Annotated in this window: 88 protein-coding genes (2 of these 88 running past the window's edge); 44 read left to right on the top strand and 44 right to left on the bottom strand. The window is 73.1% G+C overall.

Going from position 1 to position 115,343, the window contains the following annotated elements:
• The 5 genes from WMF26_RS17660 to WMF26_RS17640 form a co-directional block, all read right to left on the bottom strand.
• Nucleotides 1-272 carry the start of an AgmX/PglI C-terminal domain-containing protein gene (locus tag WMF26_RS17660; RefSeq protein ID WP_437941269.1) on the bottom strand. Its footprint begins 1,771 nt before the window's first position, so the window shows 272 of its 2,043 coding nt (coding positions 1-272); its start codon is at nt 270-272; the stop codon falls past the left edge of the window.
• Between the two features lie 89 nt (nt 273-361).
• Entirely contained in the window at nt 362-637 is a 276-nt protein-coding gene (locus tag WMF26_RS17655) for a hypothetical protein (protein ID WP_061622314.1), read from the bottom strand.
• 352 nt (nt 638-989) lie between these two features.
• Entirely contained in the window at nt 990-2,459 is a 1,470-nt protein-coding gene (locus WMF26_RS17650; RefSeq protein ID WP_438001271.1) for a tetratricopeptide repeat protein, read from the bottom strand.
• A gap of 11 nt (nt 2,460-2,470) precedes the next feature.
• Entirely contained in the window at nt 2,471-6,313 is a 3,843-nt protein-coding gene (locus tag WMF26_RS17645; protein ID WP_438001270.1) for a hypothetical protein, read from the bottom strand.
• A gap of 91 nt (nt 6,314-6,404) precedes the next feature.
• The gene (locus tag WMF26_RS17640) at nt 6,405-8,066 is read right to left on the bottom strand and encodes a tetratricopeptide repeat protein (RefSeq protein WP_437338175.1); all 1,662 of its coding nucleotides are present in this window, start codon (nt 8,064-8,066) and stop codon (nt 6,405-6,407) included.
• A gap of 636 nt (nt 8,067-8,702) precedes the next feature.
• Here WMF26_RS17640 and WMF26_RS17635 point away from each other — a divergent pair.
• Together WMF26_RS17635 and WMF26_RS17630 are read left to right on the top strand one after the other, a co-directional pair.
• On the top strand, nt 8,703-9,548 hold the full coding sequence (locus WMF26_RS17635; RefSeq protein ID WP_438001269.1) for a hypothetical protein: 846 nt from the start codon (nt 8,703-8,705) through the stop codon (nt 9,546-9,548).
• 7 nt (nt 9,549-9,555) lie between these two features.
• Nucleotides 9,556-10,191, top strand: coding sequence for a YraN family protein (locus WMF26_RS17630; protein ID WP_438001268.1), 636 nt, complete (start codon nt 9,556-9,558; stop codon nt 10,189-10,191).
• Between the two features lie 95 nt (nt 10,192-10,286).
• On the opposite strand, the gene WMF26_RS17625 is transcribed toward WMF26_RS17630, so the two are convergent.
• Together WMF26_RS17625 and WMF26_RS17620 are read right to left on the bottom strand one after the other, a co-directional pair.
• Nucleotides 10,287-11,156: a HAMP domain-containing protein gene (locus tag WMF26_RS17625; RefSeq protein ID WP_437947295.1), complete on the bottom strand. Its 870-nt coding sequence runs from the start codon at nt 11,154-11,156 to the stop codon at nt 10,287-10,289.
• A 76-nt stretch (nt 11,157-11,232) separates the two neighbouring features.
• Nucleotides 11,233-12,018: a HEAT repeat domain-containing protein gene (locus WMF26_RS17620; RefSeq protein WP_438001267.1), complete on the bottom strand. Its 786-nt coding sequence runs from the start codon at nt 12,016-12,018 to the stop codon at nt 11,233-11,235.
• A gap of 478 nt (nt 12,019-12,496) precedes the next feature.
• Between WMF26_RS17620 and WMF26_RS17615 the strand changes: the two genes are divergently transcribed.
• From WMF26_RS17615 to WMF26_RS17575, 9 genes are all read left to right on the top strand, one after another.
• Nucleotides 12,497-14,263, top strand: coding sequence for a carboxypeptidase regulatory-like domain-containing protein (locus WMF26_RS17615; RefSeq protein WP_438001266.1), 1,767 nt, complete (start codon nt 12,497-12,499; stop codon nt 14,261-14,263).
• Between the two features lie 143 nt (nt 14,264-14,406).
• Nucleotides 14,407-15,780, top strand: a complete 1,374-nt coding sequence (gene ftsY, locus WMF26_RS17610) for a signal recognition particle-docking protein FtsY (protein ID WP_438001265.1) — start codon at nt 14,407-14,409, stop codon at nt 15,778-15,780.
• A gap of 423 nt (nt 15,781-16,203) precedes the next feature.
• Nucleotides 16,204-17,121 carry an outer membrane beta-barrel domain-containing protein gene (locus tag WMF26_RS17605; RefSeq protein WP_438001264.1) on the top strand — a complete coding sequence of 306 codons (918 nt, stop codon included), beginning with the start codon at nt 16,204-16,206 and terminating at the stop codon, nt 17,119-17,121.
• Between the two features lie 73 nt (nt 17,122-17,194).
• Nucleotides 17,195-18,061, top strand: a complete 867-nt coding sequence (locus WMF26_RS17600; RefSeq protein WP_438001263.1) for a hypothetical protein — start codon at nt 17,195-17,197, stop codon at nt 18,059-18,061.
• Between the two features lie 230 nt (nt 18,062-18,291).
• A complete protein-coding gene (locus tag WMF26_RS17595; RefSeq protein ID WP_061622379.1) occupies nt 18,292-18,987 on the top strand; it encodes a HEAT repeat domain-containing protein in 696 nt (231 codons plus the stop codon).
• Between the two features lie 287 nt (nt 18,988-19,274).
• Nucleotides 19,275-20,888 (top strand): hypothetical protein, encoded by a 1,614-nt coding sequence (locus WMF26_RS17590; protein ID WP_438001262.1) that lies wholly within the window; start codon nt 19,275-19,277, stop codon nt 20,886-20,888.
• 11 nt (nt 20,889-20,899) lie between these two features.
• Entirely contained in the window at nt 20,900-22,357 is a 1,458-nt protein-coding gene (locus WMF26_RS17585) for a cytochrome c3 family protein (protein WP_438001261.1), read from the top strand.
• Nucleotides 22,358-22,465: 108 nt separating this feature from the next.
• Nucleotides 22,466-22,720, top strand: coding sequence for a hypothetical protein (locus WMF26_RS17580; protein WP_020735484.1), 255 nt, complete (start codon nt 22,466-22,468; stop codon nt 22,718-22,720).
• 44 nt (nt 22,721-22,764) lie between these two features.
• Nucleotides 22,765-23,949 carry a hypothetical protein gene (locus WMF26_RS17575; protein WP_437338162.1) on the top strand — a complete coding sequence of 395 codons (1,185 nt, stop codon included), beginning with the start codon at nt 22,765-22,767 and terminating at the stop codon, nt 23,947-23,949.
• A gap of 15 nt (nt 23,950-23,964) precedes the next feature.
• On the opposite strand, the gene WMF26_RS17570 is transcribed toward WMF26_RS17575, so the two are convergent.
• Complete coding sequence (locus tag WMF26_RS17570; protein WP_020735482.1) at nt 23,965-24,861, bottom strand: GGDEF domain-containing protein; 897 nt, start codon at nt 24,859-24,861, stop codon at nt 23,965-23,967.
• A gap of 77 nt (nt 24,862-24,938) precedes the next feature.
• On the opposite strand from WMF26_RS17570, the gene WMF26_RS17565 reads away from it, so the two are divergent.
• Nucleotides 24,939-25,700 (top strand): DUF3105 domain-containing protein, encoded by a 762-nt coding sequence (locus WMF26_RS17565; RefSeq protein ID WP_438001260.1) that lies wholly within the window; start codon nt 24,939-24,941, stop codon nt 25,698-25,700.
• Between the two features lie 41 nt (nt 25,701-25,741).
• Complete coding sequence (locus WMF26_RS17560; RefSeq protein WP_438001259.1) at nt 25,742-30,217, top strand: sigma 54-interacting transcriptional regulator; 4,476 nt, start codon at nt 25,742-25,744, stop codon at nt 30,215-30,217.
• Nucleotides 30,218-30,233: 16 nt separating this feature from the next.
• Here WMF26_RS17560 and WMF26_RS17555 read toward each other — a convergent pair whose 3' ends face one another.
• The 7 genes from WMF26_RS17555 to WMF26_RS17525 all read right to left on the bottom strand — a co-directional run bounded on the left by WMF26_RS17555 (nt 30,234) and on the right by WMF26_RS17525 (nt 38,268).
• Nucleotides 30,234-30,959 carry an SCO family protein gene (locus WMF26_RS17555; protein WP_438001258.1) on the bottom strand — a complete coding sequence of 242 codons (726 nt, stop codon included), beginning with the start codon at nt 30,957-30,959 and terminating at the stop codon, nt 30,234-30,236.
• Nucleotides 30,960-31,019: 60 nt separating this feature from the next.
• The gene (gene cyoE / locus WMF26_RS17550) at nt 31,020-32,018 is read right to left on the bottom strand and encodes a heme o synthase (RefSeq protein WP_438002418.1); all 999 of its coding nucleotides are present in this window, start codon (nt 32,016-32,018) and stop codon (nt 31,020-31,022) included.
• A 365-nt stretch (nt 32,019-32,383) separates the two neighbouring features.
• Nucleotides 32,384-33,283 (bottom strand): carboxypeptidase regulatory-like domain-containing protein, encoded by a 900-nt coding sequence (locus WMF26_RS17545; RefSeq protein ID WP_438001257.1) that lies wholly within the window; start codon nt 33,281-33,283, stop codon nt 32,384-32,386.
• Between the two features lie 184 nt (nt 33,284-33,467).
• Nucleotides 33,468-34,619 carry a hypothetical protein gene (locus WMF26_RS17540; protein WP_438001256.1) on the bottom strand — a complete coding sequence of 384 codons (1,152 nt, stop codon included), beginning with the start codon at nt 34,617-34,619 and terminating at the stop codon, nt 33,468-33,470.
• 146 nt (nt 34,620-34,765) lie between these two features.
• Nucleotides 34,766-35,269 (bottom strand): T3SS (YopN, CesT) and YbjN peptide-binding chaperone 1, encoded by a 504-nt coding sequence (locus WMF26_RS17535; RefSeq protein ID WP_061621412.1) that lies wholly within the window; start codon nt 35,267-35,269, stop codon nt 34,766-34,768.
• Nucleotides 35,270-35,313: 44 nt separating this feature from the next.
• Nucleotides 35,314-37,059, bottom strand: a complete 1,746-nt coding sequence (locus WMF26_RS17530; RefSeq protein WP_438001255.1) for a hypothetical protein — start codon at nt 37,057-37,059, stop codon at nt 35,314-35,316.
• 363 nt (nt 37,060-37,422) lie between these two features.
• Entirely contained in the window at nt 37,423-38,268 is an 846-nt protein-coding gene (locus WMF26_RS17525) for an SDR family NAD(P)-dependent oxidoreductase (RefSeq protein WP_438001254.1), read from the bottom strand.
• A gap of 260 nt (nt 38,269-38,528) precedes the next feature.
• On the opposite strand from WMF26_RS17525, the gene WMF26_RS17520 reads away from it, so the two are divergent.
• A complete protein-coding gene (locus tag WMF26_RS17520; RefSeq protein WP_438001253.1) occupies nt 38,529-39,341 on the top strand; it encodes a J domain-containing protein in 813 nt (270 codons plus the stop codon).
• A gap of 44 nt (nt 39,342-39,385) precedes the next feature.
• On the opposite strand, the gene WMF26_RS17515 is transcribed toward WMF26_RS17520, so the two are convergent.
• Nucleotides 39,386-40,120 carry an OAM dimerization domain-containing protein gene (locus WMF26_RS17515; RefSeq protein ID WP_061621541.1) on the bottom strand — a complete coding sequence of 245 codons (735 nt, stop codon included), beginning with the start codon at nt 40,118-40,120 and terminating at the stop codon, nt 39,386-39,388.
• A gap of 322 nt (nt 40,121-40,442) precedes the next feature.
• Nucleotides 40,443-41,987 carry a lysine 5,6-aminomutase subunit alpha gene (locus WMF26_RS17510; protein ID WP_438001252.1) on the bottom strand — a complete coding sequence of 515 codons (1,545 nt, stop codon included), beginning with the start codon at nt 41,985-41,987 and terminating at the stop codon, nt 40,443-40,445.
• Nucleotides 41,988-42,201: 214 nt separating this feature from the next.
• Here WMF26_RS17510 and WMF26_RS17505 point away from each other — a divergent pair, with 214 nt between their 5' ends.
• The 4 genes from WMF26_RS17505 to WMF26_RS17490 all read left to right on the top strand — a co-directional run bounded on the left by WMF26_RS17505 (nt 42,202) and on the right by WMF26_RS17490 (nt 47,156).
• On the top strand, nt 42,202-42,807 hold the full coding sequence (locus WMF26_RS17505; protein WP_438001251.1) for an FxsA family protein: 606 nt from the start codon (nt 42,202-42,204) through the stop codon (nt 42,805-42,807).
• Between the two features lie 468 nt (nt 42,808-43,275).
• A complete protein-coding gene (locus tag WMF26_RS17500; RefSeq protein ID WP_437947277.1) occupies nt 43,276-43,794 on the top strand; it encodes an NUDIX hydrolase in 519 nt (172 codons plus the stop codon).
• A gap of 379 nt (nt 43,795-44,173) precedes the next feature.
• Nucleotides 44,174-44,866: an oxidoreductase gene (locus WMF26_RS17495; protein ID WP_437338148.1), complete on the top strand. Its 693-nt coding sequence runs from the start codon at nt 44,174-44,176 to the stop codon at nt 44,864-44,866.
• A 169-nt stretch (nt 44,867-45,035) separates the two neighbouring features.
• Nucleotides 45,036-47,156 carry a RecQ family ATP-dependent DNA helicase gene (locus tag WMF26_RS17490; protein ID WP_438001250.1) on the top strand — a complete coding sequence of 707 codons (2,121 nt, stop codon included), beginning with the start codon at nt 45,036-45,038 and terminating at the stop codon, nt 47,154-47,156.
• Between the two features lie 136 nt (nt 47,157-47,292).
• On the opposite strand, the gene WMF26_RS17485 is transcribed toward WMF26_RS17490, so the two are convergent.
• From WMF26_RS17485 to WMF26_RS17470, 4 genes are all read right to left on the bottom strand, one after another.
• Nucleotides 47,293-47,505 (bottom strand): hypothetical protein, encoded by a 213-nt coding sequence (locus tag WMF26_RS17485; RefSeq protein ID WP_148313657.1) that lies wholly within the window; start codon nt 47,503-47,505, stop codon nt 47,293-47,295.
• Nucleotides 47,506-47,899: 394 nt separating this feature from the next.
• Nucleotides 47,900-48,955: a tyrosine/phenylalanine carboxypeptidase domain-containing protein gene (locus WMF26_RS17480; protein WP_437947275.1), complete on the bottom strand. Its 1,056-nt coding sequence runs from the start codon at nt 48,953-48,955 to the stop codon at nt 47,900-47,902.
• A 180-nt stretch (nt 48,956-49,135) separates the two neighbouring features.
• The gene (locus WMF26_RS17475; protein ID WP_061623042.1) at nt 49,136-50,455 is read right to left on the bottom strand and encodes a PhoH family protein; all 1,320 of its coding nucleotides are present in this window, start codon (nt 50,453-50,455) and stop codon (nt 49,136-49,138) included.
• A gap of 213 nt (nt 50,456-50,668) precedes the next feature.
• On the bottom strand, nt 50,669-52,030 hold the full coding sequence (locus WMF26_RS17470) for a sigma-54-dependent transcriptional regulator (protein ID WP_020735460.1): 1,362 nt from the start codon (nt 52,028-52,030) through the stop codon (nt 50,669-50,671).
• Between the two features lie 455 nt (nt 52,031-52,485).
• Here WMF26_RS17470 and WMF26_RS17465 point away from each other — a divergent pair, with 455 nt between their 5' ends.
• The 3 genes from WMF26_RS17465 to WMF26_RS17455 all read left to right on the top strand — a co-directional run bounded on the left by WMF26_RS17465 (nt 52,486) and on the right by WMF26_RS17455 (nt 55,835).
• Nucleotides 52,486-54,174: an aminotransferase class I/II-fold pyridoxal phosphate-dependent enzyme gene (locus WMF26_RS17465; protein ID WP_437338144.1), complete on the top strand. Its 1,689-nt coding sequence runs from the start codon at nt 52,486-52,488 to the stop codon at nt 54,172-54,174.
• An 89-nt stretch (nt 54,175-54,263) separates the two neighbouring features.
• Nucleotides 54,264-54,998 carry a glutathione S-transferase family protein gene (locus WMF26_RS17460; protein WP_438001249.1) on the top strand — a complete coding sequence of 245 codons (735 nt, stop codon included), beginning with the start codon at nt 54,264-54,266 and terminating at the stop codon, nt 54,996-54,998.
• Nucleotides 54,999-55,127: 129 nt separating this feature from the next.
• Nucleotides 55,128-55,835: a hypothetical protein gene (locus tag WMF26_RS17455; RefSeq protein WP_438001248.1), complete on the top strand. Its 708-nt coding sequence runs from the start codon at nt 55,128-55,130 to the stop codon at nt 55,833-55,835.
• Nucleotides 55,836-55,986: 151 nt separating this feature from the next.
• On the opposite strand, the gene WMF26_RS17450 is transcribed toward WMF26_RS17455, so the two are convergent.
• Entirely contained in the window at nt 55,987-57,582 is a 1,596-nt protein-coding gene (locus WMF26_RS17450) for an alpha-amylase family glycosyl hydrolase (RefSeq protein WP_438001247.1), read from the bottom strand.
• 470 nt (nt 57,583-58,052) lie between these two features.
• Here WMF26_RS17450 and WMF26_RS17445 point away from each other — a divergent pair, with 470 nt between their 5' ends.
• The 4 genes from WMF26_RS17445 to WMF26_RS17430 all read left to right on the top strand — a co-directional run bounded on the left by WMF26_RS17445 (nt 58,053) and on the right by WMF26_RS17430 (nt 62,995).
• Entirely contained in the window at nt 58,053-58,949 is an 897-nt protein-coding gene (locus tag WMF26_RS17445; protein ID WP_438001246.1) for a hypothetical protein, read from the top strand.
• A gap of 67 nt (nt 58,950-59,016) precedes the next feature.
• On the top strand, nt 59,017-60,459 hold the full coding sequence (locus tag WMF26_RS17440; protein ID WP_438001245.1) for a serpin family protein: 1,443 nt from the start codon (nt 59,017-59,019) through the stop codon (nt 60,457-60,459).
• A 222-nt stretch (nt 60,460-60,681) separates the two neighbouring features.
• Complete coding sequence (locus tag WMF26_RS17435) at nt 60,682-61,860, top strand: acyl-CoA dehydrogenase family protein (protein WP_438001244.1); 1,179 nt, start codon at nt 60,682-60,684, stop codon at nt 61,858-61,860.
• Nucleotides 61,861-61,942: 82 nt separating this feature from the next.
• On the top strand, nt 61,943-62,995 hold the full coding sequence (locus WMF26_RS17430; protein WP_438001243.1) for an LNS2 domain-containing protein: 1,053 nt from the start codon (nt 61,943-61,945) through the stop codon (nt 62,993-62,995).
• A 45-nt stretch (nt 62,996-63,040) separates the two neighbouring features.
• Here WMF26_RS17430 and WMF26_RS17425 read toward each other — a convergent pair whose 3' ends face one another.
• Nucleotides 63,041-64,228: a VWA domain-containing protein gene (locus tag WMF26_RS17425; RefSeq protein WP_438001242.1), complete on the bottom strand. Its 1,188-nt coding sequence runs from the start codon at nt 64,226-64,228 to the stop codon at nt 63,041-63,043.
• Between the two features lie 306 nt (nt 64,229-64,534).
• On the opposite strand from WMF26_RS17425, the gene WMF26_RS17420 reads away from it, so the two are divergent.
• The gene (locus tag WMF26_RS17420) at nt 64,535-65,161 is read left to right on the top strand and encodes an HAD family hydrolase (protein WP_438001241.1); all 627 of its coding nucleotides are present in this window, start codon (nt 64,535-64,537) and stop codon (nt 65,159-65,161) included.
• On the opposite strand, the gene WMF26_RS17415 is transcribed toward WMF26_RS17420, so the two are convergent.
• On the bottom strand, nt 65,158-65,868 hold the full coding sequence (locus WMF26_RS17415) for a DUF2293 domain-containing protein (RefSeq protein WP_438001240.1): 711 nt from the start codon (nt 65,866-65,868) through the stop codon (nt 65,158-65,160). The two genes, WMF26_RS17420 and WMF26_RS17415, sit on opposite strands and share 4 nt — an antisense overlap.
• 220 nt (nt 65,869-66,088) lie before the next feature.
• Between WMF26_RS17415 and WMF26_RS17410 the strand changes: the two genes are divergently transcribed.
• Together WMF26_RS17410 and WMF26_RS17405 are read left to right on the top strand one after the other, a co-directional pair.
• Nucleotides 66,089-66,667 carry a class I SAM-dependent methyltransferase gene (locus tag WMF26_RS17410; protein ID WP_438001239.1) on the top strand — a complete coding sequence of 193 codons (579 nt, stop codon included), beginning with the start codon at nt 66,089-66,091 and terminating at the stop codon, nt 66,665-66,667.
• A gap of 87 nt (nt 66,668-66,754) precedes the next feature.
• Nucleotides 66,755-67,564 carry a fumarylacetoacetate hydrolase family protein gene (locus WMF26_RS17405; protein ID WP_438001238.1) on the top strand — a complete coding sequence of 270 codons (810 nt, stop codon included), beginning with the start codon at nt 66,755-66,757 and terminating at the stop codon, nt 67,562-67,564.
• Nucleotides 67,565-67,991: 427 nt separating this feature from the next.
• Here WMF26_RS17405 and WMF26_RS17400 read toward each other — a convergent pair whose 3' ends face one another.
• The 4 genes from WMF26_RS17400 to WMF26_RS17385 form a co-directional block, all read right to left on the bottom strand.
• A complete protein-coding gene (locus tag WMF26_RS17400; RefSeq protein WP_438001237.1) occupies nt 67,992-69,452 on the bottom strand; it encodes a serine/threonine-protein kinase in 1,461 nt (486 codons plus the stop codon).
• A 160-nt stretch (nt 69,453-69,612) separates the two neighbouring features.
• The gene (locus WMF26_RS17395; protein WP_438001236.1) at nt 69,613-71,769 is read right to left on the bottom strand and encodes a DUF2169 domain-containing protein; all 2,157 of its coding nucleotides are present in this window, start codon (nt 71,767-71,769) and stop codon (nt 69,613-69,615) included.
• Between the two features lie 176 nt (nt 71,770-71,945).
• Nucleotides 71,946-72,806, bottom strand: a complete 861-nt coding sequence (locus tag WMF26_RS17390; RefSeq protein ID WP_438001235.1) for a hypothetical protein — start codon at nt 72,804-72,806, stop codon at nt 71,946-71,948.
• 9 nt (nt 72,807-72,815) lie between these two features.
• Nucleotides 72,816-74,426, bottom strand: coding sequence for a hypothetical protein (locus tag WMF26_RS17385; protein WP_438001234.1), 1,611 nt, complete (start codon nt 74,424-74,426; stop codon nt 72,816-72,818).
• A gap of 271 nt (nt 74,427-74,697) precedes the next feature.
• Here WMF26_RS17385 and argJ point away from each other — a divergent pair, with 271 nt between their 5' ends.
• From argJ to WMF26_RS17355, 6 genes are all read left to right on the top strand, one after another.
• Nucleotides 74,698-75,873 carry a bifunctional glutamate N-acetyltransferase/amino-acid acetyltransferase ArgJ gene (gene argJ / locus WMF26_RS17380; protein ID WP_438001233.1) on the top strand — a complete coding sequence of 392 codons (1,176 nt, stop codon included), beginning with the start codon at nt 74,698-74,700 and terminating at the stop codon, nt 75,871-75,873.
• A gap of 332 nt (nt 75,874-76,205) precedes the next feature.
• Complete coding sequence (locus tag WMF26_RS17375; RefSeq protein WP_437947259.1) at nt 76,206-77,066, top strand: hypothetical protein; 861 nt, start codon at nt 76,206-76,208, stop codon at nt 77,064-77,066.
• Between the two features lie 161 nt (nt 77,067-77,227).
• Nucleotides 77,228-77,806, top strand: coding sequence for an OmpH family outer membrane protein (locus WMF26_RS17370; protein ID WP_236644638.1), 579 nt, complete (start codon nt 77,228-77,230; stop codon nt 77,804-77,806).
• Between the two features lie 41 nt (nt 77,807-77,847).
• Nucleotides 77,848-78,315 (top strand): 3-hydroxyacyl-ACP dehydratase FabZ, encoded by a 468-nt coding sequence (gene fabZ / locus WMF26_RS17365; protein WP_020735442.1) that lies wholly within the window; start codon nt 77,848-77,850, stop codon nt 78,313-78,315.
• A 23-nt stretch (nt 78,316-78,338) separates the two neighbouring features.
• Nucleotides 78,339-79,028 (top strand): TlpA family protein disulfide reductase, encoded by a 690-nt coding sequence (locus WMF26_RS17360; RefSeq protein ID WP_438001232.1) that lies wholly within the window; start codon nt 78,339-78,341, stop codon nt 79,026-79,028.
• A 25-nt stretch (nt 79,029-79,053) separates the two neighbouring features.
• Nucleotides 79,054-80,154, top strand: coding sequence for an enolase C-terminal domain-like protein (locus tag WMF26_RS17355; protein ID WP_438001231.1), 1,101 nt, complete (start codon nt 79,054-79,056; stop codon nt 80,152-80,154).
• Nucleotides 80,155-80,192: 38 nt separating this feature from the next.
• On the opposite strand, the gene WMF26_RS17350 is transcribed toward WMF26_RS17355, so the two are convergent.
• Both WMF26_RS17350 and WMF26_RS17345 read right to left on the bottom strand, forming a co-directional pair.
• On the bottom strand, nt 80,193-80,867 hold the full coding sequence (locus tag WMF26_RS17350; protein ID WP_438001230.1) for a pseudouridine synthase: 675 nt from the start codon (nt 80,865-80,867) through the stop codon (nt 80,193-80,195).
• 14 nt (nt 80,868-80,881) lie between these two features.
• Nucleotides 80,882-82,108 carry a protein phosphatase 2C domain-containing protein gene (locus tag WMF26_RS17345; RefSeq protein ID WP_061622198.1) on the bottom strand — a complete coding sequence of 409 codons (1,227 nt, stop codon included), beginning with the start codon at nt 82,106-82,108 and terminating at the stop codon, nt 80,882-80,884.
• 240 nt (nt 82,109-82,348) lie between these two features.
• Between WMF26_RS17345 and WMF26_RS17340 the strand changes: the two genes are divergently transcribed.
• Nucleotides 82,349-82,498, top strand: coding sequence for a hypothetical protein (locus WMF26_RS17340; RefSeq protein WP_020735437.1), 150 nt, complete (start codon nt 82,349-82,351; stop codon nt 82,496-82,498).
• Between the two features lie 261 nt (nt 82,499-82,759).
• Nucleotides 82,760-83,722, top strand: a complete 963-nt coding sequence (locus WMF26_RS17335; RefSeq protein ID WP_438001229.1) for an FHA domain-containing protein — start codon at nt 82,760-82,762, stop codon at nt 83,720-83,722.
• A gap of 118 nt (nt 83,723-83,840) precedes the next feature.
• On the opposite strand, the gene WMF26_RS17330 is transcribed toward WMF26_RS17335, so the two are convergent.
• The 7 genes from WMF26_RS17330 to WMF26_RS17300 all read right to left on the bottom strand — a co-directional run bounded on the left by WMF26_RS17330 (nt 83,841) and on the right by WMF26_RS17300 (nt 90,530).
• Nucleotides 83,841-84,980, bottom strand: a complete 1,140-nt coding sequence (locus WMF26_RS17330) for an acyl-CoA dehydrogenase family protein (protein ID WP_061622194.1) — start codon at nt 84,978-84,980, stop codon at nt 83,841-83,843.
• Between the two features lie 75 nt (nt 84,981-85,055).
• Nucleotides 85,056-85,199: a hypothetical protein gene (locus tag WMF26_RS17325; protein ID WP_020735434.1), complete on the bottom strand. Its 144-nt coding sequence runs from the start codon at nt 85,197-85,199 to the stop codon at nt 85,056-85,058.
• Nucleotides 85,199-85,483: a CcmD family protein gene (locus tag WMF26_RS17320; RefSeq protein WP_437338121.1), complete on the bottom strand. Its 285-nt coding sequence runs from the start codon at nt 85,481-85,483 to the stop codon at nt 85,199-85,201. Before WMF26_RS17320 ends, WMF26_RS17325 begins: the two co-directional genes overlap by 1 nt.
• 4 nt (nt 85,484-85,487) lie before the next feature.
• Complete coding sequence (locus WMF26_RS17315; RefSeq protein WP_437338120.1) at nt 85,488-86,273, bottom strand: cytochrome c biogenesis protein; 786 nt, start codon at nt 86,271-86,273, stop codon at nt 85,488-85,490.
• Nucleotides 86,274-86,391: 118 nt separating this feature from the next.
• Nucleotides 86,392-87,783 carry a TolC family protein gene (locus WMF26_RS17310; RefSeq protein WP_438001228.1) on the bottom strand — a complete coding sequence of 464 codons (1,392 nt, stop codon included), beginning with the start codon at nt 87,781-87,783 and terminating at the stop codon, nt 86,392-86,394.
• Between the two features lie 64 nt (nt 87,784-87,847).
• On the bottom strand, nt 87,848-89,368 hold the full coding sequence (locus WMF26_RS17305) for a sigma-54-dependent transcriptional regulator (protein ID WP_438001227.1): 1,521 nt from the start codon (nt 89,366-89,368) through the stop codon (nt 87,848-87,850).
• Nucleotides 89,369-89,390: 22 nt separating this feature from the next.
• Nucleotides 89,391-90,530 (bottom strand): diguanylate cyclase, encoded by a 1,140-nt coding sequence (locus WMF26_RS17300; RefSeq protein WP_438001226.1) that lies wholly within the window; start codon nt 90,528-90,530, stop codon nt 89,391-89,393.
• A 180-nt stretch (nt 90,531-90,710) separates the two neighbouring features.
• Between WMF26_RS17300 and WMF26_RS17295 the strand changes: the two genes are divergently transcribed.
• Entirely contained in the window at nt 90,711-91,685 is a 975-nt protein-coding gene (locus WMF26_RS17295; protein WP_438001225.1) for a COX15/CtaA family protein, read from the top strand.
• Nucleotides 91,686-91,697: 12 nt separating this feature from the next.
• Here WMF26_RS17295 and WMF26_RS17290 read toward each other — a convergent pair whose 3' ends face one another.
• Nucleotides 91,698-92,390: a hypothetical protein gene (locus tag WMF26_RS17290; protein ID WP_438001224.1), complete on the bottom strand. Its 693-nt coding sequence runs from the start codon at nt 92,388-92,390 to the stop codon at nt 91,698-91,700.
• 61 nt (nt 92,391-92,451) lie between these two features.
• On the opposite strand from WMF26_RS17290, the gene WMF26_RS17285 reads away from it, so the two are divergent.
• Entirely contained in the window at nt 92,452-93,027 is a 576-nt protein-coding gene (locus tag WMF26_RS17285) for a DUF99 family protein (RefSeq protein WP_438001223.1), read from the top strand.
• A gap of 9 nt (nt 93,028-93,036) precedes the next feature.
• On the opposite strand, the gene WMF26_RS17280 is transcribed toward WMF26_RS17285, so the two are convergent.
• A complete protein-coding gene (locus WMF26_RS17280; RefSeq protein ID WP_438001222.1) occupies nt 93,037-94,113 on the bottom strand; it encodes a hypothetical protein in 1,077 nt (358 codons plus the stop codon).
• A 591-nt stretch (nt 94,114-94,704) separates the two neighbouring features.
• Between WMF26_RS17280 and WMF26_RS17275 the strand changes: the two genes are divergently transcribed.
• From WMF26_RS17275 to WMF26_RS17260, 4 genes are all read left to right on the top strand, one after another.
• Complete coding sequence (locus WMF26_RS17275) at nt 94,705-95,298, top strand: bactofilin family protein (protein WP_438001221.1); 594 nt, start codon at nt 94,705-94,707, stop codon at nt 95,296-95,298.
• 168 nt (nt 95,299-95,466) lie between these two features.
• Nucleotides 95,467-96,315, top strand: coding sequence for an SRPBCC family protein (locus WMF26_RS17270; RefSeq protein ID WP_438001220.1), 849 nt, complete (start codon nt 95,467-95,469; stop codon nt 96,313-96,315).
• A 473-nt stretch (nt 96,316-96,788) separates the two neighbouring features.
• Nucleotides 96,789-99,911, top strand: coding sequence for a PD-(D/E)XK nuclease family protein (locus WMF26_RS17265; RefSeq protein ID WP_438001219.1), 3,123 nt, complete (start codon nt 96,789-96,791; stop codon nt 99,909-99,911).
• On the top strand, nt 99,908-103,918 hold the full coding sequence (locus tag WMF26_RS17260) for a UvrD-helicase domain-containing protein (RefSeq protein WP_438001218.1): 4,011 nt from the start codon (nt 99,908-99,910) through the stop codon (nt 103,916-103,918). The genes WMF26_RS17265 and WMF26_RS17260 overlap by 4 nt, the downstream gene beginning before the upstream one ends.
• Before the next feature lie 48 nt (nt 103,919-103,966).
• Here WMF26_RS17260 and WMF26_RS17255 read toward each other — a convergent pair whose 3' ends face one another.
• From WMF26_RS17255 to WMF26_RS17235, 5 genes are all read right to left on the bottom strand, one after another.
• Nucleotides 103,967-104,755: an SDR family oxidoreductase gene (locus WMF26_RS17255; protein ID WP_437947244.1), complete on the bottom strand. Its 789-nt coding sequence runs from the start codon at nt 104,753-104,755 to the stop codon at nt 103,967-103,969.
• Between the two features lie 34 nt (nt 104,756-104,789).
• Nucleotides 104,790-107,204 carry an endopeptidase La gene (gene lon / locus WMF26_RS17250; protein WP_020735422.1) on the bottom strand — a complete coding sequence of 805 codons (2,415 nt, stop codon included), beginning with the start codon at nt 107,202-107,204 and terminating at the stop codon, nt 104,790-104,792.
• A gap of 51 nt (nt 107,205-107,255) precedes the next feature.
• Nucleotides 107,256-108,101, bottom strand: coding sequence for a hypothetical protein (locus tag WMF26_RS17245; RefSeq protein ID WP_148313651.1), 846 nt, complete (start codon nt 108,099-108,101; stop codon nt 107,256-107,258).
• 98 nt (nt 108,102-108,199) lie between these two features.
• Complete coding sequence (locus WMF26_RS17240; protein ID WP_438001217.1) at nt 108,200-110,188, bottom strand: hypothetical protein; 1,989 nt, start codon at nt 110,186-110,188, stop codon at nt 108,200-108,202.
• Entirely contained in the window at nt 110,188-111,201 is a 1,014-nt protein-coding gene (locus tag WMF26_RS17235) for a PEGA domain-containing protein (protein WP_438001216.1), read from the bottom strand. Before WMF26_RS17235 ends, WMF26_RS17240 begins: the two co-directional genes overlap by 1 nt.
• Before the next feature lie 151 nt (nt 111,202-111,352).
• Between WMF26_RS17235 and WMF26_RS17230 the strand changes: the two genes are divergently transcribed.
• The gene (locus WMF26_RS17230; protein ID WP_438001215.1) at nt 111,353-113,095 is read left to right on the top strand and encodes an OmpA family protein; all 1,743 of its coding nucleotides are present in this window, start codon (nt 111,353-111,355) and stop codon (nt 113,093-113,095) included.
• Between the two features lie 86 nt (nt 113,096-113,181).
• A protein-coding gene (locus WMF26_RS17225; protein ID WP_438001214.1) for a thrombospondin type 3 repeat-containing protein crosses the window boundary here: on the top strand, nt 113,182-115,343 show its 5' portion. 154 nt of this gene lie beyond the right edge of the window; 2,162 of the gene's 2,316 nt are visible here — the first part of the coding sequence; the start codon lies at nt 113,182-113,184; the stop codon falls past the right edge of the window.

The raw sequence follows: 115,343 nt of genomic DNA, 5'->3' as shown, positions 1-115,343 counted from the left end.
AGCTGATCCCCGGGGCTGATCTTGCACTTGTTGACGCGCGCCCCGTTCACCATCGTCCCCGGCTCGTTGCCGAGATCGATGAGCGTGATGTCCTGCGGGGAGGCGACCTCGATGACCGCGTGCATGCGCGAGGCAAGCTCGTCATCGACACGCAGATGGCTCTTCGCGTCCTTGCCTACCTTGACGATATCCTGCGTGATCGTCTCCCGACGGACGAGCGCTTCGTTTTGGTAGAGCGCAAATGTGAGAGCGACCCTTTGCTTGCCTTCCATCTCCGCCAGCCTTCCCTATACGCCCCGCGGCGCACGCCCCCGGCTCCGGGGGATCAATCGACAGGGCAGGTGCCAACCTGCCCAGCACATCAGAGGTTCTCGACCGACTTGAGCATCTCCGGAACGAACGAGGTACGGGGCCGAATCAGCGTCGTCCGGACGGGGCCGGGCCGCACGCGGATGGTGGCGTCGTTGGGGCCGAATCCGCCGGCGTTCAGCGGATCGTCGGAGAACTCGTACCCGTAGCCCTCTTCCTTCTTCGCGCCGCCGCCGCCCTGAGCGGCCTGCGCGAACGCCGATGAGGCGACCACGCTCGTAAGAACGGCAGCCACGACTCCCGCACCCAATCGGGTCAACCCTCTCATTCCAGCCTCCTGACAATGTTCCGACGCGGTTACAGTGCCATTGTACCGCCTACCACGGCGGCCGGTCAACCAGCTTCGCATGCCATCGGTGCGACGGAGAGCATGACCCACGCTCGCCTCGACAACCGAATCCACCCAAGGTTCCCAGAGCGTTGCGACGAAAACGCCGAACCCCCTTCTCTTTACGTCAGGGAGAGAAGGGGGCTCGACGCGCTGCCTGACGCGCCGCTGCGCGGCCCGGCATGCCGGTTGAGCTCGCTCGGAAACGTTCAGTATTCCTCGCTCGCTCTCCCTGGCGACACGGGCCGCTCGCGGCGCTCGTCCGACAGCATCTGAGACAAGGCTCCTGCTGCTACGGAGCCGGAGTCGCCCCTTCTCCCCCTTCGCCCTCGCTCCCGGCAGCGGCCTCCTGCTCGGCTTCCTTCGTCTTCATGTCGGCCTCGGCCGCCTTGCGCTCGGCCTCGGTCTGCTTGTTGAAGGCGATGATCTGGTCGATCTCCTCCATGCGCTCCTTCGACCGCTTCACCGCGTCGGCGAACTCGGCATTGGCGCCCGCCTTCTGGATGAACTGGCCGAACAGCCCCTTCGCCGAATTGAGGGCGCCCTCGGCGGACTTGCCGCCCGACTTCGCCTTGTACTCCTGGGTCAGGATCGCCTCGTTGTAGTAGGTCTCGGGGCGCTCCGGGGCGAGCTTCTTGGCGGCGTCGAGCTCGGCGCTGGCGGCCGCCACCATGTTGTCGAAGTTCGAGTCGTCGATCTGACCGCGCAGGGCGAGCGCGAGCCCCAGGTGAGCGTCGTAGTCGTTCGGACGCATCTTCAGGGCTGCGCGGTACGCCTCCTCCGCCTGCTGGAACCCGCGGAACTGCAGGTTCACCGCCGCGTAGTTCATCTGCGCCTCGTAGAAGGTCGGGTCGAGCTTCCTCGCGATGTTGAACTCCTGCACGGCGCCGTTCAGGTTCGCGAGCTCGACCTGGATCATGCCCGCGGTGTTGTGGATCGGCGCGTAGTTCGGGTTCTTGCGGATGGCCTGCGAGCAGACGAGCGCGGCGAGCTCCAGCGCCTGCGTGTCGATCTTCTTCTGCTTGCCGACGTTGGTCGCGACCGCCTTGCCCGACTTCCTGCCCGCCTTCTGCTTCGCCGTCTCCAGGTAGTAGATGGCGAGCTGGTTGAACGCCGGCATGAAGGCGTCGTCGACGGCCAGCGCGCTCTGGATGTACCGCTTCGCGCGCTGGAAGTCGTTGGGGCCGTCGTTGTCGGCGACGTTGTTGCCGCGCTTCATGTACAGGAGCGCGAGGTGCACGAGCGCCTCGACGTTCTTGTACTGGGCGTCGACGACGGCGGCCTGACGCATCTCGCTGATCGCCGCGTCGATGTTCCTCTCGCCCGACTCCGCCAGGTTGTAGAGCGCCACCTGGACGCGCGCCGGGTGGAACTTCGGGTTCTTCTGGAGCGCCTGCTGGAAGTACTTCTTCGCCTCCGAGTCCTTCTTGCAACGCTGGTACGCGAGCCCCGCGTTGTAGATGGCCTCGGCGAACGTCGCGTCCCCTTGCTCGTCCGCCGCGTCGAGGAACAGCTGGGCCGTCGAGCTGCAGGTCGCCTCGCTCCAGTCGCCCGCCTTGTCGTGCTGGACCATGGTGTCCATGGCGGTCTTGAACTTGTTGGCCGCCGCGACCGACACGGCGTTGCCCTTGCTGTCGGTGATCTCCTTGCCGGTCGTCGGATCCTTCGCCGCGCGAGACGTACCGCTGACGCTCCCGCCGCCACAACCCGTCGCGGCCAGGAGGAGCACCGCAACCGCTGCCAATGAGGTGATGCTTCTCATGTTTCGCTCCATCACTTCCTGGGTCGGGTCGTGGCCCGATCGAGCGCCGAGCCTTCCTTCGAGCCGCCGGGCGCCGCCTTCTTGTCCTCACCCTCTTCCTTGCCCGCCGCCGCCGGCTTGTCCGTGACGGTCGGCGCTTCGCGGAAGGGCGTCCCGTCGAGGTTCAGCGGCGCAGGACGATCGCTCAGGCCGGAGTTGACCCGCGACGGAGAGCCACGGAATTCGTCGATGAGGTGGTACTCGGCGCCGTAGTTCTTCGACAGCCACACCTCGCAGGTGCGGGAGTAGTCGTCGAAGTACTGGTACTTCACCGACAGGTCGAGGCAGGTCTTGAACGCGCCCTTCGCCATCTGCTTCTGCGGCTCGCTCGCCTCGTCCAAGCGCGAGTAGTACTCGCCTCGGATCTCGTCGTACGAGACGTCGGTGCCCGGCACCATGCCGTGCCCCTTCCACTCCTTGGGGATGGGAGCGGCGCGGAACTCGGCGACGAACTTGCCCCACATCTGACCGACGCGCGCGCCGGCGGCGATGACCCACTTCGGCGGAGGCGTCGGCTCCAGCTTGAGGATCTTCTGGTACTCCGCGTCGGCCGCCTCGATCGCCGGGCGCTTCTTCTTCACCCAGTCCGCGACCTTGGTGTTGATGTGCTTGAGGACGTCCTCGCGGTTCCCGGCGCCCTTGTACTCGGGGAACTTGATCTTATCGACTTCCTTCCGCTTCTGCTCCGCGAAGTGGAAGTAGGCCTCGCCCACCGCGGTCAGCACCTTGCCGAGCCGGCGCAGCTTCTCCGGCTCCTCGCCGCCGATCGCGTCGAGCTTCTTCATGGCGGCCGCGGGGTCCTTCCAGTAACCGCGGACCTTGTTGTATTCGCCGTTCGCCGGGGTCACGCTCTTCGTCTGCAAGAGGACGCGCGCGTACATCGCGTGCGCCTGCACCTGGACGTCGAACGTCGCGTTGCGGTCGATCTGCGGCATCGCCGTCGACAGCCGCCTGCGCGCCTGATCCCAGTCCTCGCGGTCGATGTAGTGCGCGCCGATCGCGAACGCGATCTGCGCGGTCTGCGCGGGCTTCGCCTTGCCGTAATTCTTGTTGAAGAGGTCGGCGTCCTTGATGGCCTGGTCCTCCTGGCCGAGGCCGAGCCGAAGCACGACCGCGTCCTGGAGCGCCTCCGCGGCCTTCTCCCCCTTCGGGTTCTCGCGGGCGTAGCGCTCGTACCAGCTCGCCGCCTCGTCGTAGACCGCGATCGCCTGGTAGTTGCCGCCGATCTCGTAGATCGACGTCTTCGCCAGCTCGGTGTTGTGGAGGTTGTACCGCGGGTCGAGCAGGATCTTACGAGCCGAGATCGACTTGGCGATGAGGCGGGCGGCCTGGAACGCCTTCGCGGCGTTGTAGAGGACCTCCTCGCTCTTCTCGCACGCGGGCTGCTTCGCCTCGCAGGCGGCCTCGCCGTACTTCTTCCACATGTCCATGTAAGCGACGGCGGCCTTCTCGTAATTCTTGAGGGCCTCGACGCCACCGGACGCGTCCGCCGCCTCGACCAGCTTCTGCGCGCGCAGGCGCTCGATGTCGCGCTGGATGCGGATCAGGATGCCGCACTGCTCGGCGTTCTCCTTCTCCTTGCCGCCCTTGCAGTAGAGGTCGATGAACTTGGGCACGTCCGCGGCCATGTCGTCGTAACAAGACGGACGCGGCGGGTCCATGTTCGCGCCGAGGACGTTGAGCGACTCGAGGTAGAGCTGGGACGCGTAGATGCCGACTTCCTTGTCGGCGTGGTTCAGCGCCACGTCGCGGAACGCGAGCGCGGCCTCCTCCCAGTGCTGCGCCTCGAAGTACGTGCGGCCGCGCGCGTACTTCACCTCGACGTACTGCTCCTGCGCCTCCTTGTCGTTCGCGGCGGGCTTGATGTAGCAGACGTAGCGGTTGAAGGCGGTGATCATGCCCTTCTGGCTGTCGCTGAACTCCTTGGGCTGGAACTTCGCCTTGTCCGCCTTCTTGTCCTTCTCGCCCTTCTTGCCCGTCCCCCCCCCGTCGGGGAGGTTGCCGGACCCCTTCAAGTGGGAGCCGTCCTTGTGGGTCTCGGTGTAGATGTTCTGGTAACAGAGCACCGAGGCGTACGCGGCCTCCGCTGCCTGCGGGCCGTTCGGATCCTCCGCCACGACCGAGTCGAAGGCGGGGCCGCACTTGGCCCAGTCCTTCTGGAAGTACAGAAGGTCGGCCATGGCGTACTTGATCTTGAAGATGTTCGGCCAGTCCTCCTTCAGGATGCGGGGGAACTCGAACTTGGCGAACTGCTCCTGCTTGAAGTTGTTGACGACCTTGTCGTAGAGCTGCGCGGCCAGCTGCATCGTCTTCTTGTCGCCGGTGCCGCGCACGCCGCCCGAGCCCACCGCCTCGAGGTGCCAGGCCATCGCCGTCTCGGTCATCAGGCCGGCGGTGATGTTGGAGCACTTCAGCTTGGCGTCCGCCGGGTGCCCCTCGCCCTGGAACTTGTTGTGGACGTCGAGCTGGCGTCCGAGCACGTCCATGATCTGGTCCTTGTTGCCAGACTTCATGGCGAGCGTCGCCTCGGCGATGTGCCCCTGGTAGACGCAGTACTTCGGGCCCCGATCGCGGGTCATCAGGTCGGTGTAGAGCTCGATGCCCTCCTTGTAATGACCGGTGTCGAGGTAGTTCTGCCCGAGGTCGTCCATCATCTTGAACGTCTTCTCGGAGCTGCCGCCCGAGTCGCCGCTGAGCGGCCGGAGGAAGTCATGGGACTTCCGCGGGTCGCCCGCGAGCGCGTAGACCGGGATGATGTCGCGCCGCGCCGAGACCGCGAGCTGGGCCGCGTTCGGCATCTGCTGGAACTGCTGGCCGTACTCGATCGTCTTCTTGAACTCGCTGATGGCGCGGGCGAAGTCGCCCTTGTTCCAGTAGACGTACCCGAGCTTGTAGTGGGCGTAGCCCCAGACCTTGTTCTCGGGCGGCGGGTACTGGGTGACCTTGACGTACGACTGCTCGGCCAGGTCCCACTTGGACGGGTCGCCCTGCGCCTCGTTGAAGAAGAGCTCGCCGAACGCGAGGTACGCGTTGGGGATGTACTTCGAGTTGGGCCAGTTCTTGATGAGCTCGAAGTAGACCTTGCGCGCGTCCTCGAGCTGCTGCGCCTGCTCGTACTCGTACGCGAGGTAGTAGAGCACCTCGTCCGTGCAGCCCGTGCTCTTCGCGGGGTCGGACGCGTTGGTGCTCTGGCAGTACTTCGGGTACTGCGTCTTGAGCTGCGTGTAGTACTTGATCGCGCTCTTCCGCGCGGCGACGAGGATCTTGTCGGCCTTGCCGACCTCGGCCTGGATCCCGGCGACGGCCTTCGGGTTCTTCCGCTTGGCCTCGTCCGCCTTGATCTGCCCCTCGGTCTTGTCGCGGAACGCCGCCGACTCCAGCTCGACGTACCCCTCGGCCAGGCGCCGCATCAGCTTCGGCCGATCCGGCGCGTTCTTCGGCGTCGAGGCGTACAGGCTCTCGAGGCCCTGGATCTCGGTGATCAGCAGGCTCCTCACCTTCGGGGCGAGGCGGTTGCGCCGCTCGTCGCGCTGCGCCGAGGCCTGCGACGCGGTCGGGTTGGCCGGCTTCGTCAGGTCGTCGCGCTTCTTCAGCTGGATGCCCGTGGGGGCCGACTTGAAGCTGACCTGCGGCTTCTTGCCCGCCGACACCTGCAGCTTGCCGCCCGGACACGCGGCGATCGCGTCCTTCGCGGGCTGCGTGATGCATGCGTCGGCCGCCGACGCGGGGCTCGTCGTGACGGCGCACGCCGCCACGGCCAGCGTGCCTGCCGCCGCGCGGAGCGCATGCAGTACACCGAACTTCGACTGCTTCATCTCCATCTCCGTCCCTCCGCCACGGACCCCCGTGAGGAAGCGCTCCCTGCCCCGCGGTCCCAAGCCGCGGGGCAAACGTTTAAGAAATCTCTCACTTGCTGCACTTCGACGTCACGACCTGCCGGTAGAAGCCGAGCTCGTCGCGCCAGTACTCGCCGTCGAACGGCCACAGCACGTGCTCATCGTCGGGCTTGACGACGCCGTACGTGAGCGCGTCCTCCTTCGAGAGCTGGCCGCTGACGACCTGCTGGTCGAGCTTGTTCCGCTCGGCCGCGGTGATGTCGATGAGGATCTTCGACGAGTCGCGGAGGTGCTCGTTGAGCTCGTCGAGGTTGCGCTGGTAGCGCTCCCTGCCGAGCGTGCCGGCGTTCCGGATCGCGAGGCTCCGCGCGAACTCGAGGGCGTCGGTCACCTCGCTGCCCACCGGAGAATTGCGGAAGTTGACGGGCGCCTTCTTGAACCGCTCCCCCTCCTCGTCGAGCACGCGGACGTACTCCATGTTGCGGCGGAGCTGGCGATCCGAGAGCGCGTTCTCGACGATCGGGCGGACCGTCGGCGACAGGTTCGCCTTGCCGGCGCTCACGTCCTTGAGGAACTGGAAGAAGCGCTCCTCGTTCCCCTCCCCCTGGAACCGGTTCAGGATCGACTCGAGCTCCTTCTTGATCGGCTCGTACTTCTTCTTCATCTTCGCGACGATCGTCGTCGCGTCGCCGTACTGGCAGATCGTGAAGGAGACGACCGCCTTCAGGATGTCGGCCTCGGGATAGAACGAGTTCGGGAAGTAGGGCGACTCGATCGTGTGGATGTTCCCGAGGGCCTGCGGATACAGCCCGGCCATGAAGTAGGCCCAGGACTGCTCGAAGAGGCTGTCCAGCCAGTACTCGCTCGCGACGTCGACGCGGTTCCAGTACTTGACGGCGGCCGAGAGCTTCGCGGCGTCGATCGTCGGGACGTTGTTGTCGTCGAGGCGGACGGAGGCCGAGTAGTAGGTGCGCGCCATCGAGAGGAACGCGAGGTCGCGCATGCGCGCCTCGTCCTCGACGCCCTCGACGCCCTCGTCGATCGCCTGGACGATCCGCTGGAACGACTTGACCGCCGGCACCGACTTGCGCAGCTGCACGTACGAGATGCCGCTGAAGAACTGGGCCTGGACGTAGTACTTGCTGTTGGGGTCGACCTTCGCGAAGAGGGCGATCGCCTCCTCGTAGTTCCGGTTCCGGTACTTGTAGCGGCCGAGCAGGTAGTTGAGCTGCCAGTAGAGGTCGCGCTGCTGGGGGTTGTTGAACCGCGCGATCTGCTCGGTCTTGTACTTGCCGACGCGCTCGATGATGTCCGCCGGCTCGGGGAGCTGCGTCGCGAGCTTGGACAGCCAGAGCAGCGTCTCGTTGAACTTGAGGTGGCTCGGCTTGTCGGCGATCTGCGAGAAGATCGCATAGCTCGCCTGGTAGAACTGCAGCCGGTACAGCGCGATCGCGAGGTGGTACTGCGCGATCTGACGGTTGCCCTCGTCGTCGCCCGTGTCGCCGTCGACGACGCGCTTCAGCTGCCGCGCGGCGTCGCTCCACCGCTCGCTGTCGAACAGCCGCTTCGCCTGCGCCGCCTCCTCCGTCATCTGGCCCGCGGTCACGGGGCCCGCATCCTCGTCGAGGTTGATCTCCTTGTTGGGCTTCGTGCCGCCCTTGGCGTCCGCCTTTTCAGCCGCGACGGGCTTACCCTTGCCGGCCTGCGCGTGCCCCACGGCGGGGGAGAGCAAGAGGGCAGAAGCTACAAGGCAGATACTCGCCAGCCGGTTCCGCATCGTCGTTCCTCGCTTTCGGCGACGTAAAGATCGTGGCCCCTTCGCCCCGTTCGCGGCTCCACACACCGGAAGCGCGCGCCGTAGACCCCCGAGGCAGCTCGGTCGAGAACCAAAAAGTTCAATGAGAATCAACGGATACTTGCGTGTGGCGGGGGATGGTAGGATTGTGGCGCGCGGCTTGTCAAGCGATGCCAGCCGTGGGGCTGCGCTACATTCCCGGGCTCGGACACCGGGCGCCGCGTCGGCCTTGGGGTTGCGCACTGCGTAGCAGTCGAGGGTGGAATTATCGAAGAGCTGCGGCGCCGCTTCCCACACCGGAACGCCACGCCGGCGTCGCGCCGCAGAGGCGTGGCCGCCCCCCCAGCCAAGGGACCGCTGGGCGCGGGGGTCGAACGCTGCGCGCCGGCGACGGCCCCCCACCTCGGCGGGGCGCGCCCCATCCGGCTGTTGACGCTCAAGGCGCGCTTCGTCTAGGGTCCAACCGCTGACGTTGTGCCTTTGAGCACCTCGACTTGAGCGTTTTCTTGCCTCCCGTCCGCGCGCCTTCTGCCGAGGCGATGGCGCGCACCGCCGCCGAAGGAGCACGTTCTGATGACCCGTTCCATTCTGTCCGGCCTGCTCGGCCTGCTCAGCGTCGTCGCTATGGCGAGCCTGCCCGCCGCATGTGAAAGCGGCGGCGTGGGCGACCCGTGCCTGCCCGAAGACGAGTACGATCCGCAGTTCGCGGGCTTCAAGGTGACGGAAGAGAACATCGAATCGCGATCCTTCCAGTGCCAGACGCGGATCTGCCTGGTGAACCACTTCCAGGGGCGCGTGAGCTGCCCCCTCGGCCAAGAGGCGCCTGTGCCCTGTCAGCCCGGTGGCGGCGGATGCGGAGCGTGTGAGCCGGCGGGGACGTACGCGCCCGACTGCAACCCGGAAGAGGACGCCGCTGGACAGTGCGTCAGCGGCAAGTGCGATCCGGGCGGCTTCTGCAAGTGCGCCACCAAGGCGGACTGCCCCTCCGAAGACTGGGTCTGCGGGGACGACGGGGTCTGCAGGCTGCACCTCTGCCGCGACAACTTCCCGGGCTGCCAGGACGCGACCAAGTCGGCGGAGGAGAACCAGGGCAAGGTCTGCTGCGTTCCGGGGACCGACGATCAGGTCGCCTCGCCCGTCTGCGGCCAGTGCGCCCCCGACTCGCAACGGAACGCACAGCAGGCGGTGTACTGCTCCTGCCGGTGCGGCGTGGCCGACGGGGAGCCGGACGATCCGAACTTCAACTTCTGCGAGTGCCCGCAGGGCTTCACCTGCTCCGAGATCCGCCCGAACGTCGGGCTCGGGGATCCCCTCCTCACGGGCAAGTACTGCATCAAGCAGAACTCGCAGTTCGAGAGCGAGGGGGAGTGCGCCGACGTGCCCGGCCGCGTCAACTCGGACCAGTGCGCAGGCTTCTAGGCATCGGGTGACGGGCCGCCGCGCCTCGCGCAGCCCTCGGCGTGCGCCGGTCGATCAGGCCGGCGGCGCCCTCCCCTCCAGCGACGGTTCAGGCTCACACGACGGCTCGCCGCCAGGGCGACCGGCGCGCGCGTCGCGCACTGGCGAACCGCCGGTCAGCGCGACGCGCGACGGCGGGCTCGCGGGAGGCGCGCACGCCGCGGGCGCCGAAGAGCGCGGCGACCCCGGTGGCGCGTCGTCCCGCCGCGCGGCGATCGCGCCCGCTGCGGCGCCGCCGGCGGACGCTCGGAGAGCGCTCGGGGCGCGCGCGGAAGACGCCGTCGTCGCCTACCTTGCGGCGCGAGGGATGGAGGTGGTCGCGCGCAACGCGCGGGTCGGCCGCCTGGAGATCGACGTGATCGCGCGGGACGGCCCGGTCATCGCGGTCATCGAGGTGCGGACGCGCGGCGCCGGCTCGTACGTCCGCGCCCTCGACAGCATCGACGCGGGCAAGCGAGCCCGCGTGCGGCGCGCCGGCGAGCAGCTCTGGCGCACCCGCTTCTCGCGCGTGCGCGGCGTGGAGCGGATGCGCTTCGACGCCGCGTCGGTAACCTTCCTCCCGAACGGCGAGGCGGCAGTCGAGCTCATCAAAGCTGCCTTCTAGCGCTCTTCGATTTTTGAGATTGATTTCGGATCGATTTCGAGCTGCTGCGGGGCTGCTCGAGGAGGCGCGCGCCGCTCGGGGCGCGCGCCGGCGGGTCACGCGTCGAGCTGCTCTTGCATCTCGGTGCGGAGGCGCTTGAGCTGCGCGATGCCGTCGGGGTCGATCTCGGCGGAGCCCTTCTGCGCGTGCGCGTCGGCCTCCAGCTTCGCGAGGATCGCGTCCATCTTCGAGATCTTTGCCTGCTGGCGCGCCCGCAGATCCTCGACCATCTTCTCGAACGCCTCGAAGAAGTGCTGGAGCTCGTCGCCCTTCCGCAGGCGCTCGCGCACGACCAGCTTGCCCTCGCCGACCTGGCGGAGCAGCCGCTTCATCTTGAAGATCGGGCCGGCGATCTTGTGCGTGAAGACGATGCCCGCCACGCCGACGCCGAGGACGAGCAGCGACAGCAGCGCGACGATGAGGCGGAGCAGCATCTGCTGGTTGTCCGCGACCTCGACGGCCTGCCGCTCGAGCGCCGCGGCCCGCTGCTGCAGCGACGCAGCGTCGCGCTCGAGCCGCGCCTGCTCGTCCTTGAGCTTGCTCTCGTCGCGCTGCGCCGCCTCGCCGAACGTCTTCGCGAGCTCGGGGTCGTCCTTGTACTCCTTCGCGATGTTCATCGCGACGACCTCGCTGACCCGGCGGCTCTGGACGAGCACCTCCTGGCCGCGCTTGACGGTCTCCTGACCCTGACGGACGGTCTCTTGCCCCTGCTGCACGGCGGTGCGGCTCTGCTCGATGATCTTCGAGCTGGCGTTCCAGAGGAGGATCCCGAGCGCCACGGAGAGCGCGAGGCTGATCCCCACGAGGAACCCCGTGTATTTCAGCTGGAATTTCTGATCGAGCAGGTAGTTCCGCGCGCTCCGCTGGTAGCGCGCTCTGACCTCCGGCGCGGAGGTCTGCGGGGCCGTGCTGGAAGCGTCGCTCATGGGATCCTCGAAGCTGGCTGGAGATGACAAGGGTCGTGAGGCACGGGGAAAGCCAATATCGAGCCGCGATGGTGCGTCACAGCGAGGCGACGACCTTGTGGAAGGTCTCGATCGCGTTCTCGACGCACATCTTCATCAGGATGTTCTCGCTCTGGACGTCCTTCTTCGGGGTGCCGCTCTGCGTGAGCTTGGGCGCGAACTCGCCCTGGAGCGACTTGGACGGATAGGTCCACATGCTGACGCGGACCACCTGGGTGAGGTTGCCGCCCTGGTACACGGCGGGCTCGACCGTCGCGAGCAGGTAGAAGCCCTTCATTTTTTTGCCGTTCAGAATCTTCTTGCCCTGGGCGAGCGTCTCGCCCTTGGGGGCCACCGCGTAGCCGGCCTTCGCGAGGATCTTCTCCTGCATCGCGGCGCGCACGAGCGGCTCGATCTCGGACTCGGGGCGGCCGCTCTTGTTCGTGATCTCGATGGCCACGTAGTACTTCGTGTCGGCGCCCGGCGGAGGCGGCTGCGACGCGCCGCCCCCGCCGCCCGCGGACAGCGTGGCGATCGACTTCTGCATCTGCGACTTGACGGCCGGCGTCTGCTCCCGGCCCTCGGCCCGCTGCAGGCACGCGAGCCCCGCGGGCTTGCCCAGCCTGCCGAGCGCCGCGGCCGCCGCGACCCTGACGGACGCGTTGGCGTCCGTCAGGGCGTCGCAGAGCGGCTTCGTGGCGGCGTCGTCCCCCGACGCGCCGAGCGCGAGCGCCGCCTGCGTCCGGACGCGGTAGTCGTCGTTGGTCTTGAGCTGCTCGGCGAAGTGGCTCGTACGCTGATCCGCGTAGCTCCTCGTCGGCATCAGCGAGAGTACGAGCGTCACAACCAGCAACACGAGCGCAGGAAAGGGCCGACGCATTCCACGTTCGACGATACACGAGCGCATCGCCGCCGTGGCGATCGGATCAGCGGGCCTGCACTCGAAATTTGGTGCGCACACGCTCGCACTTTTGCCTTGCATTCGCTCGCTCCTCGTTGCCACCGAACTGGACGGTTTGACGCCGCCTGCCCGCGGGGCTTCAAGGCGCGAAACACGTTGGGTTTCAGGGTGAACACGACATCATCATCCACTTATCTACCCGTCTCCACGGCGCTCTGCCGACGTCCTGTCGGCGCGTCGCGTGCACGTCCGCTCACGTCCGCGTACGTCCTCGCTCGCCCGCGCCGCCTGCGCTCGCCGCCGCGCGCCGGGCGAGCTCGAGCTCGGCGCTGCCGCGGATCCGCTTCCCCTTGCCCGGGCTCGGCCCGCGTGACGAATAATGCGCGACCATGACGAGGGGCTCGCCGGAGGCGTTCGGGAGATGCGTGGCTTGAGACGATGTCTGAAGGCGGCGCTCGTCGCGGCGGCCGCGCTCATCGCGGCGCCCGCGGCGCACGCGCAGACGCGAGGCGCGCCGCTCCGCATCCAGGTGCGGGGGAGCGCGCAGATCGACGCCGTCGCGTGGACCGAGCCCGACGGGTTCGTGGTGCGCGGCAGCGTCATCGACGACGCGCGGAGCCCGGTCACGGAGGCGCCGCTCTCCATCGACGCCGTCACGAGCGGCGGCGCCCCGGTGGATCTTCCGCAGGCGGAGGGGTGCGCGGACGGCGGCGCGGCGCGCGTTCGAGCGCACCGCGCCTCGCAGGGAGGATACGCGATCACGACCGACGCGCGGGGCACGTTCTGCCTCCGCGGGCGCGCGCCGCTCGCGAACGCGACGCTGCGCGTCCGCTTCCCGGGAGGGAAGCTCTACGAGCCGGCCGAAGCGAAGGTCCCGATCGAGACGCACGCGGCCCCGCTCGCGCCGGTGAACCTCAGGTTCGATCCGCCGGTGGACGCGATCGATCTGGATCGCCCGACGGTCAACGTCACCGTGGCGCTCCGGATCGAGCGCAGCGGCGCCGCGGGCGGCGCGCCGTTCGAGCGCGAGCGGCTCCCCGTCGTGCTCGAGGACGAGCGCGGCACGCGGATCGCGGAGGCGCCCACCGGCGGCGACGGGCGGGCGCGGTTCGAGCTCGCGACCGAGGGCCTCGGCGGCGCCGGACAGGGCGCGCTGCGCGCGCGCTTCGAGGGGACCGCCGCGCTCGCGAAGGCGACCGTCAGCCAGGGCGTCGTCCGGTACGCGCAGGTCACGCTCGCGCTCTCCCATCCGGTCGAGCCGGCGCGCGCGGAGGACGGCGTGCCGATCGACGTCGACGTGCGCTCGTCCGGCGGCCCGGTCGAGGGCGGCGTCGTCGAGGCGCTGCGCGCGGGCGAGCCGGTGGGCGCGGCGGCGGTGGTCGCCGGCAAGGCGCGGGTGATCGCCGCGTTCACCGCCGAGCGCGAGGGGACGGTGCCGCTGTCGCTCCGGTACGTGCCCGCCGCCCCGTGGTGGATCCCCGGCGCCGAGCTCGCGATCGACGTCCCCGTCGCGGGCCCCGGGGTGTGGCGGCAGCTCGCGCTCGGCGCCGCCGTCCTCGCGATCGCGGGCTGGGTGCTCGGCGGCTGGCGGCGCGCTCCGAAGCGCGCGGCCGCCGGCGCGGCCGACGAGAAGCCCGCGGCGCCGCCCGGCCGCGCGGGCGTGCGGATCGTGGGGCCGATCGACGACGCGACCGGCTGGCGCGGCGCCGTCGCCGACGCGCACGACGGCGCGCCCATCGCGCAGGCCGAGCTCACGATCGTCGTGCCCGCGTTCGACGGCAGCGGCGTCGTCGCGCGCGCCGTGACCGACGACGCCGGCGAGTTCTCGATCGAGGCGCCGTACCGGAACGACGCGAAGCTCGTCGTGCGCGCGCCGACGCACAGCAGCTACGAGCAGGCGCTCCCGCCGCCGAGCAGGCTGGGCATCGCGCTGGTCACGCGGCGCCGCGCCGTGCTCGATCGCCTCGTCCGGTGGGCGCGGCGGCAGGGGGCGCCGTTCGAGGGGCCGCCGGAGCCGACGCCCGGGCACGTGCGCCGCGTGGCGAGCAGGGTCCAGCAGCGCGAGGTCGAGCAGTGGGCGACCCGGATCGAGCACGCCGCCTTCGGCCCCGATCCCGTCGACGAGCAGATCGAGCAGGACCTCGGCGCGTCGGAGCCGAAGCCCGGCGTCTCGCAGCTCGCCCCGTGAGCCGAGCGCTCGGGGCGCGCGGCGGCGGCCCCGCCGCCGCGCCGACCTGCCGTTTCGCTGGCCGGATCGGGCGACCGCGCGAGCGCACGTTGACGTATGGGGTGCGTCCCATATAGTCGGCTCCCTCGCCGGAGAACGCCAACGTGGAAATCGCCCTAATTATCGTCGGCCTCGTCGTGGTGGCGGCGATCGTCTACTTCGTCACGAAGAAGGCGCCGCCCCCCGAGATCGCAGCGCCCCCCGAACCGAAGAAGCTCCCGGAGAAGGCGAAGCAGCCCACCGAGAAGCCGGCGGAAAAGCCGGCCGACAGGCCGCGCGTCCAGAAGAAGCCTCCGGCGGAGGAAGAGCCTCCGGCGAAGGCGAAGGAGCCCGCGCCGCGGGAGGAGCCGCCCGCGGCGACGCCCTTCCCCGTCGAGGTGCCCGCCGTCCCGCCGCCCTCCGCCCGAGCCGTGCCGCCCGAGCCCGCGGTCGCGGAGGCGCCGCCCGTCGCCGCGCCCGTGGTCGAGGCGCCCGCGGAGAAGCCGGCCCCCGCGAGGCCGGCGCGCGAGACGACGCCCCCGGGCGCGCGCAAGCGCGACGTCGAGGGGCTCCGCAAGGGCCTCACGAAGGTACGGGAGCGCGAGGGCTTCTTCGGCCGCCTCAAGGCGCTGTTCGCCGGCAAGAAGGAGATCGATCCCAACGTCGTCGAGCAGATCGAAGAGGTGCTGCTCACCTCGGACGTCGGCGTGAAGACGACGGAGCTCCTCCTCGACGAGATCCGCTCGGCGCTCAGCCGCAACGAGCTCGCCGACACCGACAAGGTCTGGGACGCGCTGCGCGAGCACGCGAAGCGGATCCTGCGCGTCGGCGCCGGCGGCGGGCTGTCGCTGAAGACGCAGCCCACCGTGGTGATGGTGGTCGGCGTGAACGGCGTGGGCAAGACGACCACGATCGGCAAGCTCGCGACGCAGCTCAAGGCCGAGGGCCGGACGGTGGTGCTCGCCGCGGGCGACACGTTCCGCGCGGCGGCGGTGCAGCAGCTCAACGTCTGGGGCAAGCGCGTGGGCTGCGAGGTCGTGCGCGGCAAGGACGGGGCGAACCCGGGCGCCGTGATCTTCGACGCGATCCAGAAGGCGAAGGAGACGGGCGCCGACGTGGTGCTCGCCGACACCGCCGGCCGGCTGCACACGAAGACGAACCTCATGGAGGAGCTGGCCCGGGTCGCGCGCACGATGAACAAGGCGATGGAGGGGGCGCCCCACGAGACGCTGCTCGTGCTCGACGCCACCAACGGACAGAACGCCATGCAGCAGGCCGCGCTCTTCAAGGAAGCGCTGCCCATCACCGGCATCGTGCTGACGAAGCTCGACGGCACCGCGAAGGGCGGCGTCATCCTCGGCATCTGCGCCGAGCACGGGCTGCCCGTCCGTTACGTCGGCATCGGAGAGCGCGCCGAGGACCTCCGCGAGTTCGAGCCCGACGAGTTCGTCGAGGCGATGCTCGGCCGCCCGAGCGGCACCGAGGACGCGGCCGCCTGACGAGCGCGGCGCCCCGCGGCGAGCGATCTCGACCCCACCTCCCAATCACTCCCCTCGACATCGGTCAAAGAGATGGGCGATGGTCCGAGCCCTCGGACCGCCTCGCCCGCACCGCCTGGCCCCTCGGGAGCCGGCACCGCGGCCGCGCGAGCAACGGCGGTTCCGGGCCCGCGGCGATTGTGCAGCCAATTTGCCGGTCGGCGCGAGTCCCCCGGGCGCGCGCCGCCTGGGGGCTCGCCCGGTCGCCCAAGGCAAAAGGATTTGGTTGTTGATCCTTTTATTTTCGGCGTGATATAGTCCGTCGGGCTTGGCGGTTGACCGAATTAATTAATGAATTCGCGTAGTTAGAAAGCTGTACTACCTGGGCGATCGATCGCTCGCATCGCACGGACTTCGGAAGGGATGGCGATGAACCAGGCTCGCGTGGGGCTTCTCGTTGCGGCTGCGCTGGTCGCGGTGCCGCTCACGGCGTCGGCTCAGCCAAAAGAGCAACCCAAGGAAATTAACCTCGACGAGCCAGAGACTCCTGCCGAGGGCACGGAGCCGGCGGAGGCCCCCGCGGCTCCGGCCGAGGGCGAGGGTGGCGACGAGGCGGGGCTTGGGGACATCTGTAAGATCGACCCTTCGGCGTGTCCCACGATCGACTTGAACAAGGAAGCGGCGAAGGAGCTCAACCCAGAGACCTACGCGGTGCAGCAGATCTACGCGCTGCGCTACCACCGCTTCGAGGTGAACCCGTACTTCGGGCTGACGATGAACGACCAGTTCGTCGGGCACAACGGTCCGGGGCTCGCGATCAACTGGTACCTGACCAACGTCCTCGCGATCGGGGTCAACGGCAACTGGTACGCCGGCCTCAACACGCCGTCGGACTTCAACTTCCAGACGAGCAGGGCGGCGCGTATCGGTGAGCCGATCACCGAGTATCAGTGGAACGCGAACGCGAACTTCACGTACGTCCCCGCGTACGGCAAGTTCGCCGGGTTCAGCGACTTCATCTTCCACTACGACTTCTTCGTGCTGGGCGGCGTCGGCGCGATCTCGACGCGGCCCATGGCCGTCGTCGATCCGGACAACCGCACCTTCGACTGGAAGCCCAAGCTCGCCTTCCACGTCGGCGGGGGCCTCCGTATCTTCTTCAACCGCTGGTTCGCGGCCATGGCCGAGGTCAGCGACTACATCTTCTTCGACGAGCTCGAGAACCCCAGCGTCTCGAAGAACAACCCCCAGGACAAGAGCACGTGGCTCGCCGAGGGGAAGAGCTTCACCAACAACGTGCAGGCACAGGTCGGGTTCTCGGTCTTCCTGCCGTTCTCCTGGGAATACCGGCTGCCGAAGTAAGGCCTTTGGACGTGGGGACGCGCCGACGCCGAGCGCGAGACATGGGATGATTCAGCCAAAGACGGGGACAGGCATGATGCGTCGATTCGTCCAAAGCCTCTGCACCGTGGTGGCAGGGCTGACCGGCTGTGCACTTCTGATGACGGCTGCGCCCGCGGAGGCGCAGGAGATCCAGCTGACGGGCCCCCTGGCCGGTGCGCCCGCCGTGCGGAAGCTGCGGCTCCACCGCGACGGACGGCTTGAGGTCGCTCCAGGCGCGTCGTTCACGCTGCTGGACGAGTACCGGCGGACGATCATGCCGGGGCTGCGCCTCACCTACCACCTCACCGACTGGTTCGGCATCGGTGCCTGGGGCGGCTACGGGTTCCAGTACAATACCGGGCTGACGGACGAGCTCCAGCGCGTCGCGATCGACAGCCGCGGCTGCGCCGAGCGGCCGTTCACGAAGGCGTGCCAGCTGACCAGGGTCAACCTGACGCGGGGTGACCTCACCGAGGACCAGCTCGCGCAGATCCAGTGGGTCGCGGCGCCGCAGATCACGGTCGTGCCGTTCCGCGGCAAGCTGGCGCTGTTCGCCGAGCTCTTCGTGGACACCGACGTGAACTTCTTCGCCGGCGTCGCGGCGATCGGGGTCAAGGAGCGCAAGCAGTGCACCACCAACTGCGCCGAGACCTTCGGCCTCGAGAGCCGCATGGCCATCGCGCCGACGTTCGGCCTCGGCTTGAATTTCTACCCGTCGGACTTCCTCGGCTTCGGCGCGGAGTGGCGCGCCCTGCCCTTCGAGTGGAATACTTCGGGCTTCGACAACCACGGGCTAGGTACGGATGAGGCGTTCCCCGACACCCATGTGGACGACAAGGACCGCGAATTCCACTTCACCAGCATGGTCACCGTGAGCTTGAGCATCCAATTCCCCACCGCCATCAAGACGACGGAGTAGACGGCTTCGCCGGCTCGGTCACCGAGCCGCTCCGCCCGGGGCGACCCGGGCGGGGAGCGTCCAGTGCCGGGAGCAGCAGGCTCGGCCCTCGGCAGTGGAGCCCGGCGGCGATCGTCGGGCAGCTCGGACCGCGGCGGCGGGACAGCCACCAGAGGTCAGCGTTGGGTATTTTCGATTTTCTCCGCAAAAGCAATCCTCCGGCCGGGGGTGCCCCCTCCGATAACAAGAAGGTGGCCGGTCCGGCCAAGGTCTGCGCGGACAAGCGCGCTCAGACCTACGACCGCCTCGACGCCATCCAGACGCTCGCGGCGATGAAGAACGCCGACGCAGCGGCGGCGCTCCTCAGGCGCTTCACGTTCTCGATCGACCCCTCGATCACGGATCAGGAAGAGAAAGATCTGGCGTTCCGGGGCATCGTCGACGCGGGCAAGGACGCGGTGCCGGCCGTGGTCGAGTTCTGCGTCAAGGCCGAGACCCTCACCTGGCCGCTCAAGGTCCTGAGGGCGCTGCTCGAGGACGACGACTACCGCGCCGAGCTCGTCCGGCTGCTCGATCGGTGCGACACGGAGTACGCGCGCAACATCGAGCCGAAGCAGCAGCTCATCATCGCCCTCGGCGAGATCAAGGGCGACGACGTGCGGGTCGCGGTGGAGCGGTTCCTCGACGACGTGAACGAGACGGTCCGGTTTCACGCCGTGCAGACCATCTTCGCTCAGGGCGACGAGGCGAGCGTGCCAGCGCTCGTGAAGATGCTCGCGACCGAGGAGTCGGTGCGGGTGAAGAACAAGGTGGCCGAGGGGCTGATGACCCGCGGCTGGACGGTGCCCGCGGAGCTGCGGAGCGGCGCGAACCAGGCGCTCCAGGACTCGAACGGCTTCAGCGTCGGCGCGGACGGCAAGCTCCGGAAGGGCGCTGGATACGGTTGAAGGGCGCGCCTTCGCGACAAAGCTGTTCGCCCTGCGATCGGGTTGACAGCGTTGCCGCGCGTGGACGAAACTCCGCGCCATGCTTGTTCAGCCCTCGGCGGCAGCTGAGCGCGGAGGCCGCGTAGCGCGGCCCGCAGCATCGGAAAGCGAGCGCAGAGTCCGTGATTGAGCACCGCTCGTCGATGGCGGAGCTCCCGTCACGACGTCGTGAGCCATGCCCCCGCTCCGGCGAGGCGCGTCGAGGAGCGCGCGAGCGGCGAGCGCGGCGCGCCTCGGCGCTGCACGCGATGGCCGCGGCCAGCCTGCTGCCCTTCGCGCTCGCCCCGCGCGCCGCCGCAGCAGCCGACTTCGAGGTCCAGTCGACCACCGGCGTCCAGGCCTACGAGGTCGCGAGCCCCTGGGGAGCCACGAACATCGAGCGACGGCGTCTTTTGCAGACGCTGGGGCTCGCCGTCTACAACATCCAGGGCGACTCGGTGCCGGGCGAGGCCGACTACTCGGCGACCGTGCGGCTCCGGCTCGACGCGGACTTCGGGGTGAACGGCCACCTCGAGGGAGCGCAGCAGGGCGGCGAGACGAACTACAGCGTCGCCGGCGGCTCGCGTTACATCCCGGGGCTGCGCGAGGCGCCGCTCGATCTGATGTACGCGTACTTCGAAGGGCGGAACGTCGCCAGCGGGTGGCTCGGCTTCCGGGTCGGCCGCCAGTACGTGAGCGACGTGCTCGGATGGTGGTCGTTCGACGGCGCGCTCCTCCGGGTCACGACGCCCTACTACGTCCAGATCGAGGCGTACGGCGGCCTCGAGCAGCGCGGCGGCCTGCCGCTCTCGACGTCGCGCTTCGAGGCGCAGGGCATGTGGCGCGGCAGCCACCGGGGCTTCGGCGACGACCGGACGCTGCCCGGGAGCGCGGCCGACTACCCGGCGTTCCAGGAGGCGCAGATCGCCCCGGCGTTCGGCGTCGCGCTGGAGAGCGCCGGTCCGAGCTTCCTCCACGGCCGGCTGACCTACCGGCGCGTCTACAACGTGGGGACCGCGATCACCCAGCAGTTCCCCGACGCGAACGGGGACGTCCAGACGACCGACGGGTCGCGCATCTCGCAAGAGCGGCTCGGGTACGCGGCCAACGTCAACGTGCCAAACCTCGGCGGGCTCAAGGGCGGGGTGACGTACGACCTCTACAACGAGCGCGTCGGCTCGTTCTACGGCGGCCTCGAGGTGTACGCGGGCAGCCGCGTCACGCTGGGCGCGGACGTCGACTACTTCGTTCCGACGTTCGACGCCGACTCGATCTGGAACTGGTTCACCCACGCGCCCATCACTACGATCACCGGGCGGGCCGCGGTCGACATCACCCGCGAGGTCGATCTCGCGGCCTGGGGCGGCACGCGGCTCTGGATGGCCGAAGGGAACCCGGAGGAGTTCGGCGCCGGCCAGTGCGAGGTCGCGCGGCTCGGGCCGGATTGCGTCGGGACGACGGCGCTCGACCCGAGCGACGGCGACCTGGAGGATTACGCGCGCGACGAGGAGAACCGCGCCACGACGATGACGACCGACGTGCTCGCGAACCTCGCGGGCCGCTACCGCACGCGGACGTCGTCGGTCGAGCTCCGCGGCATGCTGCAGACCGGGGAGCGCGGGCGCCGGACAGGCGCCGATCTGTCGGGCGAGAAGCGGCTGCACGGGCAGCGTTACGCGCTCGGGGCGCGGGTGTCGCTGTACAACTGGGCGGATCCGCTCCGGCCGGACCGGGACGCGACGTCGTTCGGGTATGTCCTTGGGGCCGGGTACCGGCCGGGCGAGTTCGCAGACTTCAAGCTCGAGTGGGAGCACGACATGAACCGGCTGGTGGGCCAGCGCTTCCGCGTCGTCGGCCTCGTGAGCCTTCGGGTGGCGCCGTGAGCGAGGAACGCATGGACGCAACACAGGACGGCCCGCGCGGCGCGCGGCGGGACTACCCGAGGCTCGTGCCGGGGTGGGTCGCGATCGTCGCGTGCCTGGGCGCGCTGGCGCTCGCGATCGTCGGCCCCGAGGCGGCCGCCCAGCCGAAGCCGCCGGCGACCGCGGAAGACGACAGCGCCGACGCGGCCGAGGAGGCGGAAGGCGACGCCGAGGAGGGCGCCGCGGGGGAGAAGGCCGCGCATCCGCCGCCGGGCGGGTACAAGTCCGGCCTCCACCCGATGCCCGACGACGCGGAGGTGCCGCTCGCCTGGATGCCGCCCGGGACGAGCGCGACGCCGGTCCCGAGCGACGAGATCTACCCGCCGCAGACGCTGACGATCCGCTTCAACCACAAGAAGCACGTCAAGGGGCTCAAGCAGACGTGCAAGTCGTGCCACGCGGCGGCCTACACGAGCGGCGCGGTCACGGACCGGCTGCTGCCGAGCCCGGCGCAGACCTGCGACAACTGCCACGACGTCGATCACTCCGACCTCACCCAGGTGAAGGCGGGGACGAACGAGAACGGACAGTGCGTCTACTGCCACATCGGCGAAGACGCGGGCAGCGGCGGAAAGGTGGCGCCGCTCGTGCTGCCGCACGCGAATCTCCGGTTCCCGCACCAGAAGCACGTGAGCCGGAACATCAAGTGCAGCCAGTGCCACGGCCGGGTCGATCGCCTCGAGCTCGCCACCCGCGAGCAGCTGCCGCGCATGGCGGGCTGCTTCTCGTGTCACAACATGAGCGGCGCGGCCCAGGGCGACGCGAAGAGCGACTGCGACGTGTGCCACCTGACGCGCCCCGACGGGCGGCTCGTGACCGCGTTCGCCACGGGCGATCTGCTGCCGCCGCGGTGGCTGCACAACGCGGGGCACACCCCCGACTGGCTCGAGCGGCACAAGCAGGTCGCCGCGAACGACAGCGCCTTCTGCGGGACGTGCCACAGCGAGAACTACTGCACCGACTGCCATGACGGGAAGATCCGTCCGCGCAACGTCCACCCGAACGACTTCCTCTCGATGCACGCGCAGGCGGCCCGGCAGGACAATCCGCGCTGCGTGAGCTGCCATCAAGAGCAGACGTTCTGTGCGGACTGCCACCGCCGGACGGGCGTGGCGCGCGAGGCGCCGAGCGCCGCTCGGCCCGCAGGGCGCCGCTTCCACCCCCCGCCGGCCGAGTGGACCACCGCGCCGCGCAGCGCGAAGCACCACGCCTGGGAAGCAGAGCGAAACCTGAATGCGTGCGTTTCCTGCCACACCGAGCGGGACTGCGCGACCTGCCACGCGACCCGGGGGATCTCGGGCGGGCAAGGGGTGAACCCGCATCCGATCGGGTTCGACGAGAGCAATTGCAAGGCCGCGTTCTCCCGAAACCCGCGCCCGTGCCTGGTGTGCCATCAGTCGAGCGACAGGTCCCTGCGGGGTTGCCAGTGAAAAGTCAAAATCGGTCAGTATATTCCTTGCCCTGGCCTTCCGGCGACGGGTATAGCGAAGTGCGCGCGGCTTCCCTAACGATCGCCGCGAACGCCAAGGAGAACGGGCGTGAAGGAGCTGATCAAGTACCTGATCGACAACCTCTATCTCGATTTCCAGGGGGAAATCACGCTGGAGACAGTGCGGGGCTTCCTCCGCGAGGACGACGGACGGGAGGCACGGCAACTTTTGTCGAAGCTCATCGAGGAGAAAGGGGTCGACGACATGCTGATCACGCTGGCCGACTGTCTCAAGGAACACATCCAGAGCGGGGTGAACGAGAAGGTCGTCCGCGAGCAGCTCTCGCTCTACGCCGAAAGCTGAGCAGGCTGGCCCGAGCGGCGCGCATCGCTCCCCTCCCCCTCTGCTTGCACGCAGCCCTCGCGACGGTTGGCTGCGACGTCGGGGAAGCCTCGTACCAGACGATCGACGCTCCCCCTGTCCACCTGATCGAGGCGCGGGCCACGACCGGCCTCGACCAGAACTACCAGCCCGTCCGCACCCCGCTCGCTCCGGACGGCAGCACCTTGGTGCTGTCGACCGCGAGCTTCGTGCTGAAGTTCGATCGCTTCCTGCTGCCCGGCTCGGTGAGCGGCGCTGTGGGGCCCGAGTCGCTGTGCGTCTCGGGCGATCTCGCCAAGCAGGTCCTGACGTACGCGGACTGCGTCAACCCGATCCCGCTGGCGCCGACATACAACCCGGTCCAGCGGGAGGTCATCTTCCGCCAGATCGAAGGCATGCCCGGGCTCGTCCCGGGGACGCGGTACGTGCTCTGGGTCCTCGGGCCGGTGGACGACGCGGCGCCGTCGGGCATCCGCGCGTTCGACGGCGCGCCCCTGGCCGAGAGCCAGCGCGTCGAGTTCACCGTCGCGGCGACCAACCCGCCCCAGGCGATGCCGGAGCGCCAGCCGAGGGGCGACTTCTACTGCCAGCAGGACCTGGAGTGCATCGGGCGCACGCCAGAGTGCCAGGGCGAGCCTCCGGCCGATCCGACGTGCTTCCCCTGCGTGAAGGGCGCCGCGAAGCTCCTCAACGCCTGCGCGGGGTGCCACAGCGACGCGAACGCCGCCGCAGGGCTGAACCTGAGCGTGGCGGCGCTCGATCCGGCCGTGCAGCAGTTCAGGTACAACCGGCTCGAGCCGCTCTACGACACCGCGATCGGGCACGCCGCGCACCAGACCCAGATGGGCGAGCGCGCGCACGTGGGGGAGAAGACGCCGGAGCGCTTCGGCAGGGCCATGCCGCTCATCGACCCGGGAAACCCTGGGAACAGCTACCTCCTCTACAAGATCATCGTCGGGCAGAGCGCGGTCGACCCCTCCCTGCCCGCCGACCAGGCAGAGCGGCTCCGCGAGGAGATCGAGCGGCTGCGCGCCGCGTTCGTCATGGGGCTGCCCATGCCGCCGCCGGCCTTCCCCGCCTCGTTCTGGTTCCATCCCCAGATGTCGCCCGACCAGGAGGTCACGATGTACGTGGACGGGATGGATATCCTGTCCGCGTGGATCCTCGACGGCGCCGTGCCGCGCGACTGCTCCGTTCCGCTCCCGCCCTGACGCGGCCGCGCGCCGTCACATCACGCGGTTCCGCCCGCCCTTCTTCGCGTGGTAGAGCCGCTCGTCGGCGCGGCGGTAGAGCTCCATGGGCGAGACCGGCGCGTCCGGCGTGATGCCGGCGACGCCGAAGCTCGCGGTGACGGCGATCTCGCCGTCCTCGAAGCGGAACGGCGTGCGCTCCACGAGCGCGCGCAGCTTCTCGGCGACGTGGCGCGCGCTCTCGACGGGGATCTCCGGGACGAGCAGCGCGAACTCCTCGCCGCCGACGCGCGCGAGGACGTCGTCGCGGCGGACGTTCGCGGCGGCCAGCGCGGCCATCTGGCGGAGCACGGCGTCGCCCGTGAGGTGCCCCCGCGTGTCGTTGATGCTCTTGAAGTGATCGATGTCGAACATGATGAGCGCGAGGTGGCGATGGTAGCGGCAAGCCCGCGACACCTCGCGCTCGAGCGCGACCTCGAAAGAGCGCTTGTTGTGGACCTGCGTCAGCCCGTCGAAGGTCATCAGGCGGTAGATCTCTTCGTGGTACGAGAGCTCGACGTTCCCCCCCTGGATGAACTTGAAGATCGTCCGCCCGATCTTGACCTGATCGCCGTCCTTGAGGGCGCGCTCGTCGATCGAGACGTCGTTCACGTAGGTGCCGTTGGTCGAGCCGAGATCGCGGACGACGTAGCCCATCCCGTTCCAGGAGATGCGCGCGTGCCGGCGGCTCACCGCCTCGTCGTCGAGGGGGATGTCGGTCTGGATCGCGCGCCCGCACTCGATGGAGCCCGTGCCGAGGGCGATGCGGCGCCCGAGCTCCGTGCCGTAGATCACGACCAGGCACGCGGTGCCGGGCTCCACCGGAAGCGCCGGCGGGGCGATGGACGTGCAGGTGACGAGCGTCTGTCGATGATCGTTCTCTTGCTTCGCCACGCTAGAGGACCCAAGTACACCAGAGCCGGCGTTCCGGAGCAACGCACGTCGCGCGTCGGACATGGTAGGCTTCGGCGATGAAACGCTGCGGTTTCGCGCAGATGTGGGTCGCCGCCGCGGCGACCGCCGCGCTCTCCTCTGCCCTGACCGGGTGTGGTCAGAGCGCGCCCCCGGTCGACGAGATCGACGAGAGCGACGCTTCGCCGCAGGGGCCCGAGACCATCACGCTCTCCCCGGGCGCCCCGCCGCTCCCGGGCGAGGCCGAGTGCAAGGTCGTCGTCCAGACGGGGATCCGCGTGGCCACCGCGCAGCACGTGCCGGAGTGCACGCCCGTCCAGTACGACACCAACCCGCCGAGCGGGGGAGATCACTGGGCCATCTGGGCCGAGTTCAAGAGCTACAAGGCGGAGGTCCCGCGGGAGATCTACGTGCACAACCTCGAGCACGGCGCGGTCGTCCTCGCCTACCGGTGCCCGTCGTCCGGCTGCGCCGAGGTGGAGACGATGCTCGAGGAGGTGCGGACCGAGGCCGCTTCGGATCCGAAGTGCCTCACGCTTCCCGGAGGGCCCGAGGCGCGCCTCGTGATGACGCCCGACAGCGCGCTCGACACCCCCATCGCCGCCGCGGCCTGGGGAGCCACCTACACCGCGACGTGCCTCGACAAGCCGTCGCTCGCGCGCTTCGTGGCGGAACACTACGGCAAGGGCCCGGAAGACACGTGCAGCAACGCGGCCGCCGTCGACGTCGATCAGCCAGCGGGGGGCGCGCCGAGCTGCGGTGACGCGCCGCCCGACGCAGGCGCGGGCGACGCGGCCGACGGCGGCCCGCCGGAGCCGTAACCAGGTTGACAGGTGCCTCGCCGCCCAGGAGCATTCCCGGGATGAGCGAGCCGTCGACCGTGGCACCTCGGTTGGCAGAGCGCTTCCGGCTGCTGGGCGTCGCGGGGTCGGGCGGGTCGGCCGAGGTCTGGAGGGCGGTCGACCAAGAGCGCGGTGGCGTGGTGGCGCTCAAGATCGAGCGGCAGGGCCTCGGCGCGCCCGCGGAGGAGCGCGCCGCCGCGCGGCGGGCGCTCGCCCGCGAGGCGCTGCACGCGGCGCTCGCGCTCTCGCCGCGGCTGCCGGAGCTCGTCGACGTCGGCTGGCTCTCGGCGCGCGCCGGGGTCGCGCGCGTCGAGGCCGCCCCGGGCGTCGATGGGCGCGCGTTCGCAGCGATGCGGTGGTTCGAGGGGCGATCCGTCGCGGAGGCCGTGCGCGGCCTTCCCCAGGGCGAGCGCGCGGCGCTCGCGCTCGCCGTCGCGCGCGACGCGGGCGAGGCGCTCGGCGATCTGCACGGCATCGGCCTCGCCCACGGGGATCTCAAGCCGGAGAACCTGATCCTGACGCCGGAGGGGCGGATCGGGATGATCGACCTGGGGCTCGCCTGCTCGATCCACGAGACCTCCGTGGACGGGGCGACGCTCAGGTATCTCGCGCGCCACGACGCGGAGCTCGGCGACGCGCGGGCGAGGGATCTGCTCGCGCTGGGGACGCTGCTCGCCGAGATCGCGCTCCCCGGCGTGGCCGCCGCGGGCGATCCCATCGAGGCGGCGCGCGCCGCGGTGGCGGCGCCGAGCGCGGCCGGACCCGCGCTCGACGCGATCTGCAGGGCGCTCCTGTCGCCTTCACCCGGGGCGCGGCCGTCCTCGGCGTGGGTGACCGAGTCGGCCCGCGCCGCGCTCGCCGGCGCGCAGCCGACGCGCGCGCCGCTCGCCGGGACGCCGGCGCCGCACGCGGGCCGCGATCCCGGGGGGCCCGGCGACGAGCGCGATCGGCAGGACCGCGACGCGCGCCGCGTGCGCGCCGCCTACCTGCGCCTGCGGCGGCACGAGCTCGAGGCGGCGCTCGGGGTGCGCGACGACGTGGCCTCCTGGCTCGCGGACGCGTTCGCGGTGGTCCAGCGGGCGCGCGCGCTCTCTAGCGCGGACGTCCGCGCGGGCGACGCCGCGGCCCGCGCGGGCGCGCCGCAGGGCGAGGGGCCGTGGCTGGGCCGGCTCGGCCCGGACCGCGTCGCGCGGTGGCTCACCGCGCTCGTGGGGACGAGCGCCGCGGCGTGGCCGATGGCGACGCTCGCGGCGGCGCCGGAGCGCGCGCTCGCGGAGGCGCTCGTCGCCCTGGCGCGGCAGGTCCCGCCGCGCGCCTGGACGTTCGCGGACGTCGAGGCGGCCGTGCTGGGGCGCGGCGCGCGGCGGCCGGCCGCCGCGGCGGCGCGCGATCGCGGCGGCGCCGGCGAGGGCGCCGCGGCGCGGGCCACCTCCGCGGCGGAGGCGGCGGAGCTGGCGCTCGCGATCGCGCGGGTGCCGCCGGATCCGCTCGCGCTCGAGGCGATCGAGCAGCGCGACGACGCGCCCGCCGGCCTGGTCGTCGCCGCGGCAAACGCGCTCCGACTCCGCGGCGATCTCGGGCGCGCGCGGAGCCTGATGCTGCGCGCGTCCGTGCGGAGCGCGCCGGAGTCCGCGGCGCTCGCGGCGGAGGTCCTGCGGCGCGCCGGGGATCGCGCGCTCGCCGAGGAGCGCGCCCGCGCCGCCATCGAGACCGGCGCGGACCCGGACGGGCGCGCGGCCGCGGTGCTCGCGCGCATCGCGATCGACGCGGGGGCGCTTGGCGCGGCCGAGGCGCTCGCCGGGGAGGCGGCCACCGCGCCGCTCTGCGAGGCGCGCGCGCTGATCGCGGCGCTGCGCGGCGACGCCGCGCGGGCGCTGTCCGAGGTGGCGCGCGGCGAGGCGCTCGCGAGCTCGGTCGAGGAGCTCGCGCGGATGGCCGCCGTGCGCGGGTACGCGCTGCACGCGAGCGATCCGGAGCGGGCGCACGCGTCGTTCAGCGCCGCGGTCGACTACGCCGTGCGCGCCGGGGCCGTCGTCGAGGAGGCGACCTACCGGACCGGGGAGGCGGCGGCCGCGGTGGATCTCGGCGACCTCGAGGGCGCGATCGCGACCTCGACCCGCGCGGCGCTGCTCTGGGAGCACCTCGGCCGGCCCGCTCAGGCGGCGCGCGCGCTGCTCGCGTGCGCGGCCGCCTACGCCACCGCGGGCCTCGCGCACGAGACCCGCCGGACGGCCGAGGACGCCATCGCGCGGGCCCGCGACGCGGGCGACGCGAAGGCGGAGGCCTACGCGCTCTGGGCGATCGCGGACGTGGCCGCCGCGCGCGGCGGCGACGGCGTCGCGGGCGCGGAGGCCTGCGCGCTCCCCGACGCGCCCGCGGCGGCGGAGCGCGCGGCGGCGCTCCTCGCCGGAGGCTCCGCGGACGACGCGCTCCGGGCGGCCGCGCGGCTCCTGCGCCACGGCGCGGGCGAGATCGACGCCGCCCGCGTCGAGGAGCTCGACGAGCTCGCGAGCGGCCCGGATCTCGCCGCGGCGTCGCGGCTCGACTGGTGGGGGGCGCGCGCCGCACGCGCGCTCGCCGCGGACGACGCCGTCGGCGGCGCCCCCGCCGAGGCCCCTCCGCAGGGCGGCGCGGCGCGCCCGGCGGCGGACGGCGGGCGCAGCGACCGCGTCCTCGCCGCGCTCGCCGCGCTCGCGGGCGCGCGGGCGCCGATCGCGTCGCGCGGCCCGGCGCTCGCGGCGGCGCACGCGCTCGCGGTCAAGGCCGGGCAAACGGACGTCGCGCACCGGGTGCGCGCGGCGCTCGCCGAGGCCGCGCGCGAGCTCTGCAGGCGCACCGCCGACGCGGGCGAGGCGGCGGGCGCGCCGGGCGCGCCGGCGCTCGCCGGCGCGGTGCGGTCGCTGCCGTGGGTGGCCCGGGCGCGGGCGCTGCCGGAGGCCGGCCTCGGGCCCGAGCAGGCGCGCGATCTGGAGGCGCTCGTCGGCGCGCTCGGCGAGCGCGAGCGCCTCGCGCCGCTGCTCGACCGGGTCGTCGACGCGCTCGTGCTCTGGACGGGGGTCGAGCGGGGGCTCCTGCTCCTGCGCGCCCCGAACGGGCGCCTCGTCCCGCGGGCGGCGCGCAACCTGGCGCGCTCGCGCCTCGGCGCCGAGCAGCTCGCGCTGTCGGAGACGCTCGCGCGCCGCGCCCTGGAGGCGCGCGAGCCGGTGGTCGCCGTCGACGCCGCGGGGGAGCTGCCGAGCGTGCACCGCAGCGTGCACGCGCTGAAGCTCCGGAGCGTGCTGGCCGTGCCGCTCATCGCGCGCGGCGAGGCGCTCGGCGTCGTCTACCTCGACGATCGCGTGCGCCGCGGCGCGTTCGGGGCGCAGGAGCTCCGGTGGGCGCGCACCATCGCGTCGGTCGCGGCGCTGGCGATCGCCGACGCGCGCGCGCAGGTGGAGCTGCGCCGCGCCGTGCGCCGCGCCGAGCGCGCCTCGTCTCGGCTCGCCGGGGAGCTCGCGCGGCGCGAGGCGGAGCTCGACGCGGCGGCGCTCGAGCTCGCCAGGGCGCGCGGCGGCCGGGACACGCGCTACCGGTACGACGCCATCATCGGCGAGAGCGAGGCCGTGCGCGCGATGCTGCGCCTCGTGGATCGCGTGACCGCGTCCGAGGTGCCGGTGCTCATCCACGGCGAGTCCGGCAGCGGCAAGGAGCTCGTGGCGCGGGCCATCCACCACAACGGCCCGCGCGCGGCGCACCCGTTCGTGGGCGAGAACTGCGGCGCGATCCCGGAGGGGCTGCTCGAGTCGGCGCTCTTCGGGCACGTGCGCGGCGCGTTCACCGGCGCGGATCGGCCGCGGGCCGGGCTCTTCGAGGTGGCGGATCGAGGCACGCTGTTCCTCGACGAGATCGGCGAGATGAGCCTCGCCATGCAGACGAAGCTGCTGCGCGTCCTCGAGGACGGCCTCGTGCGGCCGCTCGGCTCGGACCGGGCGCGCAAGGTCGACGTGCGCGTCATCGCCGCGACGCACCGCGATCTGGACGCGCTGGTGCGCGCCCGCGCCTTCCGCGAGGATCTGTTTTACCGGCTGAACATCATCACGATCCGGGTGCCGCCGCTGCGCGAGCGCGCGACCGACGTGCCGCTCATCGTCCAGCACCTCGTCGCGAAGCACGGCCGCGGCCCGGTCCGGGTCACGCGCGGGGCGATGGAGCGGCTCTCGGCCTACGGGTGGCCCGGCAACGTGCGCCAGCTGGAGAACGAGATCCGGCGGGCGATCGTGCTCTGCGACGGGACCATCGATCGAGAGCACCTGTCGCCCGAGATCGCGCACGGCGGCGGCGCGGCGCCGCGCGAGCTCGGCCTCAACGTCCGGGCGAGGATCGACGCGCTGGAGACGGAGCTCGTGCGCGACGCGCTGGAGCGCACGCGCGGGAACCAGACGCAGGCCGCCAAGCTGCTCGGGCTGTCGAGGTTCGGCCTGCAGAAGATGATCAAGCGGCTCGCCATCGAGGCGTGAGGCGAGCCCGGGCGCGTCACCGCTGCTTCACGAGGGCGCCGGCGTCGCGGAGGATGGCGGGGATCCCTTCGTCGTTCGCCTCGTAATAGCCGCGGATCACGCCCTCCTGGTCGACGAGCACCAGGCGCTCGCCGTGGAAGATGCTGAAGATGCCCGGGCTCGTCTCCTCTTTGCCCATCGCGATCTTGAAGCCCTTGAGGATCGTCGACTCTATCTGATCGAGAGGGCCTGTCAGGAGCGTCCAGCGCTCGAGCGGGAGCTTCTGCGACGCCGCGTAGGCCGCGAGCACCTCCGGCGTGTCGTTCTCCGGGTCGACGGTGAACGTCACGAGGTGCAGCGCGTCCCCGAGACCGCGCCCCTGCTGCTCGATCTCCTTCATGCGCTGCGTGAGCTTGGGACAGACGGTCGGGCAGGTCGTGAAGATGAAGTCGGCGATCCACACTTGGCCCCGGAGCTGCTCCAGGCCGAACCGGTGGCCGCGCTGATCCGTCAGCGCGAAGGCCGGCAGCGGGATGCGAACCGCGGGCGCCTCCGCGGCGTGACCGCGGACCCCGCGGCCGACGAAGAACGGCACCGCGAGCCCGCTCAGCGCGACGAGCGCGACGAGCGCAACCCAGAAGAGCGGCCTCTGGGTCAGCGCCCTGCGCCGCGGCGTCGGCGCGGGGGCGCCGCCGGACGGAAGCAGCTCGCTGGCCGGTTCTGCGGGGGGAGGAGCGCCGTTCGCCTGGCGCGTCGGCTCCATGGCAACCATCCGCGGACGCTTAAGGGCCGGTCCCGGGCGCGTCAAGGCGGCGGGCGCCGCTCAGGCGCCGACCATCAGCGCGGCGAAGAGGAGCACCAGGTACACCATCGAGGCGAAGAAGACCCGGCGCGCCCAGCGCGCCTTGGTGCCCGCGAGCAGGCCGCAGGCACCCAGCGCGAAGAAGGCCCCGCCGAGGAGGACCGCGACCCCGAAGTAGACAGGGCCCGCGACGCCGAGCGGGACGAGGAGCATCGAGGCGATCATGAGCAGCGCGAGATAGCCGACGATGTGGCGCCACGTCGCGTGATCGCCCTTCTCGAGCGGCAGCACCTTGAGGCCCGCGCGCCGGTACTCGTCCTGACGGAAGAGAGAGATCGCCAGGAAATGCGGGATCTGCCAGAGAAACATGACGGCGAAGAGCAGGAACCCGGGCGCGTCGACCTGCCCGGTGACGCTCGTCCACCCGAGCAGCGGCGGGATGGCGCCGGGGATCGCGCCGATCGGCAGCGAGAGCGTCGTCTTGCGCTTGAGCGGGGTGTAGACGAGCACGTAGCTGAGCAGCGCGAGCGCGGCGAGCGCGCCCGTGACCGCGTTCACCCCGAAGACCAGCAGCGGAATCGAGCTGGCCGAGAGCGCGATCCCGAACCAGAGCGCCACGTCCGGCGCGAGCCGCCGCGCCGGCAAGGGGCGGTTCCGCGTCCGCTCCATCAGCAGGTCGGTGTCGCGCTCGATGTACATGTTGAGCGCGTTGGCGCCGGACACGACGAGGACCGTCCCGAGCAGCGCCAGCGCGAGCTGGGTCACAGGGACCGCCGCGCGGTCGATCGCGCCCTCTCCGCCCGTCCCGGCGCGGAGGTAACGGCTCGCGACCCACATGCCGCCGAGCATCGTGGCGACCACCATCCTCGTGATGCGCGGCTTGGTGAGGCTCACCAGGTCGGCCGCTACCTTGAGCAGCGGGCGCGCGTTCGTGGGGAGCGCGGAGCCGTCGCGCTCGGGAACCTCGGGCTGGCGGATGTAAGGGACCGGGGCCCGCTCCGTGGCCTGCTCGACGCTCATGGTCACGCGCACACCTCGCCGCCGCGACCGGCGCTCGCGCCGCGCGGCGACCGCGCGGCACCTCCAGAGACCCTTGTAGGCGGGACAGCCAGGCCGGAAAACGACGTCATCGCCTGAGCGCGGGTGGCGGGTGAGAACAGCATCGGGGCCGGGAGACTAGCGCGCGCAACGCGGCTCGGGGAGTCGAGTTCGACCGTTGTCGCCGCTTCCCTTTAGGGCACGAGGGGCCGAGTGGCAACCGCCGCGACGCCCCGTCGTCCTTCTTCGCGTCGAGCGAGCCAGGAAAGCTCGCCCCTCGGCGCTGCCCGCCGCCAACCGGACGGCCCCGGGCGCGCTGGCGCCCGCCGCGAGCGCTGCCGGGGAGCTCACCAAAGGCCCTTGAGCTCGTCCTTGTTTTCCGCCGGCTCAGCCTCGGTGCCGGCGTACGTGAACGTGACCTGGGCGGGCTTGTCGTCCGCGACCGTGACGTCGGCCGTCTTGAGGCCATAGCGGGGGTGCCACGCCTCGAGCTTGTACTTGCCGGCAGGCACCTTCTCGATCGCGAAGGATCCGTCACCGCCGCTCACGGCGAAGAACGGGTGATCCGTCACCACGACAAAGCCGCGCATCCACGGGTGGATGTCGCAGGTGAGCTTGATGATGCCGTCGCTCCACGACTTCGTGAGCGGGTCCGCGCCCCGCGGCTGCGCCTGGTTGAACAGCGTCTCAGAGCCCTTGTAGGTGTGCACGTTGTGCAGCGTCCGGTCGCTGTTCTTGATGTCGACCTGCTGCCCGGAGACCACTCCCTGGATGCGCGGCTCATACATGCAGTCCTTCTGGTCGACGACGGCGTGGGCGTCGGGCGCCTTCCAGCTGCCCTGCACGCCCCCGACCGCGATGCGGACGAGGGTGTCCTTGAGCTTGCCGTCGTTGACGACGACAGCGTTGTACACGACGTCCTTGTCCTGGCAGACCGGGGCGTCCTTGCGCGCGGCCGGGACCTTCATCTCGACCGGCTTGCCGGTGAACTTGACGACCCCCTTGATCGTCCCCTTGGCTTCGGGCGTGGGCGGCGCCGGCGGCGCGGCCGCCTGTTCTGTCGCCTTCGGCGCCTCGGGCGCCTTTGGCGGCGCGCTGGGCTTCTCGGCCGAGGCCACGGGCGGGGCCGCGCTCGACGTCGCCGCCGCGCCGCCGGCGGGCCGCGAGGGCTCCTCGGGGCACCCGGCGCCGAGCGTCAGCGCGGCGAGCGCGAGGGCGGACAGCGAGACGAGATCGCGACGATGCATGAGGACTCTCCCGTGCCCATGGCGCGCCACGCGAGCCTGGGCCGCGCCCCGCGAGGCCCGGTGCGAGGGAGAGACCGGCGGGACCGGACGGCCCCCGCGCCGTCCCGGCGGCGAGCATCAGGTGGAACGCTGCGCGCGGATCCCCGCGCGGCGAGGGCGTGCTTAACGAGTGTCGTCGCTCGCGTCAACCGGACGCGCCCCCGGTCGCGTCCGGTTTCCCGGCGCCCGGGAGCGCGCTCGAGGGGCGCTCGCGCTCGGTCGCGAGCACGGCCGCCCAGAAGCCGCGCTCGTCGCGCGCGGCGAGCGCGACGCAGAGGGCGGCGATCACCAGCGACAGCGCGCCGAGCGGCACCTCGGGGGCGCTGCGCGCGACGAGCAGCAGCGCGAGCGCACCGCCGAGCGCGGGCAGCCGCGGCGGCGCGATGAGCGCGAGCGCGACGACCACCACCGCGAGCGCGGCGGCGAAGAGCTGCATCGAGAGCGGCACGACCGGCGCGGGGCGCGTGAGCAGCCGGTCGAGCGCGCGGCGGAAGAGCGCCTCGACCACGGACGCGTCGTCGGAGGCGCCCGCGAGCGCCGCCCGGGTGGCGAGCAGCGCCGAGGCGAGCGCCGCGAGCGAGAGCGGGCTGACGAGGCGCGGCCGCGGCGGCTCGGCCTCGCGCGGGCGCGCCTCGCGGCCAGCGCCGAGCGCGACCGTCGCCACGAGGACGGCCAGCGCGTCGAGCGCGAACGCGGCCGTCGCCACCGAGCTCGTCGCGCCGGCGAGCGCCTTGGAGCCGCGGTCGTTCGCCCAGACGGCGAGGAGGACGCCGGTGAGCCGCACGAGCGCGGAGGCGCCGACGAGCCCGAGCGCGGCCGCGACCGGCCGCATGAACGGCACGCGGAGCGCCTCCCAGGCGCTGCCGACGGCGAGGATCGCCGCGCTCACGCCGATCAGCGCGGCGGAGAGATCGGGCACGCGCTGCACGGTCGCGTGCAGGACGACGAGGATGACGAAGCTGCCCGCGACGATCGCGGCGATCCGCAGCGCGTACGGGACGCGGCTCCGCACGACCGCGCCGATCAGCGCCATCGCGGTGACGATCGCGCCGATCGCGAAGAGCTGCGAGGCGCCGGCGCCGGCGAGCTCGACGGCGTGCGCGGCGCGCTCGATGCCCACCGCGAGGCCGACCATCGCGGGCGCGAGCATGCGGCCGAGGATCATCGCGAGCAGGGCGAGGACGGCGAGCGGCCGGATCAGCCGGAGCACGGGCAGGCCGGCGAGCGGCGGCCGCTCGGGGGACGACGCGCGCCCTTCGGCCGGCTCGGCGGACGATGCGCGCCCTTCGGCGCGCACGGGGGACGACGCGCGCCCTTCGGCGGGCGGGGCGTCGCCGCCCTCCTCGCGGCGGGGCGAGGGAGCGGGGTCCGGTGCGGCGGAGGGAGGAGGGGCTTCGGGGGGAAGGTCGATGTTGAGGAGCATTGAAGAAGAGGGCCCGTCGCTCAGCCCTTGTCCCAGGCGCGGGGGGCGTCCAGATCGGTGAAGACCGCGGCGGTCGCCGAGGCGTCGATCAGGTCCTGCATCCGCTGGCCGCCGGCCTCCTCGACGATGCGGTCGTCGTACTCGTCCGCGAGCACCGACAGATCGCGGAGGGCGACCAGGATCTCGTCGGCGTCGAGCGTCTCGCCGCCGAGGAGCGTGTGTACGATGACCACGCAGGAGCCCTGCGCGACGTAGCCGAACGCGCCGAAGCGGATGCGCGCGTTCAGGCGGAGCAGCTTCATCGCGAGATCCGGCGTCATCTCGACGCCGCGGGCGAGCTGCGCCACGAGCCGCACGAGCGCGCGATCCGGCGCCCAGGGCAGGACGTGCAGGTAGACGTACGCCGTCCCCTGGCGGACCACATAGAAATGCGGCTCGATCCGGGTGAACGCCGGAGAATCCGCGAGCGCCGCCTCGATGCGCGCGTTGGTCACTTGAACGGCCGCGTCGGAATCCTTCGACATGCCGCCGAGGATACATCGCCGCGGTCCCGGTGCAGAGCCGGGACCTAACGACGGAGCGGAAGCAGCGGTCCAGGCGGCGCCAGCGTCTTCTCGTCGCCCGGGACGGGACGCGGCGCCCTGCGCACCGGCGCCGGCTCGACCGGCGCGGCGTCGGACGCCGCCTTCAGCAGGAAGGGGCGGGCGTTGCGGGTGGAGCACGCGTCGTATGGATCCCTGTGGAACTCCCAGTGCAAGTACACGTTGCCGTCGGGTGAGACGATCGCGTCCGGCGCCTTTCCGAACGGTGACGCGCGGTGCACCGAGTTGAGCGCGACCATGTCGAACGCCGTCATGCCGCTCGGCTTCGTGACCCCGAGGCGCACGATGCTGCCGCTGTCCTTGTTCAGCACGATCTCCAGGTGCGTGACCCGGTTCTGGTTGAACGCGTGCCCCGAGGGCAGGCTCTCGAGCGACGCCAGGAACTCCTCCGCGAAGATCGGGTGGAGCCGGTTGTGGATCATGTTGATGTACGTCGCGAACGGCACCCGCGCGGCGTTGAGGGACGTCTGGTTGCCGGGCTTGACGGAGGGGTCGTAGTTCTCGATCGCGGCGCGCCACTTCTTCCACTTGTCCGTCGTCTCCCACGAGCCCCGGTGCGCGCTCTTGCGGGACGCGCCGTCCGAGGCCCGCTCCGCCCTGAGCTTCTCGTTGCCCACGGCCGCCTGCACGCCGGCCATGTTCAGGTTGAGGTTGGGCCCGCCGGGCAGCCCTGGCGCGCCGAGGCCGATCGAGCCGACGCGGACCGGGCTCTCGTAGGGCTGCGGCGTCGCCTTCTTCCCGGCGACGCGGCTCTTGCCGTCGCCGCCCGGGTTCGCCGGGTTGAGGGTGTAGCCCCCGTGAGCGCCGTCGACGACCTCGGGCGACGCCGGGCCCGAGCCGCCCGCGGCGCCCCTCTCCGCCGCCGGCGCGGCGGGCGCCTGCGCCACGCGGCCGCCGCCGGTCGCGCCCGGGACGCTCTGCGGCGGCGCCGCCCGAGGCGCCTGCGCGGCCTGCGCCGGGGACGGCGGGCTGTGGTGCTCCGCGCTCTCGCTGTCGGGGCTCTTCTCGCCGGGCGCGTGCTGCTCGTTGCCGGCGCGCTCCTCGCTGTGGCCGCTGTGATCGTGGTCGCTGTCGCCGACCTTGTCCGCCGGCCCCCGCGGGCCGCTCGGGCTCCCGGGCGTGGGCGCGGGATCGTCCTGATCCTTCGAGCGGATCTGCGCCATGGTCTCCTCGGCGACCTTGTTGGCGTCGTCCGCGATCCGGTTCGCCTCGGGGTTGTCTTCCTGGTTCTTCTCGACGTGCTGACGGATGGCGATCCGCCGATCCGCCGGCAGCGGCGGCGGCGGCGGCGGCGGCTGGACCGGCACGACCTTGGCCACCTCTTCCTTGGGCGGCTCCGGCTTGGGCGGCGCCTTCGCCTGGCGCGGCGGCTCCGCCTTCGGCGGCTTCCGCGGCGGCGGCTCCGCCTTGGTCGGCTCTGGCTTCTGCTGCGGCTCGGGCGGCGCGTCCTCGTCGGGCTCGCCGTCCGGCGACCGCTCCGGCGGCGCCAGCGGGGCGGGAGGCGGCGTCGCCGCCACGCCGTCGGTCAGCACCTCGAACGTCGTGTCGGCCGGGCGGAGGCCCTCCCGCACCGCGTGGACCATCCGGCGGAGCTGCGCCCGATCCTCGATGACCTGCGCCACCTCGACCGCGCCCCCGCCGCCCGCCATGTGCGCCACGATCGCCGCGCAGACCCACAGGGCGAGCGGGATGTGGGCGGCGTCGCGCGACATGGTCGCTCAGCGCCTCCGCGCCGCAGAGGCCGCACCGCGCGATGTGGCGCAGCCGGAACAGCAGCGAACGACGGTCACCGGTGGCACCTCCAGACTCCGCGTGAACGATCTGCTCGAACAGTACGCCAGTACGCCGATGCGAAAAGCGCACCCAGGAAGCGCCTCGAACCTAGCATCCGGGGATCAGCACAGCAACGGTCGGCGCGCGCCGGGCCCTCGCTTCTGCCGCGTCCGCCGCCGCGCGAGCGGCGCGGCACGCGCGCACCCGGCGCGGCCCGCGCGCACCCACCCCGCGCGCGCACGAGGGCCGCGCGCGCAGCCCCGGGCGGCGCGCTCGCGCCGCCCGCGGAGCGGACGGCGCGATCAGAGCTTGTTGATCGCGTCCCAGTGCTCCGCGATCTCCTGCGCCGTCCAGACACCGCCCTCGTCCTTGAACTTTCCGGGGCTCTGAACGACCTTGTAAATGTACATCTGCGCGCCGGCGACGGCGAGGACGTTGCCGGTCCGATCGGCGCACAGGTCGGACGCGAGGAACAGCGCCGCGGGCGCGACGTGCGCCGGCGTGAGCGTGTCGCTGGCCGACTGGAACATGGGCAGATCCTCCGTCATGCGGGTCTTGGCGATCGGCGCGACCGCGTTGACGGTGATCCGCTGCTTCTGCAGCTCGATCGCGGCGGTGCGGGTGAGCCCGTAGATGCCGGCCTTGGCAGCCGCGTAGTTGGCCTGTCCGAAGTTGCCGAGCATCCCCGAGACGCTCGTGGTGTTCACGATCCGCCCTCCCTCGCCCTGCCCGACCATCTGCTTCGCGGCGGCCTGCGTGCACAGGAACGTCCCCTTCAGGTGAACGGCGATGACGGCGTCCCACATCCCCTCATCCATCTTGAGGAGCGTCTTGTCGCGGAGGATGCCCGCGTTGTTCACCAGGATGTCGACCCTGCCGAACGCGTCGACGGCGGTCTTCACGATCCTCGCCGCGCCCTCGGGGGTCGCCACGTTGTCGAAGCTCGGCGCGGCCTGCCCGCCCGCGGCCCGGATCTCCTCCGCGACCTGCGCCGCCATCGCGTCGCTCGAGCCCGACCCGTCGCGCGCGCCGCCGAGATCGTTGACGACGACCTTCGCGCCCTCCCGGGCGAAGAGCAGCGCCTCCTCGCGGCCGATCCCGCCGCCGGCTCCCGTGATGATCGCGACCTTTCCGTCGAGCAAGCCCATCGCAGAGTCCTCCTGATCCGCGCGCCGGCGCGCCGCGCCGGGCCGTTTTCGCGCGGAGCTTCGCACAGCGAGCCGCGACCTGGGCGCACATTCGTTCGGGCGGGCGGCGTGACGTGAACGCGCGCGCGAGCGGGCCCTTCCGGCGGCGCCGCCTACCCATCTACCTACCTACCCTACCCGCGCGCGTACGTCGGCCGCCTGCCCGCGCCGCGCCGCTTCTTTGCCCGATCGCGGGCGGCGATGATAACGCCGCGATCGCGATGCAACTGCCCAGCCGCCTTTCCACGTCGACCCTGGGAGACCTGCTCGGCGCGCTCTACCGCGAGAGGACCACCGGGCTCCTGGAGCTCTGCGAGCTCAGGACGCCGAGCGGCTCCACGGTGCCCGGCCGGCAGCACAGGATCCAGCTCTTCTCCGGCCTGGTGACGGCCGTCGAGACGCCGCTCCGGGTGCCGCGGCTCGGCGAGATCCTCGCGCGGGAGGGCTCGGCGCCCGAGCCGTCGATCCAGCGGCTCGCCGCGCTCGTCGCCGCGCACCGGGGGCGCCGGACCGGCGAGGTGCTCGTGGCCGCGGGGCTCATCCCCGAGAGCGCGGTCGAGCGCGCGCTCCGGATCCAGCTCCGCGCCCGCCTCGAGGCGCTCTTCGCCATCGAGGAGGCGACCATCTGCTTCCACACGGCGAGGCCGCTCGCCGCGTCGCTGCGGCAGACCGGCCCGCTCTCGCCGAGCGACTTCCTCCACGGCCGCCCGCGCGCGCGGGATCGCTACCGGCGCGCCGCGAGCGCGGGCGCCGCGCGCGGCGGGGCGTCGAGCGGCGCATCGTCATCGAGCGCGCCGCCGCGCGGCGGGCCGTCGAGCGCGCCGCGCGCCGCCCGGGTGGACGAGCCGCGCCGCCGGGCCCTCGAGGTGCTCGGCCTGCGCGAGGGCGCGACCGAGGCCGAGATCCGCCGCAGCTTCCGCCGCCTCGCCGCCGTCCTGCACCCCGACCGGGGCGCGTCGCAGCCCGTCGAGCGCGCGCAGCGCACCGCGCGGTTCGCCGAGCTCTCGGCCGCCTACCACCTGCTCGTCGCCTGAGCGCCGCCTGCCGCCGCATCGCCGGCCGCCGCGTCGCCTGCCCCCTAGACCCTGCCCACGAGGCGCTCGACAAGGAACGACGCGACGGTGATCGGCTTCGTGCCGGGGCCGAAGCCGGCGTCGAAGCCGAGCTCGACGGCGAGGTTGTGGTCGATGCGCGGGCCGCCGAGGAGCAGGATCACCTTGTCCCGGAAGCCCTGGCGCGTCGCCATCTCGACGAGGGCCGCCGCGTTCTCCTTGTGGCAGTTCCGCTGCGTGATCACCTGCGAGACCAGGATCGCGTCGGCGCCGAGCGCCTTGGCCCGCTCGCAGAGCTCGGCGTTCTCGACCTGCGCGCCGAGGTTGTGGGCGTCGAAGCACTTGAAGCTCTCGAGGCCCTTCTCTCCGGCGAAGCCCTTGTAGTTCAGGATCGCGTCGATACCCACGGTGTGCGCGTCGCTGCCGGTGCAGGCGCCCACGACCACGATCTTGCGGCCGAGCTTCTTCGCCTGTTCCTCGATCTGGTCGCGCGTGAGGGGCTGAGCCGCGAGCTCCTCCACCTCGATGTCCGAGGTGTCGACCCCGTGCTGGGAGTGGCCGTACACGACGAAATAGGTGTGCTCCCGGCTGGCCTGCTCCATGGCCGTGACCAGGGGCTCGCGCAGCCCGTGCGCCTCCGCGAACCGCTTCGCCGCCTCGCGCGCGCGGTCGCCCGGCAGGACGCGGAGGGTGAACGACATCTGGACCATCCCGTCGCCCTCGCGGTCGCCATACGCACGCAGGATGTTTCGCTGTGTCATGCTCACCTCGGTGTCACGGGGCGGAAGGGGCCGATCCCCATCAACAGTAGCGCCGGGCGGCCGCGCGTGGCCAGTGCCATCGCGCGCCGGAGAGGGCGCGCAGCGGCTCGCGAAGACAGGGGAGAATGCCTTTTGAAGACGTCAGTGCGGTGGCTTCCGGGGCCAGCTCCCGTCGGGCTCCGGACCATGGGGAAGAAGCGCCGCCAGGGCGCCGAGGACGCCAGGAGGGCCAGAGATCTCCCCTCTTGGCGTCCTTGGTGTCTTGGCGGTCTTCTCTCCGTTCCCGCCGCGCCGCCCCGCCGGCGCAGGGAGGCGGGGCGCCCTACGAGCGCTCCAGCACCTCGAGGACCGGATTCAGGTACTCCGGGTGCCGGGCCACGACGCCCGCGTACCCCTTCCCCCCGGTGCGCGTGCGCTTGACGTCGCCGAACGCGCCGCGCCCGATCGCGTCCCAGAGGGTCTCCCGCTCGACCTCGCCGAGGAGCGCGTGCGCCTTGTCGAGGACCTCGCGGGCGCGCGACTCGACGATGCCGCCCGGCTTCCACTGGATCTCGTCGCCGAGGTGGCGCGCCGCCGTGAAGATGTAGCGCGCGCTCTTCAGCGAGAGATACCGGTCCATGAGCAGCGGTGTGTGGATCGCCTCGCTGAACATCCCGAGCAGCTCGATCGACTGGCCGGTCGTGATCCCGACCAGGTTGAACATCGCGTCGTGGACGTGGCTGTGGAAGATGTCGCCCGTCTTGAATTTCGTGGGCGGCATCCACTTGATCGGGTGCCGATCGAAGATCTGCCGGACGAGCTGGGCCTGGGCGAGCTCGAAGAGGAGGCTGTCCTCGAGCCAGGGGTTGATCTCGAACGCGTGGCCGAGGCCCATCTGCTCCTCGCGCAGGCCCGCGCGCCGGGCGAACGCCTCGTTGATGAACTGCGACGCGAGCACCGTGTGGGCCTTCTCGACGGCGTCGGCGGTCGTGAGGTAGTTGTCCTCTCCCGTGTTGATGACGATCCCGCTCCTCGCGATGATCCGGCGGGAGAAGTACTGATCGATGAACGTCCGCTGCATGTTGATGTCGCGGAACAGGATCCCGTACATCGCGTCGTTGAGCAGCATGTCGAGCCGCTCGACCGCCGCCATCCAGGCGATCTCGCTCATGCACAGGCCGGACGAGTAGTTCGTCTGCGCCAGGTAGGTGCCTGTGTCGCGGGTCGCCTCGTCGGTCGCGCGGCGGATGATCCGGAAGTTCTCCTGGGTCGCGTACGTGCCCCCGTACCCCTCGGTGGTCGGCCCCTCCGGGACGTAGTCGAGGAGCGACTGGGCGGTCGCGCGGATCACGGCGACGATGTCGGCCCCGGCGAAGCCGGCGGCCTTGGCCTGGACGGCGTCGTCGTAGATGTTGCCGGTCGCGACGATCACGTACTTGAGCGGCGCGACGCCGACCCGGTGCGCCGCCTTGTGGGCCTCGCGCTCCTCGCGGGCCCGGTCGATCCGGGCGATCGCCTCCCGCGTCGCCGCCTCGAGCGCGCCGCGCGCCTCGGCCGCGGTCGGGCCCGCGCCGAAGTCGGCCGCCTCGCTGAACGCCAGCGCCTCGGCCGCCTCCTGCACCGAGGCGGCGCCATCGCAGAGCGCCCGGCCGAGGTGGTACGCGACGCCCCAGCCCAGCTGCCCCGCCTTGTGGACGCGATCCACGAGCGCGTTCACGAGCGGCGTCCCCTCCGCGTCGGCGCCGACCACGCCGTAGGCCCGGGCCACCGTGCGCTCGACGCCGACCGTGGTGTGGCGGTCGATGAAGCGCTGCACCTCGTCCGCGATGTCGGCGGCAAACGCGCGGCACGCCTCCACCTTTTCCTGCTCCACGGGGACGGTCGTCATGGATTTCTCCGGGGCAGGCGGTCTTAGCGCACTCTCACCGCGGCCGGTACTCCGGCGCCGGCTCCGCGCCGGAGCGGCCGGCCGCGAGCGGCGCGGCGTCGGCGCGCTGGGCGCGGATGGGCGACGCGGCGCGGCAGCATGGCGGCATGGCGCGCGGCGGCGGCGTGCGGGCCCGAGCGTGCGCCGCGCGGCGGGCGGCGCTAGACGGGGGGGCATGGGCAAGCTCATCCTGCTTTTCACGGCGGTCCCCATCCTGGAGCTCTGGCTGCTCCTGTCGATCGGCGACCGCATCGGCTTCTGGCCGACGGTGGCGATCGCGCTCGGAACGGCCGTCCTCGGGGCAGCGCTCGCGAAGCACGAGGGGCTCAAGGTGCTCGCCTCCTGGCGGGGCGCGATGGCCGAGGGCCGCGTCCCGGACGAGGGGCTCACCGGCGGGCTGCTCGTGCTCGTCGGCGCGGCGCTGCTCATCACGCCGGGGGTGCTGACCGACGTGGCGGGGCTCGTGCTCCTGCTCCCGCCCGCGCGCCGCCGGATCGCCGCGGCCGTGCGCGAGCGGTTCGAGCGGCGCGCGGCCGCGGCGAGCGCCGCCGGCCTCGGCGGGTTCGGCGGGTTCGGCGCGGGCAACGGGGCGTTCTTCAGCATGAGGGTCATCGACCTCGGCGGCGGGCCGTTCGGCGGACGCGGCGCGGAGCGCCCTGGCGCGCCCCGCGAGCGGCCGGCGTGGCCGGCGTCAGGCCAGGTCATCGACGTCGAGGCGGAGGTGACCGAGGAGGACGAGCGCGGCGGGCAAGCGCGAGAGACGCGACGACTGCCCCGCTGACGCCGCGGTGACATCGACGTTTCGTCGAGCGCACGCGCCCTCCGCTCACGAGCGACTCTGGCGCTCGACGCCCGAACAGCCGCGTCAGGAGCCGGCGAGACACGCGAGCAACGACATCAGATGATGATTCACGCTCGGGCTGCATGAATGAAACGACAAAGAAACAAAGCCTATTGTAGGCTGCTCAACGTCGTCGGAGAGGTCCGACATCTCAGGAGAAGCGACATGAAGATCTGAGCTCACACAACGTCCCGCGACAACGCACAAGGAATCCAACGCAGCAACCCCTATGCAAGATCCAACTCGAACCGCGATCCCATCGACACCACCGCGCCGCCCGGGTACCGGCGCGAAGAACGGCTCTGGCACGGCGTCCAGCCCCGAACAAAAAGGGCGCGCTCACCTGGGCGCGGCCCGCGCGGCGATGCGCCAGCGGCCCCACGTCCTGCCCTCGCGGAGGGTCCCGCGATGAGGCTCATCAAATCCATGGCCGGCTGGCTGCTCGGGTACGTCGATCCGAGGGAGCCTCTCGGCAGCTCGCTGATCAACGCCATCTCCCGGCTGCCCATCAACCTCGCCGCCGACGCCGTGTGCCTCCGGAAGAACGCGGACTCCGGCGCGCTCGAGGTCCTCCTGACCCAGCGAGGAGCGTCGGAGTCGAGCCCCGGAGCGTGGTGCTGCCCCGGGAGCGTCCTCTCGCCCGGCGAGCAGCCCGAGCACGTGCTCCACCGGGTCGGCATGACGATCTCCGACTTCACGTTCGTCGGCGACTACTTCTCGGCCGCCGCGCGCGGCTGGATGCTCTCCCGGGTCCATCAGGCGAAGCTCGCCGAGGTCCCGGCCACCGGCACCTGGTGGCCCGTCGAGCAGCTGCCGAACAACATGGTGCCCAAGCACCGGGAGCAGCTCATTCCGATGGCGATCAAGGCCTTCCACGCCCAGCGCGCGAAGCTCGCGCCGAAGGTCGCCCCCGCGCCGGTCACGTGAGCAGCGCGCCGCGCGGCCCCTCGCCGGCCGCGCGAGCGGGCCCCGCCCCCCTCGGGGCCTCCTGCCACGACCATCGCCGCCGCCGCGCAGGCCAGCGATCTCCTCCGGGTGTTCTGTTCCGGGTGTTCTGTCCAGGTCGTGGCCATCTCTGCCCGGAGAGAGCTCGCATGAAGGCGGGAAGCCGGCCGCGGCGATGGGGAGCCCGCGCACACCGGGGAACCTGGAGCGGAAGCGGAAGGAACCGTAGGGGATCTGCGCCGGCCGTCCGCTCGCGACGCCCGCCGCCGGCCGCTATGGTTCGCGCGCCGCTTGGGTTACTCTGCGCGGTACGGCTGTGGATCCCCGCGGCGGCGCCCTCCGCAGGTGATTCCGCAGGAACATGGAATCCATGACGGTCGACAAGACAGCTCTCATCGTGGGAGGAACGGGCCTGGTCGGCGGCCACTGCTTGCGCCTCCTCGTGCAGCAACCCGCGTACGCGCGGGTCGTCGCCCTGCTGCGCCGCCCGGCCCCGATCGAGGACCCGCGGCTCTCCCAGCGCATCGTCGACTTCGATCGACTGGACGGCGCGGAGTTCGCCGGCGTCACCGACGTGTTCTGCGCGCTCGGGACGACCATCGCCAAGGCCGGCTCCGAAGAGGCCTTCTACCAGATCGACTATCGTTACCCGATCACCATCGCCAGGCTCGCCGAAAAGGCGGGAGTGAAGCAGTTCGTCCTGGTCTCCTCCGTGGGCGCCGATCCGCGCTCGACCAGCTTCTACCTGCGCGTGAAGGGCGAGCTGGAGCAGGAGCTCTCGGGGGCGAGCTTCGCGTCGGTCCACGTCCTGCGCCCGAGCCTGCTCCTCGGCGAGCGGGGCGAGGTCAGGAAGGGCGAGGCGATCGGCGTCGCCGCGGCGCAGACGCTCCGGTTCACGATGAAGGGCGGCCTCCGCAGGTACCGCCCCATCGACGCGAGGACCGTCGCCGGCGCGATGGTGGCGGCCGCGCTCCAGGGGAGCCCCGGCCGCCACGTCTACCACTTCGACGACATGGAAGCGCTCGCCAAGGGCGTCGGCGTGGTCCAGGCCTGATCGCCGCGCCGCCCAGGCGCGCCAGGCGCGCGCGCGCCGGCGGCGCGAGGCCGGCGGCGGACCCCGGGCGACCCGCGCGCCGCCATGGCGCCGCCACCCCCGGCGCGACGCAAGCCCACGAAAATGCTAGGGCTCGCGGCGGGCACGGCGCTCGCTCGACGCCGCCGCCATGATCTTCGCTGAGCCCCCCTCGCCGATCGTGACCGAGCGCCTCCCCGCCTCCCCGCTGCGCCCCCCGGAGGGCCCGCCCCCGTCGATCGACGCCGTGCTCGCGGATCGGTTCGGCATCGCGTCGTTCCGACCATGGCAGCGCGAGGCGATCGACGCCCTGCTCGGGGGCGCGGGCCGCGTCCTCGTCGTCGCGCCGACCGGCGGCGGCAAGTCGCTCTGCTACCAGCTCCCGGCCGTCGCCTTGCCCGGCACGACGCTCGTCCTGAGCCCGCTCATCTCCCTGATGGAAGATCAGGTGCGCGCGCTCGAGGTGCGCGGCATCCCCGCGACGTTCGTCGCCTCCAGCCTCCCGCGCGAGGAGAACGGCCGCCGCCTCGCCGCCCTGCGCCGCGGCGAGTACAAGCTCGTCTACGCCGCGCCCGAGCGCCTCGCCTTCGACGGCTTCCTCGAGGCGATCGCCGAGAGCCGGCTCTCGCTCGTCGCCGTCGACGAGGCGCACTGCATCGTCCAGTGGGGGCACGACTTCCGGCCCGACTACCTGCGCATCGGCGCCGCGCTCGCGCGGCTCCGCCCGCCCCGGGTCCTCGCCTGCACCGCGACGGCGACCCCCGACGCGCGCGACGAGATCATCCGGCGCCTCGGCTGGCCGCGGAGCTCGCCCGGCGACGACGACGTCGGCGCCGCGGGCGAGCCCGGGCCGGAAGGGCCGCCGCCCAAGGTCATCCTGCGCGGGTTCGCCCGGCCCAACCTCCACCTGCAGGTCTCCGCGGTGGACGGCCCGCGCGAGGCCGGGCGCCTCACGGCGCGCGCGCTCCTGGACGCCCTCGGCGACCCCGGGCGGCCCCGCGGCGCCGGCATCGTGTACGCCGCCACCCGCAAGGGGGCGGAGCGCCTGGCCGAGGCGCTCCGCGACGCCGGCTGGAACGCCGAGGCGTACCACGCCGGCCTCGCCCCCGAGTCGCGCGCGCGCCTGTCGGCCGGCTTCGCGGATCGCAGCCTCTCCGTGGTGGTCGCCACCAACGCCTTCGGCATGGGCATCGACCGGCCCGACGTGCGCCTCGTCGTGCACGCCCAGCCGCCGTCGTCGATCGAGGCCTACTACCAGGAGGTCGGCCGCGCCGGCCGCGACGGCGACCCGGCCCGCGGCCTGCTCCTGTTCGCGCCCGCGGACATCGCGCTGCGCCGCCGGCTCTGCCAGCTCGGCGAGGGGGGCGCCGAGGCGAGCGCCGACGACGCCGCGCGCGCGTGGGGGCTCTTCCGCGAGCTCCTCCGCTACATCGACGCCGCGACGTGCCGGCACGACTTCATCCTCCGCTACTTCGGCGACGAGGCCGAGTCGCTCGGCGGCTGCGGCCACTGCGACGTCTGCCTCGAGGTCGACGCCCTGGAGGAGAGCGACCCGGCCGCGCTCGCCCGCGACAACGACCTCGTGCGCCGCGCGCTCGCCGGGGTCGCGCGGGCGAAGGGCGGCGCGGGGATGCAGGCGATCGCGTCGATGCTCATCGGCGAGTCGAACGAGCGCGTCCGCCGCATGGGGCTCGACCGGCTCTCCACCTTCGGCGTCCTCCAGGGGAAGCGCCACGACGAGGCCATGTCGATCCTGCGGGTCCTGCTGGCGAACGCCTGGATCGATCTCACCACCGGCGAGTTCCCCGTCCCGCTCGTCACGCCCGCGGGCTGGCGCGTGATGCGCGGCGAGGTGCCCGCCCGGGTGCGGCTCCCGGTCCCCGCCGCGCGCCGACGAGCTCCGCGCCGACCGGCGGCCCCCTCGCCCGCCGCGCGCCCCGCGCCGGCCGCGCGCGCGTCCTCCGCGGCGGCCCACGACCGCGCGCCGGCCGCGCCCGTCGCCTCCTCGCCCGCGCAGGCGGACCCCGGGGTCGAGCTCGAGGCGCGGGACGTCCCGCTGTTCGAGGCGCTGCGCGCCCACAGGGCCGCGCTCGCCAAGGAGAAATCGCTGCCCGCCTACGTCATCGCGCACGACCGGACGCTCCGGGAGATCGCGCGGATCCGGCCCGCGTCGCTCGACGATCTCGCGCTCGCGCGCGGCATGGGGCAGGCGAAGATCTCGAGCTACGGCGAGGGCATCCTCCGCGTGGTGCGGGAGTTCTCGGGCGCCTAGCCGATAAGGCCGAGCCCGCGCGCGTCGCTGTCGTCGGGCCGGATCCGCCGGCGCACGGGAGGCGCGGAGGCGGGGAGAGCGCTCGAGTCGTCTCTCGCCCCGTCTCCACGCCTCCCGGCGCGGTCGTGCCTGCGCTTCACGCGTGGCCCGCGACGCGGAGCTCCGCGATCAGCTGGCCATCCAGGCTCACGAAGGTCGTGAGCCGGCCCTCGACGTTGATGAAGACGTCGAGCATCACGCCGGCGCCCAGATCCACGACGTGAAGATCGTCCTTGAGGACCACCGCCGGGGCCTCGCCTCCCCTCGGCGGCCGCCTGGATTCCCGTTCCATGGCCTTCTTCGAGTTCATGCCCCCCTCCGCCCGCTGGCCCGTCCGAGCCGCGCGCCCCCGGAGCCACCTCCGCGCGCCGCGCGGCCCCGCCGGGCGCGATCGCGCGCGCGCGACGCCGCGCTCGCCAGCGGACACGACAAGCGCGTTCCATGCCGTGCTCGCACGGCCGAAGTGATCCTTCCCTTCACGCAGCCCCCTTTCTCTCCGCTCCTCGCCCGACCCGCAGCGCCCTCCATTTCATCGGATCCGTGTGGCGGGAAGATAGGAAGTTCAGGGGACGATCGGACTTTTCTTCCCGCCTTCCCATGCTCCCGCGTGAGCCGGACAACCACGGATCACCAGGCAACCGCGGCCTTCCGCTCGACCGCGCCCGGGGCGCAAGCGACGCCGAACCGGGCCGCCGCGGCCCTTCTCAGCTCCCCCGCGCCCAGGACGCAAGCGACGCCGCGGCGCCCACGGAGACCCTGCCCGAGGAGAGCACCTCGCCGAGCGCCGGCTGCTCCAGGAGCGTCGCCTCGACCCGCAGCAGCGCCGGCAGGTAGACGACCTCCCGCGCCAGACCGCCGCCCCGGTGGACCCGCGCCGCGATGCGCAGGGCGTCGGCGGTGGAGCGCGCGCCGCGCGCCTCGAGCAGCCGCGCGGTCTCGACGAAGCTGGCGCCGCGCTCGACGCTCCGCGCGGCGAGGTGGCGCAGCCCGAGCTCGACCCGGCGGGCGCCGACCAGGTACCCCGCGGCGCGCTCGCGGGCGAGCGCCCAGCCCTCCTGGTCGTCGCCGCCGTTCGCCGTCCCGATCGCGAAGATCCCGAGCGGGAGCGCCGCGGCGCGCACGCCCGGCGCCGCGTGCCCCTCGATCTCGTGCAGCACGGTGCGCTCCACGTCGTCGCGCGTGAGCATGCGCCCCCGCGCGACCTGGATCACCCCGTCGCCCGTCGCGGCGAGCGGCGCGATGTCGGCGATCACGACCCGGAGCGGCAGGCGCCGCGCCCCGATCTCGCGCCGCATCCGCGACACGAGCGACCGGGGCGAGCGCGCGTCGTCGCTCCGCACCCGCGCCTCGTCGCCCGCGGTCGCGCCCGCGCCCTGCTCGACCCAGGCCGCGGCGAGCGCGTCCGCCTGCTCGTCGAACGCGTCGCGCGCGGCGTAGCGGCGGCGCGCGGCGGCCCAGCACCCCGCCCCGCCCGCGGCCTCGCAGATCGCGGCCTCCGCGGCGAGCTCGAGGGCGCGGCCGGCGTAGACCGCGCCGAGCTCCCCCAGATCCGCGAGCCGCTCGGCCGCCGTGTCCATCGCTATCCGGAGATCGCTGTGGTCCTGCGCGGGCGCATAGACGAACCGCGGGACCTCCCCGCCCCCCTTGCCCCACGCCGCGGCGAGCCGCGCGAGCTCCTCGACGAGGTTCACCGGCGTGCTCGAGCCGACCACGCGAATCCGCCGCGCCGCGGCGCCGAGGAGCCGATCCGCGTCCGGCACCCAGGCCGGCGGCCCCGAAGGCCTAGCCCGAGGACGCCGCGCCACGCTCCGCTGCCCCTTTCACGTTCGCCCTCGCCCCGCTGGCTCCCGCCTCGCTCGCTCCTGTCCTGCTCGCCCCCACGCCGCTGGCTCCCGTCCTGCTCTCCCCGTGAGCGCGCCGCGCGCCCCCCGCCGCGCGCGTCAGAGCAGGTTCGCCGCGAGCTCCGCGAGCTCGCTGCGCTCGCCCTTGGCGAGCACCACGTGCCCCGCGATGCGCTCGCGCCGGAACCGCTCCGCCACCACGAGCAGGCCGTTCGACGCGTGATCCACGTACGGGTTGTCGATCTGCTGCGGATCGCCCGTCAGCACGATCTTGGTCCCCTCGCCGCACCGGGTGATGATCGTCTTCACCTCGTGCGGGGTGAGGTTCTGGGCCTCGTCCACGATGAGGTACTGGTGCGGCAGGCTGCGCCCGCGGATGTAGGTCAGCGGCTCGACCTGGATGCGCCCGCTCTCCAGGAGCTCCACGAAGCCGCGCGCGTCGCGCCCCGGCTTCGCGCCGCCGTTCGAGAACAGGAACTCGAGGTTGTCGAAGATCGGCTGCATCCACGGGTTCAGCTTCTCGTCCACGTCGCCCGGAAGGAAGCCCAGATCGCGCCCGAGCGGCATGATCGGCCGGCTCACGAGCAGCCGGCTGTAGGCGTTGTCCTCCGTCGTCCGCTTGAGCGCCGCCGCGAGCGCCAGGAGCGTCTTGCCCGTCCCCGCCTTGCCGATGAGCGTGATCAGCCGGACGGAATCGTCGAGCAGGAGGTCGAGCGCGAAGGCCTGCTCCTTGTTGCGCGGCCGGACCCCCATCACCCCCTCCCGCCCGACGCGGAGCGCGACGATCTGCCCGCGCGCCGCGTCGAAGCGCCCGAGCGCCGTGTGGCTCGGCGCCCCCGCGTCGCGGAGGAGAACCGCCGAATTCGGCAAGAGATCCGCGAGGTTGGCGCCGGCGAGAAAGCCGTTCTGGAAGAACGCGTCGACCTCGGCGCCGGGCACCTCGAGCTCCACCACCGACTGCTCGATGGCCGGATCGTGCACCCGCTGGTTCTCGTACGTCTCCGCCGGGATCCCGAGCGCGTCGGCGCGGATCCGGAGGTTCGTGTCCATCGTCACGAAGATGGTCGGCCGGTCCTTGTGCCGGTCGCGGATGTCGATCGCCGTCTGCAGGATGGCGCTGTCCTGCGAGCCCGACTCCAGCCCCACGAGCAGCTCCGGCCGCCGCTCCGGGATCGCGATCCGCAGGGTGCCGCCGCTCTCCAGGAGCACGCCGGTCGCGAGCGTGCCGGCGCCGCGGACCTCGTCGAGCAGCCGGGCGATGGTCCTCGCGTTGCGCCCGCGCTCGGAGCCCTCCCGCTTGAACTGGTCGATCTCCTCGATCGCGTAGATCGGGATGATGACGTCGTTGTCCTCGAACTTGAAGATCGCGTGGGGATCGTGGAGCAGGACGTTCGCGTCGAGAACGTAATTCTTCTTCATAGGGGCGAGCGCGACGGCGTAGCCGCCTGAGGCGACGGGCGCAAGGGCGTGTTGCGCCGCCCGCCCCGGGGATGTCGCCATCCGGAGATCGGCAGGAGCTCCTCGCCGACATCGGAAGTAATACCGAGCTTCGACTCGGCCGGATCCGGGAGATCGCCCGCGGCGCCGCGGCGTCCGCGGCGCTTCCATGCGATTCCAGGCGGGTCGCCGCCGTCACAGATCGATCCGGTAGTCCTTGATCTTGTAGAGCAGCGCCCGGTGGCTGATCTCCAGCACCTCGGCGGCCTTGGTCCGGTTGCCCTTCGTCTTCTGGAGCGCGCGCCGGATGAGGATCTCCTCGATGACGCGCGAGGTCTTCTTGATCGACAGCTCGCCGCTCGTCAGCTGCATCTGGATCGGGTCGCGCGCCTCGCGGATCCGCTCGGGCAGGTCGGCCTCGCCGATGCGCTCGCCCTCGCAGAGCACCATGGCGCGCTCGACGGTGTTCTCCAGCTCCCTCACGTTGCCCGGCCACCGGTACTCCAGGAGCAGCCGCCGCGCCTCGGGCTCGAAGCCGCGGATGTTGATGCCGAACCGCGCGTTGTTCCTCGCGAGGAAGTGATCCATGAGGATCGGGATGTCCTCCCGCCGCTCCCGGAGCGGCGGGATCGCGATCGGGAGCACGTTGATCCGGTAGAAGAGGTCCTCGCGGAACCGGCCGGCCTGCGTCTCGGCCAGGAGGTCGCGGTGCGTCGCCGCGAGGATGCGGACGTCGACCTTGATGTCCTTGTTGTCGCCCAGGCGGCGGATCGTCTCCTCCTGGAGCACCCGGAGCAGCTTCACCTGGAGCGAGAGCGGCAGCTCGCCGATCTCGTCGAGCAGCAGCGTGCCGTGGTTCGCCTGCTCGAACAGCCCCGCCCTGTCGTTCACCGCGTCGGTGAACGCGCCCCGCTTGTACCCGAAGAGCTCGCTCTCCAGCAGGTTCTCCGGGATGGCGCCGCAGTTGACCGCGACGAACGGCCCGCCGCGGCGGCCGGACCTCCGGTGGATCGCCCGGGCCACGAGCTCCTTGCCGACCCCGCTCTCGCCCGTGATGAGCGCCGTTGTCTTGTAGTCGGCGACCTTCGCGATCGTCTTGAAGATCGCCTGCATCGGCGGGCTCTTCGCGAGGATCTCCTCGAACAGGTTCTCCCGCCGGATCTCCTGGCGCAGCGCGCGGTTCTCGCGGCGGAGCGCCTCCCGCTCCTCGGCCTTGCGGAGCGTGAGCAGCACCTCCTCCGCCTTGAACGGCTTCTGGATGTAGTCGTAGGCGCCCGCCTTCATCGCCTCGATGGCCATGTCGACGTTGCCGTAGGCGCTCATCACGATGACCGTGGCCTCGTTCCCCTTCGCCTTGAGCGTCGCCAGGAGGTCGAGGCCGCCCATCCTGGGCATCCGGACGTCGGTGAGGATCACGTCGGGCCCGAACGTCTCGACCATCGCGAGCGCCTCCTCGCCGCTCGAGACCGCCTCGACCTCATAGCCATCCCGCTTGAGGAACGTGCGCACCACGAGGCGCAGGTTTTCTTCGTCGTCAACGACTAGGACGCGGCGCATAGACCCTGAAAACTTTTCCTACACCGGCGCGCATCACTCCGCAACGAGTTGCATCTCGCCGCATGCCGCGGTGCGGTCATCCCCGGGGAGCCGCCGCATGCCGCGGTGTGGTCATCCGCGGGGAGCCGCCGCATGCCGCGGTGTGGTCATCCGCGGGGAGCCGACCTCGGACGTGGGGCGCGAGCGCGGGCGACCGAGAGGGCGGCGAGCGGGCTCTGCGAAGGGCGACGCGCACCGCGCGAAGGCCGCTGCGCGACGCGGAATGCGCCTGCGCGGCGCGCCGTGCTCCGCGGCGGCCGCGCGGGGCTGTACCCGTTGACGCAGGTCGCGCAGGCTGCTTTAGCGGCGACGCGCACCGGAAGCGAGCAGGGCCGCGGACGGCCCGACGTGATACGCCGGAGCGGCCTTCGCGGGCAGGACCGCGTCCCTTAACCGATCGCGTGAGGAGCCAGGGCATGAGCATGAAGGATCGTCTGGTCGACCAAGCAAAGAAGCTCGCCTCGTCGAGCACGGTCGTCCGAGTCGTCAGCAACGATCGCGTGATGCGGCTCGCCACCGGGGTCATGGATGCGAAGAACCGCCTGCGCGCCGCCCGGGAGCGGGCCGCGGAGGCGTGGGACATCCTGCTGAACGGGCACGCGCTCCCGAACATCGATCCGGCGCTCGACGACGAGGCCGGCGTCCACGGGGCGACGCCGGCCCGCGCGGCGTCGCCGCGGCCGTCCGCGCGCGCCGCGGGCGCCGCGGGGCTGTCGGCCGTCGAGGAGGCGGCGAGCGCCTCGCCCGAGCGGGCCGCCGCCCGCCCGCACGTGAACGGCGTCGGCGCGAACGGCGCGGCCGTGAACGGCGCCGGCGCGAACGGCGCGGGCACCTACGTGGCGGCGGCGGCCGAGCAGCAGCTCGCGACCCAGATGGCGGCGCGGACGTCGCTTTCGCGGATCGGCGGGCGCGACGTGTTCGAGAAGGCGTACAAGTTCATGACCGCGGACAACGCCCGCGCCATGGGGGTCTACCCCTTCTTCCGCCCGCTCGACTTCAACAACGGCCCGGAGGCGCAGCTCGAGGGGCGGAGCGTGATCATGCTCGGCTCGAACAACTACCTCGGGCTGACGACCCACCCGAAGGTGCGGGAGGCCGCGCGGAACGCCATCGACAAGTACGGCACGAGCATGACCGGCTCGCGGCTCGTGAACGGCTCGATGCGCCTCCACAACGAGCTCGAGGAGAAGCTCGCCGCCTACCACGGCAAGGAGGCGGGGCTCGTGTTCACGACGGGCTACCAGGTGAACATCGCGACGATCTCGGCGCTCCTCAGCAACAAGCGGAGCGTCGCGATCATCGACAAGGACGATCACGCGTCGATCTACGACGGCGTGCGGCTCGCCCAGGCGACCGGCGCCCGGATGGTCCGCTACAAGCACAGCGACCCCGCGGCGCTCGACAGCGCGCTCTCCGAGATCGCCGACACCGAGGGGGCGCTCGTCATCACGGACGGCGTCTTCAGCGCCCAGGGCGAGATCGCGAACCTGCCCGGGATCGTCGAGGTGGTGAAGAAGCACAAGGCGCGGCTCCTGGTCGACGACGCGCACGCCCTCGGCGTCATCGGCCCCGGCGGCCGCGGCACCGCCGCGCACTTCGGCCTCGGCAAGGAGGTCGACCTCATCGGCGGCACCTTCTCGAAGTCGCTCGCCTCGATCGGCGGCTGGCTCGTCGGCGAGCGCAAGGTGCTCGATTACATTCAGCATTTCGCCTACAGCTTCCTCTTCGCGGCGAGCGCGGCGCCGCCCTGCGTCGCCGCGGCGATGGCCTCGCTCGAGGTCATGCAGGAGGAGCCGTGGCGCCAGGAGAAGCTCCGCGAGAACTTCACCTACATGCGCACGGAGCTGCAGCGGCTCGGCTTCGAGCTCGGCAAGACCGAGACGGCCGTGATCCCGATCTACATCCGCGACGACCTCAAGACGGTCATGATGTGGAAGTCGCTCCTCGACGACTACTCGCTCTACGTGAACCCGTTCATCACGCCGGGCGTCCCGCCGAAGCAGCAGGTCCTCCGCACGAGCTACATGGCGACCCACGAGCGCAAGCACCTCGATCACGCGCTCGAGGCGTTCGAGAAGGTCGGCAAGAAGTTCGGCGTGATCTGAGCCGGAGCGCCGCGCCGTCGGGCTCGCCGCCGCGCGCGGGCGGGCCCGAGGGCGGCTCCGCCCCCGCCCGCCCGTGGTATCGAGGGGCGATGACGATCGTCCTCCATCGCTTCCCGCTCAGTCACTTCTCCGAGAAGGCCCGGGCTGCCCTCGACTTCAAGGGGCTCGAGTACCGGATCGAGGAGCACAAGCCCGGTCCCGAGCAGATCGCCATCTACCGCCTCTCGGGCCAGCGCAAGCTCCCCGTGATCGAGCACGACGGCGCGGTCGTCGCGGACTCCACCGAGATCGCGCTCTACCTGGACCGCACCTTCCCCGAAGGGCGGCGCCTGCTCCCCGACGATCCAGAGCAGCGGGGCGAGGTCCTCGCCCTGGAGGCGCGCCTCGACGACACGCTCGGGAAGTACGCGCCGTTCTGCTTGATGCGCCGCGGCCTCCGCGAGGAGCACTACCTGGACGCGCTGGGCGCCGCGATGGGGCCGTTCGCGCACGCCGGGCTCGGCGCCCTGGCGGCCGTCCTCCCGCTGGCCGAGGCGCGGGTGGGCGCCGTGGAGCGGTGGCTCGACGCCGCGGAGCGCGCCGTGCGCGCGACCCTCGCCGAGCTCTGCGCTCGCCTCGAGGGCTCGGCGTACCTCGTCGGCGACGAGCCGTCGCTCGCCGACGTCGCCGCCGTGGCCCTCGTTTATCCGCTCAAGTTCCCGCCGTCGAAGCACCTCTTCAAGCCGGAGCTCGCGGGCACGTCGGTGCGCAGCATCGCCGAGGACCCCGCCCTCGCCCGCTTCTTCGACTTCCGGGATCGGTTCTACCGCGACTACCTCCGGTGAGCGGCGGCGGGCGCCAACGTCGCGCGTCGCGCGTCGCGCGCCGCGTGTCCCCGTGCCGCTCGCGATCGCGGAGCTCGCCGCCCCCTTCGGCATTTTCGCCGGACCGCGGCCGTGGTGAGGTGGGCGATCATGGATCTCCGACCGTTCATGCAAGGTGTCGCCGCGGCGCTGGGGCCCGCGATCCGCGCGTTCTTCCTGACCGCCGCGACCATGTCGCTCCTGGCCGTCGTGCTCGCCGGGTCCTCCTATGCGATCGCGGCGGACGGCTCTGCGCTGCGCGGGGCGCTCGCGGCGATCGTGGCGCTCGTGCTGTCTGCTGTGGTCGGCTTCACGCTGTCGTGGAAGCGGGCGCTCGGCGCCGGCATCCTGCAGGTCGTGCGGTCGAAGCGCCTCGGCGGGATGCTCGTGACCGCGGTGTTCGAGCGGCTGCTCGGCGTCTCGGATCAGGCCGAGGCGGGCGCGCGCGGCGGACGGGTGGCGCAGGCGGTGGAGGGCGTGCCGATCAACGAGGCGGCGAAGCGGCTGCGCCTCGCGGTGATCCACCGGGTGCAGGCGGCGCCGCGAGGGGGCGGCCTGCGGGGGCTCCTGCGGCGCAAGATCGAGGCGCAGCTGCTCAAGACCATCGAGGCGCTGACGCTGGCGCGCTTCCGGAACGAGGCCCACCAGAAGGGCGGCATCGACCTGGTCAAGGTGCGGGACGAGCTCGCCCAGGGCGTGGACGACCTGGTCACGGACGAGATCAAAGGGACGCTCCTGGTCACGACGCTGCTCCTCGTCGGGGCCGCCGCGGCCGCCTCGCTCGGGGCGGCCGCGGGCATCCAGTACATCCCCCTCTGAGGCGGCGCGTCGCCCCGAGGCATCGCCGCAGGGCCCGCGCGCAGGTGGTGGCCGGATTTGAACATGAAGGCGGGAAGAAAAGATCAATGATCTTCCCGCCTTCATGTGAATCACTCCGGGGCGAATTAGGCCACCCCGGGCGCAGGCCCCCTCAGCCCTGGGCCTCGGCGATCAGCCCCTCGTCCGGGCGCAGCTCGGCGGCCTCGTCGAGCCGCTCCCCTGCCCGATCGAGCCCGGTGGAGAGCAGGACGCGCGCCCCTCTGGCGTCGGCCGTCAGCGCCAGGCGGCGCGGGTGCGACGACAGGTTGAGCAAGACGAGGAGCCGGCGGCCCGCGTGCTCGCGCGCGTAGGCCAGCACGTCCTCGCCCGCGGCGAGCGGCGCGTAGGCGCCGACGGCGAGCGCCGGCTCGGCCCGCCGGAGGGCGATGAGCGCGCGGTAGAGCGAGAGGATCGAGCCCGGGTCGCCGCGCAGCGCCTCGACGTTGGTGCGATCGGCGTCGGGCGCGAGCGGCAGCCACGGTCTGCCGGTGGTGAAGCCACAGCCCGCGCCGCCGCCCCACTGCATGGGCGTGCGCTCCGGGTCGCGCCCGACGCCGAGGCCGGGCACGTTCTTCTCGAACGGGTCCTGCACCTCTCCGGGCGCGATCGGGACATCGCACATCCCGATCTCGTCGCCGTAGTAGAGCGTCGGGGTGCCGCGGAGCGTGAGCAGCAGCATCGCGGCGACGCGCGCCTGGGCGGCGCCGACGCGGCTCTTGATGCGCGGCTTGTCGTGGTTGCCGAGCACCCAGTTCGGCCACGCGCCCTCCGGCAGCGCCGCCTCGTACTCGCGCACGATCTCCGCGATCGCCCGCGCGTCCCAGGGCGCGCCGATGAGGTGGAAGTTGAAGGGCAGGTGCATGCCGGAGAGGTCCTGTCCGTAATAGGCCATCAGCCGATCGAACGGCAGGTAGGCCTCGCCGATCAGCACCCGATCGTCGTAGTCGTCGAGCACGCGGCGCATGGCGGCGACGGCCTCGTGCACCTCCGGGCGATCGGTCGTGTACAGCCGGAGGAGCTCGCGGTGCGGGGGCATGCCGGGCCTAAAGTGCGGGTTCGGCGGGTTGTCCCGGAGCTCGCTGTCCTTGATGAGGTGGTGAATCGTGTCCACGCGGAACCCGTCCACGCCGCGATCGAGCCAGAAGCGCATCACCGAGAGCATCGCGTCGCGCACCTCGGGGTTGCGCCAGTCGAGGTCGGGCTGCTCCTTCAGATACGCGTGGTAGTAATACTGGCCTGTCGCCGCGTCCCACGCCCACGCAGGGCCCCCGAACTCGCTGCGCCAGTTCGTGGGCGGGCCGCCGCCCGGCGCCGGATCGCGCCAGATGTACCAGCCGCGCTTCGCGCTCTCGCGCGAGGCGCGCGACTCGAGGAACCAGGGGTGCCGATCCGAGGTGTGGTTCGGCACGAAATCCAGGATGATCTTGAGGCCCACGCCGTGCGCGTCGCGGACGAGCGCGTCGAACTCGTCCAGCGTGCCGAAGCGGGGGTCGATGCCGCAGTAGTCCGACACGTCGTAACCGAAGTCTGCCATCGGCGATGTGTAGATGGGAGAGATCCAGATCGCGTCGACGCCGAGCCACGCCAGGTACGAGAGGCGCGACCGGATACCGCGCAGATCGCCGATGCCGTCGCCGTTCGAGTCCATGAACGAGCGCGGGTAGATCTGATAGACAATCCCGCGCTGCCACCACCGTGCATCGAGCATGTCGGGCGCTCCGTTCGGCCGTTTAGCGGTCTTTCAGCGGTCGTTTAGCGGCCTTTTAACGGCGCGAACGTAGCACGTCGCGCCCGCGGCACGGAACGCTCGCCGCCTCGGCCGGCGGTGCGCCCGGACGTGATGTAGCCCACCGGCCAAACGGCCGCGCTGCGCTCCGCGCGATCGCCCGCGCCCTGGCCGCAGCGCCGGCCGCGCGCGCGATGGACGAGCCGCGCCCCGCCTCGGCTGCTGCGTTCGGCAGGCGCGGGCGGCGGCGAGCGCGCCGCCTCGGCCGCGGCGGGGGCGGCGAGCGCGCCGCCTCGCGGCGCGGGCGCGGCGTCGATCGCCCGCGCCCATGCACAACGGCTTTGCCTAAGCGCTCTCTACTACGTTACTGTCATCCCGCTGCCGTTACGCCCCGTGTTGCTCTCACGTTTCATGTTGCTTTCACCTCATGTCGCGCAGAGGAGGCAGTTCCAATGATTGAGAACGTTATGGGAAAATGTTGCTCGGCGCTCGCGTGCGTCGTGGGCTTGCTCGCGTCGCCGGCCGCCTGGGCTCAGGATCCCGCGCCGCCCCCGGCTGATCCGGGCGCCGCGGCGGCGCCCGCGGATCCCCCTGCGCCAGCGCCCCCGGTAGAGCCGACCGCGACGGCGGGCGACGCGGCGACGGGCGGCCAGGCGGCGCCCGCCACGCCGGCGCCGGGCACCACCGAGCCGGTCGGAGAGCCGCCGCCGGCGCCGAGCCAGATCCCGAGCTGGTTCCGCTTCGACGCGGACAACCTCGGTCTCCAGGTCTGGGCCGGCGCCTCGCACCAGCTCGGCCCGATCAGCCTCTCGAGCGACATCTATCTCACCACGCTGGGAACCGCCGAGTTCGACATCGGCCCCGCCTTCACGTTCGGTCCGGTCACCCTCAATCCGATGGTGGGGTTCGCGTTCAACTTCGTGACGCAGCAGCCGGCGGCGCTGGTCGCCCCGCAGCTGTTCACCTACATCGACGCGAAGCCTGTTTATTTCGAGTCGTGGATCCTCGGGTCGTTCTCCAGCATGTTCGACGACACCGTCCAGAACTACCTCTACTCGCGGGACTTCCTCCTCTTCTATCCGACCGAGGACTTCGGCATCGGCCCGCACCTCGAGCTCTCGGTCGACCTCAACGAGGTCGTGCGCGCCACGGACGACCCGACCACGGCCGGCGTGAACGAGGAGGACATCGACAACACCGGCCTCTCCAGCCTGCAGATCGGCGGCGTGATCGGGCTGAACTACGGCACGGGGAACAAGCTGCTCCTCTACCTCGGCTACGAGACGCAGAAGGAGAGCCAGCTCAACGACAAGATCGCTGGCCGGTTCACGTTCATCCACAACTTCTGAGCGGCGCGGGCGCCGTCGCCTCGGGGTCGGGCTTCCCAGCGGCCTTGGGCGCTGGTACCGAAGCGGCATGGCCCAACGGTTCCTGTTCGCCGCCGCGCTGTGCAGCCTCCTCGGACTCGGGTGCCAGGCCCAGAGCCACGCCCCGCCGCCCGCTTCGACCCCGGACGCACCTGCGTGCCAGCCGGCCGACTGCGGCCCGCTCGCGAAGATCGCCCGCATCTGCGACGACGGCTCCACCGCCGCCCCGCTGTGCGCGCGCGCCGAGGGCGGGGCATGCCGCTGGGAGCACGTCTGCCCCGGCCCGAAGCCGGCGGCCGAGGCGCCGGGCTCGGGCCAGCCCGCCCCGGCCGCGCAGCCGCCGGCCGAACAGCCGCCCGGCGCGGGCTTCGCCGACGCGAACGCCGCGTTCGCGCAGCGGCTCTACGGCGCGCTCGCCGGCACGACAGGCAAGCTCTTCTTCTCGCCGGCGAGCGTCTCGACCGCGCTGGCCATGACCTACGCCGGCGCCCGGGGCGAGACGGCGGCCCAGATGGCGAAGGCGCTCGAGTTCACCCTCCCGCCCGAGGCGCTGCACCCCGCGTTCGGCGGGCTCGCCAAGCAGCTCACGCAGGCGGGCCCCAAGGCGCCCGAGCTCCGGATCGCGAGCCGGCTGTGGGGCCAGGCCGGGCTGCCCGTCGAGCCCGCGTTCCAGAGCACCACCCAGCAGCACTACGGGGCGGGGATCGAGCTCGTCGACTTCAAGGGCGGGAGCGAGCAGGCGCGAGGCCGCATCAACCGATGGGTCGACGAGCAGACGAACGCGAAGATCAAAGACCTGATGCCGGCGGGCAGCATCACGCCCCTCACGCGGCTCGTCCTCACGAACGCCATCTACTTCAAGGGGAGATGGGCGACGCCGTTCGACAAGCAGGCGACGAAGAACGAGCCGTTCACGGTGAAGCCCGGCACGGCGCCGGCGGTGCCGACGATGCGCAAGACGCTCAAGGCGCGCTTCGGGCAGGTCGACGACGCGTCGGTGCTGGAGCTCGCCTACGAGGCGCAGGACCCCGAGCGCCCGCTGGCCATGGTCGTCATCCTGCCCGCCCAGGCGGACGGGCTGCCCAAGGTGGAGCAGCGCCTCTCGGCCGGGCAGCTCAAGGCGTACGTGGAGGCGCTCCAGCCGGCGCGGGTCGACGTGGCGCTGCCGCGCTTCAAGATGGCCGCGGAGTTCGAGCTCTCGAAGGCGCTGGCGGCCCTCGGCATGCCGCTCGCGTTCGACGCGGCGAAGGCCGATTTCTCCGGGATCACGAGGGCGGAGCCGCTCTTCCTCTCGCAGGTCCGGCACAAGGCGTTCGTGGAGGTCAACGAGGAAGGGACCGAGGCCGCCGCGGCGACGGGCGTCGTCGTGTCCACGCGGGCGGCCCCGGCGCCGCCTCAGGTGTTCCGCGCGGATCACCCGTTCGCGTTCCTGATCCGCGACGTGGCGACCGGCGCCGTGCTGTTCATGGGCCGCGTGACCGATCCGCGCTGACCCGCGTCCCCCGAGCTCCCGGGGGGGGTGAGGTCGATCCCACGGGCACGGGTGTGGGCCTCCCTGCCCGCGGTGCCCGCGCGATCCCGCCCGAATTAACGCGCGCTCCGCCTGCGGGTGGGACCGAAAGTCCGCGCCTCGCGGGAGAGAACCGAGGTACGATGAGCCGTTTTGCCGGAGCCTTCACCGGCTCCGGCGACCCTCGACGTCAAGGAGCGAGCGATGAAGAACGAAGACGCTGCGAAGGTGCTGCATGCCGTGCGTGACCTGGCCCCCGCGATCACCGCCCGGAGCGCGGAGATCGAGGAGGCGCGGCGCCTCCCGGCGGACCTGCTCGAGCAGCTCAAGGCAGCGGGCTGCTTCCGGATGTTCGTGCCGAGGAGCCATGGCGGCCACGACGTGGACCTGCGCACGGGGATGGACGTCCTAGAGACGCTCGCCCGGGCGGACGGGGCCACCGGCTGGTCGGTGATGATCGGCTCGGAGAGCCCGCACCTGTTCGTGCTCCTGTCGCGCGAGCGCTTCGACGCCATCTACGCCGCTGGGCCGGACGTGATCATCGGCGGCGCCTTCAACGCGCAGGGCGAGGCCCACGCGGCCGAGGGCGGCTATCGCGTCACCGGGCGCTGGAGCTTCGCGAGCGGCTGCGAGCACTCCAGCTGGCTGTTCGGGAACTGCGTGATCCTGGACGGCGGCCGCCCCCGGATGCGCCCTGCGGGCGACGGGCGTGAGATGCCAGAGATGCGGGGCATGCTGTTCCCCGCGAGCGAGGTGCGCATCATCGACACCTGGTCCGTGTTGGGCCTGCGCGGCACGGGCAGCCACGACATCATGGTGGAAGGGGCGTTCTGTCCCGCGGAGCACAGCTTCGATATCTTCCAGGGCCAGTCCTCGGTGCCGGGGCCCGGCTTCGTCGCGCCGGTCCTGCACTGCGTGCTCCACATGGGGGCCGTGGCGGTGGGCATCGCCCAGGGCGCGCTCGACGACCTCGTCGCGATCGCGAGCTCGGGCAAGAAGCGGCTGTACGCGCGCGCCCAGCTCGCCGACTCGCCGGTGTTCCAGGTGCACCTCGGCCGCGCCGAGACGAGCGTGCGCGCCGCCCGCGCGCTCTTGCGCGACCTGGGGGACGAGTTCTGGGCCGCGTGCGTGAACAACCCCGGCGCCGCCGTGGCGATGGCGCCGCGGATCTCGGGCGCGCTGGCCTGGGTGACGGAGGTGGCGGCCCGGGCCGTGGACGCCTGCTACCAGGCCGGCGGGGGCGGCGTCGCCCGGAACGCCTCGCCCGTGCAGCGGCGGTTCCGGGACATCCACACCTTCTCTCAGCACGCCGCCGCCGCGGAGGGGTGGCTCGGCCAGACCGGCGCCGCGCTCCTCGGCCAGCCGACCGGCTACTGGACCTGAGACGAAGACCCTCGACGCCGCGCCCGCCGCGGCGCGCGAGCCCATCGCGCCGCGGCGCCGCCGCGGTATAGGTGGTCGCGCCTTGCGCCCCGGCCCGCTCGCCCCGCTGCTCCTCGCCGTCCTGTCGTCCGTCGCCTGCGCGGGCGCCGCGCGCCCGGCCGCTGCGCCCGCGCCGCCGGCCAGGGACGGCGCCTGCCCGCCCCGCCCGGCCTGCGATGCGCCGCCGCCGGCCGCCTTGCCGCGCGGGTTCAGGCACACGCGCTCGCGCCTCGTCGCGAGCGGGTGGCCGCGCCACCGCGGCCGCGACCTCTTCGCGCGCCCCGAAGGCCCCCAGTGGGCCATCGCGAAGTTCGCGTACGGGCCGCAGGACGACGATCTCGAGGACGAGGACGTCGAGGCCTATCTCCTCCGCGGCTGCAGCGGCGCCTGGGAGCGGCTCGGCGCCTTCCGGACGAGCGGCGACGAACGCCCGCACCCGACCGCGGAGGGCATCCCGGACACCGGCGGGCGCGTCTATCTCGATCTCACGGCGGGGCGGCGCCTCGACGTCGGCCGGCACCGCGTCCACTTCGCCGTGGCCGGCGACGGCACGAGCGCGGACCTGTTCATCGAGGTCCTCCCGCCCGGCGCGCGCGTGGCCGTCACCGACGTCGACGGGACGCTCACATCGAGCGAGGTGGCCGTCGTCGGCGAGCTCTTCGGCGGCGCCCCGCCGGCCGCCCACCCCGGCGCGGCCGAGGCGATGCGCGCCCTGGCCGACAGCGGGATTCATCTCTTCTACGTGACCGCGCGCCCCGAGTGGCTCGTGGGGAGCACGCGAGCGTGGCTGAGGAGGCAGGGATTCCCGCCGGGCATCCTCCACACCACCATCGGCGTCACCGGCGCGTTTGGCCGCGCGGCCGCCCACTACAAAACGATCGAGCTCGGGTGGCTCAAGGCGCGGACGGGCATCGTGCCGTCCTTCGGCTTCGGCAACATGCCGAGCGACGTCACGACGTACACGGCCGCGGGGATCGCCCCTTCACGATGCTATTATTACAAGCTCGGCGGCGATCTCCGCGGCGGCGTGCACCACGACGACTACCGGGCTCTCGCTCCGGCGCTCTTCAGCCCACCTGCCGCCTGCGCGCCCTGAGGGGCGCGGGGGCGCGCCCCGTCCAGGCGGCGCCCCCGCCGCCGCTCACAGCGGGATCTCGATCACGTCCTCGCAGGTGAAGTCGACGCCCAGGGCCGCCTCGGGATCGGACTGCACCGCGTTGCACGCGCCCTCGCAGAGCTCGATCTGCGCCGGGTTCGCGGGGTTGTCGTAGCGCCAGGCGTCGCCGCTCGCGCACTCCTGATCGTACGCGAGGGCCTTCGGCTCGCCCTGTCCGCTCGCGTACGTCACGCGCACCCGCTGCTTGTCGAACGTCCTCCCCTCGGGGGCCGGCGGGATCGCGATCGTGCACGACACCGCGGCGCCGCGGATCTGGTCGATGGCCGCCCTGAAGCTGGTCGCCGTCGCGTCGGGGTTGCCGGTCTCGATGATGAACGCCTTCCCCGTGCCGCCGGCCGCGGCGATCTCGGCCAGGTTGTCCACGTTCCCCGGATTGTCGTCCGGCGGGTTCGCCACCCCGATCACGTAGGTCGGGATGTTGTCCTGGCGCCCCTCCTCGACGTGCTCGACGACCGCCTCGATCGAGTCGGACCCCTCGCACAGCTGCGGGTAGCCGTCGGTCACGAGCACGAGCGCGTACTTACCGGGGTTCTCCCGGCGCTGCTGCTGGACGAACGACATCGTCCCCTCGACTACGAACGCCGTCGGCGTGCCCGTGCGCCAGTCGTCGTTGGGCCCCGGCGTGACGTCATCGATCGCCTCGGCGAACGCCTCGGAGGGCAGCGCCGTCATCTCGACGTCCGGCGCGCTGTAGGTCCTGGCCGAGCACATCCGCCGCCGCTCCGCGCCGGGGAAGAAGGTGAGCGAGGCGGTGAGCCCCGCGGACGCAGGATCCGCGAAGAACTGCTTGGTCGCCGCGACGACCGGATCCCACTTGAGCTCCTTGCTGTGCGAGGGCCGATCGTTCGCTCCCATGCTGCCCGAGACGTCGAACGCGACAGCCAGGTACACGGGCTGGAGCTCCGCGCTCGCCCTGTGCGTGGCGCACGCGTCGCCGGCGCCGGTCGAGCCGACGCCGCTCGGGCCGCTCGGGGTCGAGCCGCTTCCCGCGCTCATCCCTGAGCCCACTGAGCCGAAGCCGCCGTCATCGCCGCCCGAGCCGTTCGCGGCGCCCGAGCCGCCCGGAGAGAGATCGTCGCCGCCCGAGCCGCCGCACGCCGCACCGACCGCAGCCACCACGAACAAGGCAATGCCCATCGCAGGCAATCTCATGGCCTGACTCCTTTATAAGCAAGTGCCGGCGCCGCGCGCCGGTAGAGAGAAGCAACCCACCACATGAGTGCCTCACGAGCCGACGCGCCGCCGGACCGCGCTCATGAGACCTCGCCACCCATGAATAGTATAAGCCAGAAATCTGCCCATTGCGAGACATGGTTTCTAAAATACGGTGTCAATCGGTGCCCGTCTTGCCCATCTGAGGCGCCCTCACCGCAACTCACCCGTGTGGCGGCAAAACCTGTAAGCCGATGTGACCTGCGCGCTCACACGGGCGCTCGCCGGTGCTAGGCTTCGCACCGTATGGCCCGTATGGTCCGCATCGTCCGCGCGGTTTGTTTCGATTTGATGGACACCGTCCTCTACGACCCGTACCGCGAGGCGCTCGCCGCGGCGATCCGGGCGGCCGCGCCCGGCGACGTCGCCCGGCACCGCGACCCCACGTGCTGGCCCGCGTTCGAGTGCGGCGAGATCGATGAGGCCGAGTTCGTCCGCCGGTTCTTCCGTGAGGGCGCGGAGGGCGTCTCGTTCGATATCGACGCCTTCAACCGCGTGCGCCGCGCGGAATATCGCTTCTTGCCCGGCGTGCGGGAGATCGTCGAGGCGCTCCAGGGCCGCGCGCTCCGGTTCGTGGCGAGCAACTACCCCGTGTGGGTCGAGGAGCTGCGCGAGGCCTTCGCGCTCGACGCCCTGTTCGAGGGTGTCTATTCGAGCCATCACCTGCGCGTGCGCAAGCCGGCGCGCGAGTTCTTCGATCGCCTCGTGAGCCGCATCGGCGTCGACGCGGGCGACTGCCTGTTCGTCGACGATCGCGCGGAGAACTGCGACGCGGCGGCCGCGGCCGGGATGCGCGCGCACGTGTTCGACGGCGCCGCGGGGCTGCGCGCCCGGCTCGTCGACGAGGGCTTGCTCGACGCCCGAGGGGGCTAGGCCCGCTCGGCCGGGCCGGGCGCCGTCGCGCCGGCGCCGGCCAGCGCGCCGCAGAGCGGGCACGACGCGGCCGCGTGCGGCGCGTCGCCGCGGTGTAGGTCGAGGATGGCGCGCGAGATCTGCGCGAGATCGCGCCGCACCTCGCGGCGCATCCCCTTCACGCGCGGGATGGCCATCGTGTCGTACGCCGTCGTCTGGTGCCGCATCCACGCGATCACGGCCGACTCGGCGCGCCGCGCGACCGGGATCCGCTCCGTGCGGGCGACCGTGCCGCTGCCCACGGGCGTCGCGTGCTGCGTCACCCGGGTCGCGAGCGCCCGCGCGAGCGCCGCGTAGCGCGGCGAGAACCGGAGGAACGCCGCGACCTCGGCCTCGAACTCGCGCACGTACGCCTCCTGGTCGCGCTCCCGCCGCCGGGCGTCCGCCTCGCGCTTCTTCGCGTAGGAGGGCGTGCTGCGCTCGGCCTCGAGCGCGGCGCGCGCGGCGTCGATGTTGGCGGCCGGCGCCCAGAGGCCCCGGGAGAACGTCTTTCTCCCGCGCTTCTCGACCACCATCCAGGAGGGGCCCGCGAGCTTCACCCGGCGGGTGAGCCCGGCGTCGCCCGGCGGCAGGCACGCCCAGCCCTCGGGCGGCGAGAGCAGCGCGCCGTCGGGCGCGCGGAAGCGGCGTGGATCCGGGGTGGGGGCCAGGGTCAGGCACTCGGGCATGGCGGCGCGGCCGGCGTGGTAGGCCAGGTCATCGCGCGCGTCCAGCCGCCGTCGCCCCGCCCTGCCCTCGCGCCGCCGAACAGGGCGGTGGTAGGCTCCGCGCCGCGCGAGGCGCGCTCGGGCTCGACTCGAGCCCGAGCGCGAGGGGCCCTCGTGCGCGCGCCGCCCTGCGGGGGGCCTGCTCCTGCGCGCGGCGCGCTCCACCGGACAGGAGGCCAGCGTGTCGGACGACGATCGGATCAGGTGGGACGCCCGCTACCGCGAGGGCGGCGGCGATCCGGGCGAGCCCTCGGCGGTGCTCACGGCGCTCGATCCGCTCCTGCCCCGCCGCGGGCGCGCGCTCGATCTGGCCGGCGGCGCGGGGCGGCACGCGCTGTGGCTCGCGCGGCGCGGGCTCGACGTGACGCTGGCCGACATCTCCGAGGTCGGGCTCGGCGTCGCGCGGAGCGCCGCGGCGCGCGAGGGGCTCGCGCTGCGCACGGTGGCGCTCGACGTGGAGCGCGATCCGCTGCCCGGCGGGCCCTGGGACCTGATCCTGATCTTCTACTTCCTCGAGCGCAGGCTCGGGGCCTGCGCGGCGGAGCTCGCCCCGGGCGGCCACCTCGTCGTCGTGCATCCGACGCGGTCGAACCTGCTGCGGCACGCGCACCCGAGCGCGCGCTGGCTGCTCGAGGACGGCGAGCTCCCCGGCCTCCTCGGCGACGCGCTCGAGGTGGTCCGTTACGACGAAGGGTGGCTCGAGGAAGGGCGCCACGAGGCCCGCCTCGTCGCGCGGCGGCGGGCGCCGCCGCCTCCGTGACGACGCGGACGTGACGGCGCGGGCGCGACCGCGCGCCGCGCCGGGCGCGGGCTTGCCGCGACGCGGGGATCGCGCTTTGCTCGCGCGATGCGCTTCGCCCGTCTCTCGCCTCCGGATCAAGATCGCCCGGCCTTCTTCGCCCGCCTCGAGGGCGCGGCCGCGCTCGTCCTCGACGCACCGCCCTGGCTCGGCGGCAAGACCACCGGCGAGGCCGTGGCGTGGGCCGACGTCGACCTCGCCTGCCCCGTGGCCCCCACGAAGATCGTGTGCGTGGGGCGCAATTACGCCGCGCACGCGCAGGAGCTGGGCAACGAGGTCCCGGTCGAGCCGCTGCTCTTCCTCAAGCCGCCCTCGGCGCTGATCGGCCCGGGCCAGTCGATCGTGCTCCCGCCGGAGAGCCAGCGGGTCGAGCACGAGGCGGAGCTCGGCGTGATCATCGGCCGCCGCTGCAAGGCCGTGCGGCCGGAGGAGGCGGCGGATCACGTGTTCGGTTACACCTGCCTGGGGGACATCACCGCGAGGGACCTGCAGAGGAAGGACGTCCAGTTCACGCGCGGCAAGGGGTTCGACACGTTCTGCCCGGTCGGGCCGTGGATCGAGACGGCGGTCGACCCCGCGGCGCTCCGCGTGCGGGCCATCGTGAACGGCCAGGTGCGGCAGGACGGGATGACCGCGCAGATGCTCTGGAGCGTGCCCGCGATGGTCGCGTACATCAGCCGGGTGATGACGCTGGAGCCCGGCGACGTGATCGCGACCGGGACGCCCCAGGGCGTGGGGCCGCTCGTGTCCGGCGACGAGCTCGTCATCGACATCGCCGGCGCCACGGCCGGCGCGCCCGGGATCGGGCCGCTGCGCCTGTCCGTCGCGGCCCCGCAGAACGGCGCCGGCGCCCGCTGAGCGACCGAGACGACGACGGCTCGCTCGCCGAGCCCAACGTCGGTCGCGCGCGGCCCGGAGCCCGCTCCGGTGCGTGATGCCTGATCGGCTCACCCGCCCGTCGCCCCTGCGGCGTTCCGTCATCGCGCGGGCGCCCGCTCCCCTGGTTCGCAGCGCAGATCGGCGCGGCCGGATCGGCCGGCGCGCCCGCTGCCCGGCATGGCAGGCCCTGTGCACAGGCTCGCAGGCGAACGGCATCCATCCACCCGCCGTTGCGTCGCCGGAGCGCCCCGGGCCACGGGGCCGCGCGCGCCGCAACAGAGCTCCGAGGTCACCGATGACATCGCCCGAGAACAACTGGCAATGGCACCCCATGGCGCTCCTGGCCTTCGGCGTCGGCGCGGCCCCGAGCGCGGCCGCGCGCGGCCCCGCCGGGCCGAGAGGCGCCTCAGAACGCGTGCCCGTCCCGGAGCACGATGGTCACGTGCGAGAGCCCGGTCCCGCCGAGGAGCATCGCCTTCACGAGGAACTCGACCATCGTGTCCAGGCACTCGGCGGGTGAGAAGCCCGCCCGCCCGGACCCGAGCAGGGGCAGCGCCATGCTCCGGAGCTTCATCGTGTCGGCGTGGTAAAAGCACCCTTCGAGGAGCCGCAGGATGAGATCGCGGGTCGGCCGGTAGGTCGCCACGTGATCCCAGTCGAGCGTGATCGCGTGGAAGACGAACCGCGCGCTCAGCCTGCCGGCGGAGCTGACCACCACCCCGCCGTGGCGCACCGGCACGTACTTGCGCGTCTCCAGGTGGCACACGCCGCCGCTCGCGTGGTTCAGCGCCATCGCCACGCCGGCGGACATCGTGAGCTGCCCGTCGTCCGAGCTCACGAGCGCGTCGGCCGACACGGACGCGATGTTCGCGCGCACGATCGACAGCGTCCTGTCCCCGTGGAACTGGAACGAGGTCACCGGCCCGACCGGGCCGCCCGCCAGGAGGACGGGGCGGAAGCGCTGGTACTGCTCCAGGTACGCGCGGAGCGTCATGTCGTGCGGATCGCCCCAGCGCGCGCTCTGCGCGCCCAGGAGCGCGGCCTCGATCTCCTCGAACGACTGGAAGCGGTCCTTCGGGTCCTTGGCCAGGCAGCGCTCCAGGACGGCCTGCACGTCCTCGTCGAGCTCGGGCCGGAGCGCCCGCGGCCGCGCCGGGATGTCCTGCCGGTGCGCGAGCAAGAGCGGCAGGAGCTCCTGCTCCTCGAACGGCCGCTGCCCCGTGGCGGCGTGGTAAAACGACGCGCCGTAGCTGTAGATGTCCGCGCGCGTGTCGCTCTCCTGCGGGCTCCACGCCTGCTCGGGCGCCATGTAGAACGGCGTCCCGAGCACGGTCCCCATCGCCGTGAGGGGCTGCTCGCGCAGGGCCGTGGGCCCGGTCGTGGCGGTCAGGCGCGCGAGGCCGAAATCGGCGACCTTCAGCTCTCCGGACGGCGCGATCAGCATGTTCGACGGCTTCAGGTCGCGGTGCATCACGCCGAGCTCCGTCGCGGCGGCCATCCCCCGCGCCGCGTGGAGCATGTAGCGCCGCAGGTCGTCGAGCGGCAGCGGCCCGCCCTGGAGGCGCGCGGCCAGCGACGGGCCGCCCACGTACTCCATCACCATGAACGGCGACCGGCTCGAGAGGAAGCCGAAGTCGTAGCAGCTCACCACGTGCGGCGACTTGATGAGGGCCGAGATGCGCGCCTCGCGCAGCATCCGCTCGCCCGCGTTCGGCTCCGCGTGCCCCGTGAGCACCTTGATCGCGACGTCCCGCGCCAGCGCGAGGTGGCGCGCGCGGAAGACGGCGCCCATCGAGCCCACGCCGAGCAGTCCATCCACGCTGTACCGGCCCGCGAGCTCCCTGCCCAGCGTCAACGCGTCGATCATGGACGAACCATCGCTTGCACCATCCGCGATGTTCGGAACCCCGCGCGCCGCGGTCAAGGGGCACGGCGCGCCGCGCATGTGCCGGGCGCGGCGTGGGGGCCGGGGCGCGATCGCCCTCGGACCGGACGGCGCGAGGACGACGGCGCGCGATCCGACGCGATCAGAGCGCGTGGGCCGACAGCGCGCCGCCCTGCGCGCGCGGCCGCGGCGCTTCGCGAAGGCTCGCGATCTCGGCCTCGACCCGGGATCGGAGGCGCGGATCGTCGGCGAGCCGCCTGGCCCAGACCCGCCGCATGCGCGCCCACACGGTGCGCCGGATCGCGCGCTCGCCGAGCGCAGCGGAGACCCCGTTGCGCTCGGTCGCGACGACCAGCCGGGCGTAGTCGGTCGCGCTCAGGGCGCCGCGGACGGCTTCCCACGCGCTGACATAGGCCTTGTCGAACCGGTCGCGGAGCGCTCGCTCGCGGCGCCTGACCTCGTCCGCCATCGCCTCGCGCCAGCGCCCGTCGGCCTCCTGCCAGCGCGCCTCGGAGAGGCCGTGCGCCTTGAGCACGTCGGCGCGGGGGATCGGCCGTTCCTCGAGCTCCGCAGCGACGATCGCGCACCGCTCGAGGCTCACCTCGTCGTCCTCGCCGAGCGGCGGGAGCGGCTCGGAGGGCGGCGGGTCGCCCGGGCACCGGAGGACGTGAAAGAAGCGGGAGGCGGCCGGCGGCTCGGGCTCGCGGCCGAGGCCCCCCACGGCCGGCGAGGCCGGGAGGACGGCCTCGACGCGCGGGGGCGCGACCTCGACGCGCAGGGGCGCGACCTCGACGCGCGGGGGCGCGACCTCGTCGTCCAGCGCGAGGGTCATGAGCCCCGAAGACGGATCGGGCGCCGGCGAAGGGCGCTCGCTGGACCACGGGGCCCCGGGGATCGGCGCGTCGATCGCGAGGCGCGGCGGCGGCGTCGGCTGGAGGAAGAACGGGGTGGCCGGCCGCTCGCTGGCGCGCGCCTCGTCCGCGTCCGACAGGGCGATCGTCCGGCTCGAGGCGGCGACGTCGCCCTGCGGTGATGCGAGCCCCGGCCAGCCTGGCCCCGACGGCGCTGGCGCGGCAGGCGCGGGCTCGAACGGCAGCGCCGGCGCGCGCACCGCCGCCGCGCTCAGCTCCTCGGAGAGCGCGATCGTCTGCTGCGGTCCCTGGAGCAGATCGATGATCTCGATCTCGTCGTCCGAGAGGTGGATCGTGCGCCCCGGGTCCGCGCCCCACGGGAGGGCCTGCGCGGAGACGTCGGGCGGCTCCTCGATCAGCACGGTCCCCTCCGGACCGATCCGGGGCTCGGCCGGATGCGCTGCCTCGGCGCGCCCGGCTCGCCCGGGGCGCCGCTCGGGCCACGCGAGCTCCTCGCCGTCGATCGCGACGCCGGCGGCGATCCGCAGGGCCGCGAGATCGTCCTCGCCGGGGACGGGCACGATCTGGCGCCACACGACCGTGCAGCGCTGCTCGGCGCCGTCGATGCGGAGCGTATCGGCGCAGAGCTCCAGGAACTCGCCCCCGGACGCCGTGGACGCGGCGAGCCCCTCGATCCGTGCCGCCCCGCGCGCCCTCGGCAGGCGCATCTCCAGCCGCGGCGCGGCCGGGTGCAGGTTCTCGAGCACGATCCACTCGTCGCCGCGCAGGAAATCGATCCGCTGGTCGGGGGGCGCCGCCTGGAAGTACGACCAGTCGAAGCCCGCGGGGATCTCCGCGTTCGGGCCCTCGAGCGCCTCGCGCCGGATCTTGCCGAGCAGCCGCTTGCGCGCGGGCCAGGCGCGCGCGATCGGGCCGAACCCCGCGGGCCGCGCCGGGTCCTGCGGATCGACGACGATCGCGTCGCCCTCGCTCGGGTCGACGCCGAACGGGTTGTCGCACCCGTTCGCGCCGCGGACCGCCTTCTCGTAGACGAGCGGCACCCGCTGGAACGGCTTCTTGTCGCGGACCAGGAGGCGCTTGTCGAGCGCGCAGCCGCTCGCGCCGAAGATCGCGAGCCGCACCGGCAAGGACAGGACCTGCGCGCCGAGGGGGGCGTGCGCGTCGCCCGTGAAGAGGACGTCGGCGCGGCCCAGGTAGGGCGCGAGGTCGCCGGTGAACCGCACGCTCCGCGCGGGGTTCTTGCCGTGATGGACCTCGGCGCGGAGGATCTCCTGCGGCTCCGTCCGCCACATGGCCGCGCCGGGCGTGAACGCGAAGCTCGCCTTGACGATGATCGTCATGTACCGCTGGCCCTGCGTGCGCCAGGCGACGGCGGTGGCCTCGGCGCCCGGGAGCGCCGTGACGATGTCGGGGGGGAGCGCGCTCACGCCCGCGCGCTCCGGCTGCTGCTACCGGCCATGGGTCGCCTCGTCGTCACCATTGCTTCCCGAGAGGAGTACCTCGCGGGCGGTGAAGGTCGTGTTGCAGTTCGGTGATCCGCGTGTGGACGCGGCGCGCCCGCCTCGCGGCGCGCGCCGGCACGGGCGTGGCGCGGCGCCGGCGCTCACCCGCCGCGCGGCGTCACCCGGCATGCCCGGACGAAGCCGATCTCGCTCTCCCCCGCCTCGATCCGCTCGATCCACCAGGCGAGCCCCGGGTAGGTGGTCCGGATGAGCTGCGCCTGCTCCGCGAGCCGCGCCGCGTCGCCCCGCGCGGCGTGGAGCTCGGCGCGCAGCGCGTGGGCCTCCGGCGCATAGACGCCGTCGAGCGCGTCGAGCACGGCCGGATCCACGTCGCAGAGCGACTCCGGCCCGTACATCAGGGTTCGCAAGATGCGGTTGAAGCGGAGCGGATCGCCCGGCGCCACGCGGCCCGCGGCCGGCGCGCCGCCCTCCGGGGGGAGGCTCGTCCAGCGGCCCCACGAGCCCGCGCGGGCGAGCTCGGGCGCGAGGCGCAGGAGCTCGCGCTGCTCCTCGGCGCTCGGCGCCGCGAGCTCGATCGGCGCCGGCGCGCTCTCCACCCGATCCGGCGGCCCCGCGTAGACGATCGCGAGCGTGTAATTCCCGGGCTCGAGCCCCGCGGGCAGGTACGACGAGACGTCGATGAGCATGCGCCTGCACGCGCCCGGGCACAGGCGAAACACCGGCGTGCCGTGCTCGGGGAGCGCGACCGGCGACGGCTCGGTCTTCACGACCTCCTCGCCGGTGCCCGCCCGCGCGAGGCGGACGCCGATCGCGCCGGCGTTGCCCGCCCAGCTCGGGCGCGGCAGGCGCCGGATGCAGGTCTCGGGTCGGTCGGCGCACAGCGTGATGGCCACGTGCAGGGGAAAGCCGAGCACGTAGCGGCGATCGTGATCGAGCGAGCGCAGCGAAAGCCCCGGCGGACCGGCCGGATCCCGGTCGCTCCGCGCGTGTTCATCGGACATGACAGCCCCTCATCTCCATCGAAGTCCCTTGTTGAGCTCCAGGCGCACGCGCCGGGTCTCCTTCGCGTGGCGCCCGCACAGGTCGGCGCCGACCAGCCCGGCGGTCCCAGGGATGAGCTGCTGGTCGGCGTCGATCATCCAGTGGGTGCGGTAGTTCATGCAGCACGTCGTCCGGCGCGGCGTCCGGTAGTCGAAGTAGCCGCACTTGTGCGGCATCCCGAAGGCGTGCGTGAGCTCGTGGACGATGGTGTGGAGCGTGCCTTGCTCGTAGCCGGGCCGGGGCTGCTCGCGCGCGGCGTCCCACCACGCCCGGTGGTGGGTGAAGAGGATGGTCCTGCCGGCGAAGTACCTCGCCGTTCCGACGTCGATCGTGGGGCTCATGCCGGCGGCGTAGGCGACGCCCGCCCCCCGCACGACGGCCTCGACGCGCGCCGGGATGCCGTAGCCCGGGGGCTCCCACGAAGCGCCGCTGCGGCGAGCGCGAGGGAAGAAGAAGAGGCGGTCCCTGTAGGCGTGCGCGAGGGACCCGTCGCCCGCGGTGAACTGGCTCTGGATGTCGTGCGGCTCGAGCCAGAGCTGCGTCCGCGGCGGGTCGGACAGGACGGTCGCGATCGCCACCGAGAACCCGATCTGCTCGCCGTTCCAGCGGAACGTGACATGGCCCGCCTCGGGGTGATGGCCCGGGATCTCCACGTACTCCCGTCGCCTCTCTCCCTCTCCGCCGTCCCGGATCGTGACCACCCCGGTGAACAGCGGCGCGCCCTGGACCTCGGGCACCGGGTGCGGCTCGAGCGCGGCGATCAGGCAGAACCAGCCCGGCTCCCCGGCGTGCGAGAAGGCCTCGCTCACGAAGCGCGGCGCAAGCTCGCCGAGCGTGCTCGCGTCGGGCGCGACGTGCTGCCGGTCCTGGATCACCCGCTCTTCGGAGAAATCGAGCTGGGTGAAGACCGGGGCGAAATGGCTCGGCACCTGGTCCAGCGGCAGCGGGGACGCGCTCTCCATGCGGATGTACTCGACGTCGATCCGGCGCCACATCGTCATGATCCCGGTCTCGTCGGCGGCGGCCTCCGCGAGGCCCTCGAGCTCGGCGCGGACGATCAGGTTGTCGCCGGCGATATCGGTCACGTGGCGCCGGATCGTGCTCCTCATCCCCACGATGGCCGTGCTCGCGCTGGTCTCCGTGGCGTCGGACATCGGATAGCCGTCCACCTCTTCCCAGCTTGGGCTCCGGTCCGTCGTCCCCTCGTTGTCGTCTTCGGCCGGCCCCACGTAGGCCCCCGCGGCGTCGTAGTCGTTCTCGTCGAAGGTGGGAGCCCAGTCCGGGTGCACCTCCGGCCGCTCGTTGAACGGGTCGTCGGGATCGCGCGCGCTCCAGCGGATGCGCGCGCCCTCCGGGAGCTCGCCGTCGGGGCTCGTCACCTCGGCGGTGATCTCGATGAGCTGCGTATTCCTCGCCCATCGCCCGTCGAGATCTCGATTGATGTAGACGCGTCCCTGGTTGTCCAGGCTCGTGTATCCGGGGCTGTATCCAGCCGCTCGCGTCGCCCCCGGCGGCGCGGAGCTGTCCGGAGAGCCCGGGAGATACAGGCCTTTGATATCGACGATCCGGACGGCGGCCATCGCCCCGGAGCATTGCAAAGGTCGCGCTCAGCCCGGCCGCCTCCGGACGTCTCACCCGCGGCGACGCGAAGAGAGGGAAGAGCGGAGCGGCCCTGAGAAACGCGCCGCATCCGAGCTCCCTGGCGGCGGCGCCGCGCCCGAGGACGGGCTCCACCGCCGGAGCGCAGCGCCGGGCTCCGAGAGCGATCCGCGCGACAGCGCTCGACGTGGCCTCCGGGCCCCCGTTGCCGCTTTCTCCCGGCGCGCGTTCGTGCGTAGACTCCGCGCCCTCATGAGCTTCGAGCCAGTTGCAGGGTTTCGCTTCGGCGCCATCAGCGCGGGGATCCGGAAAGACGGACGTATCGACGTCGCGCTCGCGGTGGCCGATCAGCCGGCGGTGGTGGCCGGCATGTTCACCCGGAACCTCGTGCGCGCGGCGCCCGTGGACATCGCCATGCAGCGTGTCCAATCGGGCCGCGCGCGCGCCGTCGTCGCCAACAGCGGATGCGCCAACGCCTGCACGGGCGAGGCCGGCTGGAAGGCCGCCCTCGACACGACGCGCGCCGTCGCCGAGGCCATCGGCGCCCCGGAGGACGAGGTCCTCCCCGCGTCGACCGGCGTCATCGGCGCCGTCCTGCCGGCGCACCGGATCGTCGAGCGCGTCCCCGAGCTGACGGCGCGCCTCTCGCCGAAGGGCTACCTCGACTTCGCCCAGGCGATCTGCACGACCGACCGCTGGCCGAAGCTCTCTCAACGCAAGCTGGCCGGGGGCGCCACGCTGCTCGGCATCGGCAAGGGCGCCGGGATGATCCACCCCGACGTCGGCCCCCCCCACGCGACGATGCTCGTCTTCCTGTTCACCGACGCCGCGCTCGACCCCGGCGAGGCGAACGAGGCGCTCGCGGCCTCGTGCGACGTGACGTTCAACGCGTGCACCGTCGACGGGGACACCAGCACCAACGACACGGTGCTCCTCCTGTCCTCCGGCGCGTCCCAGCGCCGCGCGTCGCGCGACGAGCTCACGGCGGCCCTCACCGAGGTCTGCGGCGAGCTGGCGCGCTCGATGGTGGCCGACGGCGAGGGCAGCACGCACGTCGCCGAGATCCGCGTCCGCGGGCTCTCGACGCGCGACGCGGCGCGCGCCGTGGCGCGCACGGTGGCCACGTCGATGCTCGTGAAGACCGCGCTGTTCGGCAAGGACGCGAACTGGGGGCGGCTGCTCGCCGCCGCCGGGCGCGCCGGCGTGCCCTTCGATCCGGCCGAGGCCCAGATCCTCGTCGGCGGCATCCCGATCGTGCAGAACGGCGCGCCGATCGGGGCGGAAGCCGAGCGCAAGGCGAACGAGGTGCTCGCGCGCGACACCTACGTCATCGAGCTCGTGCTCGGCAGCGGCCCGGGCGACTTCTCCTACCTGACGAGCGACCTCGGACACGGCTACGTCGACGTGAACGCCGGCTACCGCTCGTGAGCCGCGCGGGGCGGCCGGCCGGGCCGCTCGCGGCGAGCGCGCCCGCGCCTGCGCCCTGACCGGAACCCCTGCTGCGTCCGGCGGATCCGTGCGCCCCCGGAGCGACGGCCGCGCCGCCTCGCGCTGCGCCCGCGGGCCAGTGAACCTCGCGCGACGAGCGCTGGTGAACGCAGGTTCACAAGGCGAGAGGCCGATCCGGCTTCCCCGCGATCCTCTCCGGCCGCCCCGTGGGACGCCTCTCCGGCCGCCCCGTGGCACGCTGCGTGTTAGCGCGCGGCATGGTAGTCGTGCGGGAGGGCCGCGCCGGTGCCGGCCGCCGCTGGAGGACTTCGATGCTTCTTCATTCCCCCCTTGCGAAGATCCTGGGTCGAGGCGCGCTGTTCCTGATGCTCGCCGCGACCGCGACGGGCTGTGGCGGCTGCGGCGACGCCGCGGTCCACTGCGACCGCGACGGCGAGAACTGCCTCATCTGCGACGGCTACGGCTGTCGCCCGGCGGAGCCCGACGTCGGCGGTCAGGGCGGCGCCGGCCAGGGCGGCGTCGCCCAGGGCGGCGCCGGTCAGGGCGGCGAGGGCGGCGGAGAGGCCGCCTGCGACGCGGACCTCACCACATGTCCCTGCGACGGCGACGACGCGTGCGCGGACGGCACGCGGTGCGTCGACGGGCTCTGCATCGCGGCGTGCGAGTTCAGCTACGAGTGCGGCGCGGGCCGTCTGTGCGTCAACGGCGAGTGCGCCGACGGCTGCTCTGACAGCGTGCCCTGCGAGGCGCCCGGCACGCGCTGCGACCGCGGGGTCTGCGTCCCCGACGCCGAGAACCCCGAGTGCAGCGACGCGGCGCCGTGCGAGGGCGGCGCGCTCTGCGTCGACGGCGCCTGCGCCGCGGGCTGCGCCACCCACGACGACTGCGCCCCCGGCGAGGTCTGCAATGCGGTGACCGGCGCCTGCATGGCCGACCCGTCGCCGCAGCCCGGCTGCGCCGCCACGTCCTGCGCGGCCCAGGGCCAGGAGTGCATGGAGGACGGCTACTGCCACTACCCGTGCGAGAGCGAGCAAGCCTGCAGGCTCATCGATAGCCGCTTCGTCCGCTGCGAAGACGGCTTCTGCAAGACGCGGGAGGAGGTCGCGCCCGAGTGCACGCTCGACGAGCCCTGCCCCGACGGCAAGGACTGCATCTCCGGCGAGTGCCTCTGATCCACCGCCGCTAACCGAGGCCCCCGCCGCCGCTCCGCCGCGGCGGAGCGGCGGACGAGGAGCCGCCATCGACGCACCCTCACCTTCCGCGGCCCTGCCCCGCACACCTTGACCGTCCGTCACGCGGCGGGTAATCGCCTCGAATGGTCGCCCGCTCCCCCGTGCATCGTCCCGCGCCGCTCCTCGTCCGGATCGCCCGCGCCGCCGTCGTGTCGCTCGCCCTCGCCGCGCCGAGCGTCGCCGCCGCCGAGACCCGGATCGCCGTGGTCGACGTGCAGCACGCCGTCATGCAGACCGAGGACGGCATCCGCGCGCAGGCCACCCTGAAGAAGCTCTTCGACCGGCGCCAGCAGGAGCTCGACGCCAAGCAGACCGAGCTGCAGAAAGCGCGCGAGGACATCGAGAAGCAGTCGCGCGTGCTCTCGCGCGAGTCGCTGCAAAAGCGGATGGAGGACTGGCAGCGCCAGATGGTCGAGCTCCAGACCGTGTTCGTCGACTACAACAAGGAGCTGCAGAAGAAGCAGGGCGAGCTCACCGGGCCCATCATCAAGAAGATGATGGTCATCGTCGCCCGGGTCGCGAAGAAGTCGGGCTACGAGATCATCCTGGACAAGCAGGCGGCCCCCTACGTGCGCGCGGATCTCGACCTGACGGAGCAGGTGGTTCAGCTCTACAACACCGGCGGCGGCGAGGACGACGCGGGCGGCGACAAGGCGGAGAAGAAGGACGACGCCAAGTAGCGCGCTGCCCGCGCGCGTCACGCCGCCGAAAGGAGCCGGCCTTGCCCGACCGAACCCAAGAGCCCGTCTCGCTCGAGATCCATCAGATCCTGTCGATCCTGCCGCACCGCTATCCGCTCGTGATGGTCGATCGGGTGACGGAGGTCACCGCCAACAAGAGCATCCGCGGCTACAAGTGCGTCGCGTACAACGAGCCCTGGTTCCAGGGGCACTTCCCCCAGCGGCCGATCATGCCCGGGGTGCTGATCCTGGAGTCGCTCACGCAGCTCGGCGGCATCCTCGCCTACGCGTCGGACCCGTTCGACGCGACGTCGAACCTCATGTTCTTCCTCGGCATCGACAAGGCGAAGTTCCGCCACACGGTGACGCCCGGCGATCGGCTCGATCTCTACGTCGAGGTGCTGCACCACCGCTCGAACGTGTGGAAGCTGCGCGGCGAGGCGAGCGTCGACGGGACGCTCTGCGCCGAGGGGGAGATGCTCGCCTCCGTCGTCGATCGCGAGCCATGATGATCGGAGAGGGAGATCGCCCCATGAGCCGGACCCCATCGTTCGCCCGCGTCGCCGCTGTCCTCTGCGCCTCCTTCGCCCTGTCGCTGCCGGCCGGCTGCGGCGGCGCCGCGCCCCCCGCCCCCCCGGCGCCCGAGGCGGGCGGCGGCCTCGTCGGCTCGGCGGCCCCCGAGCTCGCGGCCGAGGTCGTGAGCGGCGAAGGGCCCGCCACGCTCAAGGAGGCGGGCGGCAAGGTGGTGATCGTCGACTTCTGGGCGACCTACTGCCATCCCTGCCGGAAGTCCTTTCCCAAGTACCAGGAGCTCGTCGAGCGCTTCGGCGGCGGGCTCGCCGTGCTCGCCGTCGCCCTCGACGCCCCCGAGGACGTCTCGAAGGAGCAGCTCGTCGCGTTCGCGGACGAGGCAGGCGTCAAGTTCAAGATCCTCTGGGACAAGGACCAGAGCGCGGTGAAGAGCTATAGCCCGCGGCGGATGCCGACCGCCTTCATCGTCGACCGGCGCGGCGTCGTGCGTCACGTCCACGCGGGCTACGAGGACGGCGAAGAGGAGAAGATCGCCCGCGAGATCGAGGCGCTGCTCGGCGAAGCGGCCCCTCCGCCGGCAGCAGCGCCGCCGGCCGATCCGAACGCGGCGGCGCCGGCGGCAGCGCCGAACGCGGCGCCTCCCCCGGCCGAGGCGCCCGCGCCGAGCGACGGCGCCCGCTCCTCCCCGTGAGCCTCGCGAGGCGGCGGCTATCCTCATGTCCCCTACCCTGATCCAGCGCGTCTCGGTCGAGGCGCTCGACATCCCGCTGCACGAGCCGTTCGGCATCGCCGGCGGCGCGCAGGAGCGCGCGGCGAACCTCCTCGTCACCGTGGAGCTGGCCGACGGGACGCTCGGCTTCGGCGAGGCCGCGCCGCTCCCCGCCTTCAACGGCGAGACGCAGGAGGCGTCGCGCGCCGCCGCCCTCTCGCTGCGCGCCGCCGTCGTGGGCGCGGACGCGCGCGCGTGGCGCGCGATCGCGGTCGCGCTCCGCGCCGCGGCGGACGGCGGCGCCGGCGCGGCGCGCTGCGCGATCGAGACGGCGATCCTCGACGCGCTCACGAAGCGCGCGGACATGCCGCTCTGGGCCTTCTTTGGCGGCGCGGGGACGGCGCTCACGACCGACATCACCATCACCACGGGCTCGCCGGAGCGCGCGGAGGAGGCCGCGCGGCGCGCCTCGGCCATGGGCTTCCGCGCGCTCAAGGTGAAGGTCGGCGGCCGCCTCGCCGCGTCGGACCCGGCGCGCCTCGAGGCGATCGTCGCGGCGGCGCCGGAGGCGTCGCTGATCCTCGACGGCAACGGCGGGCTCACGGCGGCCGAGGCGCTCGCGCTCGTCGCGCACGCGCGCCGGCTCGGCGCGACCGTCGCGCTCCTGGAGCAGCCGGTGCCGCGCGACGACTGGGACGGCATGAAGGAGGTCACTCGGCGCGCCGGGGTCGACGTGGCCGCCGACGAGAGCGCCGCCTCCGCGGCGGACGTCCTCCGCGTCGCGGCGGAGCGCGCGGCGACCGTGGTCAACATCAAGCTGATGAAGGGCGGCATCGCCGAGGCGCTCGACATCGCGGCGGTCGCCCGCGCGGCGGGGCTCGGCCTGATGATCGGGGGGATGGTCGAGTCGGTGCTCGCGATGACGGCGTCCGCCTGCTTCGCCGCCGGCCTCGGCGGGTTCTCGTTCGTCGATCTCGACACGCCCATGTTCCTCGCCGAGAACCCCTTCGACGGCGGCTTCGCCCAGCGAGGCCCGGCCCTCTCGCTCGACGGGGTCCGGGCGGGGCACGGCGCCGCCCCGAAGCGCCGCGATCCGGAAGCCGCCTAGCGCGCTTCAGGCCCCGCGAAGGAGGATCGCCGGCGCGCTCACGCCCCAGGCGCCGCGCCGATCCACGCCGGCACGCCGAGCTGGTCGAACGGCCCTCGCAGGTCGTCGGGCAGCGGCGCGACGATGCGCAGCTCCGCGCCCGTCTCGGGGTGGGCGACGGCGAGCTCGGCCGCGTGCAGCGCGAGGCGGTGCAGCGCGTAGCGCTCGCGGAAGAGGCGGTTGTGCTCGCCCTTGCCGTAGTTCACGTCGCCGATGATCGGGTGGCTGATGTGCTTGAGGTGCCGCCGCACCTGGTGCAGCCGCCCCGTGCGCGGGCGCGCCTCGACCACGGCGTAGCGCTCGAGCGCGTGGAGCCGCTCGAACTCGGTGACGGCCGGGACGCGCGGGCCCCCCTCGCGCCGCGGGATCGGGTGATCGATGCACCCGCGCTCCGGCGGCACGCCGCGGACGAGCGCCAGGTAGCGCTTCCGCGCGAGGCCCTGCTCGAACTGCGCGCCGAGCAGCGCCGCCGCGGCCGCGTCCAGCGCGACGAGCAGCACGCCGCTCGTCGCCCGGTCGAGGCGGTGGACCGGGAACACCTTCCGGCCCAGCGCCCGCTCGGCGAGATCGACGAACACGACCGGCGCGCTGCCCCAGCCGCGGTGCACGAGCAGCCCGGACGGCTTGGCGAAGGCCGCGACGCGATCGTCCAGGTGGAGCAGGGAGAGCTGCATCGCGGAGGCGCCGCTCAGCCGGTCCCCAGGGCGAGGTACCGCGCGAGCCGCTGGTACAGGGCCGCGGCGAGCTCGGCGTCGTGCTCGCACACCTCGGCGAAATCGTCCTTGCGGATCCGGATGAGCCGCGTCCGCGCCGCGGCGACCGGCAGGTCGCCCTTGCGCCGCGCGCCGACGAGCGACTCCGGGAAGAGCAGGCCGGAGGAGATGATCCGCCGCCCGTCGGGCAGGTCCACGGCCCCGTCGAGCACCAGGTAGGCGACCAGATCGCTCGCGACGTCGCGCGGGATGCGATCGCCCGCGCCGAGCTCCACCTCGACGCCCGCCGCGAGCGCCCCGAGCACCGCGGCCGGGCTCATGCCGGCGAGGAGCGGGCACGCGGACAGCACCGAGAGGTCGCGCGAGGACGGACCGGCGTCGTCCGCGCGCTTCACGAAGCGATCCATGATGTCGATGACGATCACGCTCGCGTTGTCGAGCCCGCCGCGCTCGCGCGCGTGCTTGAGGAGGCCCTCGGCGACGTCCTGGGGGCCGCCCTTCGCGCAGAAGCGGGAGAGCGACGCCTCGCTCTCGATCGCGTTGTGCACCCCGTCGGTGCAGAGCAGGATGCGATCGCCGCGCGAGAGATCGACGAACAGGGTGTCGACCGAGACGGTGCCGGCGAGCCCGATCGCGTTCACGAGCGGGTTGCGCTGCGGCTTCCTGGCCGGGGTCGGGGTGCCGGCCGCGCGGAGCGTGTCGTAGAGGGCGTGGTCCTGCGTGAGCTGGACGGTCGTCGTCGGGCGGACGAGGTACGCGCGGCTGTCGCCCGCGTGGGCGAAGAAGGCCCGGCTGTGCGCGAGCACCACGAAGTCGAGCGTCGTGCCCATCCCCTGGTAGCTCGGCTCGGTGCGGCGCGCCTCCAGGATGGCCGCGTGCGCCGCCTCGCCCACGCGGCGGAGCAGCGCGAACACCTCGCGGCGCGCCTCGATGTTCGGGTCGGCCACGTAGGCGTCGAGGATGGCGGCCGCGGGCGGGCGGAGCACCTCGTCGCGCACCGTGTCGATCGCGATCTGGGCGGCGACCTCGCCGGCGGCGTGGCCGCCCATGCCGTCGGCGATGCCGAAGAGGGCGAGCTCGGGGCAACAGAGGATCCGGTCCTCGTTGCTCGGGCGGACGAGGCCGACATCGGTCGATGCGGCGAACTCGATGCGATAGTCGAAGCGCGGGAGGATCCGGGACACCGCGACCAGGATAGACACCGTGCGGGCGGCGTCAAAATCGCGCGGCGCTCGGCGACCGCGCGGTCGCTCCGCGCCCGCTCGCCCGCGCTCGTCCGCGCTCGCCCCGACCCCGCGCCGCGCGATCGTTGCCGGGGCCACGCCGACGCGGCCCGGCACGCCCTGCGCACCGGCCGCGGCGAGGCCGTGCCCCCGGCGGACACACCAGCGTGCAACGCGCACGGATCCACGGTTGGCCCGACTCTCGCGTCTTCCGGGGGCATGCAACTCATCGAGGTGGACGTCGGGCGCTTTCGGCTCGAATTCGGCGGTGGGCTCGGGCTGGAGGTCATCCTCCTGTTCAGCCGCTCGGTCGCCTTCTGGCGCTGGGGCGGCGAGCTCGTTGCGGAGGTCAGCGTCGGCGTGAGCTGAGCCGGACATCCGTCGTCTCGCCCCTCGCCCGGCGGCCGCAGCAGATTCGGGACGTGCAGCGAAAGAGCCTCAGACGAAAAATTCCGGTAGGATTCGGCTCGACCGCATGAGGCCTTGCTGCTGTCTGCCATCCACCACGCTCGCTCCAGCCGCGGCGCCGCCGCAGGCCCGCACAGCGATTCCGCCGTTCACGCTCGAGCCTGGCAGGCCGGCGCCGCGAGCGATCCCGCGCGCGACTCGGCGCGTCGCCCGGAGCGCGCGATGACCGTGCAACCGCGGATCGACGTCGCGACCATGCGGCGCGCCCTGTCCACCGCCGAGGCGGTGATGGCGCTGAACCCGCCCGAGTCGCCGATGATCGAGGGCTACCGGCTGTTCCGGGTGTCGGGCGGCGACGTCGCGTGGCTGGACATGCCCGCGAACACCGGCGCGTACGCTGTGTTCGGCTCGCACCCGCGCTGCGACGTGAAGTTCGCGTCGGGCGACGACGTGTGCGTGCGGCACCTGGTCGCCACGTGCTGCAACCTGCCCGACGGCGGCTTCGGCCTGCGGCTCATGGACCTGCAGACCTCGATCCCCTTCTTCGTGGACGACGACGTGCCGCGGCGCTCGATCGTGGTCAGCGGCCCGCTGCTCGTGCGCATCGGCAAGCACGTGGTCGGCGGGCTCCCGGTCGGGCCGCGCGCCTCGTCGCGGGTGCTGCAGGTGAGCTCGTGCGGGATGAGCGAGCCGCCGCGCGGCCTCGAGAGCGTCTCGGAGAAGCCCGCGGACGGCGCCGTGCCCCCGTCGCCGACCGAGGGCATCACGACCAGCCACCGCTTCGCCCGCGGGGAGATCTCGCACATCACGTCGGTGCGGCCCGTCTCGCACATCGAGGAGATGGTCGCGCCGCGCGCGAAGACCGGGTACGTGCGGCTCACGCTGCAGTCGAGCGAGCGCAGCGCCGCGGTCGAGCTGCCCGAGAAGGCGCTCGAGGACGGCGTGCTGCTCGGGCGCGCGGACAACTGCCTGGATCGCGGGCTGCGCGCCGTCCTGAGCACCCACATCTCGCGGACCCACCTGCTGCTCCTGCGCGACGGCGCCGAGGTCATGGCCCTCGATCTCTGCTCGACGAACGGGACGAGGTACGCGGGCCAGAAGGTGCGCCGCGTGATGATCCCCGCCGAGGGCCTGGCCCTCACGCTGGGCCCCGAGCTGACGCTGATCTGGCACCCGCAGACGTGACGCCGTCCGCCCTCGCGGCGGGCTGGCGCGGCGGCGGCGCGCGCCGGCGAAGGGCGGGACGCCGGGCGAGGAGATCGCTCCCCCCGGCGCCCTGCCGGCCCCCGCGGCGCGCCGCGCGCTACGACAGGAGCTGGCGCGCGATGACGATGCGCTGGATCTGGCTCGTGCCTTCGTAGATCTGGAGGACCTTCGCGTCGCGCATCATCTTCTCGACGGGGTACTCCTTGACGTAGCCGTTGCCGCCGAACACCTGGACGGCGTCCACGGCGGTCTGCATGGCGCTGTCGGCGCCGTAGGCCTTCGCGAAGCTCGAGACGATGGGGTCGCGCACCCCGTGATCGAGGTTCCACGCGGCCTTCTGGTAGAGCAGGCGCGTCCCCTCGACGCGGATCGCCATCTCCGCGAGCATCCACTGGATCAGCTGGTGGTTGCCGATCGGCTGGCCGAACGTCTTGCGCTCCTTCGCGTAGGCCACGCACTCGTCGAGGCAGCGGCGCATCAGGCCCGTCGCGGCCGCGCCGATGTCGGGGCGGGTCTGGTTGAAGGTCTCCATCGCGAGCTTGAAGCCGTGCCCCTCCGCGGCGAGGAGGTTCTGCTTCGGCACCTTCACGTCCTCGAGGAACACCTGCGCGGTGTCGCTCGCCCGCTGGCCGAGCTTGTCCTCCTTCTTGCCGACGCGGAGGCCGGGCGTGTCCCGATCGACGATGAACGCCGCGATCCCCTTGTGCCGGAGCTCCGGGTTCGCGGTCGCGAAGATCACGTAGTAGCGCGCGTAGCTCGCGTTCGTGATCCAGCACTTCTGCCCGTTCAGCACGTAGTCGTCCCCGTGCTTCGTGAAGCGGGTCTTGAGCCCCGCGACGTCGCTGCCCGCGTCCGGCTCGCTCGTGCAGTAGCTCGCCATGATCGGCTCGGCGGTGAGCATGCCGAGGTACTTCTTCTTCTGCTCCTCGCTGCCCGCGAGCTTGATGGGCGTGAGCGCGAGCCCGTTCGCGAGGAAGCTCGTCTGGATGCCGGTACAGCCGTACGAGAGCTCCTCGGCGAGGAGGGCGTTCTCCATCTCGCCCATCCCCGGGCCGCCGTACTCGGCCGGACAGGTCGGGTTGACGAGGCCGATGTTCCAGCCCTCCACGAAGACGTCCATCGGGAAGGACGACTTCTGATCGCACTCGGCCGCGATCGGGGTGATGCGCTCCTTCGTGAAGCGACGCGCCGTATCGATGAGAGCCTTGTGCTCTTCGCTCAGAGAGAAATCGACCACGTGACCTCCGGCTAGTACGGCAGGGACGGCGCTCGCCGCGCCCGCCGGCAACGGGGACGAGGGCTCGCGCCCCCCTCACTCCTTCATTCTGCGCTTGCGTCGCTCGAGCTCGGCGCGCACGGCGCGGCTGCCCAGGATATAGCCGATGATCAGCCCCAGCATCAGCACCACGGGGATGTAGAGCGCGTGCTGCGGGGTCATCTCCCCGAGGTTCGGCATCAGCTCGTTCCCTGCCCCGCGCCCGCGCCCGCCCGCGCCTTTCGCACGGCGGCCTCGAGCGCGTCGATGCGCCGGTCGATCTGCTTCTGCCGGCGCCAGGAGAGGAAGACGAGCCCGAAGATGATGAGCCAGATCGCGGCGTAGGCCTCGACGAGCAGCTTCTCGCCGCTCTGCATCTCGTTCCCGCCCTCCACGGGGCGGAACGCCTGCGCTCGGTCGTCCGTGGCCGTGCCCGTCGGTTGCTGCAGGGCCGCGTGGGAGAACAAGGAATGAAGGGATTTCACGTTGTCAGTCCTCTCCGATACCGACTTCGAGGGCCTCTTGCTCGAGCTCCGCGAGCCGCGCGGACGCGAGATCGACGCGGAGGCGCGACCACAGGAGCGCGAGGGAGAGCAGGGTGAACGAGAGGAAGCCGAAGCCGAGCGCCAGCTTCATGTCGGGGTGCCCGAGGCCACCGCCCTTGCCCGTGATGACCGTGGGGTGGTTACCGCCCCACATCTTCACCGAATAATGGATGATCGGCAGGTTGGCCGCGCCGAGGACGCCGAGGGCCGCGGCGAACTTGCGCTCGGCCTCGCTGTCGCCCGTGAAGGCGCGGAGCACGACATAGGCGATGTAGATAAGGACGCTGAGGAGCGAGGTCGTCAGGCGCGGGTCCCACGTCCAGTACACGCCCCACGCCTTGGCGGCCCACAGCGGGCCGGTGATGAGGACGATGAGGCCCATGGCCACGGCGACCTGCGCGCCGGCCTTCGCCAGCGAGTCCCACCACTGCGTGCCGCGCGCGAGGTAGCCGGCCGAGCCGATGAAGCAGGCGGTCGCGCCGAGGTACATCGCGTAGCCGGCCGGGGCGTGGAAGTAGAAGATCTTCTGCACGACCCCCATCGAGGCCTCCGTCGGCACGACGTAGGCGACGAAATGGAGCGTCCCGATGATGGCGAGGGCCGACGCGGCGAGCAGGACCGAGAACGCGATGGTGGAGGCGCCCGACGCGCCGCCCGCGCCGCGCCGCGCCGCATCCCCGCTCGCCGCCAAAGCCACCCTGCGCGGCGCCCGCTCGTCGTTGGCTCCCATATGCTGGCGCGCCACCGTAGTGCCAAGGACGGTCGCGTTCAAGCCGCGGTGAAGGTCGGACGGGGACGGCCAGGCGCCGGCGAGGCAGCCCACGCGCTCAGCGCGGCCGCCCCCTCGGTCACGTGCCGTCCGGAGCGATCGCGTCCCAGCCCGTCGCCTTCGCGAGGCGCGACATCGCCATGTCGAGCTCCATCGTCGCGTTCAGCTGGCTGAAGCGGTTCGTGGCGTACGCCTTGGCTGGATCAATCAAGTCCTTCTCCGCCATGGTCCCGACGTCGATTCCTTGCTGGACCATCACGAGCCAGCGCTTCCCGTACCTGGCCGCCTTCGTGTAGGCGTCGAGGCGCTTCTGCGCCTCCACGACCTCGGCGTAGGCGGTCTCGACCTCGGTCGCGACCCCGCCCATGGCGAAGCGCTGCGTCGCGGCCATCTCCTCGAGCTGCGCCTCGGCGAAGCGGATGCGCGCCGACTGCGGGAGCAGGTCGAGCTTCCACTGCAGCACGAGCGCGGCGCCGTAGTGGAAGTAGTTGCCGGGGTCGCTGGTGAACGGGTTCAGCTGATCCGCGACCTCGGGCGCGGCGCTCACCCCGGCCTGCAGCCCGATGCCGATGTCGGGGAACAGCTGCGCGCGCGCGAGCCGCACCTGGGCGGACCGCGCGTCGAGGCCCGCGCGCGCCTGCGCGAGCTCCGGCCGGTACAGGCGCGCCGCGGTCAGGTAACGGCTGACGTGCCCGAGCCGGTGCTTCGGCGGGCGGATCGGGAGGTCGGGGATGTCGAGCTCCGGGACGCCCGTGTAGAAGCGCAGCCCGGCCAGCGCGACCGAGATGTACTTCTCGACCTCGGCCCCGCGCGCCTCGAGCTCGGCCCCGAAGGTCTGCAGTTTGAGCAGCTCGATCGGATCGCCCTCCTCGCTCTCGACCTGCTCCTCCAGGCGCCGGAGCGCCTTGTCCATCTCGGTCCGCACGTCCGTGAGCAGGCTCCGCGAGTCGCGCGCGAGCTGGAGGCCGAAGTAGGCCTTGCGGACGTCGAGCCGCACCGCGTCCCGCTCCTTCTCCACGCTCGCCTGGTTCACGCGGACGTTCGCCTCGGCGGCGTCCCAGAGGCTCGTGATCTTCCCGAAGGTCCAGAGCGGCACCACCCCGTCGATGTTCGCGCGCCAGGCGACCCCGAGGCTCGAGGTGAGCGAGACGTCGGTGTTCGGGCTGAAGATGTTGTTGCCGCGGACGGTCGGCGCGAGCGCGACGCCGCCGGTCAGCTTGAACTGCGAGAACGGGGCGTAGTGGGCCTCGTCGAGCTGCGCGCGGACCTGGCTCAGCTTCGCGCGGGCGGCGAGGACGTGCGGGTGGTTGCGATCGGCGAGCGCGAGGACGCGCGGGAGATCGAGGACCACCGCCGCCTGCCGCCGGGGAGCGCCGCCGGTGTCGGCGGCGGCGGCGGGGAGCGGGGCGAGCCGGACCGCGAGGGAGACGGCGGCGGCGACAAGAGCACCTCGTGCAGCGCGTCGGGCCATTTTCGGCGCAACGTAGCACGAGCTGGCCACGCGCTTGCGCGGCGCGCTCTGCCCGCCGCGCGCGTCAGCCCGCGCCGCCCCTGCGCGGCGGGGCCGCCGCCTCCGCGCCGTCCCCCTCCCCTATGCCTTCCCCCTCCCCTGCGCCTTCCCCCATCGCCGCCTCGTCCCCCCGCGACGCGACCTTTTTCTTGAGCCTCCGGAAATTCGAGCGATCCATCCCCGCCTGCCGCGCCGCCTCGCTGAGGTTGTTGCCGGTGCGCTGCAGCAGGCGCCCGATGTAGATCCGATCGAACGCCTCGATGGCGCGCTCCTTGGCCTCCGCGTACGGGAGCTCGCAGAGCTGCGCGGGCAGCACGAGCGCGTCCCTCGGCGGGCGCCGATCCGGCCCGGCGCGCCCCGACACCGCGGGCGGCAGATCCGCGGGCAGGATCGCGTCGCCGCGCGCGGAGAGCACGGCGTGCTCGATCGCGCTCTCGAGCTCGCCCGCGTTGCCGGGCCAGGCGTGCTCGCGCAGGAGGCGCGCCGCCTCGGGGCCGATCCGCGCGACGCCGCGCCCGTGGCGGCGCGCACACCGGTGCAGGAAATGACTCGCGAGCAGCGCGATGTCGTCCCGGCGCCGGCGGAGCGGCGGCAGCTCGATGACGACGACGCCGAGGCGGTAGAGGAGGTCCTCCCGGAACTCGCCGGCGGCGGCGCGCGCCCTCAGGTCGGCGCACGTCGACGCGATGACGCGGACGTCGACCCGGCGCGGCGCGTCCGCCACCACGGCGGCCCCCGCCGCGGCGACCTCGCCGTGCGTGAGGACGCGCAGCAGCCGGGCCTGGGCCGCGAGCGGCAGCGCCGAGACCTCGTCGAGGAAGAGCGTGCCCCCGTCTGCGGCGTCGATCAGGCCCCCGCCGGCGCCCCCGTCCGGCGCGGCGCCGCGGCCCTCGCCGAAGAGCTCCTCCTCGGCGCGCGGCGCCGGGAGCGCGCTGCAGTCGACCGCGACGAACCGCCGCCCGGCGCGCGGCCCGCGCCGGTGGACGGCGCGCGCGACGAGCTCCTTGCCCGTCCCGCGCTCGCCCACGAGCAGGATGGGCGCGGCCACGGACGCCACGCCGAGCGCCCTCCGGTAGGCGTCCTGCATCGCGGCGGAGCTCGCGATCACTTCGCCGAGCTGCTCGTGCTCGCCGACGCGCTCCTCGAGGGCCCGCGCGCGGCCCTCGAGCCGCCGGCGCTCGATCGCGCGCTCGACGGCGATCGAGAGCGCGGCCTCGGGCTCGACCGGCTTCGTCACGAAGGCGTACGCGCCGGCGCGCACGGCCGCGACCGCGGCGTCGAGCTCGGCGTGGCCGGCCATCACCACGACCTCGACGTCGGGGTACGCCGCCTTGATCTGCGCGAGCACCTCGGCGCCGCTCATGCGCGGCATGGCGAGGTCGAGCAGCACCGCCTCGACGCGGGTGGTCGCGAGCAGCCCGAGCGCCGCGGGGCCGTCCTCCGCGGTGAGGACGTCGAAGTCGCGCACGAGCGCGCGCGCGAGGTTGCGGCGCTGGGCCGGCTCGTCGTCGACGAGGAGGATGCGGGCGCGAGCTCGGGCGTTCACGAGGCGGAGCGGCGGGGCGGGACTAGAGCGGCTTGCGCGGGGGGAGATCGGTGCCCCGGCGCGTCTGCGGCTCCCTCGGCTCGTCCTGGGCCGCGACGAAGGCGGGATCGCTGGACTTCCGGAGCTTGGGCGGGGGCGGCGGGGGCGGCGGATCGGCGCTCCCCGTCGGCGTGTAGATCTGGCCGTGCTGCTGGAAGACGCAGATCCGGTTGCCGCCCTCGCGCTTCGCCTGGTGGAGCGCGCTCTCGGCGGCGCGGATCAGCGCGTCCTTGGAGCGGACGTCGCGCGAGGGGTAGAGCGAGACGCCGATCGACACGCTGCACGGCCGCGACGCGCCGCCGAACTCGACCGGGTTGCCGGACGCCTCGCGCCAGATCCGCTCGGCCACGGTCAGCGACCCGGCGAAGTGCGTGCTCGGCAGGACGATGAGGAACTCCTCGCCGCCGTAGCGCGCGACCACGTCGACCTCCCGGACCGAGCGGCGGATCCCGTCGGCCACGCGCCGGATCACCGCGTCGCCGAGGGTGCGCCCGCCGATCTCGTTCATCGCCTTCAGCCGATCGATGTCGACGAGCACGCAGGCGAACGGCTCGTGGTAGCGCTCCGCGCGCTTGAACTCCTCGTTGAGCCGCGTGAAGAGGTAGCGGTAGTTGTAGAGCCCCGTCATCTCGTCGTGGATGGAGAGCTGCTCCAGGTACGCGCGCTGTGCGGCGACGTGGTCGTGCAGCCGCTTGATCCGGAGCATCGCCCCGACGCGCGCGAGGAGCTCCTCCTCCTCGAACGGCTTGCACACGTAGTCGTCGGCGCCGATCTTGAGCCCCTCGACCCGGCTCGCCGTGTCGGCCTTCACCGTGACCAGCACGACGGGGAGGAACGACTCGGCGGTCATGCTCTTCAGCAGCCGGCACGCCTCGAGGCCCGTGAGCCGGGGCATCACGATGTCGAGGAGCGCGAGGTCGACCCCGCCGCGCCCGATGAGCTCGATCGCCTCCTGGCCGTCGTCGACCGCCTCGACCTGGAAGCCGGCTTTGTGCAGGATGCTCACCAGCATCTGGCGCGCGAGGCGATCGTCGTCGGCGACCACGATCCTCGCCGGTCGACTGCTCAGGAGCTCGGCCGGCACGGAGAGCGGAGCGCCTCGGATGTCCTCGCTGTTCGGCACGGGCACATCCTCCCTTCGGGCGGGGCCGGGCGCAACGAGATCGCACGACAGCGGAAGCCCGCTCGCCGCCGGTCGCGCGGGCCGCTCGCCGGCGCGGCGCCGGCCGCCGCGGGGGTCGCGCGCGGCGTCGCCGGTCGCGCGCGGGCTGCCGTCGCGCTGGTTTCGCGGTAAGGACCCCGCATGAATCAGGCGCGGTTCTGGAAGCTCGCGGCGCTCGCGCTGGCGTTCACGCTCGGCGTGATCCTGTGGGGCGCGTTCGTGCGCGCGACCGGCTCGGGGGCCGGCTGCGGCAGCCACTGGCCGACGTGCAACGGCGACGTCATCCCGCGTTCACCGAGCGCGGCGACCTTCATCGAGTTCACCCACCGCGCCACCTCGGGCGTCGCCTTCCTGCTCGTCGCCCTGCAGCTCGTCTGGGCGCTGGTCGCCTATCCGGCGGGGCACCCGGTGCGCGGCGGCGCGGCGGCGTCGATGCTGTTCATGGTGACCGAGGCGGCGGTGGGCGCCGGCATCGTGCTGCTCGAGTACGTCGCCCACGACGCGTCGGCGGCCCGCGCGCTCTGGATGGCGGTGCACCTCATCAACACGTTCCTGCTCGTGGGCGCCATGACGTGCACGCTCTACTGGGCGCGCGGCGGCCGGCGGGTGCGCCTGCGCGGCCAGGGCGCGACGGGCGCGCTGCTCGCCGCCGCGCTCGCGGGCGTCCTCGCGGTGGGCGTGACCGGGGCGATCGCGGCGCTCGGCGACACGCTCTTCGCGGCGGGCTCGCTCCGCGAGGGCCTCGCGCAGGACTTCTCGCCCGCGGCGCACTTCCTCGTGTCGCTGCGGGTCCTGCACCCGGTCGTGGCGGCGGTCGTGAGCGTCTACCTGCTCTACGCCCGCGGCGCGATCGCGGCCCGGCGCCCCTCGCCGCTGGTCGAGCGGCTCTCCGCGGCGACCGGCGGGCTCGTGCTGCTGCAGATCGGCGCGGGGGTCGTCAACCTGCTGCTGCTCGCGCCGGTGTGGATGCAGCTCGTCCACCTCCTGCTCGCCGACGCGCTCTGGATGGTCCTCGTCACCCTCGCGGCCGCCGCGCTGAGCGAGGAGGTCCCGGCGCCGGACGCGGGCGCGCGCGGGGAGAAGGCGCGGCCGGAGGCGGTCGCCACGCCGGGGTAGGCCGCCAGCGCGCTAGAGGTCGCCCGAGCTCCCGTCGCCCTGCTCGGAGTCCTGCGAGATCGTGCGGCGGACCGCGCGCTGCCGCGTCGGCCCGGCCTGGGCCGCGGCGCTCTGCGCGGGGAGGGACGCGGGGAAGTCGACCTGGAGCACCATCCCCTGGTCGGTCTCGATCACGCGGTAGGTCGCGTCGGTCTGCGCGCGCAGCTCGATCACCATGTCGAGATCGTTGCCCTGGTCGACGAGCTGCACCTGGGTCACCGGGGTCGCGAAGAACGAGGTGACGAGCGGGAACCGGTTCGTCTGGATCGCCCCCGCCCCCTTCATCCGGTAGACGAGGCGCCCTGCGGCCTTCGACTCGGCGACGTCGACCTTGCCGCCGTGGATCTGCACGAACACGCGCGAGCCCCCGGTCGGGAGCATGCGGAAGCCCGGGAAGGTGGCGACCGGCCGCCCGATGAGGTCGGCCTGCGCGTCCTTCGGCTTCGGCTTCGGCTTGCGCGCGCGCTGCCGGGCGGGCTGCGGCGCGCCGGCGCTCTGGCTGCGCGGGCCGCCGGCCGCCGCCTTCTGCGGGGCGGCGGCGTTCGCGGGCGCCGGCGCGGCCTTCGGGGCGGCCGGGGCGGCGGGCGCGCCCTGCGCGAGGGCGAGCGGCGAGGCGAGGCCGAGGGCCAGCGAGAGGCTCAGCGAGAGATGCCGGGGAGGTCTCACGCTACCAAGTACAGCACGCGCGCCTGGTCCGGAAAAGACGGCAGCGCGTTAAGCTCGGCGCGTGCCGCCCCGCGTCGCCCGCCTCTCCCACGTCATCGGCGTCGACGACGCGCCGTTCGCCCGCGATCACCGCGGCGACGTGCCGGTGATCGGGGCCGTCTTCGCGGGGCTGCGCCTCGAGGGGGTGCTCTCCACCCGCGCCCGCCGCGACGGGCGGAACGCCACCCCGGCGATCGCCGCGATGATCCGGGGCTCCCGCTTCTACGCGCAGGCGCAGGTGGTCCTGCTCCAAGGGATCGCGGTTGCGGGGTTCAACGTGGTCGACATCGCGGCGCTGCGCGACGCCCTCGCCCTCCCGGTCGTGGTGGTGGCGCGGCGGCTCCCGGACCTCGAGGCGATCCGCGGCGCGCTGCTCTCGCGCGTGCGTGGCGGGCGCCGCAAGTGGGCGCTCATCGAGCGCGCCGGGCCGATGGAGCCCGTCGGCGGCGTGTACGTGCAGCGCGCCGGGATCTCGCTGGAGGACACGACCGCGCTGCTCGCGCGGCTGGCCGTGCACGGCCACCTCCCCGAGCCGCTGCGCGCCGCGCACCTCATCGCCGGCGGGCTGACCACCGGCGAGAGCCGCGGGCGCGCGTGACGCGCGGGGCTACAGCGGGAGGCGGCTCGCGGCCCTGGCGGTGCCCGGCGTCTCGGCCTTCTTCCCGCGGCCGGTCACCTTCGAGTAGATGACGTCGAGGTTGGCGGTGATGTCGAGATAGAACTGCGCCGTGGGGCTGTAGAAGAAGTTCCTCCGCCTGCCGTCGAGGCCGATCTGGAGGTTCGTGTTGTTGTACCCGAGCGTGAGGTCGACGACCTCGAAGATCGGGTAGTTCAGGCTGACGTCGAAGGCCGTCTGCGGCACGTACGTGGGCCCTTGAGAGCCCTCGTAGGGGGCGCAGCCGGTGGCCGTCTCGGCGCATCCCCCCTCGAACTCGTGCTTGAAATCGCTGAGCAAGGCGAAGCTCGTCCCCAGGGAGAGGTCCTGGTAGAGCGGCACGTCGACCTGGAGGCTCGTGGCCAGACGATCCATCGCCAGCGACGTGCCGCTCAGCTGGTCGTCGGGCGCCGTCTCGCCGCTCGGGGTCATCCGCGGTCGCGCGAGGCCCTCCCGCACCGGCGTGTACGAATCCGAGAACAGGTGGGAGTAGCTCACGCCGAGCGTCGCCGTCACGTGGTTGAGCCCGTCGGCCTTCGCGCCGAGGAGCTTGATCTTCTGGATGAGCTGCGGGCCCACCGAGACGGTGAAGTACTTGCCGGAGTTCCAGCTCGCCGGGGAGGTCGGCAGGATCAGGCGCAGCCGCATGGCGGCGTCGGTCTTGTACTCGCCGCGGTCCGCGCCGCCGCTCTCCCAGAGCTCGCGGCTGTACCGGCCGTTGAGCGCGATGTCCTTGAACTGCGGCTCGCGGTAGGTCGTCGTGATGTCGCTGTTCGTGAGCTCGGTGACCCAGCCGATCTCGGCGGACACCGACACCTTGTCCTTCGGCCGGTCGAGCACGTAGAAGTTCGGCCGGAAGGTGAAATCCCAGCCGTAGACCTGGTCGGCAGGGATGTACTCCCCGCCGACGCCGAACAGGGTCGTGCTGGCGCCCTGGTTCCAGGTGAACGTCGACCCGCGCCAGCGCAGGGTCGTCTCCTCTTCCTCCTCCAGCACGGCGTCGGCCGCGGTGCCCTGGCTCCACCGCACCGCGGGCGACGTGATCGGCCCGGGCTCCGGTCCCGGCGTCTGCGTGGGCGACGGCGGCTCCGCCGGAGGCGCCGGCTCCGCCGGAGGCGCCGGCTCCGCGGGCTGAGCAGCAACGGAAGGCGCAGCACCGGGCGCGGCAGCGGCACCGGGCGCGGCAGGAACGGCGGGAGCGGCAGGGGTACCGGGAGCGGGCGCGGACGCTTCCGGGGCAGCCGGCGCCGGAGCGGACGGCTGAGCTGGCCCGGCGGGCGGAGCCGGATCGGCCGCCGGAGCCTTCGGCGGCTCGGGCGGCGTCTGCGCGGACGCCACCGAGATGCTGCCCAGGACACCGGCAGCCACAAGCAACGAACGGAACGTCATCTGCACTCCCTCTCCTGGTCCCTTCGGACCCTCACGCTCCACCGCGCGCTCGGCCAGACGTCCGCCCGCGCTCCGCACGCCCCCCGGCCCAAGGCGCCGGGAACCCGCCCCCTTTGCAGAAAACGTACCCCGCAGCAATTTATCCACAAATCATCGAAATGATTACATATTCATGGCCACCGCCGCGCGCGCGTTACCCCGCTGACGCGCGCCGCCGTTGCGAATGTGACGATGGCTGAAGTAAGCCAACAGGCCATGGACCCGATGTCCTTCCCGGGCGACAGGGACTCGCCCCTCTCGTCGCGATCCCCCGGAGGCCCCCGCGGCGACGACACAGGGGGCCACAGGCCCACCGAGATCAACGCCCTCCTGGGCCGCGGCACGCACTTCGAAGGCAAGCTCTTCTTCGAGGGCCGCGTGCGCATCGACGGCAGCTTCCGCGGCGAGATCCGCGGCGAAGACGTGCTCGTCATCGGCGAGGGGGCGCTCGTGATCGGAGAGATCCACGTGGTCACCTGCATCGTCACGGGGGGCGAGGTCCAGGCGAGCATCCGCGCCCGCGACGCCATCGAGCTCTACGCGCCCTCCAAGGTGACCGGCGCGCTGCACGCGCCCGCCATCTTCATCGATCGCGGCGTGCAGTTCGACGGGTCGTGCAAGATGGCCCCGCTCGAAGACGACGCTGGCGAGCGGCCTCTGCGGCCGCCCACGGCGTCCTCCGAGCCCGACGCCGATGTCGCCGGACAGGGCGCGAAGACCGCCGAGGACAGCGGCGGCGGCGCGCAGCGCGGCGCGACCGCGAAGCGCTCCGACGCGGATCGCTGAATTCCGACCTCCGCCGAAGATCGCACATTTTCTGTAGCGTGCAGGGGTGCGGCTGCCCGCTCAGCGAGTTACATCTATCGAGCGGCCGCGCTCTCGCCGCCCGAGGCGCACGCCCGCGACGTGGCCGGCAGCCACACGCCGACGGACGCTGCTCGCACAGGAGAGTCCATGAAGAAGTGGTGGTCCCTGTCCCTGATCGCCTTCTCGCTCGCCGTCCTCGCCCTCTCGCTCTCGCCGCGCGCGGCCCGCGCCGCCGACGCCGAGTCCGAGAAGCTCGCTTCGCTCGGAAAAGCGCTCCGATACACGCTGAAGACCACCGGGCCAGCCTCCACGATCGACACCGGGGCCGCGGCGATCCTCATCAAGGCGCCCCTGCCGGCCGTCCGGAAGATCGTCACCTCCTACGGTAGCTACAAGTCGTTCATCACCTCGTTCGACCAGAGCCGCGTGCTCGCGAAGCGCAAGGGCACGAGCGAGGTCTATCTCCAGGTGCCTATCCTGAACGGCGCCGCGCACATCTGGACCGTCGCCGACATGTCGCCGCCCACGAAGGACGGCGCCGACGAGGTGATCTCCGGGCGCCACAAGCGCGGCAATGTCGCCGACTTCCGCGCCCGGTGGCGGCTCCGCGCGGTCGACGAGCACCACACGATCCTGAAGCTCGAGCTCTTCGTGGACCCGAAGCTCCCCTTCCCGCCCTCGGCCGTCACCACGCAGCTCGCCCGGGCGGCCGACAAGGCGGTGACCGCCGTGCGGAACCGCGCGCAGGCCGAGGCGCCCGCCAGCGCGCGGCCGAGCACCACCGCCGCTGCCGATCCCGGCGCACCGCCCAGCGCCGCCCCGACCGCGACCGCCTCGAGCGCACCCGCGACCGCCTCGGGCAGCGCCGCCCCGGCCGCGCAAGCCAGCGAACAGGGCCGTACGAATGCGGCTCCGGCCCCGTCCGAGGTCGCGTCCGAGATGCCGCCGCCCGAGGACGACAGCGTGCGTCGCCACAAGGACATGGCGCGCCGGTAGCTATCCCCTCCATCGGTTGGGCGTCTCCCGACCGAGCGACCCAGCCAACCTCCCCCTCAGCCGCTGTCGAGATCGCCCGCGACGCGCATCGTGAAGCGCTGTCGCCGCCGGCAGCCGCCGCGGACCGCCGAGCCTGTTGATAACCGGAGAGCGCCCCGGGCGTGCCCTCTTGCCGCCCGGCCGCTTGCAATTCCGCAGGATTACGGGGGATCGCCGCCCGGACCGCCCGCGGTTCCCAACGGGCTTTTCAACACGCCTTCCGATCTTCCCACAAGAATTCCCACATTCCGCGGGAGTTTTTCAACAACCCACGCGCCCGGCGGAGGTTGCGAGGGGACGGATGCATGAAGTAAAGGCTCTGCGGTGAGGTATCCCTTGCCGGACGAGCATCCAGCCGCACCGGCGCGCTCCCAGCGTCTTGCCGCGCCGGGCGCCCGCGCTTCCCAGGAGCGGCGACTGGCCGTCTCGTGGCGGTGATCAGGACATCGCTCCTCATCGTCCCGACCGAGCGGCACGTCGAGCGTGAGCTCGCCGCGCTCGACCCGCGCGCCGCGGGCCAGGAAGTGCGCTCTCGGTGGAGCTTCGTGTCCGAGGCGCTCGCCCTGCTGGCGCCGGACGTCGCCGTCGCGAGCCCGCAGGCGACCCGCCTGGCGACCCGGCTCGCCCTCGACGCGCTGCCGCCGGACCGGCTCCGACAGCCGGCCGAGCCCGCCGCGCGCGTCGCGCTCGCGCACGGCCTGGACCGCGCTCTCGGGAGCTTCCGGCGCGCCGGGACGTCCCCGGCAGACCTGCGGGCGCTCGGCACGGGGTACGCGGTCGCCATCGCCGAGGTCCTCGAGCGGGCGGACGCGTCCCTGCGGGAGGCGCGCCTCGTGGACCCGCGCGGCGCAGGGTTCCTGCTCGGCCGGGCGCTCCGGTCCGCGGGCACGGCGGGCGCGCTGCCGCTGCCGCGCAACGTCACGATCCGCGGCGCCGTCGGCTGGGAGCCCGACGATCTCGCCTGGGTCGAGGCGCTCCACGCCGCCGTCCGCGCCTCGGGCGGCGCCGGCGTGACGGTCGAGCTGCCCGCGCTGCAGGGCGACGGCGCGGCGGCGGTCGCCGACGTCCTGGAGCGGCGCTGGGCCTCGCTCGACGATGCGCCGGAGATCGCGTGGGTGCCCGACCGGGAGGCGGAGCCGCTCGCCGCGATCGGCGCGAAGACCGCGGAGGGCGAGGCGCGCGCCGCCGCCGCCGAGGTGGCCGCCGCGCTCGGGCGCGGGGTGCCGCCCGAGCGCGTCGCCGTGGTCGTGCCCGCGCTCGACGACGCCGCGCTCGAGCCGCTCCGGGCCGCGCTGGCCGACGCGGGCGTCCGCTTCTCGGAGCCGCGCGGCCGCGCCGCGGCGAGCTGCCCCGACGGGCGCGTCGCGCTCGCGATCCTCCGCCTCGCCGTGGGCCCGGTGCGCCGCGAGCAGGCGATCGAGATCCTCCGCGCGCCCGGGGTCCACGCCGGCGCCTGGGTGGACCGCGCGTCCGCCGCCGAGGCAGAGAAGCGCTCGGCCGACCTCGCCCACCGGCTGCGCGACGTGCCCGTCGAGGTGGATCGCACGGGCCGCCTGCTCATCGAGAGCCTCATCTCGGTCGTGGCCGCACGCCGCGCGGACCGCCGCGCGGGGCCGCCGCGGGCCGCCGGGCGCGACGCGCGGATCGAGGAGGCGGAGCTCGATCTGGGCCTTTCGACGCTGCGCCGCGCGGGCGAGGCGCTCAGCGACGACGACGAGGCGTGGATGCCGCACGCGCTCGAGCGGCTGCTCGCGAGCGCCCGCTGGATCGGCGAGGCGACGACGCGGCCCGAGATCGTGCGGCGCTTCGTGTCGCTCCTCGACAAGCTGAGCTTCGGGGAGCCCGGCGTCGAGGAGCTCCGCGCGGCGCTGCGCGGGGAGCGGCGGAGCGGCGGCGCGATCGCGCTCGAGGCGATCGGCGCGATGGGCCAGAGCGCGCGGGCCGCGCGCGCGATCCGCGAGCAGGCCGAGGCGCTCGCGCGGGCGGCGCGCGATCTGGGCTGCGAGGACCGCGCCGCCACCGCGGCGGAGGTCTACGCGGAGCTCGAGCGGGCCGCCGCCGAGCAGGGCGCGGGGCCGCGCGGCGACGCGGGCCGCGCCGGCGCGGTGCGCGTCGACGTCGCCGCCGGGCTCGCGGCGCTCGAGCACGACGTGGTGGTGGTGACCGGGCTCGACGCGCGCGCCTACGGCGGCAGCCCCGGGGCGGACGAGACCCTGCTCGGCGAGGCGCTCCGCGCGAGGCTGCCGGTGCCGAGCCGCCCCGCGTCGGGGCGCGAGCGCCAGGCGGCCCAGCGCGCGGAGCTCGGCTGGGCGCTCGCCGGCGCGCGCAGCGTCGCCGTCTGCTTCACGCGCGGGGACGACAGCGAGCCGAACGAGCCGCACCCGGTCTTCGCGGCGGCCGTCGCGGCGGGCGCTCCCCAGCGGACGGAGCCGGCCTCGCGCGTGGCGCCGGACGCGGCGGCGCTCGGGCCGCGCGACGCGGAGCTCATCGCCCTCGCGGGCGGCGGGCGGCCGGCGCCGGACATCGCCGAGCGGGTCCGGATCGAGCGCGCCCGCGCGGACTTCTTCCTGGATCCGCGGGCGCCGATCGATCGCTACACGGGGCGGGTCCTGCTCGACGAGGATCCAGCGCTCGGCGCGCAGCTCCGGGCGGCGATCGGCGGGGCGCGCCCGGACCGGCCGATCGCGGTCACCCACATCGAGCGCGCCGTGGGCTGCGCGTTCGCGGGGTTCGCGCGCCGCGTGCTGCAGGTGCGCCGCGCGGAGGACCTCGCGGAGTCGGCCGACGCGCGGGAGCGCGGCACGCTGATCCACCGCGCGCTGCAGGCGTCGTTCGAGGCGCTGCGCGAGCTCGGCCCGGACCGCGATCCGGCCGAGCAGCTCTCGGCCGCGCGCGCGGCGGCCGAGGAGGCGCTCGGCGTGTCGGCGCCCATGGCGCCGCTCCGCCGCGAGGCGGTCGAGAAGGCGATCGCGGACGTGATGGAGGTCGTGGTGCGCGCCATCGACGGGGAGGAGTCGTCGCCGGAGCTCCGCTTCTTCCTGGCCGAGCGGCGGTTCGGCGCGGGGGAGCCGCCGCCCTGGCAGCCGCTCGAGCTGCCGCCGTCGGACGACGACGAGGAGGGCGCGCCCAGCCTGTGGGTCGACGGGCAGATCGACCGGATCGATCGGTCGACGGACCAGCGCGTGGTGCGGGTGGTCGACTACAAGACCGGCAAGCTCCCCGACGCGAAGGAGCGGCGGCGGGCGCTCCAGCTGCCGCTGTACAGCGCCATCGCGGCGCGCGCGCTGGGCGCGGAGGAGGTGCGCGCGGTCTACATCGGCGTGCGCCAGCGCGGGCTCATCGAGGTGTGGCCGGGCAAGGTCGACGAGCAGCGCGCGCTCGCCGAGGGCTGGGCCGAGGCCGGGCGCGCGGCGCGGGCGGCGGTCGTCGCGCTCTGGCAGGGCAAGGCCGCGCCGCGGCCGGTGATGGCGACGATGTGCGCGCGCTGCGACGCGCGCGACGTGTGCCGGCGCCCCGCGGTCGTGCCGACGGACGAGGCGGCGGAGGAGGTCGCGTGAGCGCGGCGCCGCGCGGGGCGGAGCTCGCCGAGGGCGACGCGCTCATCTACGCGTTCCGCCGCAACGTCGTGGTCGCCGCGAGCGCCGGCACCGGCAAGACCCACCGCCTCACGGCGCTCTACGTGCTGCTCACGCTCGGCCTCACCTCCGTCGGCCAGGCCGACGCCGCGACCGCCGCGCCGCCGGTGCCGCCGGACCGCATCGTGGCGACGACGTTCTCGCGCGCGGCGGCGCGCGAGATCGCCCACCGCATCGAGCGGTCGCTCCGGGAGATCGCCCGCTGGGACGGCGCGTCGAGCATCCCCTTCGCCGACATCCTCCGCGCGCGGCAGGCGGCCGTCGCCGGTCCGCCCGGCGCGGGCGGCGGCGCGGCGCTCTCGCTCTCCGAGCTGCGCAAGCGCGCGGAGGACGCGCTCGCCCGCCTCCCGGCGGCGCGCATCGACACGCTCCACGGCGTCGCCAAGCAGATCGTCGACCGGCACGCGATCGCGATGGGGCTCTCGCCCTCCGCCCGGATCCTCGACGAGGAGGAGGCGCAGGCGCTGAGCGACCTCGCGGTCGACGAGGCGCTGAGCCGGGCGTTCGCCGAGGGGGGCGAGCGCGCCGAGGCCGCGCGCGCGCTCGTCGCCGCGACCGGCGGCGTGGAGGGCGCGCGGAGCGAGATCACGCGGCTGCTCGACCGGCTCGACGAGGACGGCCTCGCGCCGCGCCGGCTCGCGGTGTCCGACCACGCCGCCGAGGCCCGCGCGCTCGCGCGGGAGCTGCGCCGCCTCGCGGTCGAGAGCGCCGCGCTCGGCGGCGCGGCGTTCCGCGAGCCGGCGGCGGCGCTCGCCGCGGCGCTCGGCCGCGAGGGCGACGGCGCGCCGTTCCCCGCGAGCGCGGCGAGCGCCCCGCTGATCGAGCTGCTCACGCAGCGCAAACCGCACAAGAGCAAGTGCACGCCGGCGGACGAGGCGCTGCTCGCCTTCCGGGAGGCGCTGCCGGGCGAGACGAACCGCGACAAGGCGCTGCAGCTCGTCGGCTTCCTCCGCGAGGCGCCGGCGCTGACGCGCCGCGAGGCGCAGATCGTCGAGCTGCTGGAGGAGATCCGCGAGCGGCTCGCGGCCATCCGCCGCACCGAGGGCGGCCTCGGGTTCGGGGACCTGCTGCGCGCCGCCCGCGACGGCCTGCGCGACGATCCGGCGATCGGCGAGGCGGTCCGCGGGTCGGTCGACGTGCTGCTCGTCGACGAGTTCCAGGACACGAGCGCGGTGCAGCGCGATCTCGTGTACCTCCTGCGCGAGCGGGGCGACGCTGCGCTCGCGCGCCCGGCCGGCGTCGCCCCGACGGCGGCCAGCCTGTGGGGCCACGGGCTGTTCCTGGTCGGCGATCGCAAGCAGTCGATCTACGGGTTCCGCGGGGCGGACGTGTCGATCTTCTGCCGCGTCTGCGCGGAGCTGGCCGGCGCCGCCGCGGGCCGCGCGCTCGAGCTCTCGCCCTCGCTATGGTCGCCCGAGCCGAGCGCCGACTTCGTCGCGCTCCGCGAGAGCCGCCGGTCGACGCCCGAGCTGCTCGCGTTCATCAACGCGTTCTCGGCGCGCGATTTCGCCCAGGATCGCGCCCCCGGGGCGGGCGACGGCGGCGCGGGCGCGCCGCGCGAGTTCGAGATCGCCTACAGCGCGGCGGAGCACCTCGTCGCGGCGCCGGGCGGGGCCGCGCGCGGGCCGACGCAGGTCGTGCTCGTCGACGACGACGGCAGCGCCCCGGACGGGGTCGACGCCCTCGTGCGGGACGCGCGGGGGCAGCTGCGCGAGGCGCTGATCGCGGCCGCGTACATCGCGCGGCGCGTCCGCGGCGCGGGCGCCGGCGGCGGGGCGGCGGAGGGCGCCGGCGGCGGGGCGGCGGAGGGCGCCGGCGGCGGGGCGGCGGAGGGCGCCGGCGGCGATCTGCGCTTCCGCGACGTCGCCGTGCTCGCCCGGCGCCGGAGCACCATCCCGCTCGTCGAGCTCGCCCTCGCGCGCCTCGAGATCCCGTACGTGGTGGCGGGCCGGGCGCTCTTCGACGCGCCGGAGGTGCGCGACGTGGCCGCGATCCTCCGCCTGCTGCTCGATCCGCGCGATCGCCTGGCGCTCGCGACGGTCCTCCGCGGCCCGGCGGTGGCGCTCTCCGACACGGCGCTCGCGGTCCTCGCGCCGCCGGGCCGCGGGCTCACCGTCCCGCTGCTCGGCCGCTGGTCGAGCGCCGGGCTGGCGCCGGGGGGCCCGGAGGACGAGGGGCCCGGCGGCGCGCGCCCCCCCGCCGCGCTCGCGCGGCTCTCCCCGGCGGATCGCGAGCGGCTCGAGGCGTTCCGCGCCCGCTTCGCCGGCCTGCGCGGCGCGGCGCTCCGCTCGACGCCCGGCGAGGCGATCCGCGCCGCGATCGCCGCCTTCGATCTCGACCGCGTCCTCGCCGCGCTCCCCCGCGCCCAGGCCCGGCTCGGCAACGTCGACCGGCTGATCTCGATCGCCCGCCGCCGGGGCGGCTCGCTCGCGAGCTTCGTCCGCTGGCTCGAGCGCCGGATCCGCGACGAGGCGGACGAGCCCGAGGCCGCCGTCTTCTCGCCCGAGGACGACGCCGTGCGGCTCACGACGATCCACGCCAGCAAGGGGCTCGCTTTCCCGGCCGTGGTGCTCCTGGATCTCAACGCGGAGCCCCGCGCGGATCAGCCCGGCCTGAGCTACGTCCCCGCCGCGGGGGATCGCCCCGCCGCGCTGCTCGTGCGCCATCACGCGCGGCGCGTCGACCGGACGTCGCGGCTCGGCGCGCTCTACGACGTCGAGGCGTCGGCGCACGGGCCGTCGTTGCCCCTCAGCACGCCCGCGCTCCAGGCGGCGCGCGCCGAGGTGCGGGCGCGGGAGCGGGCCGAGCGGCAGCGGCTCACGTACGTCGCGATCACCCGCGCCGAGCGCGAGCTGGTGCTCGTCGGCGCTTCGGCCAAGCCGCGGAGCGGCTCGGCGTGGCTCACGCTGAAGGGGCCGAGCGCCGAGGACGCCGCGCCGCTCGCCGGCGCGATCGGCGCGACGCTCGAGGCCCGCTCGCTCCTCGCGGAGGCCAGGCCGCCTGCGCCTGGCACCGACGCGTACGCGCGCGCCGCGCCGGTCCCCCGGGCCGCGCCGGCGGCGGGGCCTGCGCGGGCGCGGACCGTGCTGATCGCGGCCGCCTCGCTCGCGGCGTTCCAGGGGTGCGCGCGCCGCTTCCGGCTGCGGCACCTCCTCGGGATCGGGGAGCCCGCCGGCGAGGGCCAGCTCGGCCTGTTCGACGTCGAGGGCCCGCCGGAGCTGCCGGGCGAGGAGCGCGTCGAGCTCGAGGACGGCGCGGATCCTCGCCCGCCCGGCCGCGCCGCGCACCGGGTGCTCCAGCGCTGGCCGCGCGCGCGCTGGGGAGAGCCGACCGAGGCCGCGGACGTCGTCGCGCGGCTCGCCTTCGAGGGGCTCGCGCCCCACGGCCCGGACGCGCTGCGCACCGCCGAGGGCATCGCCCGCTTCCTGGGCGGGCCCTATGCGCGGCAGGCGCGCGGCGAGGAGGCGGCGCTCCTGCGGGAGGAGGCGCTCGTGCTCGACGTCGAGCCCCAGGGCGCCGGAGAGCGGCGCGGGGCGAGGCTCGCGCTGTCGCTCGCGATCGATCTGGTGGTCTTGCATCCGGGCGGGCTGGTCGACGTCATCGAGGTCAAGCGCGCGCGCCCCCGGGCGGATCTCGCGCCCTACGAGCTCCGCCTGCGGGCGTACGCGCTCGCGTTGCGGAGGCGCCACCCGGACCGCCCGATCCGCGCTGGCGTGCTGTTCCTCGGCGCCGAGGTGGAGCCCGTGTGGCTCAAGGGGTCGGGCCCGATGGGGGCGATCGCCGACGAGGAGCATGCGCGGTTCGAGCGCGAGCTCGCCTGGCTCGCCGAGCGCTTCTCCGAGGCGACGGCGGAGGGCCGCTTCGACGGCGTCCCGGTCGAGGCGTGCCGCAGGCTGCGCTGCGGCTTCGTGCGGGCGTGCCACGGCTAGCCTCCTCGCCGGGGCGCGGCGCCGCGCTCCCGGCCCAGGCCGCGCGGCTCACCAGTGCGCGGGGGCCTTGTCGCGGAACACGCCCCCTTGCGGGCCGCCGCTCGGCAGCAGCGCGAGCCACACCGGTGTCTCGGCCCCTTCTTCCACGGACCTCGGCGCGTGCGCGCCGCCCATGTCCGTGCGCACCCAGCCTGGGCACGCCGCATTGCAGAGGATCTTGCGCCCGTCGCCCTCGAGCTCCCTCGCGAGGACGCCCGTGAGCGCGTTGAGCCCGATCTTCGACACCGCGTAGGCCGACGACGGCCACCCCTCTGCCGTGTGCCTCCCCGCGCTCACGTCGCTGACGAACTTGCGCATGAGCTGGACGAGCTCCTCGCGCGTCAGCGCTGCCTTCCCGAATTGCGCCTGGAGCGCCTCGGAGACGCTGCGTCGATCGCCGAGCCCGCTGGTCACCATGACGATCCGCCCCTCCGCCCGCATCAGCGGGAGGAGCTCGGTGGTCAGCCGGAGCGCCCCGAAGAAATTGACCTCGATGGTGTTGCGCGCGACCTCGGCGTTGAAGCCCTGCATCGCGATGCCCGCGTTGTTGACGACGATGTCGACCCCGCCGTGCTCGGCCGCGAGCGCGCGCGCGAGCTCCTCGACGCTCCGTTCCTCCGAAACGTCGAGGCGCCGCGGCTCCACGGAGATCCCCTGCTCCTTGAGCGCGGCCGCCGCCGCGTTCCCGCGGCCCTCGTCCCTGCTCCCGAGCACGACGTGGACCCCGCGGCGCGCGAGCTGCCGGCAGATCTCGAGCCCGATTCCCCGATTCCCGCCCGAGACCACCGCGATCCGCATAGGTCGAGTATCCCGCCCGCCACGGGCCTGCAGCTTACGCCCCCGCCTGCTCCTCGAGCTCGTCCGCCGACGCGCTCTGCGTCGACGCGCGCCGCGGCGGCTCCAGCACGAGCGGCAGGATCTCCTCCATCGACGACACCATCGTGATCTTGACCTGGTCCTTCACGTCCTGCGGCACATCCTCGAGATCCCGCCGGTTCTTCGCCGGGATGAGCACGTGCCGGATGCCGGCCCGGTGCGCCGCCAGGAGCTTCTCCTTGATGCCGCCGACCGGCATCACCCGCCCGCGCAGCGAGATCTCCCCCGTCATCGCGACGTCGCTGCGCACCGGCGCGCCGAGCAACAGCGACGCCACCGCGGCGAACATCGTCACCCCGGCGCTCGGCCCGTCCTTCGGCGTGCCGTGCTGCGGGATGTGCACGTGCAGATCGATCTCCTTCAGCCACTCCGGATCGAGGTGCAGCCGATCGGCCTTGCTGCGCACGAAGCTCACCGCCGTGCTCGCCGACTCCTGCATCACGTTCCGCATGTTGCCGGTGAGCACCACGTTGCCCTTGCCCGGCATCTTCGTCGCCTCGATGAAGAGGATCTCGCCGCCCGCCGGCGTCCACGCGAGGCCGGTCGCCACCCCGGGCTGGAGCGTCCGCTCCGCGAGCTCGGGCCGGTGCTTGTGCGGGCCGAGCACCTGCTCCACGTGCTCGGGCGTCGCCACCTCGCGCACGTCGTGGCCCTCGGCCACCTTCACCGCCGTGGCGCGGCACACCGCCGCGATCTGCCGCTCCAGGCCGCGGACCCCCGCCTCGCGCGTGTAGTGGTCGACGACCGCCGCGATCCCCGGCTCCGTGAACTCCAGCCGCTCGTCCGTCAGCCCGTGCGCCGACAGCTGCTTCGGCACCAGGAACTCCCGCGCGATCCCGAGCTTGTCGGTCCGCGTGTAGCCGGGCACCTCGATGACCTCCATGCGGTCCACGAGCGGCCCCGGGATGCCGTCCCAGTTGTTCGCCGTCGCGAGGAACATCACCTGCGACAGATCGAACGGCAGGTCGAGGTAGTGATCCTGGAAGGTCGAGTTCTGCTCGGGATCGAGCACCTCGAGGAGCGCCGCCGCCGGATCGCCGCGCAGGTCGACGCCCATCTTGTCGACCTCGTCGAGCACCAGCACCGGGTTCTTCGTCCCCGCCTTCTTGAGCGCCTGCAGGATGCGCCCGGGCAGCGCGCCGACGTACGTGCGCCGGTGCCCGCGGATCTCCGCCTCGTCGCGCACGCCGCCGAGCGCGATGCGCTCGTAGCGCCGGCCCATGCTGCGCGCGATCGACTTGCCGAGCGACGTCTTGCCGACGCCCGGCGGCCCGATGAAGAGCAGGATCGGCCCCTTCTTGTCCGAGCGGAGCTGCCGGATCGCCGAGTACTCGACGATCCGCTTCTTCACCTTCTCCAGCCCGAGGTGATCCTCGTCGAGGCAGCGCCGCACGCTCTCGACGCTGAGCTTGTCCACCGTCGTCTTGGACCACGGCAGATCCGCGATCCACTCGAGGTAGGTCTTGGTCACGTTGAACTCGGCCGACTGCTGCGCCATCGAGCGCAGCCGGCTGAGCTGCTTGCGCACGACCTTGTCGACCTCCGCCGGCACCTTGGCGCGGCGGATGCGCTCGCGGAGCTCCTCGATCTCGTCGTCGTCGCCGCCCTCGCCGAGCTCCTCCTTGATCGACTTCATCTGCTGCCGGAGGATGTACTCGCGCTGCGACTTGCCCATCTCCTCCTGCACCATCGAGGAGATCTCCTTCTTGACCCGCAGCACCTCGAGCTGCCGGCCGACCATCGCGAGCACGAGGCGGACGCGCGCCTTCACGTCGAACGCCTCGAGGATCTCCTGCTTGTCGCCGACCGAGGCCTGCGCCTGCGGGAAGTTCGAGGCGATGAGATCCGCGAGCGCGCCGGGCTCGCGCACGTTGTCGAGGATGCCGGCGGTGTCGCGCGGCAGGTTCGGCATGAGGCCGAGCACCTCGCGCGTCGCCTCGCGCAGGCCCGCGCCGAGCGCCTCGAGCTCCACGTCGCGCACGAGCGACTCCGGGATGCGCTCGATCCGCGCGCGCATGTACGGCTCGAGCGAGAACGCCGCCTTGACGCGGAAGCGGCCGAGCCCGTTCAGCACGACCGAGTAGTTGTTCGGGCCGAGCCGGATCACCTTCACGACGCGCGCGATGGTCCCGACGGAGTAGAGCTCCTTGAACGTCGGCTCGTCCACGTCCGGCGACCGCTGGCTGATCACGCCGACCAGCGCGCGCTCGCGGCCGAGGAGATCCTCGACGAGGCGCACGCTCCGCGGCCGGCCGACGTTGATCGGCACGACCGACATGGGGAACAGGACCGAGTTGCGGAGCGGGAGGATCGGGACGCTGTCGGCGTCGGGCGAGGGGGGCGTTCGCGAAGGAGGATCGCCGGTCGGCATGCCGACAACCCTAGTACAGCGCTCTTCTCGAAGCCATGAGCGGGCGCGCCGCTAGAAGTCCTTGATCTTCCAGACCCCGTGCTCGCGCGTGAAGGCGACCGTGCCGCCAGCGCCGTACGCCATCGAGGCGCTGTCCCCGGTCTCCTCGATGGTCGCGGTCGGCAGGGCCGCCTTGATCGCCTGGACGACCCGGTTGATCTGCTCCTTCTGCGGCCCCTCCCAGGCGGCCTTGAGCTTCTCGGGGGTGAGCTGCGCCGCGCCCGCCCCACCCCGCGCCGTCCCGGGCCGACCGCCCGGCTTCTGCGCTGCGTCAGCGCCCGCGCTCCCCGCCGCGCCGTCGGGCGCAGCGGGCTGTGCCGTGCCCTCGGCGCGCGGGGCGCCCGCCTCGCCGAGCGTGGCCGCCTCGCCGGCCGCACCGCCCGCCGGCTCCACGAGGCCCTCCTTCTCGGCGTCGGGAACGTAGCGCATGATGATGTCGTAGCGCCTCCGCTCGAACGCCCTCAGGAACCCCACGAGCGCCTGCCGGGGCGTCGCCTGGCCGTAGAGATCGACCGCCGCCGCGTCGAGCCGCCAGCGGCCCCCCTCGAAGACGAGCAGGAGCTCCTCGCCGTTCGGCATGGTGACCGTCGCGGTCACCACCGGATCGGCCGCGGGCCGCGCGATGGCCCGGGCGATCTCGAGCGCGTCGTCCGGGTTGTCCCGGACCGCGCGCCGGAAGGCCTCGAGCGACATCGACCGCTTGGCCTCGTCCGAGAGCAGCCGGTAGGCGGCGTCGACGCGCCCCTCCTGGAGCGCCTGCGCGTAGGCCCGGAGCGTGTCGCTCGGGCCCTGCTGGGCGTAGCTCGATCCGCACGCGGGGAGCGCGAGGGTGAACAGGAGGAGGGCCGTGCGCTTCACGGGTCGGGCCATAGCACACGCGGCGCCGAGCGCGCAGGCGGCGCGCGGGGCGAGCCCGCAGCGGCCCCCGCGCCGCGCGGGGCCCCGGCCGCCCCCCATCACTTCGCGAGCTTCAGGACGGCCCCGTCCTTCACCGGCGTGCCGTCCTCCAGATCCGGCGAGCCCTCGTTGATCCAGTAGACCGTCGTCTCGTCCACCGCGACGTCGCCGGGCCGCGTTTGCTGCGAGGCGAGCGCCTCCGGCTCCCCGCCGTCCTTCGGCATGCGCACGACCGTCCCCTCGTCGCGGCGCGTCCAGTAGACGTGCTCCGCGTCGACCGCGATGCCGTTCAGCTGGCCCTGATCCGAGGCGATCTCCTCGGGCTCGCCCACGGCCTCCCCGCTCAGGTCGGCCCGGAAGACGCTGCCGCCCTCGAAGCTCGCCCAGTAGACCGCCGCCGCGTTCCCCTGAGCGTCCACGTCGAGCGCGAGCTCCCGCGGGGTGAGCTGCTCGGCGGCGACCGTCAGCGTCTCGCCGCGCACGCGACACGCCACCGCGCCGTCGGCCCTGCCCAGCGTGCCCTGGTAGGTCCAGCACACGACGTCCCCCGCGCTGGCCACGCGGTACGGGGACGCGAACGCCGAGCCGGGCTGCGCGAGATCCTCCGGCGTGCCGAGCGCGACCTCGGCGCCTTCGCCGCTCAGCGTCGCCCTGAAGACGCCGCCCCCCCAGAGCTCGGTCCAGGCGAGCGCGTCGCCCGAGAGCGAGAGCCCCTCGGGCTGCTTGAGATCCGCGAGCAGCACGCGCGCCTCCCCCCCCGCGAGCGGGGCCGCCCTCAGCGTGCCGTCCGCCGCGTTCGTCCAGAAGACGACCTGCCGCGCCTCGTCGACCACGAGGTCCCGCGGCGAGGCCTGCGCCGCGCCGAGGACCAGCGGCTCGCCGCCGCCCTGCGGGGCGGTCTTCAGCTCCCCGTCGTCCCGGGCCATGCCGGCCTCGTCGAAGGTGGTGCCGGAGATCCACGCCACGCCGCCCGCGGTCACCCGCAGCGACACCGGGTGGACCTGCGCGACCGCGACCGGGATGGGCGCCGCCGCGTCGGGCCCCGTGTACTGGCCGCCGGCCAGCGCCGACCACGGGCCGCACGTCGGCAGGTCCGTGCCCTTCGTGCGGCACGTCCCCGCGCTCTGGCCCGCGCTCTGGCCCGCGTCCTCGCCCGCGATCGCGATCGCGAGCCCCGCGACCTTGCCGTCCTGCGCCCGCTTGCACACCGCGGGGGGGAGCCGGAGGACGTTGCCCTCCTCCACCCGGAAGCCCGCGTCGCTCTCGGCGTCGAGCGGGACGTAGCACGCGCTCTCGCCGCAGATGCCGCCGCCCTGCGTGAGGAGCGCGACGTTCACCTCGCCGCTCGGCGCGGTCGCGACGCAGTCCTCGGGGTTCGCCTCGTACCTCGCCCGATCGATCTGCGCCGACACGGCCGAGGAGAAGCACCGGACGGTGTCGAAGCAGAGCCCGTCGCTCTCGCCGCCGCCGCCGAACACGGCCTGGACCTCGAACTCGGGCAGGGAGCGCGAGTCGATCTCGCGCGGCTTGCACTCGCCGGCGACGCAGCTCTCGCCCTCGGGGCAGCTGTTCTTGACGAGCACGTTGCCCTGCGCGTCGCGCAGCACGTTGCCCTGCGCGTCGCGCTCGACGTCGGCCGATCCGTCGCACAGGAACTGGATGGGCATGTGGAGCGTCGCGGTGCGGCCCTCGGGCACCGTCGTGAGCACCTCGCGCAGCACGCGCACCCCCTCCTTGCCGCCGCGGCTCGCGATGACGCGCACCCGGAGCGCCTGCGAAGGATCGTCGGGGGTGAGGAAGCCGAGCGTGGCCGGCAGGCGGATCGAGTCCTCGCTCCCGAGCCGCTCGAACGTCTCGTCGTAGACGATGGACCCCTCGAGCGTGGCCTCGATCCGGATCGTGTCGACGTCCTTCGGCAGCGACATGTCCGTCTGGAAGACGACCATGAGCTGCCCCCTCTCCCCGCTGCAGGACGCGGCCCCCGCCGCCCCCGCGATCGCGAGGAACACCGCCGCCATCGACCTCGAGCCCGTCCGCTTCGCGCGCATCAACGCCTCCCTCCAAAGCCGAGCGGGACCGTGCCGAGGCTGCCGCGCTCCGCCGGCGTCCCCGGCTCGAACAGCAGCGCCCCCGCGACGAGCGCGCCGGCGAAGATCGCCGCGCCGCCGCCGATCCAGAGCCACTTGCGCGCGCCGCCCCCCTCCGGAGCGCGCTCCAGCGAGACGTCGATGCGGCGGAGCTCCTCGTCGCGGACCAGGACCTCGACCTCGTGCGGCGTCATCCCGGGCGCCGTCACGCGCAGCGCGTGGGTCCCGCTCGCCACCGAGCCCTCCCAGCGGCCCTTGCCCACCACCTTGCCGTCGATCGCGATGAGATCGTCCCCGCCCGCGGCGATCGCGAGCCGCCCGCGGTGCACCGACCGGTCGAGCCGCGCCACGAGGGCGAGGGTGCCGCCGCCGACCACCGTCTCCCGGCGGACGACATCGACGAAGCCGGGCTTCGAGACGCGGATGCGGCGGTCGCCGATGTCGATCGGCACCGGCTCGGCGAGCGGCGTCGTCCCGACCGGCTCGTCGTCCACGAAGACCGTGGCCCCCGGCTCGCTCGCCGTGATCTCGAGGCGGGACACGAACGCTCCGGCGGCCTGGATCAGGTCGGCGATGTCCCGCCTGTCGCGGGGCGACAGCGCGGCGCCCGCCTCGGCCTCCATCCGGCGCAGCGTCGCGAGCATCTTGGCGTAGCGCCGCAGGTTCTTCTGGCAGAGCGCGACCTTCCAGAGCAGGCGGTGATCGCGCGACAGCTCGTAGGCGCGCTCGAACCGCGCGAGCGCGCCCGCGTAGTCGCCGTCGGCGAACAGCGCGTCGCCCGCCCCGTGCTCGGCCCTGGCCATCCCGGTCAGCGACTCCGCGAGCGGCTTCTCCGCGGCCGGCGCGGGCGCGGCCGGCGCGGTCGGGGCGGGCGCGGCCGGCGCGGGCTGGGCCGCCGCACCGCCCGCCGCGAGCCCCACCCCGAGCGCGGCCACGACGACGCACCCCCAATGGCCCAGATGCTTCCCTCGCATCGATGCTCCTTGCTGGCGGAGGCGGCCCTCGCAGGCCGCGCTCCGATCAGCGTGATGCTAACCGATGCGCGCGCCCGGCGAGCAACATGGAATCGCCGCGGACAAATCGCCTTTGCTCCGCCTGCGCTCGCGAGGATACCATCCGCCGCTCATGAGAGGCCTCATCACGGTGGGCGCGGCGCTCGCGGGCGCCCTCCTCGGCATCGCCCTGGGCGCACCGCTGGCGCGCGCGGAGGGGCCCGGCGCCGTCGCCCTGAGCCGGTTCGAGCCGACCCCCGCGGGCGACCCGCTCTTCGGCGTGCCGTCGCCGCTCATCGGCGGGCACCTCGTCCCGCGGGGGCTCGTCCTGTTCGATCACGCCGAGGATCTGCTCACGCTCTCGGACGGCGTCTCGTCCGAGCGGGTGATCGTCGGCAGCCAGTCGCACCTCCACGTCGGCGGCTCGCTCTCGCTCTGGGATCGGCTGCTCGTGTCGGCCTCCCTGCCGATCGCGCTCGCCCAGAGCGGCGACGGCCCCGCGGCCGCGGCCGGCGCCGGCGCGCCCGAGGCGCCGTCGTCCCCGGCGCTCGGCGACCTGCGCGTCGGCGTGCGCGTCCGGCTGCTCGGCGACGATCGCGGCGCGTTCCAGATCGGCACGGGCGCGGCCCTGCACCTGCCGACGGGCAGCTCGGACGCGTATGTCGGCGAGGGCGCGGTGCGCGTGACGCCGCAGCTCCTGCTGGGCGGGCGGGTCGCGCGCTTCGTGTGGAGCGTCGCGGGCGGCGCGGTGATGCGGAGCTCCGAGAACCCGTCGACGCTCACGTACGGCGGCGGCGCGGCCGTGCTGCTCTGGGACGAGCGGCTGCAGATCGGCCCGGAGGTGTACGCCGAGACGATGCTGCAGGGCGGCTCGCTGTCGCTCACGGATCGCGAGCGGGTCGCCGTGGATCGGACGACGAGCGGCGAGCTCCTGCTCGGCGCCCGGCTCCGCCCGCTCGCGGGCCTCGTCATCGGGGCGGCCGCCGGTCCGGGCCTCGGGGACGCGATCGGCGCGCCGTCGTTCCGCGCGATCGGGACCGTGGCGTGGGCTCCGCCCGCGGGGCCGCCCGAGCGGGCGGCGGACCCGGACCCGGACGCGGACGGCGTCTCCGGCGCGGCGGACGCGTGCCCGTACGCGTACGGGCCGGCCAGCGCGGACGCGCGGCGGAACGGCTGCCCCGTGGAGGACCGGGACGAGGACGGCGTCGCCGATCCGGACGACGCGTGCCCCGACGCGGCCGCGGGCGGCGGGGGCGGCGATCCGGCGCGGCGCGGCTGCCCCGCGGATCAGGACGGCGACGGCCTGCCCGACGCGCTCGACGCGTGCCCCGCGGAGAAGGGCGACGCGGCGGGCGGCGCGACGCGCCCGGGCTGCCCCGCCGCGGCGCCGAGCCCGCCCGCGGATCAGGACGGCGATGGCCTGCTCGACGACGTCGATGCGTGCCCGCGCGAGAAGGGCCCGGCGAGCGAGGACGCGGCCGCGCGCGGCTGCCCGACGCGGGTGCGGGTGCAGGGCGAGCGGGTCGTGCTGCTGGAGCCCGTCGCGTTCCGCGTGCTGAAGAGCGACCCGGCGCCGATCGATCCGAAGAGCGAGGCGGTGCTCGCCGAGGTGCGCGACGTGATCGCGCAGCACCCGGAGTGGGTGAAGATCGAGGTCGGCGCGCACACGGACGGCGCCGGCAACGCCAAGTTCAACGAGACGCTCTCGACGGCGCGCGCCGAGGCGGTGCGCAAGTGGCTCGTCGAGAAGGGGGTCGAGGCCGAGCGGCTGGTCGCCAAGGGGTACGGGGCGAGCCAGCCGATCGCGGACAACAAGAGCGCGGCCGGCCGGGAGAAGAACCGGCGGATCGAGCTCGTGGTCCTGGAGAAGAAGTAGCCCGCGGGCGGCGGCCGCGCAGCGCCGCCGCGTCGACGCGCGATCGGGCCGTGAGACGCGGACCCGGGGAGCAGAAGAGAGAGAGCATGAAGCGAACCGTCATGGCCACGGGGCTCGGCGTCGCGCTGGCGCTCGCGGCGGCGCCGCGGAGCGCGGCGGCGCAGTGCGGCGCCGCGCCGCCCTTCGAGCAGCTCGTGGATGGCCGCGCCTTCCTGTGGGACGTCGGGATGGACGGGGTGATCAACAACGGGAGCATCGACGCCTACGACACCGGCATGCTGCTGCGGGTGGACGGGGTGAGGTTCCCGTCCTCGGCCCGGGCGGCGGAGATGGACGGGCGGCAGCTCGTCCACGGGCCGACGCTCCTCGGCAGCCTCGAGGTCACCCGGAAGGTGTACGTGCCCACCGAAGAGGGCTGGGCGCGCTTCCTGGAGATCGTCCACAACCCGACGGCCGCCGCGCTGCCCGCGGTCGTGCGGATCGAGACGAACGTCGGCTCCGACAACAGCACCGTCATCACGCAGTCTCACACCGGCGACCTGGAGTTCACGCCCGCGGACCGGTGGCTCGCCACGGACGACCTCGATGCGGGCGGGGATCCGAGCCTCCACTTCAACTTCTACGGGCCTTCGGCGGCGGTGGTGCCGGGGAGCGTCGGGATGGTCACCGACGACTGCGCGGCGACGCAGGGGCCCGTTGTCGAGTTCGCGCTGTCGGTGCCGGCCGGCGGGACGCGGGTCCTCATGCACTTCGGCGGGCAGCACGCGAGCCAGGCCGACGCGCACGCGAGCGCGGTCACCCTCGACGCCCTCCCGGCGGCTGCGCTGCTGGGGCTGACGGCGGCCGAGCGAGCCGGCGTCGTCAACTGGGACCTCGGCGACGACGCCGACGGCGACGGGGCGGGCGACGCCGACGACAACTGCCCGTCGGTGCCGAACCCCGAGCAGATCGACTTCGACGGTGACGGGCTGGGCGACGCCTGCGACGGCGACGACGACAACGACGCGTCGAGCGATGAGGCCGACAACTGCCCCCTGGTCCCCAACCCCGACCAGGCGAATCACGACAGCGACGGGCTGGGCGACGCCTGCGACGGCGACGACGACGACGACGCGTCGAACGACGAGGCCGACAACTGCCCCCTGGTCCCCAACCCCGAGCAGCTCGACACCGACGGCGACGGGCTGGGCGACGCCTGCGATGGCGACGACGACGACGACGCGTCGAACGACGAGGCCGACAACTGCCCCTTGGTCCCCAACCCCGAGCAGCTCGACACCGACGGCGACGGGCTGGGCGACGCCTGCGACGGCGACGACGACAACGACGCGTCGAGCGACGGGGTCGACAACTGCCCCCTCGCCCCCAACCCCGAGCAGCTCGACACCGACGACGACGGGCTGGGCGACGCCTGCGACGACGACGACGACAATGACGCGTCGAGCGACGAGGCCGACAACTGCCCCCTCGTCCCCAACCCCGAGCAGACCGACGCCGACGGCGACGGGCTGGGCGATGCCTGCGACGCGGGCGCGCTCGACAGGGACAACGACGGCGTGGAGGACGGCTCGGACAATTGCCCCTCCACCTCCAACGCCGACCAGTCCGACATCGACCGCGACGGCGACGGGGATGCGTGCGACGACGACGACGACAACGACGGCGCGCCCGACGGCGCCGACAACTGCCTGTTCCTGTCGAACCCGAGCCAGAGCGACACCGACGGCGATGGCCAGGGCGACCGGTGCGACGACGACGACGACAACGACGGCGCGCCCGACGGCGCCGACAACTGCCCGCTCCTGCCGAACCGCGGGCAGGAGGACGCGAACAGCGACGGCGTGGGCGACGCGTGCGCCTGCGACGCGCCCCCGAAGCCCGACGGCACGCCCTGCGACGACGGCGATCCCTGCACGCTGGCCGACGCGTGCGACGGCGGCGTCTGCAGGGGCGGCGCGCCGGTCGAGTGCGCGCCCTCCGGGAACGTCTGCACCGCCGCGCGGTGCCACCCGAGGTACGGCGAGTGCACGCTGGTCCCGAACGAGGGCGCCCGCTGCCCCGGCGGCACCTGCGTGGCCGGCGGCTGCGTGCCCGACGATGCCGGCAACGGCGGCGCAGGCGGCGATGCCGGCGCGGGCGGCGACGCTGGCAGCGGCGGCGCAGGCGGGGACAGCGGCGCAGGCGGCGCAGGCGGCGATGCCGGCGCGGGCGGCGACGCTGGCAACGGCGGCGGTGGCGGCGCGGACGG

The sequence above is a fragment of the Sorangium sp. So ce185 genome (genome assembly GCF_051526825.1).
Taxonomy (GTDB): domain Bacteria; phylum Myxococcota_A; class Polyangia; order Polyangiales; family Polyangiaceae; genus Sorangium; species Sorangium cellulosum_D.
This window is presented reverse-complemented; position numbering and strand designations above follow the sequence as displayed.

Excerpts from the sequence above, each read along its gene's own strand:
- WMF26_RS17655 (WP_061622314.1), bottom strand. The coding sequence starts at position 637 with ATGAGAGGGTTGACCCGATTGGGTGCGGGAGTCGTGGCTGCCGTTCTT.
- WMF26_RS17650 (WP_438001271.1), bottom strand. The coding sequence starts at position 2,459 with ATGAGAAGCATCACCTCATTGGCAGCGGTTGCGGTGCTCCTCCTGGCC.
- WMF26_RS17645 (WP_438001270.1), bottom strand. The coding sequence starts at position 6,313 with ATGAAGCAGTCGAAGTTCGGTGTACTGCATGCGCTCCGCGCGGCGGCA.
- WMF26_RS17635 (WP_438001269.1), top strand. The coding sequence starts at position 8,703 with ATGACCCGTTCCATTCTGTCCGGCCTGCTCGGCCTGCTCAGCGTCGTC.
- WMF26_RS17625 (WP_437947295.1), bottom strand. The coding sequence starts at position 11,156 with ATGAGCGACGCTTCCAGCACGGCCCCGCAGACCTCCGCGCCGGAGGTC.
- WMF26_RS17615 (WP_438001266.1), top strand. The coding sequence starts at position 12,497 with ATGCGTGGCTTGAGACGATGTCTGAAGGCGGCGCTCGTCGCGGCGGCC.
- WMF26_RS17600 (WP_438001263.1), top strand. The coding sequence starts at position 17,195 with ATGATGCGTCGATTCGTCCAAAGCCTCTGCACCGTGGTGGCAGGGCTG.
- WMF26_RS17590 (WP_438001262.1), top strand. The coding sequence starts at position 19,275 with ATGGCCGCGGCCAGCCTGCTGCCCTTCGCGCTCGCCCCGCGCGCCGCC.
- WMF26_RS17585 (WP_438001261.1), top strand. The coding sequence starts at position 20,900 with ATGGACGCAACACAGGACGGCCCGCGCGGCGCGCGGCGGGACTACCCG.
- WMF26_RS17565 (WP_438001260.1), top strand. The coding sequence starts at position 24,939 with ATGAAACGCTGCGGTTTCGCGCAGATGTGGGTCGCCGCCGCGGCGACC.
- WMF26_RS17560 (WP_438001259.1), top strand. The coding sequence starts at position 25,742 with ATGAGCGAGCCGTCGACCGTGGCACCTCGGTTGGCAGAGCGCTTCCGG.
- WMF26_RS17555 (WP_438001258.1), bottom strand. The coding sequence starts at position 30,959 with ATGGAGCCGACGCGCCAGGCGAACGGCGCTCCTCCCCCCGCAGAACCG.
- cyoE (WP_438002418.1), bottom strand. The coding sequence starts at position 32,018 with ATGAGCGTCGAGCAGGCCACGGAGCGGGCCCCGGTCCCTTACATCCGC.
- WMF26_RS17545 (WP_438001257.1), bottom strand. The coding sequence starts at position 33,283 with ATGCATCGTCGCGATCTCGTCTCGCTGTCCGCCCTCGCGCTCGCCGCG.
- WMF26_RS17535 (WP_061621412.1), bottom strand. The coding sequence starts at position 35,269 with ATGTCGAAGGATTCCGACGCGGCCGTTCAAGTGACCAACGCGCGCATC.
- WMF26_RS17530 (WP_438001255.1), bottom strand. The coding sequence starts at position 37,059 with ATGTCGCGCGACGCCGCCCACATCCCGCTCGCCCTGTGGGTCTGCGCG.
- WMF26_RS17525 (WP_438001254.1), bottom strand. The coding sequence starts at position 38,268 with ATGGGCTTGCTCGACGGAAAGGTCGCGATCATCACGGGAGCCGGCGGC.
- WMF26_RS17520 (WP_438001253.1), top strand. The coding sequence starts at position 38,529 with ATGCAACTGCCCAGCCGCCTTTCCACGTCGACCCTGGGAGACCTGCTC.
- WMF26_RS17515 (WP_061621541.1), bottom strand. The coding sequence starts at position 40,120 with ATGACACAGCGAAACATCCTGCGTGCGTATGGCGACCGCGAGGGCGAC.
- WMF26_RS17510 (WP_438001252.1), bottom strand. The coding sequence starts at position 41,987 with ATGACGACCGTCCCCGTGGAGCAGGAAAAGGTGGAGGCGTGCCGCGCG.
- WMF26_RS17505 (WP_438001251.1), top strand. The coding sequence starts at position 42,202 with ATGGGCAAGCTCATCCTGCTTTTCACGGCGGTCCCCATCCTGGAGCTC.
- WMF26_RS17500 (WP_437947277.1), top strand. The coding sequence starts at position 43,276 with ATGAGGCTCATCAAATCCATGGCCGGCTGGCTGCTCGGGTACGTCGAT.
- WMF26_RS17495 (WP_437338148.1), top strand. The coding sequence starts at position 44,174 with ATGGAATCCATGACGGTCGACAAGACAGCTCTCATCGTGGGAGGAACG.
- WMF26_RS17490 (WP_438001250.1), top strand. The coding sequence starts at position 45,036 with ATGATCTTCGCTGAGCCCCCCTCGCCGATCGTGACCGAGCGCCTCCCC.
- WMF26_RS17485 (WP_148313657.1), bottom strand. The coding sequence starts at position 47,505 with ATGAACTCGAAGAAGGCCATGGAACGGGAATCCAGGCGGCCGCCGAGG.
- WMF26_RS17475 (WP_061623042.1), bottom strand. The coding sequence starts at position 50,455 with ATGAAGAAGAATTACGTTCTCGACGCGAACGTCCTGCTCCACGATCCC.
- WMF26_RS17470 (WP_020735460.1), bottom strand. The coding sequence starts at position 52,030 with ATGCGCCGCGTCCTAGTCGTTGACGACGAAGAAAACCTGCGCCTCGTG.
- WMF26_RS17465 (WP_437338144.1), top strand. The coding sequence starts at position 52,486 with ATGAGCATGAAGGATCGTCTGGTCGACCAAGCAAAGAAGCTCGCCTCG.
- WMF26_RS17460 (WP_438001249.1), top strand. The coding sequence starts at position 54,264 with ATGACGATCGTCCTCCATCGCTTCCCGCTCAGTCACTTCTCCGAGAAG.
- WMF26_RS17455 (WP_438001248.1), top strand. The coding sequence starts at position 55,128 with ATGGATCTCCGACCGTTCATGCAAGGTGTCGCCGCGGCGCTGGGGCCC.
- WMF26_RS17450 (WP_438001247.1), bottom strand. The coding sequence starts at position 57,582 with ATGCTCGATGCACGGTGGTGGCAGCGCGGGATTGTCTATCAGATCTAC.
- WMF26_RS17445 (WP_438001246.1), top strand. The coding sequence starts at position 58,053 with ATGATTGAGAACGTTATGGGAAAATGTTGCTCGGCGCTCGCGTGCGTC.
- WMF26_RS17440 (WP_438001245.1), top strand. The coding sequence starts at position 59,017 with ATGGCCCAACGGTTCCTGTTCGCCGCCGCGCTGTGCAGCCTCCTCGGA.
- WMF26_RS17435 (WP_438001244.1), top strand. The coding sequence starts at position 60,682 with ATGAAGAACGAAGACGCTGCGAAGGTGCTGCATGCCGTGCGTGACCTG.
- WMF26_RS17425 (WP_438001242.1), bottom strand. The coding sequence starts at position 64,228 with ATGAGATTGCCTGCGATGGGCATTGCCTTGTTCGTGGTGGCTGCGGTC.
- WMF26_RS17420 (WP_438001241.1), top strand. The coding sequence starts at position 64,535 with ATGGCCCGTATGGTCCGCATCGTCCGCGCGGTTTGTTTCGATTTGATG.
- WMF26_RS17415 (WP_438001240.1), bottom strand. The coding sequence starts at position 65,868 with ATGCCCGAGTGCCTGACCCTGGCCCCCACCCCGGATCCACGCCGCTTC.
- WMF26_RS17405 (WP_438001238.1), top strand. The coding sequence starts at position 66,755 with ATGCGCTTCGCCCGTCTCTCGCCTCCGGATCAAGATCGCCCGGCCTTC.
- WMF26_RS17400 (WP_438001237.1), bottom strand. The coding sequence starts at position 69,452 with ATGATCGACGCGTTGACGCTGGGCAGGGAGCTCGCGGGCCGGTACAGC.
- WMF26_RS17390 (WP_438001235.1), bottom strand. The coding sequence starts at position 72,806 with ATGTCCGATGAACACGCGCGGAGCGACCGGGATCCGGCCGGTCCGCCG.
- WMF26_RS17385 (WP_438001234.1), bottom strand. The coding sequence starts at position 74,426 with ATGGCCGCCGTCCGGATCGTCGATATCAAAGGCCTGTATCTCCCGGGC.
- argJ (WP_438001233.1), top strand. The coding sequence starts at position 74,698 with ATGAGCTTCGAGCCAGTTGCAGGGTTTCGCTTCGGCGCCATCAGCGCG.
- WMF26_RS17375 (WP_437947259.1), top strand. The coding sequence starts at position 76,206 with ATGCTTCTTCATTCCCCCCTTGCGAAGATCCTGGGTCGAGGCGCGCTG.
- WMF26_RS17360 (WP_438001232.1), top strand. The coding sequence starts at position 78,339 with ATGAGCCGGACCCCATCGTTCGCCCGCGTCGCCGCTGTCCTCTGCGCC.
- WMF26_RS17355 (WP_438001231.1), top strand. The coding sequence starts at position 79,054 with ATGTCCCCTACCCTGATCCAGCGCGTCTCGGTCGAGGCGCTCGACATC.
- WMF26_RS17350 (WP_438001230.1), bottom strand. The coding sequence starts at position 80,867 with ATGCAGCTCTCCCTGCTCCACCTGGACGATCGCGTCGCGGCCTTCGCC.
- WMF26_RS17340 (WP_020735437.1), top strand. The coding sequence starts at position 82,349 with ATGCAACTCATCGAGGTGGACGTCGGGCGCTTTCGGCTCGAATTCGGC.
- WMF26_RS17335 (WP_438001229.1), top strand. The coding sequence starts at position 82,760 with ATGACCGTGCAACCGCGGATCGACGTCGCGACCATGCGGCGCGCCCTG.
- WMF26_RS17325 (WP_020735434.1), bottom strand. The coding sequence starts at position 85,199 with ATGCCGAACCTCGGGGAGATGACCCCGCAGCACGCGCTCTACATCCCC.
- WMF26_RS17315 (WP_437338120.1), bottom strand. The coding sequence starts at position 86,273 with ATGGGAGCCAACGACGAGCGGGCGCCGCGCAGGGTGGCTTTGGCGGCG.
- WMF26_RS17310 (WP_438001228.1), bottom strand. The coding sequence starts at position 87,783 with ATGGCCCGACGCGCTGCACGAGGTGCTCTTGTCGCCGCCGCCGTCTCC.
- WMF26_RS17295 (WP_438001225.1), top strand. The coding sequence starts at position 90,711 with ATGAATCAGGCGCGGTTCTGGAAGCTCGCGGCGCTCGCGCTGGCGTTC.
- WMF26_RS17275 (WP_438001221.1), top strand. The coding sequence starts at position 94,705 with ATGGCTGAAGTAAGCCAACAGGCCATGGACCCGATGTCCTTCCCGGGC.
- WMF26_RS17270 (WP_438001220.1), top strand. The coding sequence starts at position 95,467 with ATGAAGAAGTGGTGGTCCCTGTCCCTGATCGCCTTCTCGCTCGCCGTC.
- WMF26_RS17255 (WP_437947244.1), bottom strand. The coding sequence starts at position 104,755 with ATGCGGATCGCGGTGGTCTCGGGCGGGAATCGGGGAATCGGGCTCGAG.
- lon (WP_020735422.1), bottom strand. The coding sequence starts at position 107,204 with ATGCCGACCGGCGATCCTCCTTCGCGAACGCCCCCCTCGCCCGACGCC.
- WMF26_RS17240 (WP_438001217.1), bottom strand. The coding sequence starts at position 110,188 with ATGCGCGCGAAGCGGACGGGCTCGAGGTCGATGGCGGCGGTGTTCCTC.
- WMF26_RS17235 (WP_438001216.1), bottom strand. The coding sequence starts at position 111,201 with ATGCGAGGGAAGCATCTGGGCCATTGGGGGTGCGTCGTCGTGGCCGCG.
- WMF26_RS17230 (WP_438001215.1), top strand. The coding sequence starts at position 111,353 with ATGAGAGGCCTCATCACGGTGGGCGCGGCGCTCGCGGGCGCCCTCCTC.